Below are 85086 nucleotides of genomic sequence, written 5' to 3'. Positions count from 1 at the left end.
CCCCCCCCCCCCCCCCCCCCCCCCCCCCCCCCCCCCCCCCCCCCCCCCCCCCCCCCCCCCCCCCCCCCCCCCCCCCCCCCCCCCCCCCCCCCCCCGCGGTTCGGTCTCAGGCACCGGACACCTCCCGGGTGAGCAGGTCGGTCGCCGGGTCGTAGTGGTCCGCGGCCTTGACGACGACGCCGTCCAGGCCCTTCCCGCCGTCCGGGGACCGCTTGGTGATGCCGAAGGTGCCGTCGGCGATCGCCTGGATCAGCCCCTGCGGGTGCGCGGCGATCCGCTCCAGCAGGTCGACCGCCTCGGTGAGCACGGTGTGCGCGCGGCGGTCGATGAACCCGCCGGGCTGCGGGTGGAAGTCCTCGGCCAGGTTGCCGGCGGCCTCGAGCACGTAGCGCACGTTGCGCAGCGCCAGGTCGCGGTCGGACAGCCACGGGGTGACCACGGCCTCGGTCATCATCCCGACCAGCAGGATGCCCTGGCCGGTCAGCGCCCCGGCCAGGTTGAAGAAGCCGTCGAGCAGGTAGCCGCGGAACACGTCGCCGGTCATGTGCTTGGTCGGCGGCATCCACTTCAGCGGGGCCTCGGGGAACAGCTCCCGGGCCAGCAGCGCGTGCGCCAGCTCCAGCCGGAAGGACTCTGGGACGGCGGGGTCGATCTCGAACGCGTGGCCCAGCCCCAGCTGCCAGTCGGCGAGCCCGGCCTCCTTCGCCAGGGTCTCGTTGAGCAGCTGGCTGACGGTGACGGTGTGCGCCTCGTCGACGGCGTCCGCGGTGGTGAGGTAGTTGTCCTCACCGGTGTTGATGATGATCCCGGCGCGGGCGTGCACCATCCGGCTGAACCGCTGGTCGACGAAGGTGCGGCGCGGGTTGATGTCGCGGAAGAGGATCCCGTACATCGCGTCGTTGAGCATCATGTCCAGCCGTTCCAGCCCGGCCAGCACGGCGATCTCCGGCATGCACAGCCCGGACGCGTAGTTGGTCAGCCGGACGTAGCGGCCCAGCTCGGCGCCGACGTCGTCCAGCGCGGCCCGCATCAGCCGGAAGTTCTCCTGGGTGGCGTACGTGCCGGCGTAGCCGGTGCGGGTGGCGCCCTCGGGCACGTAGTCCAGCAGCGACTGCCCGGTGGAGCGGATGACGGCGATGACGTCGGCGCCGGCCCGGGCGGCCGCCTGGGCCTGAGGGATGTCCTCGTGGATGTCGCCGGTGGCCACGATCAGGTAGATCCACGGTCGGCGGGGCGGGTCGCCGTGGGTGGCCACCAGCTCCTCCCGGCGCGCGCGGTTCGCGTCGATCCGGTCGACCCCGGCACCGACCGCGGCCCGGGCGGCTGCCCGGGCGCGCTCGGCGGCGGCGCCCTCGGGCACGGTGAACCGGGCGGTGCCGGCGCCCACCTGCTCGGCGAGGTCCTGCAGCGTGCCGCCGCAGCCCACCGCGTGCCAGACCGGCAGGGCGACGCCGTGCTCGAGGCCCACCTGGTCGCGGACGGCGTCCACCACCCGGTTCACCCAGGGCACCTCACCCGCGCCCTCCACCGGGTCGGTGCCGGTCAGCCCGGCCAGCCGCAGCACCGCCCGCTCCACGGAGACGGTGGTGTGCGCCGTCGCCAGGTCGACCACCGGTGCGGCCGCCCGCGCGGCCAGTTCCCGCGCCCGCCCGACCAGCCCCGGGTCCAGGGTCAGCTTCCCGGTCACGGGTCCTCGCTCTCCGGATCGACGGCGGCGGTCATGACGGCTCCCCGATCGGGGACCCGGCGACGATCAGCCGGCGGCAGGCCGGACGGGCGCGGCCGGCGAGCACGCCCGACAGGGTCAGTTCGGTCGCCCAAAGCGCCAGGTCCGCCGGTGCGCCGACGGCCAGCGGGCCCTCCGGGTGCTCGGCGCGCGCGGCCACCCAGCCGCCGTGGGTGGCCGCGTCGAAGGCGTCGAAGGGGCGCAGGCCCGAGCCGGGGGTGGTGTGGTCGACCGCGGCGTGGACCCCGCCCCACGGGTCCATCGGCGTCACCGGGGCGTCGCTGCCCAGCGCGACCGGGACGTCGGCGTCGACCAGGTCGGCCAGCGGGTTGGTCGCCACCGCCCGGTCGACCCCCAGCCGCTCGGCGTACATGCCCTCCGGACCGCCCCACAGCGCGTCGAAGGCGGACTGGACGCTGGCCACCATCCCCCAGCGGCGCAGCTGGTCGATCGCGTCGTCGTCGACCATCTCCAGGTGCTCCAGCCGGTGCCGGCAGGCCCGGACGGCGTCGCGGCCGAGCTCGTCGACGACGGCGCCGACGGCGGCGAGCACCTGGGCCACCGCGGCGTCCCCGATCACGTGGAAGCCGGCCTGCACCGACGCCTGCGTGCAGGCGCGCAGGTGCTCGACCAGCTGACCGGTGTCGAAGCGCAGCGCCCCGGCGGTGTCCGGCCGGTCGGTGTAGGGGCGGCTCAACGCGGCGGTGTGCGAGCCGAACGCCCCGTCGCAGAACAGGTCGCCGCCGGCGCCGGCCAGGCCGAGCTCGGTGACGACGTCGAGGCCACCGCGTTCGAACAGCTCGCCCCAGTACCCGCGCACCCGGGGCCCGGGCTGCTCGGCGGCCAGCTGCAGCAGCCCGGTGAGGTCGTCGGCGCCGGAGACCTCCGGTCCGGCCATCTCGTGCACCGTGCCGATGCCCAGCGCCACGGCGGCGTCCAGGGTGGCGCGCTGGGCGGTGCGCCGCTGCACCGGGTCGACCGAGCCGTAGGCGAGCTGCCGCGCGGCGTGGTGCGCGTCCAGCCGCAGCCGGCCGTCGGCGGAGAAGCCGGGGAGCTCGGTGATCCGAGGGAGGCGGTCGAGCAGCGCGGTGGAGACCGTCGCCGAGTGGACGTCGATCCGCGCGAGGTAGGCCGGCCGGTCGCCCACCACGAGGTCGAGGTCGTGCCGGGTCAGGCCGCGCCCCTCCGGCCACGCGGTCTCGTCCCAGCCGGTGCCGAGCACGACGCCGGTGGGCACCGCGGCGGCGTGCTCGGCGACCCGGGCCAGCGCCGACCGCAGGCTGTCGGCGCCGGCCAGGTCCAGCCCGGTGAGCGCCAGACCGGTGGCGGTGGCGTGCACGTGGGCGTCGACGAACGCCGGGGTGAGCAGCGCCCCCTCGGCGTCGAGCACCCGGTCGGCCGCGGGCGCGTCGGCCGCGTCGCCCAGCCAGGCGATCCGGCCGTCGACGACGTGCACCGCCCGGCCGGCGCGGTCGCCCACGGTGACCCCGGTGACGATCAGGCTCACCGCACCACCCGCGGGTCGATCAGCGCCCGGACCCCCGGCGTCCGCCGGTACAGGTCCATCGCCAGGGCCGCGTGCCCCGGCGTGTAGCCGTTGCCCACCAGCATCGTCACGTCTGCCGCCATCCCCTCAGCTCCCAGGGCCGCCGCCGAGAAGGACGTGGCCATGGAGAAGAAGACCACGGTGCCGCCGTCGGCCGTCGTGAGGACCGCCCCGTGCTCGGCGCCGGGGGCGTCGACGCAGACGACGGTGACGTCGACCGGCTCCCCCACCGCGGCCGCCACCGCCAGCGGGTCGGTGGCGTCGGCGACGACCACCTCGTCAGCCAGCCCGGCCGCGCGCAGCGCCGCGGCCTCGGCACCGTCCCGGACGACGCCGACCAGGCGGCCGGCGCGGGCGTCGCGGGCCGCGGCCAGGCTCAGGCAGCCGGACTTGCCGGCCGCACCCAGGACGGCGACCGAGGGGCGGTGCCCGGCGCGGTGCACGACCCGCTCGGTGGCCGCGGGCGCCCCGCAGACGTCCAGCACCGCCAGCGCGACCTGCTCCGGCAGGTCGTCGGGCAGGACGGCGGCGATGGAGCGGGCGAAGAGGATCGCCGTCCCGGCGGCCGGCACCTGCTCGCTGCGCCCGTCCCAGCGGGCCAGCCCGTCGGTGATCCGCAGCGGGGTCAGCGTGAGCGAGACCAGCGTCGCCACCGGGTCGCCGGGCAGCAGGCCCAGCGGTGAGCGCGGGCCGACCTCCTCGACGACGCCGACCAGCATCCCGCCCGAGCCGGTGACCGGGTTGTGCATCTTCCCGCGGCGCTCGACGACACCGAGGACCGCCGCCCGGACGGCGTCCCCGTTCCCGCCGTGCGCCTCGGTCAGCTGGCGGAACGAGGCGGCATCGAGGTTGAGCCGGGAGACCGCGATGCGCACCTCGTCGGGGCCGACGCGCGGGTCGGGGTCGAGCCGGGTGGCCGCCTGCGGCAGCACGCCGGGCGGGTCGACGACCCGGTGCACCCCCAGAGCACGGTGCAGCGACTCGATCCCCACCGGTGCACATCCCTTCGCTCATCGGCGCTGACTGATGGAGAACTTAGCGCGAATCGACCGGTGGACCGTAGGAAATCCCGTAGGGTCGCTGGACGAGTCACCAGAGGGTCACCACGGCGTGGCCACGGAGGAGGGAGCAGCGGTGCTGGAACAGCCCTACGAGTACCTCGCCCGGGAGCTCGTCGAGCCGGACTGGCGCCGGCTGCCCGGCTTCGCCGACGTGACCGCGGCCGAGTGGCGCAGCGCCCAGTGGCAGCGCGCGCACTGCGTGAAGAACGTGCGGCAGCTCCGCGCCGTCTACGGGGACCTGCTCGACGAGTCCTTCTATGGCGACGTCGAGGCCGACCAGGCCGGCCGGGCGACCATGTCGCTGCTGCTCCCGCCGCAGATGCTCAACACCATCGCCCCGGACGCCGTCCCGACCACCGCCGCCGTGCTCGCCGACCCGGTGCGCCGGTACATGCTCCCGGTGGCCTCCGACCGGCTGCCGGGCGAGCAGGGCAGCCACCCGCACGCCGCCCGGGACTCGCTGCACGAGCACGAGATGTGGGCCGTCGAGGGGCTCACCCACCGCTACCCCACCAAGGTGCTCGCCGAGCTGCTGCCCACCTGCCCGCAGTACTGCGGCCACTGCACCCGGATGGACCTGGTCGGCAACTCCACCCCGGCGGTGGCCAAGCTCAAGTTCGACCTCAAGCCGGTCGACCGGCACGGGGAGATGCTCGCCTACCTGCGCCGCACCCCCGGCGTGCGCGACGTCGTCGTGTCCGGTGGGGACGTGGCGAACCTGCCGTTCCGGAACCTGGAGGCGTTCGTCGCCGGGCTGCTGGAGATCGAGTCGGTGCGCGACGTCCGGCTGGCGTCCAAGGCGCTGATGGGGCTGCCGCAGCACTGGCTGCAGGACGACGTGGTCGCCGGGATGACCCGGCTGGCCATGACCGCCCGGGAGCGCGGCGTGGCGCTCGCGGTGCACACCCACGTGAACGCCGCCCAGTCGGTCACCCCGCTGGTCGCCGAGGCGACCCGGGCCCTGCTGGCCGCCGGGGTGCGCGACGTCCGCAACCAGGGCGTGCTGCTGGCCGGGGTCAACGACACCGCCGGGCAGCTGCTGGACCTGTGCTTCGCGCTGCTCGACGGCGCCGGCATCACGCCCTACTACTTCTACATGTGCGACATGATCCCCAGCGCCGAGCACTGGCGGATCTCCCTCGCACACGCCCAGACGCTGCAGCACGACCTGATGGGCTACCTGCCCGGCTTCGCCACCCCGCGGATCGTCTGCGACGTGCCCTACGTCGGCAAGCGCTGGGTGCACCAGGTCGCCGAGTACGACCGCGAGCGCGGCATCAGCTGGTGGACGAAGAACTACCGCACCGGCATCGAGCGCGCCGACGCCGACGCGCTGGACCGCCGGCACGTCTACTACGACCCGCTGCACACCCTGCCGGCGTCCGGGCGGGCCTGGTGGGCCGAGCAGGGCGCCGGCGCCCTCTCCCCCGTGGGCTGCTGACGGGCCCCGCCGCCACCACTCGCAGGCTCGCGGCGGGACCCTGCTGCGGGGCCGGAGGGGTTTCCGGCCGGCACCACGGCGGTAGCCAGGACCGGTGGAGCTGCTGTGCACGGACCGGTTGCGCCTGCGCGCCTGGACGACGGACGAGGCCGACCTCGCCCGGCTGGCCGACCTGTACCGCCGCGACGAGGTGACCCGCTGGCTCGGCGGCCCGCCCACGGTGCCGCCGGCGGACCTGGTGGCGCGCTGGGAGCTGGTGCACCAGCTGGACGACCGGCACGGGTGCTGGGCGATCGAGCCCCGCGACGGCGGCCCGGTCGCCGGCACCGTGCTGCTCAAGCCGCTGCCCAACGGGGTCGGCGAGGTGGAGGTCGGCTGGCACCTGCACCCGGACAGCTGGGGGTCCGGCTACGCCACCGAGGCCGCCCGCGCCGTCATCGACCGGGCGTTCAGCGAGGGGCTGGTCGAGGTGTACGCCGTGGTCCGGCCGGACAACACCCGCTCCCTGGCCGTCTGCGGCCGGCTCGGCATGGAGCCGCTGGGCCGCACCCGCCGCTGGTACGGCACCGAGGTCGAGGCGTTCCGGCTCAGCGCGCCGGACGGGTGAGCGACCGGTGGAGTGGTTCAGCGACCCCGACGCCTGGCTCAGCCGCCTGGTCGTCACCCGGGGCGTGGCGGTGGTCTACCTGCTCGCGTTCGTCGCGGCGCTGCGGCAGGGGCCTGCGCTGCTGGGCACCGACGGGCTGACCCCGGTCCCCCGGTTCCTCCGGCACTCCTCCTTCCGCCGGGCGCCGAGCCTGTTCCACTGGCGCTGGTCCGACCGGCTGTTCGCCGGGGTCTGCTGGACCGGGATCGCGCTGTCGCTCGCCGTGCTGGTCGGCCTGGCCGACCGGCTGCCGGTGGCCGGCTGGATGGCGCTGTGGCTGACCCTCTGGGCGCTCTACCTGTCGATCGTCAACGTGGGTCAGATCTGGTACGGCTTCGGCTGGGAGACCCTGCTGCTGGAGACCGGCTTCCTGATGGTCTTCCTGGGCCCGGCGCACGTCGCGCCGCCCACGCTGGCGCTGTGGCTGGTGGCGTGGCTGCTGTTCCGGGTGGAGTTCGGCGCCGGGTTGATCAAGCTCCGTGGCGATCGCTGCTGGCGGGACCTGACCTGCCTGGACTTCCACCACGAGACCCAGCCGATGCCCGGCCCGCTGAGCTGGTGGTTCCACCGGCTCCCGCCGCGGCTGCACCGGGTGGAGACGCTGGCCAACCACGTGACCCAGCTGGTGGTCGTGTTCGGGCTGCTGGCTCCCCAGCCGGTCGCCGGCATCGCCGCGCTGGTCGTCGTGGTCACCCAGGGCTACCTGGTGATCAGCGGCAACTTCGCCTGGCTCAACTGGCTGACCCTGGTGCTCGCACTCGCGCTGATCGACGGCAGCTGGTACGCCGCCGTGCTGCCGGTCGACCCGCCCGCGCAGCTGAGCTCCCCCACCTGGTTCACCGGCGTCTCGCTGGGCCTGGCGGTGCTGGTCGCCGTGCTCAGCGTCGCGCCGGTGCGCAACCTGCTGTCCCGCCAGCAGCGGATGAACACCAGCTTCGACCCGCTGCGGCTGGTCAACAGCTACGGCGCCTTCGGGTCGGTCACCCGGGTGCGCCGGGAGCTGGTGGTCGAGGCGACCGACGGCCGGGGACCGGACGCCGTCTGGCGGGAGTACGAGTTCCGCGGCAAGCCCGGTGACCCCCGCCGTCGTCCGCCGCAGGTGGCGCCGTACCACCTGCGGCTGGACTGGCTGATGTGGTTCGTCGCCCTCTCCCCCGCCTACGGCCGCAGCTGGCTGACCGCGTTCCTGGGCAAGCTGCTGGACGCCGACCCGGCCACGCTGCGGCTGCTCCGTTCCGCCCCGTTCGGCGACCGCCCGCCGGCCGCCGTCCGGGTGTCGCTGTACCGCTACCGGTTCACCACCCGCGAGGAGCGGCGGGAGTCCGGTGCCTTCTGGCACCGCAGCTACGAGCGCGAGCTCGTGCCGCCGCGCACCCGCGAGGAGCTCGGGCCGGTGCGCTGAGAGGGCTCAGCGGCCGCGGCGGGCCAGCCGCCGCCGCAGGCGCGCCACCGGGTGCGGTGCCTTCGGCGTGACCCGGTGGCCAGCGGCGTGCCCGGTGGCCAGCGCCGTGGCCTGCTCCGGGGTCGGTGCGGAGCCGCCGAGGTGGGCCGGCAGCCACCAGCGGTCGTCGTCGCCGGCCGGCTGGTCGGGGTAGCTGCGCTGGGCCTCGGCCAGCAGCTCCTCCATCGCCGCCCGGGTGCGCCGCAGCAGCACCTGCGCCTTCTCCCCCGGCCCGGGGACGATCGGCTCGCCGACGATCACCGTCACCGCCACCCCGCGCTTGAGCACCACCGGGTGTCCCTTGGTGGCGATCCGCTGCCCGCCCCACACGGCGGCGGGCAGGATCGGCACCCCGGCGTCCAGGGCCATCCGTGCGGCGCCGGCCTTGAGGTCCTTCACGGTGAACGAGCTGCTGATCGTCGCCTCGGGGAAGACGCCGACGACCTGCCCGTCCTTCAGCGCGCGCACCGCGGAGTCGAAGGCCGCGGCGCCGGCCTTCCGGTCCACCGGGATGTGCTGCATCGCCCGCATGAACGGCCCGGCGAACCAGTGCCCGAAGACCGAGACCTTCGCCATGAACCGGACCAGGCGGTGCTGCGGCAGCGCGACCAGACCCAGGAAGGTGAAGTCGAGGTAGCTCACGTGGTTGCTGCACACGATCGCGCCACCGGAGGTGGGCACGTGCTCGCTCCCCCGCACGTCGAAGCGGAAGCCGAAGAGCCGGAACACGACGAGCGCCATCCGGATGACGAACCGGTAGGGCCGGTCACGCGGGTCCGGGCGGGGCCCGAAGAGGTCGCGACGGACGACGTCGCCCCAGCTGGCCGTGTGCATGAGCGGACCCTAACCAACGGTCCCGGAGGTCGGCCCGGTCACCTGACGTGGGTGGCCGCGACCGCTTCCCGGACGACGGCGGCCAGGTCGCCGGTCTCGGCGAGCACCGTCCGCTGCAGCCGGGCGCCGGTGCCACGCCCACGCAGCTCGGCCAGGCCGTCCTCGACCCGCTCGAGGTCCCCGGCGTCGGCGAGCGCCGGGCGGACGTGCGCCAGCAGTGCGTCGAGCACCTCACCGGCCGGCGCCGGGCGGCCCGAGCGGGGGTTGACGAGGACGTCGTCCAGGCCGGAACGCCCGGCCCGCCAGGCGGCGACGCGGACCAGCTCGGTGGGGACGGCCGGGGCGGGCAGCCCGGCCCGCCACTCACGAGCGGCGGTCTCCACCAGGGCCCGGACCAGCCCGGCGTGCAGGACGGCGTCGGCGACCCGCAGCACCACGTCGGCGACACGGATCTCCACCGTGGGCCAGGAGGCCGACAGCCGGGCGTCGAAGTAGACCATCCCCTCGTCCAGCACCGTGCCCGTCGCGGTGAGGTCGGCGATCAGCCGGTGGTAGGCCTCCGGGCTGCCGAACCGCTCGGTGGGGCCGGCGGAGGGCCAGCGGTTCCAGACCTGGGAGCGGAAGCTCGCGTAGCCGGTGTCCCGGCCGCTCCAGAACGGGGAGTTGCTGGTCAGCGCGGTGAGCACGGGCAGCCAGACGCGGATCCGGTCGAGGACGGCGACGCCCTCCTCGTCGTTCTCCACGGAGACGTGCACGTGGCAACCGCAGGTCAGCACCTCCTCGGCGGTGAGCCCGAACGTCTCCGCCATCCGGGCGTACCGCCGTCCCGGGGTGGCGACCGGCCGCACCGGCACCGGCGAGGTGGCCAGGGCCGCCACGCGCGCGCCCACCGATCCGGCGGCGGCATCGGCCCGGGACCGCCACCAGATCAGCTCGGCGGTCACCTCGTCGAGGTCCCGGCAGACCCGGGTGCCCAGCTCGATCTGCTGTTCCTTCAGCTCGGGCACCAGGTGCGCCTCGGGTGCGCCGCCGTCCTCCCCCAGTTCGGCGCGGTCGTGCTCTGCGACGGTCTCCCCTTCCCCGTGCCGCGCCGCAGCTTCCAGCGCTTCGGGGCCCAGCGGCACGGGGGTGCCCGACTCGGAGACGACCAACAGTTCTTCCTCGACCCCCACTGTGCGCACGTCGCCATGATCACCGGGGCGGTGTTTCTCGGTGGCTCCGGGGTGTCGCTGCTGCGGCGCCCGAAGGGTGCCGTGATGCTGTCTTTGGCAGGTGACCACAGAATTTTTTTGCGACGCTGTTGGGGATAACGGTAGTATCGGTTCATGTCCGGTCGGTGGCAGCCTCCGCTGCCGCACATGCCCGTCCCCCCGTCGGAGACCGCCTGGCGCCGGCTGGCGGCACCGCGGGGGTACGAGACGCAGTGGCGCCGGCTGGTCGAGGCCGCGCTGGAACTCGACCTGGGACCGGACGACCTCGCCGCCGGGGGGCTCGATGAGCTCGCCGCTGCACGCGGCTGGAAGCCGGCGACGGTCACCCTCTACAGCAAGGTCGCCCGCTACGGCGGGCTGGACCTGCCACTCCCCCACACCCCGGAACCGGACCCCCCGGTGCTGGACCTGCGGCCGCTCACCGAGATCCGCAGCGACCAGCCCGAGCACCTGCGCACGGTGGCGTGGTGTGCGCTGGCCCTGCAGTGGCCGGCGACGGTGGGTCAGTTCCGGTCACTGCGCCGTGACCAGGTCGACGTGTCCGGCCGGGGGCTCCGGATCAGCACCGACGACGGCGACTGGACCGTCCGCGGCGCCACGCAGGCGTGGACGGCGTGGGAGGCGACCCGGGACCGCTTCCCGGCGCTGGCCGCGAGCCCCTGGGTGCTGCCGGCGCTCCGCCGCGGACCGGGGGTCGACAGCCGGATCGGTGGGCGGCTGTCCACCCAGGCGCTGCAGACGACGTTCGCCAAGCACGCGGCCAACACCGGGCGTCACCTGCAGGCCACCGCCCTGCCCCGGCACCGCCCAGCGGCCGATGCCCTGGCCGTGGTCTACCTGACCCTCTCCTACGACTCCTACCGCCGGCTCGCCCTGGCGGCCGGCGCCCCGCCGGTCGCACCCCGCGGCACCGTGCGGGCGCTGCGGAGCGTGCACCGGACGGGGCGGCTGGCCGGCTGACCCGGCTCAGCAGAGGGCCAGCTGTTCGGGCTCCCCGGCCGCCTTCCGGACCTCGTTCCCGGACCGGCTGGGCAGGCTGCCAGCGGGGAAGCCGGCCGACTCGTCGCCGGGCAGCCCGGTGGCCGAGCCGGTGTCCACCCCGCGGGCGGTGCCGCCGCTCTGCCGGTCCAGGCCGTACCGCGTGAGCAGGGGTGCGACCCGGCCGGCCAGCCAGGACCGGTAGTCGGCGGGGACGTAGGCACCCCGGCCGTACAGCTTCCGGTAGCGCGGCACCAGAGTGGGGTGCTCCCGGGACAGCCAGGCGGTGAACCACTCCCGGGCACCGGGGCGCAGGTGCAGCGGCAGCACGGTGACCCCGGTGGCGCCGGCCTCGGCGATCGCCGCGATCGCGGCCTCCAGGTGGTCGAGCCGGTCGGTGAGCCCGGGCAGCACCGGGGCGAGGAACACCCCGCACGGCAGGCCGGCGTCGGTGATCGCCCGGACCAGGTCCAGCCGCGCCCGCGGCGTGGGGACGCCCGGCTCCAGCGCCTGGTGCAGGTCGTCGTCCCAGATCGCGACGGAGACGCCCATGCCGATCGGCACGTCCCGCGCGGCGGTGGCCAGCAGCGGGACGTCGCGGCGGGCGAGCGTGCCCTTGGTGAGGATCGAGAACGGCGTGCCCGAGCCGGCGAGCGCGGTGATGACGCCGGGCATCAGCCGGTAGCGCCCCTCGGCCCGCTGGTACGGGTCGGTGTTGGTGCCCAGCGCGACGTGCTCCCGCTGCCAGGACGGGCGGGCCAGCTCCCGGCGCAGCACGTCGGCGATGTTGGTCTTGACCACGATCTGCTGGTCGAAGTCGGCGCCGGAGTCCAGCTCCAGCCACTCGTGCGTGCCGCGGGCGAAGCAGTTGTGGCTCACCACGCCATTGGCGATGAAGTCCCCAGTGCCTGTCGTGATGTCGTACATGGGCACCTCGAGACCGAGGCCCTCGATCCCGGTGACCCGGAGGTCTGCCGTGGACTTGATCGCGGTTCCCTGCACCTGGCACTTGCGCCGGATGGCCGGATCGACGAGGTGGATGAAACGGAGGTGCTCACCCAGCCCGCCGCGCAGGCGCACCGTCCGTACCCGGTTCGCCAGTCCGGGATCCTCCACGACGCTGTCGAAGTCCAGGGCGGCGAATGCGCCCATCGTCTGGTGGAGCATCTCGTCGTCGGCGTTGCTGATCCGGAGGACGTGCTGGCTCCGGTGACCTTCGGCGTCGAAGATGCCGGCCAGGAAGCCACGTCGCCAGGAGTCGCTGGGGTCGGTCGGCCACTGGACCAGCTGCTCGATCCGGGCGACCGACGCGGCTGAGGACGTCCGGATCGCACTCATCGCTCGACGAGTGCCGGTGGCGGAGGAGAACTCGAACCAGTCGGTACGAATGCCCTCGGCTGTCAGGAACTGCTGCGCACGGTGCAGGCCCTCGACATCCGCCAACGCCAGTCGAAAACGATGGACGTCGCCGTGATCACGGCCGGCTCGTGCATACCGGTACGACTTGAGGTGGCCGTCGCCGCGGACCATGCCGGCGAGGTAGCCCCGCCGATAGTCCACGCAAGCCGCCGCCGTCGGGGCCGTCCGGCCGAAACCCAGCAGGGAGTCATCGAGGGTGAGGTGAGGGCGTTGCTCGCCGCGGCACCCGGACTCCCGGACGTGCTTCCATCCGCGGCCGGTGAGGAAGCGGTGATCGGCGCTGGCGACGATCGACGTGCCGTCCGCCAGGGACACCCGGTGGGCGGGCTTCACCGTCGACCAGTGCGCGAGCACCTCGGTCTCGACGTAGTGGCGGTAGCCGCCTCGCTTCTCGGTACCGATGACCCGGTCACCGACGCGGAGATCGGCGATCCGCATGTGGCGACCGTCCGCCATCAGCACATCGGTGTCCGCACCCAGGCAGTACACGCACGCATGGGAGCAGCCCCGGTAGGGGTTGACGGTGTGGCCGAACGGCATCGCCGAGCCCGCCGGGACGGCGTTCAACGCGCTCTTGGCCCGCACCTCGTGGAAGGTCAGCCCGGGGAACTCCGGCACCTGCACCCGGCGGAGCAGCCCGCGCACCGTGGGCAGCCCGGGGAGCGTCGTCGGCTCGTCGAGGTCGAGCTTCTGGGCATCCCACCGCATGCCGCCCATCCGAACACACGTTCGAAGTGGTGTCCAGAGGCGGCGCCGCCCTAGATCGGCGGGCGGTCCTCGTAGGCGGTGGAGAGCACCACCGTCGTCCGGGTGGTGACGTTCGCGGCGGCCCGGATCTCCTGCAGCAGCGCCTCCAGCGCGTCGGGCGAGGCGACCCGCACCTTGAGGATGTAGCTCTCCACCCCGGCGACCGAGTGGCACTCCTCGATCGCGCTCAGGTGCGCCAGCCGGGACGGGGCGTCGTCGGGCTGGGCCGCCTCGATCGGGGTGATCGACACGAAGGCGGTCAGCGGCAGGCCGAGCAGCTTCGCGTCCAGGTGCGCGCCGTAGCCGGTGATCAGCCCGCGCTGCTCCAGCCGCCGCACCCGCTGGTGCACCGCGGAGACCGACAGCCCGACCCGGTCGGCGAGGTCGGTGTAGCTGGCCCGCCCGTCGCGGGCCAGCGCCGACAGCAGCGCCCGGTCGACGTCCGGCGCCGCGCCGGGGTCAGCCGGGGAGTTCGACGAGCTCACGGGGACCCTCGTTCAGCGTGCGGACGCCGTCGTCGGTGCAGACGACGATGTCCTCGATCCGGGCGCCGCAGCGCCCGGCCAGGTAGATGCCGGGCTCGACGGAGAACGCCATGCCCGGCTCCAGCGGCAGGTCGTTGCCGGCGACGACGTAGGGCGCCTCGTGGGTGTCCAGCCCGATGCCGTGCCCGGTGCGGTGGATGAAGTGCTCGCCCCAGCCCGCCTCGGTGATCACGTCCCGGGCCACGGCGTCGATCTGCTCGCAGGTCACGCCCGGGCGCACCGCCGCCGTCGCCGCCTCCTGCGCACGCTGCAGGACGGCGTACCACTCGGCCGTCTCGGCGTCCGCCGAGCCACCCACCACGTAGGTGCGGGTGCAGTCCGAGCGGTAGCCGGTCGCGGTCTCCCCGCCGATGTCGACCACCACCAGGTCACCGGCCCGCACGACCCGGTCGGAGAGCTCGTGGTGCGGGCTGGCCCCGTTGGGCCCGGAGCCGACGATGGTGAAGTCGACCCCGACGTGCCCCTCGGCCAGGATCGCGGCGGCGATGTCGGCGCCCACCGCGGCCTCGGTGCGCCCGACCCGCAGCCACTCCCCCATCCGGGCGTGCACCCGGTCGATCGCGGCACCGGCCAGCGCCAGCTCCTCCACCTCGGCCGGGGTCTTGACCATCCGCAGCCGGTCGACCACCGGGGCGGCGAGCTCCAGCGTCGAGCCGGACAGCGCCCGCTGGATGCCCAGCGCATGCTCGGCCCAGGTGCGGTTGCCCACCGCCACCCGCTGCGGGGCGGACCCGAGCCGGGCGGTGACGGCGTCGGCCAGCCGGGTGAACGGGTCGTCGGTCTCGTCCCAGGCCAGCACCTCCAGGCCGAGCGCACCGGCCGGGGAGGCCGCCACCATCGGCGCCTCCAGCCGCGGGACGACCAGCAGCGGCTCACCCCGGCGGGGCACGGCCAGCGCGGTCAGCCGCTCCATGGCGTGCGCGTCGTAGCCGCAGAGGTAGCGCAGGTCCGACCCGGGGGTGACCACGACGACGTCGACACCGACCTCGTCGGCGACCGCGCGGGCAGCGCGCACCCGGTCGATGGACACCAGCGGGGAGGAGGGCACGGATCCGGACACCACGGCAGACTAACCACGGCCACCGACGTGGTCCGCCGTCGTCACCAGGCCGTTACCGTCGCGCGCGTGACGACGATGCTGCTGGACGCCGCCAGCCTCTACTTCCGCGCGTTCTACGGCGTCCCCACCTCGGTGACCTCCTCGGACGGCCGCCCGGTCAACGCGGTGCGCGGGTTCCTGGACATGACCGCCCGGCTGGTGGTGGCGCACCGGCCGCAGCGGCTGGTCGCCTGCTGGGACGACGACTGGCGGCCGGCGTTCCGGGTGGCCGCCGTCCCGTCGTACAAGGCCCACCGGGTGACCCCCGCGGGCGGGGAGGAGACCCCCGACGAACTGGCCCCGCAGGTGCCGGTGCTGGTGGAGGTGCTCGCGGCCGCCGGGCTGGCCCGGGTGGGCGCACCCGGGTACGAGGCGGACGACGTCATCGGCACCCTGGCCACCCGCGCCCGCGGCCCGGTCGACGTGGTCACCGGCGACCGCGACCTGTTCCAGCTGGTCGACGACGCACGCGAGGTGCGGGTGCTCTACACCAACCGCGGCATCACCGACCTGGAGTTCGTCGACGAGGCGGCGGTCGCGGCGAAGTACGGCATCCCCGGGCGTGCCTACGCGGACTTCGCGGTGCTGCGCGGCGACCCCAGCGACGGGCTGCCCGGCGTCGCCGGGGTGGGGGCGAAGACCGCGGCCACGCTGATCAACGAGTTCGGCTCGCTCGCCGGGATCCGGGCGGCGGCCGCCCGCACCGTCGTCCCGAAGGCGCCGCTGACCAAGGGGGTGCTGGCGAAGCTCGCCGCCTCCGCGGACTACCTGGACGCCGCACCCGCGGTGGTCGCCGTCGTCACCTCGATCGACCTGCCGCCGGTCTCCGGGGAGCTGCCGGCCCGCCCGGCCGACCCCGGGGGCCTCGCGGCGCTGGCCGAGCGGCACGGGCTGGAGTCCTCGGTCCGCCGGCTGGGCGCAGCGCTGGGCTGGCCGGCCGACGCGCTGGGCTGACCCCCGTCACTCGACCGGCCTCACTCGTCGGACCTCACTCGTCGGACCTCACTCGTCGGACCAGGTGTAGGCGCCGTCGGCGCCGGTGACCTCGATCGTCACGGTCACCTGGTCGCCGTCGCCGGTGGTGCCCTCGCACCGGTAGCTGCTGCCCTCATCGACCGGCATCGGCTCCGTGCAGCGCAGCGCCAGCGGCACGCCGCGGAGCTCCTCGTACTGCCCGGCGACGTCCTGCTCCACCGCGTCCGGGTCCAGCCGGGTCGAGCCGAATCCGGGCGTCAGCAGCAGCACCAGCGCGAGCGCGGCGACGGCGAGCACCGCGAGCCCGACGCCGGGCCCGCGGCGCGCGCGGCGGGGCGGCACCCGCGGGGCGCCCCAGCCGGGCGGCGGTCCGTAGCCCGGCTGCCCGTACGGGGGCTGTCCGTACGGGGGCTGGCCGGGGCTCCCCGGCGGGCCGTACCGGGGTGGCCCCCACGGCGGCGGCACCTGCGGCGGCTGCCCCGACGGCGGGCCCCAGCCGCCCTGCCCACCCCAGCCGGACGCCGGCGGCCGCGGCTGCTGGCCGGGGTCGGGCGGGCCCTGCGGGGGCTGGCTCATCGTGGCTCCTCCGTCGAGGGGGCGGGCGGCTGCGATTGTGTCCCACCCCGGAGCGGCGGGCGGTCAGCCGGTGACGGCGACCGCGACCACCCCGCGCCGCACCCGGCCGACGGCGGCCCGGGCCACCCCGGCCAGCGGCTCGTCGGCGACCTTGGCCAGCTGGTCGAGCAGGTCGATCAGCTGGCGGGCCCAGCGGACGAAGTCCCCGCCGGAGAGCTCGGTGCCGGCCTGCTCGGCGCCGGCGAGCACCCGGTCCAGGGACTGCCCGTCGGCCCAGCGGTAGGCGGCCCAGACGAAGCCCAGGTCCAGGTCGCGGGTCACCGGCACGCCGTGCTCGGTCTCCACGTCGAACAGCCGGGCGCGCACCCGGCGCATCTCGGCCAGGGAGGCGGCGACCTTGCCGGCCGGGACGGAGGGGGTGGCCGGGCTCTCCCGCCGCGCCTCGAACACCAGCGCCGAGACGCAGGCGGCGAGCTCGGCGGGGGCCAGGCCGCGGAACGCCCCGGCGCGGAGGCACTCGGCGGTGAGCAGGTCGGTCTCGGTCCACAGCCGGGCCAGCCGCCGTCCGTCGTCGGTCACCCGCTCCGGGGTCTCGCTCGCGACCGGGCCCTCGACCGTGCCCTCGACCGTGCCCTCGACCGGGCCCTCGACCGGCGCGGTCTCGGGCACCAGGTAGCCGAGCTCGGTGAGGACGTCGCAGGTGCGGTCGAACTGGCGGATCAGCGAGCCGGTGCGCTCGGCCATCTGCCGGCGCAGCCGCTCGGCGTCGCGCAGTTCACGCAGCCAGCGGTCGGCGGCGCGCGCCCGCTCCTCCCGGTCGGGCAGCCCGTGCACCGGGTGCGCGCGCAGCGCGTGCCGCAGGTCGGCGAGCACCGGGTCGTCGTCGGCGGCCGAACGGCCCTTGGTCCGCCGTGCGCCCAGCGCGTTCTCCGCGCGGGCGTTGCGCAGCGTTGAGGCGAGGTCGCGGCGGGCGTGCGGGCTGCGGTGGTTGAAGTTCTTCGGCACCTTCACCCGGGCCAGCGCGCTGACCGGGCTGGGGAAGTCGACCGCGGCGAGCCGGCCGGCCCAGCGGTCCTCGGTGAGCACCAGGGGCCGCGGGTCGGTGAGCTCGGTGATGCCCGGGTCGAGCACCACGGCCAGGCCCTGGCGGCGTCCCGACGGCACCCGGATGACGTCGCCGGGGCGCAGCGCCTCCAGCGACTCCGCGGCCGCGAGCCGCCGGCGGGCCTGGGTGTCGCGGGACAGCGCCTTCTCCCGCTCGGCGATCTCCAGCCGCAGCTTGGCGTACCCCGCGACGTCCAGCGCGGCGTTGGTGAGCCCACCGCGCATCTCCCGCTCCAGCTGGGCGGCGGTCTCCTCGTGCCGGGCCGCCGAGCGGGCCAGCCCGACCACCGACCGGTCGGCCTGGAACTGGGCGAAGGAGGAGCCGAGCAGCTCCCGGGCCCGTTCCCGGCCCAGCGTGCCGACCAGGTTGACCGCCATGTTGTAGCTGGGCCGGAACGAGGACTTGAGCGGGTAGGTGCGGGTGCTGGCCAGGCCGGCGACGGCCGCCGGGTCGACCCCGGGCGCCCAGACGACGACCGCGTGGCCCTCGATGTCGATGCCCCGCCGTCCGGCCCGGCCGGTGAGCTGGGTGTACTCCCCCGGGGTGACGTCGACGTGCGCCTCGCCGTTCCACTTCACCAACCGCTCCAGGACGACGGTGCGCGCGGGCATGTTGATGCCCAGCGCGAGGGTCTCGGTGGCGAACACCGCCTTCACCAGGCCTCGGACGAAGCACTCCTCGACGGTCTCCTTGAACGCCGGGACCAGCCCGGCGTGGTGCGCGGCGAACCCGGCCAGCAGCCCCTCGCGCCACTCCCAGAAGCCGAGGACGTGCAGGTCCTCCTCCGGCAGCGACCCGGTGCGCCGGTCGATCACCTCGGCGATCGCGGCCCGCTCGGTCTCGTCGGTCAGCCGCATCCCCGAGCCCAGGCACTGGTGGACGGCGGCGTCGCAGCCGTTGCGGCTGAACACGAAGGTGATCGCCGGCAGCAGACCTGAGCGGTCCAGCCGCTCGACGACGTCCGGTCGCGACGGTGGCCGGAAGCGCGGCTTGTGGCTGAACCCGCCCCGGGAGCCGCCCCCACCACCGGACCAGCTGTCGAAACGCCGCTCCTGCTCGTGCACGAAGCGGACCAGCTCCGGATCGACCACGGCCCGGCCCCGCTCCCGGGTCGACTGCCCGCGCGGGGTCTGCTCCCACTCCGCCGCGTGCGCGGCCGGGCGCAGCGCGAACAGGTCGAAGACCCGCCCGCCCACGAGCATGTGCTGCCACAGCGGCACCGGCCGCACCTCGCTGACCACCACCGCGGTGTCCCCGCGGACGCTGACCAACCAGTCGGCGAACTCCTCGGCGTTGCTCACCGTCGCCGACAGCGACACCAGCCGGACGTGCTCGGGGAGGTGGATGATCACCTCCTCCCACACCGCGCCGCGGAACCGGTCGGCGAGGTAGTGCACCTCGTCCATCACCACGTATCCGAGGTCGGTGAGCGCCGGGGAGTCGACGTAGAGCATGTTGCGCAGCACCTCGGTGGTCATCACCACGATCGGAGCGTCGCCGTTGATGGCGTTGTCGCCGGTCAGCAGGCCCACCCGCGTGGACCCGTACCGGTCGACGAGGTCGTTGTACTTCTGGTTCGACAGCGCCTTGATCGGCGTCGTGTAGAAGGCCTTGCGGCCCTCCTGCAGCGCCTTGTGGACGGCGAACTCCCCCACCACCGTCTTGCCGGCGCCGGTGGGCGCGCAGACCAGCACGCCGGAGCCGCGCTCGAGCGCCTCGCAGGCCTCCACCTGGAACGGGTCGAGGCTGAAGCCGAGCTCGGCGGTGAACTCCGACAGGGTGGGGTGCGCGTTACGTCGGCGCGCAGCCGCGTACCGCTCAGCCGGGCTGGACATGTCCCCACAGTAGGTACCCGCCTGCCCCGCTGCAGGAGCGCCGGCGGGTCAGCGGCGTTCGACCGGGTCCGGTTCGTCCAACGGGCTCGGGGTGGTGTCCAGGCCGCTGGGGGTGGTGTCGAGCGCCGACGGACCGCCGACGAGCGGTGAGGCCTCGTCGTCGTCGAGCCCGGCCAGGCCCGCGGCGGCCGCCTTCTTCGCCCGCCGCCGGTCGACGAAGCGGGCGATCTGGATGGCCAGTTCGAACAGCACGATCATCGGCCCGGCCATCAGGAGCATGGTGAACGGGTCCTGGGTGGGGGTGATGAACGCGGCGAAGACGATGGTGAGGAAGAAGATCCAGCGCCGGCCCTTGGCCAGCGTCTGGTGGCTGAGGACGCCCACCAGGTTCAGCGCCACCGCGAACAGCGGCACCTCGAAGCTCACCCCGAAGGCGACCAGCAGCGAGAGCACGAACCCGATGTAGTCATGCGCGGTCAGCCAGACGACCGTGCCGCTGCCGGCCAGGCCCAGCAGCAGCTCCAGGCCCTTGGACAGCGAGATGTAGGCCAGCGCGGCGCCGAGGGCGAACAGCGTCGAGGAGACGGCGACGAAGCCGACGCCGTAGGCCTTCTCGTTCTTCTTCAGCCCCGGGGTGACGAAGGCCCACAGCTGGTAGAGCCAGAACGGCGCCGAGAACACCGCCCCGCACAGGAAGCTCACCTTGAGCCGGATGAAGACACCGCTGAGCACGTCGGTGATCAGCAGCTGGCAGTCCTGCCCGTCGTCGGCGAGCCGCAGCTCCGGTGGCAGGAGGTCCGGCGGGAGGCCGCAGTAGGGGGCACGGATGAACTCGCCCAGCCCGTGCTCGTACCACCAGAACGCGATCGCGGTGCCGACCAGCAGGGCCAGCAGCGCCTTGGCGATCCGGTTGCGCAGCTCGCGGAGGTGGCCGATCAGGGACATCGTCGCCGCGGCGTCCCGAGGGGGACGCCGCGGGCGGCGGTCACGCGTTCGCCCTGCCAGGGTCACGGGCGGGTGCTCCGGGGGTGCGGTGGATCAGCGACCGTCGGCGGCAGCCGACGCGCGGGCCTGCTCGGCGCGGGCGCGCGCCTCGGCGGCCCGGGCCTCGGCGGCGCGGAGCTCCGCCTCGTAGTCGACGGCGGCGGGGGTGACCGTCGTGGGGGTGACGATCTCGCCCCGGACCGGAGCGGTCTTGGCCTCGTCCTTGGTGCGAACGTCGTCGTCCTTCATGCCCTTCATCTCGCTCTTGAAGATGCGCATCGAGCGCCCCATCGAGCGGGAGGCATCCGGCAGCTTCTTGTAGCCGAAGAGCAGCAGGACGGCCAGGATGATCAGGCCGATCTCCATCGGGCCGAGTCCGCCCATGATTTCCTCCGAGTGGTCGTGGTGGCGGCGACTCTACGCCCGGGAGAGGGCTGCGCAGGGTCGGGCCGAGGGTGTGCAACCGCCGTCCACCAGTTGTTCAGCCTGTCGTTCAGCGAGGCGTCGGCGCCGGGTCCGGTGTGCCGGCGGCGCGCTGGGCGGCGGCCCGGTCGAGGGTGGCCTGCACCTCGGCGAGGACGGGCCGGACCTCGCCGTCCAGGCGGCGCAGCTCGCGGGTGAGCCGGCCCATCGCCCCGAACAGGCTGTAGGCGAGGCTGCCGAGCACCACGACGGCCAGCACGGCGACGACGATCCAGACGACCAGCAACACGGGGACGACCCTAGCCGGACCGGTGCGCGCTGTCGCCGGCGTCCGGGTAGCGGGCCAGCGCGGCCCGGGCCTCGGCGGCCACCTGACCGGCCAGCCCGGCCGGCTCGTCCACGGTGGCGGCGCCACCGAGGGAGGCGACCAGGCGCCGGGCCCAGCCCAGGTCCGACGTCCGCACCGCGATCGCCAGCCCTCCGGGTGGGTCGTCGACCTCGGCCTGCTCCTCCACCGGGTAGTAGTCGGCCACCCAGCGGGCGGCGCGGGCCAGCCGGAGGCGGACCAGCGGTTCCTCGCCGCTGGGCTGGTAGAGGCCGGACGCCAGGTCGCGCTCCTGCGCCTGCGGCGGCGGGGCGGCCGGGGAGTCGAGCACGGTGACGTCGTCCATCCGGTCGAGCCGGAACAGCCGCACGCCCTCGACGTTGCGGCACCAGGCCTCGAGGTACCAGTGGCCGTCGACCAGCAGCAGCCGCATGGGGTCGACGACCCGGTCGGTGCGCTGGTCGCGGCTGGGCACGTAGTAGTGCAGGTGCAGGGCGCGCCGGTGCTCCAGCCCCTGCCGGACGACGGCGAGGGACTCCTCCCCCGCGCCCACGCTGACCGCCACCGGTGCGGCGACCTCGGCGGGCTGCCCCGCGGCGGTGGCGATCTTGGCCAGCGCGCGGCTGACCGCCTCACCCTCGGCCAGTCCGGGGAGCTCGAGCAGCGTCCGCAGCGCCACGATCAGCGCGACCGCCTCGTCGGTGGTCAGCCGGAGCGGGCGCACCATGCCGGCGGTGAAGGTGACCCGCACCCGGTCGCCCTCGAACGCCAGGTCGATCAGGTCACCGGGGCCGTGGCCGGGCAGCCCGCAGACCCAGAGCAGGTCCAGGTCGCGGCGCAGCTGGGCCTCGGGGACGCCGAAGTCGGCGGCGGCGTCGGCCAGCCGCACGCCGTCCGGGCGGGACTGCAGGTAGGGCACCAGGGCCAGCAGGCGGGTCATCCGCTCGGCGGTGCTCGGCGCGGTCATGCCCGCTCCGCCAGCGCGGCCAGCCGGGTGAGGCGCTCGACGACGGCCTCGCGCATCCGGGGTGGGGACTCGACGAGCACGTCGGCACCGTAGGCGGCCAGCTGGTCGGCGAGCGCCCACGGCTCGGTCGTGCGCAGCTCCAGCCGGTCGTCCCCGTCGTCGCCGGTACCCAGCACCGTCGCGTGCCGGCGCAGGCCGATCGCCGTCCCCGGGCGGGCCCGGACCACCACGACCTGCTCCTCGCGGCGCTCGGAGCCGGCCACCACCGACGCCAGGTCGAGGTCGGCCGGCGGGGCGAAGGCCCCGGGCGGGCCGCTGGCCCTCGGGGTGCCGACGACGCGGGACAGCCGGAAGACCCGCGGGGCCTGCCGGTCCAGGTCGTGGCCCACCAGGTACCAGCGGCCGTGCCACGCCACGACGCCCCACGGCTGCACCCGGCGGCGGGCCGGGCGCTGCTCGTCGGGACGCCGGTAGTCGAAGGTGAGGACCCGGCGGTCGCGGGCCGCGGCGTAGCAGGGTTCGAACGAGGGCTCGCCGGCGTCCAGCCGCGGCTGGATCGGCAGCACCCGGCCCGGGTCGACGTCCACCCCGGCGGCCCGCAGCTTCACCAGCGCGCTCTGCGCGGCGCCGGCCAGCTGCGCGGACTGCCACAGCCGCAGGGCCAGGCCCACCGCGGCGGCCTCCTCGCCGGTCAGGGTGAGCTCGGGCAGCTCGTAGTCGGCGCGGGCGATCCGGTAGCCGTCCTCGGTGTCGAAGGCGCTGGTGCGGCCGGTCTCCAGCGGGACGCCGATCTCGCGCAGCTCGGCCTTGTCCCGCTCGAACATCCGCTTGAAGGCCTCGTCGGCGCGGGCGGTGCCGTCGTCGGGCTCGTAGCCGGGCACCGTGTCCCGGATCCTGGCCGCCGAGACGTACTGCCGGGTACCGAGCAGGGCGATGACCAGGTTCACCAGTCGTTCCGCCCGCTTGGCTGCCACGGGCACAGGTTACGGCTCCGGCTGCCCCCGGCCCGACCGCTGGTTAGCCTGCGACGGTGACGACTCCCTCCTCCCCTGCCCCGGCCTCCCGGATCCGCTGGCGCCGCGGGCGGGTCACCGAGCTGGGCCGCGCCTGGCGCGACGCGCAGGAGATGACCGTCAAGGTGTTCGACGACGGCGCGATCCGCGCACTGGCCCACCCCTCGCTCGTGGGCACGCCCGAGGTCGGTGACGAGGTGCTGCTGAACACCACGGCCTGGGCGCAGAAGCTGGGCACCGGCGGGTACGCGCTCGTCGTGGCGGTGCCCGACCGGCTGCCGGCCGACCCCACCGGCCCCGGCCACCTGGTCAAGGGGCGGTACACCCCGCTGCAGGTCACGGTGCAGGGGGTCGACGAGCAGGAGACCGAGCACCACGAGGCCATCGCCGCGGCCGAGGACCTCGGGGGCATGCCCGTGGTCGTGGCCGACCTGCACTCGGCGCTGCCCGCGGTGCTCGCCGGGGTGCACGTCACCGACCCGGCGCTGCGGGTGGCCTACGTGATGACCGACGGCGGGGCGCTGCCCGCCGCGTTCTCCCGGACGCTGGACGCCCTGGGTCCGTCGCTGGCCGGGGTGGTCACCGTGGGGCAGGCGTTCGGCGGTGACCTGGAGGCGGTGACCGTGCACACCGGGCTGCTCGCCGCGCGGCACGTGCTGCACGCCGACGTCACCGTGGTGGCGCAGGGCCCGGGCAACCTGGGCACGGGGACGCCGTGGGGCTTCTCCGGGGTCGCCGCCGGGGAGGCGTGCAACGCGGTGCACGTGCTGGGCGGGCAGACCATCGGGGCGCTGCGGATCTCCGACGCCGACCCGCGGCCCCGCCACCGCGGCGTGTCCCACCACTCGCTGACCGCCTTCGGGCGGGTGGCGATGGGCGGGGTGACCCTGGTGGCGCCGCGCGGCATCGGGTCGGAGCTGGGTGCCCAGGTCGAGGAGGACCTGGCCGGGCAGCCCGAGCGCAACGTGATCGAGTGGGTGGACACCGAGGGGCTCGACGACGCGCTGGCCGGCTCGCCGGTGACCCTGTCCACGATGGGCCGGAGCGTCGCCGAGGACCGCGCGTACTTCCTCGCCGCGGCCGCCGCCGGCCGGTTCGCCGCGCAGCTGGCCCTGTTCGGCGCCCCGCCGGACTGACCGCGGCCCCGGTCACCGCCAGCGGCGGAAGCCGCCTTCGGCGTCGATCGTCTGGCCGGTGACGGAGCGGGCGTCCGGGCCCGTCAGCCAGGTGACGACGGCGGCGGCCTCGGCCGGGGTGTTCCACCGGCCCCGGGGCATCGACCGGGCCACCTCGTCGGCGAGCGCCGGGCCGGCCCAGCCGGTGTCGGTCGGTCCCGGGTTGACGCAGTTGACGGTGATCTCGCGGTCAGCGAGCTCGTCGGCCAGCGACAGGGTCATCTGCTGGACCGCACCCTTGCTCACCGCGTAGGGCAGCTCGTCGGCCATGGGGCCGCGGTGCTGACCCGAGGTGAACAGCACCGCGGAGCCGGGTCCCGCTGAAGGCTGGTGCTGCGCGGCGAACGCCTGGACCAGCAGCAGCGTCGCCCGGGTGTTCACCGCAAAGAACAGGTCGAGCTCGGCGGCGGTCACGTCGGCCAGCCGGCCCTCGGCGCTGCGGGCGTGGTTGGCCACCAGCGTGCTCAGCGGCCCCACCGCCTCCCGGGCGGCCTCGACCAGTGCGGCGGGGGCGGCCGGGTCGGCGAGGTCGGCGGCGAGGTGCGGCGGATCGCCCAGCTCGGCCAGGACGGCGGTCAGGTCGTCGGCGCCCCAGGGCTGGCCGGCGTCGTGCGGCGACCAGGAGGAGACGACGACCCGGTCCCCGCGGTCGAGCAGCCGGCGGGCGATGGCGAACCCGATGCCGGCGCGGCGGCCGACCCCGGTGACGAGTGCGGTGGACACCCGGGCAGTCTGCGCAGTCCGGGCCGGCCTGGCCACCGGGTTCGGTCAGGCCGGCGTCCAGCGCGGCGGCTCGTCGTCCCGCCGCCGCCAGTTCACCTGCTCCCCCAGCTCGAACAGGTCGGTGAGCCACCAGGTGGCGTCCGGGTCCCACCCGGCGAGCACCGTCCAGCCGGGCGCGCCCGCCCGGTCCACCGGGAGCGCCCGGCCGGCGGTCGAGAGGTACCCGTCGACCGTCAGGTGCACGGCCTCGAACTCCCCGGCGACGGCGGACCAGTCCGGGATCAGCAAGGGGCCGACCGCGCCGGTGGCCCGCCACCAGTCGTGCCGCCGGGAGGCGGTGACGTCGAGGGGGTGGCGCCGGACCAGGTCGACCCAGTCCTGCGGTCCGGTGATCTCCAGGACCCGGGCCCAGTCCGGCACGGGCACCGGCCAGGTGGCGGCCGTCTCCCAGCTCAACTCGTCCTCGACCAGCAGCAGCCGGGTGGCGGCCGGCCGGGGTGCCGCGGTGCGGCCGGGCAGCACCCCGATGGTGACGACCAGCCCGGCCAGCACCGGCGTCGACCACCACTCGCCGGACCAGTTCGCGTGCGGGTCGGCCGGCCGGTCCTGCGCGGCCCGGTGCTCGGCCGCCAGGGTCTCCGCCCGCCAGCGGGCCAGCGCGGGCCGCGTGCCGGTGAGCTGCGGCGCGTTGTCCGCCGGCTCGAAGAGCACGGTGTGCTGGGTGGCGGTGGCGAGCGGCTCGGCCCACCACCGGGCCGCTGGTGCCCCGGCGACGGCCTCGGCCACCGGGCGCAGCTGGGCTGCCAGGTCCGCGTCGCCCAGCAGGGCGTCGTCGTCGGCGGGCTCCTGCCAGTACCGGGCGGAGTCGACGGCCGCGAGCAGCGCCGGGACGAACGCAGCCGGATCGGCCGTCCCGGCCAGCGCCGCGAGGTCCGCCGCGGCCACGGCGGCGGCGAGCGACCGGCGGGCGTCGTCCCGGTCGTACCGCGCGACCGGGTGCCCGGCGGGCTCCGTGGTCCAGATCAGTTCCGGCCAGCGGGGAGCGGCGGGCCCGAGCACGAGCTGGAGGCACAGCTGCCGGCCGCGCGGGCCGGCGAGCAGCGCCTCGGCGCGATCGGTCACCGCGGCGCTCTGCTCACATCGAGGAGATCAGCTTCTCGACCCGCTCGTCGACGGACTTGAACGGGTCCTTGCACAGCACGGTGCGCTGGGCCTGGTCGTTGAGCTTGAGGTGCACCCAGTCGACGGTGAAGTCGCGGCGCTTCTCCTGGGCCCGCCGGATGAACTCACCGCGCAGCTTGGCCCGGGTGGTCTGCGGCGGCACGTTCTTGGCCTCGAAGACGAGCGGGTCGTGCGCCACCCGCTCCACCTGCCCGGCCTTCTCCAGCAGGTAGTACAGGCCCCGGCCGCGGCGGATGTCGTGGTAGGCGAGGTCGAGCTGGGACACCCGCGGGCTGGACAGCGGCAGGTCGTGCTTGGCCCGGTACCGCTCGATGAGCCGGTACTTGCTGGCCCAGTCGATCTCCCGGTCGATGAGGCTGAGGTCGCCGGTGTCGACGGCCTTGAGGGTGCGCCCCCACAACTCGAGCATCTGCCGGTGCACGGGGCCGAGGCCCTCCCGGTCGACGAACTCCGCGGCCCGGTCGTGGTACTCGGTCTGGATCTCCAGCGCGGACATCTCGCGGCCGTTGGCCAGCCGGACCTTGCGCCGCCCGGTCATGTCGTGGCTGATCTCGCGGATCGCCCGGATCGGGTTCTCCAGGGTCATGTCCCGGATGACGACGCCCTGCTCGATCATCTTCAGCACCAGGTCGGTGATGGCGACCTTGAGCAGCGTGGTCGTCTCGTTCATGTTCGAGTCGCCCACGATGACGTGCAGCCGGCGGTACTTCTCGGCGTCGGCGTGCGGCTCGTCGCGGGTGTTGATGATCGGCCGGGAGCGGGTGGTGGCGCTGGAGACGCCCTCCCAGATGTGCTCGGCGCGCTGGCTGACGCAGTAGACGGCCCCGCGCGGGGTGTGCAGCACCTTGCCGGCGCCGACCACCATCTGCCGGCTGACCAGGAACGGGATGAGCACGTCGGCGAGCCGGCCGAACTCCCCGTGCCGGCCGACGAGGTAGTTCTCGTGGCAGCCGTAGCTGTTGCCCGCGGAGTCGGTGTTGTTCTTGAACAGGTAGATGTCGCCGGTGACGCCCTCTTCCTTGAGGCGCTGCTCGGCGTCGACCATCAGCCCCTCGAGGATCCGCTCGCCGGCCTTGTCGTGGACGACGAGCTCGGTGAGGTCGTCGCACTCGGCGGTGGCGTACTCGGGGTGGCTGCCCACGTCCAGGTAGAGCCGCGACCCGTTGCGGAGGAAGACGTTGGAGCTGCGCCCCCAGGAGACGACCCGGCGGAACAGGTACCGCGCGACCTCGTCCGGGGAGAGCCGGCGCTGGCCTCGGAAGGTGCACGTGACGCCGTACTCGGTCTCGATGCCGAAGATCCGTCGTTCCACCTCACCGAGCCTAGGCCGCGGCGGCGCGCTCGGCTCGTGTGCCTCGCGCGCCGCGCCGCTCACTGCTCGGTGCCGTCCTCGGCGTCGCCGTTCTGCGCGGGCCCTTCACCGTTGCCGTTGCCCTCGCCACGGCCGTCGCTGCTGCCTTCGGTGCCACCGCCGACGCCGTCGGTGGTGGCCGGCTGCGCGGACGCCTGCTCGGTGCCGCCGGCGGTGTCGACGGCCGCCGGGTCACCCAGTCCGGCCGGGGTGCCGGGCGCCGGGGCGCTGGGCGCGTGGGTGTGCCCGGCGGCCTCCGCGGGCGGGGCCGGCTCGGGCGCGGGCTCGTTGCTGAGCAGTGCCCGCAGAGCCGCGCCGGTGACCCGGCGGAAGGCGCGCTTGGGCCGGCGCCGGTCGAGCACCGCGACCTCCAGCTGCTCGGCCGGCAGCTGGTCGTGGCCGCCGCCGTTGGCGCTGGTGGCCGGGCTGACCGCGGACAGCGCCTGGACGCCGACGCGGAGCGCCTCGGCCAGGCCCAGGCCGGTGGAGAAGTGCTGGCGCAGGTTGGCGGTGACCGCCTCGGCCTGGCCGCCCATCACCACGAAGTCCGGCTCGTCGACGACCGAGCCGTCGAAGGTGAGCCGGTACAGCTGGTCGCTGTCTGCGGTGTCGCCCACCTCGGCGACGCACAGCTCCACCTCGTAGGGCTTCATCTGCTCGGTGAAGATCGCCCCGAGGGTCTGCGCGTAGGCGTTGGCGACGATCCGGCCGGTGACGTCGCGCCGGTTGTAGGAGTAGCCGCGCACGTCGGCCAGCCGGACACCGGCCACCCGCAGGCTCTCGAACTCCGAGTACCGGCCGACCGCGGCGAAGCCGATCCGGTCGTAGATCTCGCCCACCTTGTGCAGCGTGGAGCTGGGGTTCTCGGCGATGAGGAGCACGCCGTCGTCGTAGGTGAGCACGGCGACGCTGCGGCCGCGGGAGATGCCCTTGCGGGCGTACTCCGAGCGGTCGCGCATGACCTGCTCGGCGGAGGCGTAGTACGGCATGGTCATGGGTCAGCCCTGCCCGTCCGCGGCCGAGCGCTCCGCGACGATGGCGGCGGCGACGGCGGAGACCTCTGCGTCGGGGAGCCGGACCGCGCCCTCGGCGTCGACCCGGTAGACGATCGGGAACAACCTGCGGACCATGTCCGGACCGCCGGTGGCCGAGTCGTCGTCGGCGGCGTCGTACAGCGACTCGACGACGGTGCGGGTGGCCGCGTCGGCCGACAGGCCCGGTTGCCAGGTCTTCTTCAGCGAGTTCCGCGCGAACAGCGAACCGGAGCCGACCGAGGCGTAGCCGCGCTCCTCGTAGTTCCCGCCGGTGACGTCGTAGCTGAAGATCCGCCCCGGGCTCACGCCGTCGGCGGCGTCGAGGTCGTAGCCGGCGAACAGCGGGACGACGGCGAGACCCTGCATGGCCGCGCCGAGGTTGCCGCGGATCATCGCGGCCAGCCGGTTGGCCTTGCCGTCGAGGGACATCGTGACGCCCTCGATCTTCTCGTAGTGCTCCAGCTCCACCTGGTAGAGCCGGACCATCTCGATCGCGATCCCGGCAGCGCCGGCGATGCCGATCACCGACCAGGAGTCGGCCGGGTAGACCTTCTCGATGTCGCGGCTGGAGATGAGGTTGCCCATGGTGGCCCGGCGGTCACCGCCCATCAGCACACCGCCGTCGAAGGTGGCGGCGACGATCGTGGTGCCGTGCGGGGCGAGGTCGCCCATCGGCGTGCCGGGCAGGGTTCGCCGGCCGGGCAGCAGGTCGGGCGCCGTGGTGCCCAGGAAGTCGGTGAACGAGGACCCGACCCGGTCCAGGTAGGCGGGCGGGAACCCGCTCCGACCGGTTGCGAACTCGCTCACCCATCCACCTCTCCCGCCGCTTCAGAGCGGCTGTCCGTGCTGCTCCTGGGACCCTACCGGCGGTCGACCCCGGGGGTCGTAGACGCCGACCCCGGGCGCCGGGTGACCGGGCCTCACTCGGCCGGAGACGTGGCCGGCTTGGTCACCGACTGCTCCGCCGCCGACTGCATGGCCAGCCACCGGGCCATCCCCGGCGAGACGACGCGCCGAGCGCCTGAGGCACGCGCGATCGCCGGGCGGACCTCGTGGCGTCCGGCGCCGTCCGGGTCGCGCCCTTGCTCGATCCGATGCCGCTCGACGTAGTCGGCCGCCGCCCGGAGCAGCTGCTCGTCGTCCCGGAACTGGCCCAGCCCACCATTGCAGTTGAAACAGAGCAGGTCGCGGACCGCACCGGTCACGTGATCGTGATCGACGTGTACGGCGGGTGCCTCCCGGCAGACCGCGCACAGGCCACCCTGAGCGGGAGCATGTCGTCGGCTTCCTCGGCAGTGATCCCGTAGCGCCGGGACAGGTGATAGGTCCTACTCCCGCCGACAGCTTCGCGACACTTCTTCCCGCGGGCGTTGTGGCAGGGCAGGCAGTAGGTGGCACGCCCCGTTGACGACGCCCTGGTGCGCGGGAACGCCTCCAAGGCGAGGACTTGCTCGCAATCGGGGCACCACTTGTGACCGTCCGGGACCTTCAGCCCAGGTGGGGCGAACCGGTGTTTGCGCGGTTCGACCCGCCTGGCCTCACGGCTCTGCAGCGATCGTTCGGCGAGGTGCTGACGGCAGTAGAACGCGAGCCCGTCACGCGACCTCTTGTTCTTGCTGAACTCAGCGAGGGGGCGATGTGCGCCGCAGTCGCGGCAGTACTTCTTCTCCACGCGAGACACTCAAGACCGGGATGATCTCGGTCACTGGCCCCCTTTTTGTACGTACGCACGCACGAACTCCTCGGCGTTCTCCTCGAGCACGCCGTCGATCTCGTCGAGAAGTGAGTCGACGTCGTCGGTCACTTCCTTGGTGCGGTCGCTCGCCTCGGTGTCGACCGAGGCCTCGACCTCCTCGGTCTCCTCGCGCGAACGCGTGGACCGCTGCTGCCCGCCGGTGTCCCTGGTGGCCATGTCACCCTCCCTGAGCTGGTGTGGTGCGCTGCCGCAGAAGTTACCCGCGGGGTGTGACAGAAGGGGGCCGGACGCTCAGCGGCCGGTGATGGTGTCCACCAGCTCCGCCGCGCTCGACGTCGACTCGAACAGCGCCCCGACGTGCTCGCGGGTGCCGCGCAACGGTTCCATCGTGGGGATCCGCACCAGGTTGTCCCGGCCGACGTCGAAGACCACCGAGTCCCACGACGCCGCCGCCACCTGGGCCGGGTACCGCCGCAGGCACTCGCCGCGGAAGAACGCCCGGGTGTCCTCCGGCGGGGCCGTCATCGCCCGGGTGACCTCCTCGTCGGTCACCAGCCGCTGCATCGAGCCGCGGGCCACCAGCCGGTGGTACAGCCCCTTGTCCGGCCGGACGTCGGAGTACTGCAGGTCGACCAGCTTGAGCCGGGCGTCGCCCCAGGAGAGGCCGTCGCGCTGGCGGTAGCCCTCCAGCAGGCGCAGCTTGGCCGGCCAGTCCAGTTGGTCGGCCAGCCGCATCGGGTCCGCCTCCAGGTCGTCGAGCACCGACGCCCAGCGGCGCAGCACGTCGGCGGTCTGGGCGTCGTCGTCGCCCTGCGCGGCGACGAACCGCTTCGCCATCGCGAGGTACTCCCGCTGCACCTCGATGGCGGTGAGCCGCCGGCCGTCGCGCAGCCGCACCCGGTGGGTCAGCGACGGGTCGTGGCTGATCGCCTGCAGCGCCTCGACCGGCTCCTCGATGGTCAGGTCCCGGTCCAGGGCGCGGGCCTCGATCAGCGACAGGACCAGCGCCGCCGTGCCGACCTTGAGGTAGGTGGACAGCTCGGCCAGGTTGGCGTCGCCGATGATCACGTGCAGCCGGCGGTAGTCGTCGGGGTTCGCGTGCGGCTCGTCGCGGGTGTTGATGATGGGCCGCTTGAGCGTCGTCTCCAGCCCGACCTCGACCTCGAAGAAGTCCGCCCGCTGGGAGAGCTGGAACCCGTCGGTGCGCCCCTCGCTGCCGATACCCACCCGGCCCGCCCCGGCGAACACCTGGCGGGTGACGAAGAACGGGATCAGCCCGCGGATGATCTCGATGAACGGGGTCGACCGGCTCATCAGGTAGTTCTCGTGCGCCCCGTAGGAGGCGCCCTTGCCGTCGGTGTTGTTCTTGTACAGCTGGATGGGCTGGGTGCCGGGCACGCGCGCGGCCCGGCGGGCCGCCTCGGCCATGATCCGCTCCCCCGCCTTGTCCCACAGGACGACGTCGCGCGGGCTGGTGACCTCGGGCGTCGAGTACTCCGGGTGGGCGTGGTCGACGTAGAGCCGGGCGCCGTTGGTGAGGATGACGTTGGCCATCCCGGCGTCCTCGTCGAGGTCGTTGTGGTCCAGCGCGGTCGCCGGGGAGAGGTCGAACCCGCGGGCATCGCGCAGCGGCGACTCCTCCTCGAAGTCCCAGCGCGGCCGGCGCGGCGTCGGCGCCTCGGCCACCGACCAGGCGTTGACCACCTGGCTGGACAGCGTGGTCGGGTTCGCCCCCGGCTGCCCGGGCACCGAGATGCCGTACTCCAGCTCGGTCCCCATGACCCGTCGCACGCTCATGGGCTCAGGTTAGGCGGGTCCCGGTGCCCGCCGTCGCCGGCCGGACGACGTCCGCCGTCACCACGGGCCCCACACGCTCGGCCCCCGCCGCGGCAGCGACGGGGGCCGGGTGGGACGGCGCACTCGTTACAGGTACTGGCCCGTGTTGGTCGCGGTGTCGATGGCGCGGCCGCTGTCGGCGCCCTTGCCGGAGATCAGCGTGCGGATGTAGACGATCCGCTCGCCCTTCTTGCCCGAGATCCGCGCCCAGTCGTCGGGGTTGGTCGTGTTGGGCAGGTCCTCGTTCTCCTTGAACTCGTCGACGCACGCGTTCATCAGGTGCCCGACCCGCAGCCCGCCGACGCCGGTCTCCAGGCGGTCCTTGATCGCCATCTTCTTCGCCCGGTCGACGATGTTCTGCAGCATCGCCCCGGAGTTGAAGTCCTTGAAGTACAGGACCTCCTTGTCACCGTTGGCGTAGGTGACCTCCAGGAAGCGGTTCTCCTCCGTCTCGGTGTACATCCGCTCGACGGTGCTCTGGATCATCCCGGCGATGGTCGCCTCGCGGCTGCCGCCGTGCTCGGCCAGGTCGTCGGCGTGGATGGGCAGCGTCGTCGTCAGGTACTTGCTGAAGATGTCGCGGGCGGCCTCGGCGTCCGGCCGCTCGATCTTGATCTTCACGTCCAGGCGCCCCGGCCGCAGGATCGCCGGGTCGATCATGTCCTCGCGGTTGGAGGCGCCGATGACGATGACGTTCTCCAGGCCCTCGACGCCGTCGATCTCGCTGAGCAGCTGGGGCACGATCGTGCTCTCCACGTCGGAGGAGACCCCCGACCCGCGGGTGCGGAAGATCGAGTCCATCTCGTCGAAGAAGACGATGACCGGCGTGCCCTCGCTGGCCTTCTCCCGGGCCCGCTGGAACACCAGCCGGATGTGCCGTTCGGTCTCGCCGACGTACTTGTTGAGCAGCTCGGGGCCCTTGATGTTGAGGAAGAACGACTTCCCCTGGCTCCGGTCGCCGTCGCCCCGCAGCTCGGCGACCTTCTTGGCCAGCGAGTTGGCCACCGCCTTGGCGATCAGCGTCTTCCCGCACCCGGGCGGGCCGTACAGCAGGATGCCCTTGGGCGGGCGCAGCTCGTACTCGCGGAACAGGTCGGCGTGCAGGAACGGCAGCTCGACGGCGTCGCGGATCTGCTCGATCTGCCGGCTCAGGCCACCGATGTCCTCGTAGTCGATGTCGGGGACCTCTTCGAGGATGAGCTCCTCGACCTCGCTCTTCGGGATCCGCTCGTAGACGTAGCCCGAACGCGTCTCCAGCAGCAGTGAGTCACCGCTGCGCAGCGGCTGGCCCTCCAGCGAGTCGGCCAGGCGCACCACCCGCTCGTCGTCGGTGTGCCCGATGACCAGCGCCCGGCGCGGCTCCCCGGCCACCGGCTCCAGCAGCTCCTTCAGCGTCACGACGTCACCGGCGCGCTCGAAGCCGCGGGCGGCGACGACGTTCATCGCCTCGTTGAGCATGACCTCCTGGCCGTGCTGCAGCTCGTCGACGACGACGTCCGGGGAGACCGACACCCGCAGCTTGCGGCCGCCGGTGAACACGTCGACCGTGCCGTCGTCGAACCGCTCCAGGAAGACGCCGTACCCCGACGGCGGCTGACCGAGGCGCTCGATCTCCTCCTTGAGCGTGACCAGCTGCTCGCGCGCCTCGCGCAGCGTGCCGGCCAGCTTGTCGTTGCGCTCGGAGAGGAAGGCCGCCCGGCCCTCGGCCTCGGCGAGCCGCTCCTCCAGCGCACGCACCTGGCGTGGGCTGTCGGTCACCTTGCGGCGCAGGAGGGAGATCTCCTCCTCGAGGTAGGAGATCTGGTTCACCAGGGAGGCGACGTCACGCTCACGCCGCGCTCGGAACTCGTCAGGACCAACGCCCATCGCGCACCTCCACACACATCGGGGGGAGCCAGGACGCCAATCTATACACGCGGGAGGTGACGGCGCCGCAGGCTCGGAGCGGGTGTGCGCGATGGGTCCGGACGTCATCCTCCCGACACGCGCCGCGGTGCCGGGAGGGGCGTCAGGCGAGCTTCTTGCGCCGCTGCCGCATGGGCGCGACGGCCCCCTCGGCCAGCCGGCGGGCGGTGACCAGGAAGGCGGTGTGGGCGACCATCCGGTGCTCGGGGCGCACCGCCAGGCCCTCGGCGTGCCAGGGGCGCAGCATGGTCTCCCAGGCGTACGGCTCGGTCCAGCGGCCCTGGGCCCGCAGCGCCTCCACGTAGGTGGACAGCTGGGTGGTGGTGGCGACGTAGCCGATCAGCACGCCCCCGGGGCGCAGCGCGGCGGCGACGGTGGGCAGCACGGCCCACGGCTCCAGCATGTCGAGCACGACGCGGTCGACGACCTCCTCGGCCGGGTGCTGGGCCAGGTCGCCCAGCCGCAGCGACCAGTTGGCCGGCACCTCGCCGAAGAACGCCCCGACGTTGCCGCGGGCGACGTCGGCGAAGTCCTCCCGCCGCTCGTAGCTGGTGAGGGTGCCGGTCGAGCCGACCGCGCGCAGCAGCGAGCAGCTCAGCGCGCCGGACCCGGCGCCGGCCTCCAGCACCCGCATCCCCGGGCCGACGTCGCCGAACCCGACGATCTGGGCGGCGTCCTTGGGGTAGATGACCTGCGCGCCGCGGGGCATCGACAGCACGAAGTCGGCCAGCAGCGGGCGCAGCGCGAGGTAGCCGGTGTTCGCCGTCGAGTGCACGACCGAGCCCTCCGGCGCGCCGATCAGGTCGTCGTGGCTGATCGCGCCGCGGTGGGTGTGGAACTGCTTGCCCGCCTCCAGGACGACGGTGTGGTGCCGGCCCTTGGGGTCGGTGAGCTGCACCCGGTCCCCGACCTCGAAGGCCCCCTCCACCGGCTCCACCGGCAGGGCCCCACCCGCCACGACCGGCTCCAGGGGCGCCTCGGCGAGCACCTCGCTGACGACGGAGGCCGCGGTCGGCGCCTCCGCCGGGGTCTCCGGGGCAACGTCCTGCGGGTGCTCCTGCTCTGCGCTCACGGGAGGCGAGGGTACGGAGGCCGATCCGGGTGACCTGCGGCGCGGACGCTCGGACGTGGCTGAGCGGGATCGTCAGGGGCCTCACCTAGCCTCGCTGCCATGACCGTGACGGTGGAGACGGACCAGTCCGCGACCGGCCCCGTGCCCGAGGCCCCGGCCGAGCGGACGACGGCGGCCGACAGCGCGCCCCGGCGTCCCTCGTTGTCTCCGTCCCGGGCCGCCGACTTCAAGTCCTGCCCGCTGCTGTACCGGTTCCGCACCATCGACCGGCTGCCGGAGAAGAAGTCGAAGGCGGCCGTCCGCGGCACGCTGGTGCACACCGTGCTGGAGCGGCTGTACGACCTGCCGCCCGCGCAGCGCACCCTCGAGGCCGCCCGCGACCTGGTCGCGCCGGCGTGGGAGGAGTTGCGCCAGGAGGACGGCATCGCCGAGCTCTTCGCGACGGAGTCCGGCGGGTCCGGTGGGTCCGGTGAGTCCGTGGCCGAGCAGGCGCAGCCGGCCGCGGCCGAGGGTGTCGACGCCTGGCTGCGCTCGGCCGGCGCGCTGGTGGAGACCTACTTCTCCCTGGAGGACCCGACCCGCATCCAGCCGCACGGCCGGGAGGAGCTGGTCGAGGTCACCCTGCCCGACGGGCTGCTGCTGCGGGGGTACGTCGACCGGCTGGACGTCGCCCCGACCGGCGCGCTGCGGGTGGTCGACTACAAGACCGGCGGCGTGCCCCGCGAGGCGTTCGAGGCCAAGGCGCTGTTCCAGATGAAGTTCTACGCACTGGTGCTGTGGCGCACCCGCGGCGTGGTCGCCGCCCAGCTGAAGCTGCTGTACCTCAAGGACGGCGACGCGCTCACCTACTCCCCCGACGAGGCGGAGCTGCTCCGGTTCGAACGCACCCTGCAGGCGATCTGGGCGGCCATCGAGCGGGCCGTGGCCACCGGTGACTTCCGTGCCAACAAGAGCCGGCTCTGCAGCTGGTGCGACCACCAGGCGCTGTGCCCGGCCTTCGGTGGCACTCCCCCGCCGTTCCCGGCCGAGGCCGCCGCGGCTGCCGGCTGGCGCACCACGCTGCCGGTCACCCCCGCCTGAGCCGCCTGCACGTCAGGGCCAGCGCACCGCGGCGGCCACCGGCCACTCCGGTCACCGGTCGTCGGCGATCGCGCGCAGGCGGCCAACGGCGCAGCGGAGCCCGGGCAGGTCGTGCGCCACGGTGCTCGCCACGATCGCGTGGGTCGTGTCGACGTAGGCCTCGAGCGCCGCGAGGACGTCGTGCAACCGCTGACGGTCGTGCCGGCTCACAGCTCGATCAGGTCGGCGTCGATCTCGGCCCGCACGTCGGACTTCAGACCACTGGCCGGAACCAGGTCGACCGGGACGCCGAGCAGTTCCTCGAGGTCCCTGCGCATCCGCCCCAGCTCGAACAGTCCGGCGGAGGCCGGGAGGTCGATGAGCAGGTCGACGTCACTCTCCGGACCGTCCGCGCCCCGGGCGACGCTCCCGAAGACACCGATCAGCCGCGCCCCGCGGGCGGCGAGGCACGCCCCCAGCTGCTCCCGGTGGCGCAACACGCGACGTCCGAGCGGCCCGGACAGGGGCCGCCGGGAAGCCGACTCCGCGACTTCAGGTGCCGCCGGGACCAGCGTCACGTCGACCCGGTGCCCACTGGCCGCGACGAGGTCCAGCAGCACCGGCAGCGACGGCTGGCGCCGCCCGGACTCGTACACGCTGATGACGCTCTGGGTGACCCCGGCCCGTTCGGCGACCTGCGCTTGAGTCAGCCCCGCCCGGCTCCGGGCGTCCTTCAGCAGCTCACCGGCAGACGCGAGCAGGGCCATGTCGGCCAACATAGCGGATCGTCAATGTCCTTGCGAGGCTCCGGTGGCTCCGAGCTCCCCGATCGGGTCAGAGCGGAGCGCGCTGACCCGCGAGGTGAGCCAACCCGGCGCGGTCCACGCTGGGCTCGCTGCCGGGAACGCGCCCAGGCTGGGCCGGCGTCAGAGGACGGGCTGGGCAGTGGGCCGGGAACGCCCGGGCAGCATGCGTTGCAGGTCGTCCACGGTCACTCCGGTCAGCGTCTCCCGAATCACCAGCCCGTCCCGTGGTTGCAGTGGCTGCAACGACGGGACACCGAGGACGGTGGCGCCTGCGGCCAGGCCGGCGGCGGCTCCCGTCCGCGAGTCCTCCACGACGAGGCAGTGCGCGGGGTCGACACCGAGGGCGGCGGCCGCCTGCAGGTAGGGCGCGGGGTCGGGCTTGGTGGCCGGGACCTCGTCCCCGCACACGGTCACGTCGAAGAGCTCGGCACCGACCAGGCGCAGCACCACGTCGGTCAGCGACCGCTCCGTGGAGGTGACCAGCGCGGTGGCCAGCCCGGCCGCGCGGGCCGCGATGAGCAGCTCCCGGGCACCGGGCCGGTACCGCACCCCCGCCTCGACCTGCGCCCGGGTGGCGGCCACCAGGAACCGCTCGTCGGCCGCGGTCTCCTGCTCGGTCCGGGACACCCCGAGGTCGGCGTACAGCAGCTGCAGGGACGCCGCGACCGAGACGCCCACCATGGCCGGCCGGACGTCGTCGGACATCCGGCCGCCCAGCTGCCCGGCGAGCAGCTCGAGCGAGTGGTCCCACAGGTGCTCGGTCTCCACCAGGGTGCCGTCCATGTCGAACAGAACTGCTTCCAGCCGCTGTAACGAGCCGGCGTCGTCGCGCACCGTGGTCAACGACACGCCGGGGAGTCTAGAGAGCGGCCCCGGTCAGGCCGGGCGGGTGCTCACCAGGGTGGCGAAGGCGATGACGTTGTCCTCGTAGCTGCGGGCCGCGGAGTCGAAGTCGCCCCCGCAGGTGATCAGCCGCAGCTGCGCGTCGTCGGTGTCCCCGTAGACCTCGATGGTCGGGAAGTCGTCCTTGGGGTGGCGCTCCACCCGGTCGACGGCGAACACCGCGACCGTCCCGTCCGCGCGCTCGACGGTCACCTCGTCACCGGGCCGCAGGGCGCCCAGCTCGAAGAAGACGCCCGGCCCGTGGGCGGCGGAGTCCACGTGCCCGAGCAGGGCTGCCGGGCCCACCGCGCCCGGGGCCGGACCGCGCTCGTACCAGCCGGCCTGGTCGTCCGGACCCAGCGGCGGCACCTCCACCGTTCCGTCGTCGTTCAGGCCGAGCCGCATCAGGTCACTGGTGACCCCGATGGCCGGGATGCTCACCGAGACCGGCTCGGCTACCAGCTGGGCGGCGGCGGACGGCTCGGCGGCCGGGGCGTCGGTGTCCCGCGCCCGGGTCGGGGTGGCGGGGCCGCTCGAGGAGGACGGCGGCCCGGCGGCCGCGGCCGCGGGCTGCGGTGCCCGCTGCTGCCCGGTCACCGCGACCACCACCGCCACCACCGCGACGACGACGAGCGCGACGGCCAGCGCCGTCCAGGTACGGGGGCCGGGTCGCCGGCTGCGCTGCTCGGTCACAGGAGGTCCTTCCAGGAGGAGCGGGAGGGGGGCCGGGGGGGGGGGGGGGGGGGGGGGGGGGGGGGGGGGGGGGGGGGGGGGGGGGGGGGGGGGGGGGGGGGGGGGGGGGGGGGCGGGCCGGGGCGGGGGCCCCCCCCCCCCCCCCCCCCCCGGAGCCGGATCAGACCTGCGCGGCCTGACGACGGCGGTAGGCGACCGCACCGGCGCCGACGGCACCGACGGCAGCCAGGGCGCCGACGCCGATGGCCGCGGAGTTCTCGGTGCCGACGGTGCTCCCGGCACCGGTCTCGGCACCACCGGCGGGAGCGGCACCCATCTGCGCGACGTCCAGCGCGCCACAGGCGGCCGGGGCGGTGGCCTCCATCGGCAGCGACGCGTCGAGGTCGCTCATGACGTCACCGTCGTAGGCACCCGAGCCGTCCTTGTCGACACCGTGCACGACCAGCACGGCCGTGCCCGCCTCGAACGCCGCGTGCACGTCGTCGGTGACCTCGAAGGTCCGCTCGTAGCTGATCGAGCCGCCCTCGGCGGTCGGGAAGCGGTCGATCGCCAGGCCGCTGTCCGGGCTGGTGTCGCCGGTCGTGGTCAGCGACGTGCCGATGGCGCCGTAGTACGTCGCCGCCTCGGTGACGCTCACGAAGCCGTCGCCGTCCGCGTCGTCCGCGAGGTCGTTGGTGGGGCAGGTGCCCAGGGCGCCGATGTGGAAGTGCTGGGCGTGCGGCGAGCCGGCGAGCAGCCCCGACGCCTCGATCATCACGGTCGCCGTGCTGCCGTCCAGCGTGACCATGCCGGTGCCGTTGACGCCCGACTGGTTCACCGCGCCGAGGTCCGCCTGGTAGCTGTGCGTGCCCTCGTGCGCCGAGGCGGCGGACATGGACAGCAGCGGGAAGGCTGCGCGGCGATGGCGACGGCCGGGACTGCGAGTGCCTTGCGCATGGTGTGCTCCTCGTTGTCGGGGTGCGGCACCCCTCTGCTGGGGTGTCCGCCGGACGGCGGCTGGGAGCCGGTCGCCCATCGGGCGGGCCGGGCGCATCGGTGCGCCCGCCGTCGAACAGGTCTGGCTGACCTCGGCCGATGACGCGTGCCCCAGCGGGAGGAGACCCCCGCTGCCGTCCTGGCCATCTGGGTTTCGGGGTGGGGCGCCGGATCGGTTCATCCGTGATCGACAGCTCGTTCCCGGCCGCCGCACAGAACCGGGAGACCCGGCCGGGACGAACACCGGGCATGACTCCGTTCCCAGGTCCGCCGTCCGAACGACGTCGCCGCGGCGCACCGGGGGCCCTGCTGGGTCTGCTCGGCCTGCTGACCGCGCTGGTGCTCGCGGTCGGCACGGCACCGGCCCAGGCACACGACGGGCTGGTGCGCAGCACCCCGGCGGCCGGGGCCGCGCTGTCCGCCGCACCGGCCGCGGTGCAGCTGGACTTCAGCGGCGCGCCGCTGCCGCTGGGCACCCAGGTGCTGGTCACCGGGCCCGACGGCACGGTGTCCGCGGGCGCGCCGGAGATCCAAGGCGCCTCCGTCGTGCAGGCCTTGGCGGCGGACGTGCCGGCCGGGAGCTACACCGTCCAGTGGCGCAGCACGTCGTCCGACGGGCACAACGTCGAGGGCACCTACGGCTTCACCGTCACCCCGGGCGCTGCCCCGGCCGCGCCGGTGTCGGCGGAGCCGGTCGCCGCGTCGGCCGACCCGGGGACGCCGCTGGTGTGGCTGGTCGCCGGCGCGCTGGTGCTGGGTGCCCTCGGCACGCTCGTCGTCAGTCGGCTGCGCAGGCCGGCATGATCCGCGCCGCGCCGGTCATCCCGGTGGAGCCCGCCCCGCGACCGGCGCGCACCCGCCCCCGGTGGCTGGTGCCCGCGGGTCTCGGCACGGTGGTCGGTGCGGTGGCCGTGCTGGTCGGTGCGCTCGCCGTCGGCGGGAGCACGCCGGCCCCCGCCGTCCCGGGCCTGTCCGCGGCCGATCCGCTGGTCGAGTGGGGCGAGCCGCTGCTGACCCTGGTCGGCCGGCTCGCGGCCGTGGGCACCGTGGGCACCGTGCTGTTCGCCGCCGCGCTGCTGCCCGGCCGGGCGGGTGTCCTCCCCCCGCCGGCGCGGCGTGCGGTGCTGGCGGCGTCGGTCTGGGCCACGGTCTGGGCGGCCGCCACCGCCGTGGGCGGGCTGCTCACCGTCAGCCGCCTGGTGGGCGTGGCGCCGTCGGGGTTGCCCTGGGCGACGGTCCAGGTGTTCCTGGGCGACACCGGCGCCGGGCGCACCGTCCTGCTGGTCACCGCCGCCACCGGCCTGCTCGCGGTGTCGGCGCGCCGCTGCACCCGGGGGCTCGGCGCCCGGCTGCTGCTGGCCGGTGCCGTGACCGCGCTGGTCGTCCCGGTGCTGCTCACCGGGCACTCGTCGGCCGCCGAGGACCACCTGCTCGCCGTGACCACCCTGGCCGCGCACGTCGTCGCGGCGGCGCTCTGGATCGGCGGCCTGCTCGCGTTGCTGGTGCACGGCCGCGCGCCCGGGGACGTAGCCCCGGCCGCCGCGCGGTTCAGCCGGCTCGCGCTGCTGTGCGCCCTGGTGACCGGTGGCTCCGGGCTGCTGGCCGCCGGGCTCCTGCTGGGTGGCACCGGCGCGGTGCCGGCCGCACTCGGCACCGGCTACGGGTGGCTGCTGGTCGGCAAGACCGCCGGGCTGGGGCTGCTCGCGTTCCTCGGCTGGCAGCACCGGCGGCGCACGCTGCCCCGGCTGCGGGCGGGCCGGCCTGGGGCGTTCCGGCGCTTCGCCGCCGTCGAGCTGCTGGTCATGCTGGCCACGGTCGCGCTGGCCGTCGCCCTGGCGGCCTCCCCTCCCCCGGCCTCGCCTCCCCCGGACGCCGCGCCGCCGTCCGGGGGGACGGCGGCGCCGGCCACCGTGGCCGACCCGATGGCCGGCCACGACCACGGCGACCTGTCGGTCGGCGTGCTCGTCGACGCCGAGCGGTTCCACGTCGCCGGCCCGGTCGCCGCCGGGTCTCGGGTGACCGTGCACAACGGCACCGACCAGGCGGTGACGATCACCGCCGTCGACGGCGCCTTCGACGTCGAGGTGCCCGGGCGCACGCTGCTGACCTTCCTGGCGCCCGACCAGCCGGGTCGGTACCGGTTCGCCAGCGAGCACTCGGCGGCGTTCACCGACGTCCTCGTCGTCGGGTGACAACCGCCCTTCGGCCCCCGTCCAGAGGCTCGCCCTGAGCTCGCGAAGGGTGAGGGGGACGGGGGTCCTTCATTCGTCCTGGGTGCGGTAACCCAGGTTCGGCGAGAGCCACTTCTCCGCCTCGGTGACCGTCCAGCCCTTGCGGCGGGCGTAGTCCTCGACCTGGTCGCGGCCGACCCGGCCCAGCACGAAGTACCGCGACTCGGGGTGGGAGAAGTACAGCCCGCTCACCGAGGCCCCCGGCCACATGGCCATGCTCTCGGTGAGCTGGAGCCCGGTGGTCGCCTCGACGTCGAGCAGCTCCCAGATCGTCTGCTTCTCGGTGTGCTCCGGGCACGCCGGGTAGCCCGGCGCCGGCCGGATGCCCTGGTACCGCTCGGCGACCAGCGACTCGTTGTCCAGGCTCTCGTCCGGCGCGTAGCCCCAGAACTCGGTGCGCACCCGCTGGTGCAGCCGCTCGGCGAACGCCTCGGCCAGCCGGTCGGCCAGCGCCTCCAGCATGATCGCGCTGTAGTCGTCGTTGGCCGCCTTGAACGCCGCGACCCGCTCGGTCGACCCCAGCCCGGCGGTGACGGCGAAGGCGCCGATGTGGTCGCGCAGCCCGGTCTCGGCGGGGGCGACGAAGTCGGCCAGCGACTTGCGCGGCGCGCCGTCGCGGCCCTCGGTCTGCTGGCGGAGCTGGTGCAGCGTCGTCCGGACCTCGGCGCGGGACTCGTCGGTGTAGACCGCGATGTCCTCCCCACCCACCCGGTTGGCCGGGAACAGGCCGAACACCCCGCTGGCCCGCAGCCACCGCTCGGCGACGATCCGGTCGAGCATCTCCTGCGCGTCGGCGTACAGCCGGCGCGCGGCCTCCCCGGTGGTCGGGTTGTGCAGGATGTCGGGGAACCGCCCGCGCATCTCCCACGCGTTGAAGAACGGCTGCCAGTCGATGTACTCGCGCAGCTCGGCCAGCGGGTAGTCGGCGAAGTGCCGGACGAACTGGGTCGCGTGGCCCGCCGGGTGGTCGCAGGGAGCACCGCCGCAGACGTCCCGGTCCTGCTGCAGCAGCATCCGCGGCCGTGGCGGGGCGTGCTCGCTCCAGTCGATGGCCGGCGCCTGGGCGCGGGCGGTCGCCAGCGGCAGCAACGACCGGGTGTCGTTCCGGGCCGCGTGCCGCTCGCGCAGCGCCTCGTAGTCGGCGGCGGTCTCGGCCAGCAGCGCGGGCCGCTGCTCGTCCGACAGCAACGCGGCGACCACCGGCACCGACCGCGAGGCGTCCTTCACCCAGATCACCGGGCCGGAGTACTTCTGCGCGACCTTCACCGCGGTGTGCGCGCGGGAGGTGGTGGCCCCGCCGATCAGCAGCGGGATGGTGAACCCCTGCCGCTCCATCTCGGTGGCGAGGTTGACCATCTCGTCCAGCGACGGCGTGATCAGCCCGGAGACGCCGATGACGTCGGCGCCGTGCTCCTTGGCGGCGTCGAGCACCTTCTGCCCGGGCACCATCACCCCGAGGTCGACGACGTCGTAGTTGTTGCACTGCAGGACGACGCCGACGATGTTCTTGCCGATGTCGTGCACGTCGCCCTTGACGGTGGCCATGACGACCTTGCCGTTGCTGCGCTCGGCATCGCCGGGCTGCTTCTCCGCCTCGATGTACGGGATGAGGTGGGCCACGGCCTTCTTCATCACCCGCGCGGACTTCACCACCTGCGGCAGGAACATCTTGCCGGCGCCGAACAGGTCGCCGACGACGTTCATGCCGTCCATCAGCGGGCCCTCGATCACCTCGATCGGCCGGCCGCCGCGGGCGCTGATCTGCTGGCGCAGCTCCTCGGTGTCGTCCTCGACGAACGCGTCGATGCCCTTGACCAGCGCGTGGGTGATCCGCTCGGACACCGGGAGCGACCGCCACTCCTCGGAGGCGACCTCCTCCACCGAGCCGTCGCCGGCGAAGTCCCCGGCGATCTCCAGCAGCCGTTCGGTGCTGTCCGGGCGGCGGTTGAGGACGACGTCCTCGATCCGCTCGCGCAGCACCTCGGGCACCTCGCTGTAGACCTCCAGCTGTCCGGCGTTGACGATCGCCATGTCCAGCCCGGCCGCGATCGCGTGGTAGAGGAAGACCGAGTGGATGGCCTCACGCACGGGGTTGTTGCCGCGGAAGGAGAACGAGACGTTCGAGACGCCACCGGAGACGAGTGCTCCGGGCAGGTTCTGCTTGATCCAGCGGGTGGCCTCGATGAAGTCGAGACCGTAGGTGGCGTGCTCCTCGATGCCGGTGGCGACGGCGAAGATGTTGGGGTCGAAGATGACGTCCTCGGCCGGGAAGCCGACCTGGCCGACCAGGATGTCGTAGGCGCGGCGGCAGATCTGGGTGCGGCGTTCGAGGGTGTCGCCCTGGCCGTCCTCGTCGAAGGCCATCACGACCACCGCGGCGCCGTACTTGCGGCACAGCCGCGCCTCGCGGACGAACTCCTCCTCACCGTTCTTCATCGAGATGGAGTTGACGATCGCCTTGCCCTGGACGTTCTTCAGCCCGGCCTCGATCACGTCCCACTTCGAGGAGTCGATCATCACCGGCACCCGGCAGATGTCCGGCTCGGCGGCGATGAGCTTGGTGAAGCGGTCCATCGCCGCGACGCCGTCGATCATCCCCTCGTCCATGTTGACGTCGATGACCTGCGCGCCGGCCTCGACCTGCTGGCGGGCGACGGCAAGGGCCGCCGGGTGGTCGCCGGCCTTGATCAGGTTCCGGAAGCGGGCCGAGCCGGTGATGTTCGTGCGCTCCCCGACGTTGACGAACAGCGAGTCCTCGTCGACGGTGACCGGCTCCAGCCCGGACAGCCGCAGCGCCGGGCGGACCTCGACCGGGGTCCGCGGCGCCTTGCCCTCGACGGCCCGGGCGATCGCCGCGATGTGCGCCGGGGTGGTGCCGCAGCATCCGCCGACCAGGTTCACGAACCCGGCGGTGGCGAACTCCTCGAGGATCGCGGCGGTCTCCTCCGGCGCCTCGTCGTACTCGCCGAAGGCGTTGGGCAGCCCGGCGTTCGGGTAGCAGGAGACGAACGTGTCGGCGACCCGGGCGACCTCGGCGAGGTAGGGCCGCATCTCCTTGGCGCCCAGCGCGCAGTTCAGCCCCACCAGCAGCGGCTCGACGTGCCGGACCGAGTGCCAGAACGCCTCGGTGACCTGCCCGGACAGCGTGCGGCCGGAGGCGTCGGTGATCGTGCCGGAGATCATCACCGGCCAGCGGCGGCCGCGCTGCTCGAACAGCGTCTCCAGCGCGAAGATCGCCGCCTTGGCGTTGAGCGTGTCGAAGATCGTCTCGATGAGCAGCACGTCGGAGCCGCCGTCGACCAGCCCGCCGGCCTGCTCCAGGTAGGCCTCGACCAGCTCGTCGTAGGTGACGTTGCGGGCGCCCGGGTCGTTCACGTCCGGTGAGATGGACGCCGTCCGGCTGGTCGGGCCGATGGCTCCGACGACGTAGCGGGGCCGGTCCGGCGTCCGCGCGGTCATCTCGTCGCAGGCGGCGCGGGCCAGCCGGGCCGAGGCGACGTTGAGCTCGTGGGCGAGGTCGGACATGCCGTAGTCGCCGAGTGAGATGCGGGTGGCGTTGAAGGTGTTCGTCTCGATCAGGTCGGCGCCGGCCTCGAGGTACTCGCGGTGGATGCCGGCGATGATCTCCGGGGCGGTGATGCTCAGCAGGTCGTTGTTGCCCTGCACGTCGGTCGGCCAGTCGGCGAATCGCTCGCCGCGGTACCCGGCCTCGTCGGGCCGGTCGCGCTGGATCGCCGTCCCCATCGCGCCGTCCAGGACGGCGATGCGCCGCCGGAGCAGGTCGATCAGCTCGGCAGTGGCGTCGGGGCGGACGTGGGCGGCAGCGGGCGCAGCAGCGCCAGGTGCGTGGAACTCGGGCACGGCGGTCCTCAGGAGGTTCGTTCGGTCACGGTCACGAACGCGTCCGGCGCCAGGGCCCTGGCAACTCCGACGGGCAGCGGCGCCTCGTCGTCCTCGAACAGCGGCCCCATGATCGCATCCCGCACCCGCCGACCGTGATGTGGGCCACGTGCCGCGTCCCGAGGGCCTGTCCACCGGCGGTGTCGGTCGCCGGGCGGGTCGGCCGGATCGACGTAGGCTGGTCCGAGTGATCGATCCGAACTCCGCCGCAGACGACCTGCCCGAGCTGGACGACCCCGTGGTGGTCGTCGCCTTCGAGGGGTGGAACGACGCCGGGGACGCCGCCACCGGGGCGGTGGAGCACCTGGAACTGATCTGGGACGCCGACCCGCTGGCCGCCCTGGATCCCGAGGAGTACTACGACTTCCAGGTCAACCGCCCCACCGTCTCCCTCGTCGACGGCGTCAGCCGTCGCCTGGAGTGGCCGACGACCCGCATCTCCGTGGCCAAGCCCGAGGGCAGCGACCGGCACGTGCTGCTCATCCGCGGCATCGAGCCGAACATGCGCTGGCGCGGTTTCTGCGAGGAGCTCATCGAGCTGTGCCACGAACTGGGGGCACAGACCGTGATCGGGCTGGGCGCGCTGCTCGCCGACACGCCGCACACCCGGCCGACCCCGGTCACCGGTTCGGCCTACGACGCGGAGTCCGCGGAGAAGTGGGGTCTGGAGACCTCCCGCTACGAGGGGCCGACCGGCATCCTCGGGGTGTTCCAGGACGCGTGCGTCCAGGCCGGGCTGCCGGCGATCAGCTTCTGGGCCGCGGTGCCGCACTACGTCTCCCAGCCGCCCTCGCCCCAGGCGACCGTCGCGCTGCTGCGCCGGGTCGAGGAGGTCCTGGAGCTCCCCGTCCCGCTGGGCACGCTGCCGCAGCAGGCCGCCGAGTGGGTCACGACGGTCTCGGAGATGGCCAACGAGGACGAGGAGGTCGTGGAGTACGTGCGCTCGCTCGAGGAGCGGGCCACCGCCTCCGACCTCTCCCAGGCCAACGGCGACCAGATCGCCCGCGAGTTCGAGCGGTATCTGCGCCGCCGCGGCTCCTCGGGCGCGGGCTGATCCCGGCCCGTCCATGATCAGCACGGGCTGGGCGGGGTCATCCGACTCGGATGACCCCGCCCAGCCCGTTCTCGTGCCCGGCTTCGGCTCGGATCAGGGGGCTATGAGCAGCGGCCGCATCCGCAGGGCGGCGGTGTCGTCGAAGAGCCGGTCGTGGGTGGCCAGGGCGTAGCGGTCGGTCATGCCGGTGACGTAGTCGACGACCTGGGTGAGCACGTCGGCCTCGGTGTCGCGGTAGCTGGCCGGGATGAGGTCGGGGTGGGCCAGGTGGTGGTCGACCAGCCGCCGGATGACGTCCACCGCCAGGTGCTTCTGCCCGGCGGCCGTCTCGGAGCCGTACACCCGCTCGAACATGAAGGTGCGCAGCTCGTTCATCGCCTCGAGGGCGTCGGGCGCCATGACCACGGCACCGGTGGTGTTCGCCGGGGACAGGCTGCCCTCGACCACCGCCGCGATCATCGAGCCCACCATGGCGCTGCCCGGGTCGCCGAAGACGGCGCGGGCGCGGGCGGGCAGGTCGGTGACCCGCAGCACCCCGGCGCGGACGGCGTCCAGCGCGTCGTGGGAGAGGTAGCCGATCCGGTCGGCGAAACGCACGCACTCGCCCTCACGGGTGGCCGGCGGCGGGCTGATCTTCCAGCTGTGCGCGCGGATGCCGTCGCGGACCTCCCAGGTGAGGTTGAGGTCCTCGAGCACCTCGACGATGCGGACCCCCTGGGCGGCGTGGTGCCAGCCGCCGGCGACGTAGGGGTCCAGCGCGTCCTCGCCGATGTGCCCGAACGGTGAGTGGCCGACGTCGTGGCCCAGCGCGATCGCCTCGGCGAGGGTCTCGTTCAGCGACAGCGCCGCGGCCAGCGACCGGGCCACCTGCGTGACCTGCAGGGTGTGCGTCAGGCGGGTGACGAAGTGGTCGCCGTCGGGGTGCAGGAACACCTGCGTCTTGTGCTTGAGCCGGCGGAACGCCTTGGCGTGCAGGATCCGGTCGCGGTCCCGCTCGTAGGCGGTGCGCAACGGGTCCTCCGGCTCGGGGCGGGCGCGCCCGCGGGTCGCCGCCGCGCGGGCGGCGGACGGGGCGAGCTGCTCCTCGGCGCGCTCCCGCGCCGCCCGGTCGGCCAGCCGGAACAGCGCTCCCCCGGCGTCCGGCTGCGGCTGGCCCATGGTCAGAGCTCGATGCCCAGGAGCGCGTCGAGGACGTCGGCGACCACGGTCGGTGCCCCGTCTTCCCCGGCGGCGCGGTCGGTGTCGAGCGTGGCCTCGGCCCACCGGTCGATCACGGCGATCGCGCCCGGGCTGTCCAGGTCGTCGGCCAGCCGCTCGCGGACCGCCCGCAGCACCGGGCCGGCGGGCGCACCGGTGGGCTGGGCGACGGCCCGGCGCCAGGTGGCCAGCCGCTCCTCGGCCCGGGTGAGCAGCTCGGCCGTCCAGGTGCGGTCGGTGCGGTAGTGGCCGGACAGCAGGGCCAGCCGGATGGCCATCGGGTCGACGCCGTCGCCGCGCAGCCGGGAGACGAACACCAGGTTGCCCCGGCTCTTGCTCATCTTCTCGCCGTCCAGGCCGATCATCGCCGCGTGCACGTAGGCCTGGGCGAAGGGCTTGGCGCCGGTGAGGGCCTCGGCGTGCACCGCGGAGTACTCGTGGTGCGGGAACACCAGGTCGCTGCCGCCGCCCTGGACGTCGAAGCCCATGCCGATGGTGTCCAGCGCGATGGCGGCGCACTCGACGTGCCAGCCGGGCCGCCCGGCGACGCCCCGCGGACCGGGCCAGGACGGCTCGCCCTCGCGGGCGCCGCGCCACAGCAGCGGGTCCAACGGGGAGCGCTTGCCCGGGCGTTCGGGGTCGCCGCCGCGCTCGGCGGAGAGCCGCAGCATCGTCGCCTCGTCGTAGTTCGACTCCCCGCCGAAGCCGGGGGCCTGCGAGATGTCGTGGTAGACGTCACCGGTGCCGTCGTCGAGCTGGTAGGCCAGCCCGGCGTCCCAGAGGTCCTCCACCTTGCCGACGATCCGCGGGATCGACTCGACCGCGCCGACGAAGTCCTCCGGTGGGAGCACGCGCAGGGCGGTCATGTCCTCCCGGAACAGCGCGGTCTCGCGCATGCCGAGCACGATCCAGTCCTCGCCGTCGCGGTTCGCCCGCTCGAACAGCGGGTCGTCGACGTCGGTGACGTTCTGCACGTAGTGGACCCCGTGCCGGGCGTCCCGCCAGACCCGGTTGACCAGGTCGAAGGCGAGGTAGGTGGCGGCGTGGCCGAGGTGGGTGGCGTCGTACGGGGTGATGCCGCAGACGTACATCCGCGCGATCCGACCCGGCTGGGTCGCGACGACGTCGCCGCGGGCGGTGTCGTACAACCGCAGGGCGGAACCGGACCCGGGCAGGGTGGGGAGGAGCGGGGCGGGCCAGGAGAGCACGTCAGGAGGGTAAGACCGACCGCCGACACGACCGCAGGCCGCCCGGTGCGCGGCGCCCCTGCACGGGGGCGGCCTGGTCAGGGCCAGCTGGTGGCGTGCCGTTCGAACTCGTCACCGGTCTGGATGCCGACGACGCAGAAGAGCAGTCCGGCGGGGTCCTTCATCTGCCAGAAGCCGCCCATGTCGGCGATCCGCACCGCGCCGAGCGCCTCCAGCCGGCGGACCTCGGCGAGCACGTCGTCGGTCTCGATGTCGACGTGCCAGCGGGGGGCGGTGCCCGGGCCGGTGCGCTGCACCTCCAGGTGGAAGCCGTCGGCGAACGACCCGAGGGAGGACCAGACGTCGTCGATCGCGTCGGGCTCGACCGGGTGGCCGGTGGCCGCCGACCAGAACTGCTGGCCCCGGCCGTGCAGCTCCGGCGGCAGGTCGATGAGCAGGACGGCCAGACGGCTCCGATGCGGCACGACGCCCACCCTGGCAGGCCAGCAGACCGGGGACAATGCCCGCGGGATCGCCCGTGTGCGCACTCTTCGGGGCATCCCGCCACCGGGACACCCCTGGGAGTGCGCAGCCGCGGAGGTGGTCAGCTCAGAACGGCGGCCAGGGCAGGGCGGGCCAGTCGCCGGAGGGTTGCGGGTGCAGCCCGGTGCGCAGCAGCCGGGCCACCCGCTGCTGGGTGCGGTGCACCTCGCGCCGGGTGAGGTGCTCGTGCAGCTGCTCCCCCAGGTCCCCGCGCAGGTCCGCGGCCAGCTGCTCCAGCACCTCGAGCGCGGCGAGCGGGATGGGCCGGCCCGCCCACTGCCACAGCAGGGTGCGCAGCTTGGGCTCGACGGAGAAGCAGATGCCGTGGTCGACGCCGTACACGTGCCCGTCGCGCATCGGGATGATGTGCCCGCCCTTGCGGTCGGCGTTGTTCACCACGGCGTCGAACACCGCCATCCGGCGCAGCGCGGGGTCGTCGCGGCGGACGAACTCGGCCAGGTCGACCGTCGGGTCGGCGTCCATCCACAGCTGCACCATGCCGGTGCCGAACGGGCCGTCGCGCAGCAGCGTGGGCGGCACGATCGACCAGCCGGTCGCCTCCGACACCAGGTACGCGCTGATCTCCCGGCCGGCGAGCGTGCCGTCGGGGAAGTCCCAGAGCGGCCGCTCCCCCGCGACCGGCTTGTAGACGCAGGTCGCGGCGAGGGTGTCGGTGCGGATGGCGCCGACGAGGGTGACGTTGCTGGCGTCGAGCAGCCGGCCCTCCATGTCCAGCTCGCCGTCGCGCAGCAGCGTGTCGACCTCGGCCCGGCCGTCGGGGGCGCGGCGGTCGCCGTGGTCGAAGGCGGCCAGGTCCAGGGTGCGGACGTCGCCGTCGTCGGCGAGCTCGTCGTCCTCCAGTTCGTCGTCCTCGAGTTCGTCCACGGGGACCCACTCCAGGACGACGTCCTCGTCGGGCTCCTGCTCGGGGCGCGTGCCGGGCTCGGTCATCGGGGCGGCCGCCCGCCGGTCAGCGGCGGTAGCCGTTCTGGCGGGGGCACACGTGCCCGGCCGGGTCCAGCGGCATCGAGCACAGCGGGCACGAGGGCCGGCCGGCGGCGATGACCCGGCGGGCGCGGGCGACGAACGCCCGGGCGGCAACCGGGGTGATGGTGACCCGCAGCGCGTCGGGGCCCTCGTCGCTGTCGGAGAGGATCACGTCCTCCTCGACCGGCTCCTCGCCGGCGGCGACGGCCTCGACGACGACCGCCGCGGCCTCCCCGTCCCAGGCCAGGCCCATGGCGGCGACCCGGAACTCCTCGTCGACCGGCGCCGTGAGGGGCTCCAGGTCGTCGACGTCGGCGTCGGGGGGGACGACGACGGTGGCCCGGTTGGAGATCTCGTCGAGCAGTTCGCTCATCCGGTCGGCCAGCACCTGGACCTGCGTCTTCTCCAGCGCCACGCTGACCGTGCGGCCGGCCTCGTCGGAGGCCTGCAGGTAGAAGGTGCGGTCGCCGGGCTGACCCACCGTGCCGGCGACGAACCGGGTGGGACGGTCGAAGAGGAACACCTGACGTGGCACGCGGATCAGGTTACGCGGGTCGATCAGGGGTGGCCCGCGCCCGCACCGCCGCCGACCACCGCGTCGGAGGAGGCCTTCCGCCGTCCGCGCTTCTTCTTCGGCGGGATGAGCGCGGACACGTCCCCGCCGGTGTCGTTGACCCGGGCGACGAACGGCCGGGTGTCGGTGTAGGTCACCACCGAGATCGACGCCGGGTCGACGACGATCCGCTGGAAGGAGTCCAGGTGCATGCCGAAGGCGTCGGCGAGCACCGCCTTGATCACGTCACCGTGGCTGCAGGCCAGCCACACCGCGTCGGGGCCGAGCTTGGCGTTCCACTCCCGGACGGCGGCCACCGCGCGGGCCTGGGTCTCCGCCAGCCCCTCGCCCTCGGCGCCGGGGAAGACCGCCGCGGAGGGGTGCTGCTGCACGACCTTCCACAGCGGCTCCTTGGCCAGCTCCTTGATCGGCCGGCCGGTCCAGTCGCCGTAGCGGGCCTCGCCGAACCGGTCGTCGGTCTGCAGCTCGAGCTCCCGGCCCCCGACGACGGCGCCCGCGGTCTGCTGGCAGCGCTCCAGCGGGCTGCTGACGACGGCGGCCAGCGGGACACCGGACAGCCGCTCGGCGACCGCGCGGACCTGCGCCTCGCCGGACTCGTCGAGCCGGACGCCGGGGGTCCAGCCGGCCAGCACGCCCGAGGTGTTCGCCGTCGTGCGGCCGTGGCGCAGCAGGATCAGCGTGGTCACGCGCCCAGCCTATGGCCCCCGTACCGGGTCCCGCCGCGAGCTCGCGAGTGGTGGGGGCCCGGGGGTCCTACGACCTCCGTCAGGTCGGGTCGAGCACCCCGGCGCCGACCAGCGCGAGCACCAGCAGGCCGAGCACGATGCGGTAGACCACGAACGGGGTGAAGCTGCCCCGCTTCAGGTAGCGCAGCAGCCAGGTGATGACCGTCAGCCCCACGCCGAAGGCGATCACCGTGGCCAGGACGGTCGGGCCCCAGGCGATCTCGCCAGCGATGTCGCCGGTGAGCGCCTCGTAGGTCTGGAAGACCCCTGCGCCGAGGACCGCCGGCACGGCCAGCAGGAAGGAGTAGTCAGCGGCGGCCGTCCGGGAGTAGCCGAGGAACCTCCCCATGGTGATCGTCCCTCCGGACCGGGACACACCGGGGATGAGCGCCATGGCCTGCGCCAGCCCGTACAACAGGCCGTGCTTGACGGTGAGGTCGGACATCTCCCGCTGGGTGCTGCCGTACCGGTCGGCCACGTAGAGCACGAGCGAGAACGCCACGAGGGCGATCGCGACGATCCGCAGGTCGCGGAAGGTGGTCTCGATCGTGTCCTGGAACAGCAGGCCGAGCACCACGATCGGGATGCTGCCGACGATGATCAACCAGCCCATCCGGGCGTCCGGGGCGCTGCGAAGCGCCGGGGTCCACAGGGCCTTCACCCAGGTGACGATGATCTGGCCGATCTTGCGCCGGTAGTAGAGCAGCACCGCGACCTCGGTGCCGATCTGGGTGATCGCGGTGAACGCCGCCCCGGGGTCGCCCCAGCCGAAGGCCTCCCCCACCACGCGCAGGTGCGCACTGGAGGAGATGGGCAGGAACTCGGTGAGCCCCTGGACCAGACCCAGGACGACTGCCTCGATCCAGCCCACGGTCAGATCCCCCGGGCCGGGCGGGCGGGACGGGGCGCGGGGGTCGGGTGCACGGCAGCACACCCTAGGGGCCGTGGCCGTGCCGATCCGGGCGACCTCCCGGTGTGCCGGCGATCCGGGGTCGGCGCCCGGGGCAACGGTAGGTTGACCGGTCGTGGAACAGCGGGCGCTCGGACGAAGCGGTCTGGTCGTCTCCCGGCTGGGCCTGGGCACGATGACGTGGGGTCGGGACACCGACGCGGACGAGGCGGCGCTGCAGCTGACCGCCTTCGTCGACGCCGGCGGCACGCTGGTCGACACCGCCGACGTCTACGGGCAGGGCGAGAGCGAGCGGACCCTGGGCCGACTGCTGGCCGACGTCGTCCCCCGTGGTGACGTGCTGGTCGCGACCAAGGCCGTCGGCCGCACCGGCGCCGGCCCGATGGGCCGCGGCGGCTCCCGCGGGCACCTGCTGGCCGCCCTGGACGCCTCCCTGGACCGCCTGGGCCTGGACCACGTCGACCTCTGGCAGCTGCACGACTGGGACGGCGCCACGCCGCTGGAGGAGACGCTGGCCGCCTGTGACGCCGCGGTCGCCTCCGGGCGGGCCCGCTACGTGGGCATCAGCAACTTCACCGGCTGGCAGACCGCGCAGGCCGCCACCTGGCAGCGCGCCTGGCCCGGCCGCACCCCGATCGTGAGCACCCAGGTCGAGTACTCGCTGCTGCAGCGCGGCATCGAACGCGAGGTGGCCCCGGCGGCCGAGGCGCTGGGCCTGGGCATCCTGCCCTGGTCGCCGATGGGCCGCGGGCTGCTCACCGGCAAGTACCGGCACGCCACCCCCGAGGACTCGCGGGGGGCCTCCCCGCAGTGGCAGGGCTTCATCGACCAGCTGCGCTCGGCGCACGCCGACCGGGTGGTGCAGGCCGTGATCACCGCCGCCGAGGGGCTGGGCACCACCCCGCTGGGCGTGGCGCTGGCCTGGCTGCGGGACCGCCCCGGCGTGGTCGCCCCCATCGTGGGGGCACGCACCGCCGAGCAGCTGCAGGCCGTGCTGGACGCTGACGGGGTCCGGCTGCCGCCGGCGATCGTCACGGCGCTGGACGACGTCTCGTCGCCGCACTTCTCCTATCCCGAGCGCCGCCAGGAGCACTGACCGACGTGAGCACCCCTCCCCCCACCGGTGGCGACCCGGTCTTCGCCGCCTTCTGCGCCGCCGGCCTGTGGCCCGGACTCGGCAAGCGGACCGCGGCCGAGCTGCCTGCCGCCGGGATCACCCGGTCCGACGACGTCTCCGCCGACCGGCTGCTGAAGCTGCCCCGGGTGGGCCGCCAGCGCGCCGAGCGGCTGTTCTCCTCGTTCCTGGCCTCGGCGCCCACCTACGAGGTGGTCGAGCTGCTCGTCGGCGCCGGGCTGGAGGCCAAGCTGGCCGCCGGCGTGGCCGACGCGCTCGGGCCGGACGCCGCCCGGCGGCTGCGCGACGACCCGTGGGCGCTGCTGAGCCTGTCCGGGGTGTCGCTCGGGGACGCCGACCGGCTGGCCATCGCCGTGCTCAAGGGCGCCGACCGGCAGGACGCCCGCCGCGGCCGGGCGATCGTCGGGCTCACCCTGCGCACCGCCACCCGCGACGGGCACACCGTGCTGCCGGCCGACCTGGTGGTCGCCGCGCTGCGTGCCGAGGGCCTGGCCGACCCCGCCGCGGCGATCGTCGCGGCGGTGGAGTCCGGTGAGGTGCTCGAGCACGAGCCCCCGGAGCCTGAGATCCCCGAGGACCTGCCCCAGGACGCCGAGCTGCCCGAGCCGGACCCGGCGCTGCGCACCCTGTCCCTGGCCCGGTTCGGGATGGCCGAGGAGGCGGTGGCGGAGAACGTGCACCGGCTGATGGCGACCGCCGGGCGGATCGCCGACCCGGCGTCGGTGCGCTCGGTGGCCAAGGGCCTGGACCCGGCGCAGCAGGCCGCGGTCGCCCAGGTGCTCGGGGCGGGGTTCTCGCTGCTGACCGGCGGGCCGGGCACCGGCAAGAGCCGCACGGTCGCCTCGCTGGTGCAGCTGCTGCAGAGCAAGGGCACCGAGGTCGCGCTCGCCGCGCCGACCGGGCGGGCGGCCAAGCGGCTGGAGGAGCTCACCGACCACCCGGCGGTGACCGTGCACCGGTTGCTGGGCGCGCAGGGCATGACCGGTGGGTTCTCCCGGAACGAGGAGTGGCCGCTGGACGCCGACGTCGTGGTGGTCGACGAGGCCTCCATGCTCGACGTCGAGCTGGCCGCCGCGCTGCTGGAGGCCTGCGCCGACGGCACCCACCTGCTGCTGGTGGGCGACCCGGCGCAACTGCCCTCCATCGGCCCCGGGCACGTGCTCGGTGACCTCATCGACTCCGGCGCCGTCCCGGTGACCGAGCTGACCACGCTGCACCGGCAGGCCGCCGGTGGCGCGATCGCCCGGCTGGCCACCGGGGTGCGGGCCGGGGACCTGCCGCAGGTCGACTCCCCCGACCGGGAGGTCGTGATCGTGCCGGCCGTCGGCAGCGCGGAGGCGGCCAGGCGGGTGGTGCAGCTGGTCACCGACTCCATCCCCCGGGCGCTGGGCATCGACCCGGCGACGGTGCAGGTGGTCACTCCCGTGCACCGCGGCCCGGCCGGCACGATCGAGCTGAACAAGGCGCTGAAGGCGCAGCTCAACCCGGGTGACGGCACGGTGTGGGGCTTCGACGTCGGCGACCGGGTGGTGGCCACCGCCAACCACCTGGACCTGGAGCCCATCGGCTTCGCCAACGGCGAGGTGGGTGTGGTGACCGGCGCCGGCGAGGGTTCGCTGACGGTCGACTTCAGCTCGGGGCCGGTGACCGTGACCGGCAAGGCGCTCCCCGACCTCCGCCACGGCTGGGCGATCACGGTGCACCGCGCCCAGGGGTCGGAGTGGCCGGGGGTGGTCGTCGTGCTGCCGCCGGAGGCCGGCGGGATGCTGTCCCGGCCGCTGGTCTACACCGCGCTCACCCGGGCGCAGCGGCACCTGTCGATCGTGCACGCGAGCGGCGCGGCGCTGGCCCGGGCGGTGCGGGAGGTCGACGTCCGGCCGCGGCGCACCAGGCTGGCCCAGCTGCTGGCGGAACTGGGGAGTTGATCACTGCACGTTTGCCCGGGTGATCATGCTGGGCATCCATCCGCCCATGGGCATCATCAGTTTCCTCGTCTTCGGGCTGGTCGTCGGCGCTCTCGCGCGGCTGATCAAGCCCGGCAAGCAGAACCTCAGCATCCTGGCCACCCTGGGCCTCGGCGTCGTCGGCTCGCTGATCGGCGGTGTCGTCGCGGTGGCGCTCGGCACCGGTGACTTCGGCGAGCTGAACATCATCGGCTCGATCGTCGCCATCGTGGCGGCCGTGCTGCTCATCGGCACCGCCGAGAGCATCACCGGCAGCCGGAACTCCGCGCGGCACTGACCTCCGGTCCGGGGTGCTGACCGGGAGGTCAGTGCCCCGGGCAGCCGCCACGCGCGGCGCACATCAGCCGGTGGATCGCCGGAGCGAGGTCCTCGACCGAGTTGACCGGGTCGGCGAACGGGATGCGCACGTCCTGGCAGCAGCCCCTCGGCCGTTCGATCCGCAGCCGGAAACCCCACCTGTCCAGCCCCAGCGGCCGGACCACGGCGCCCCTGCCCAGCCACGCGGCGGGGATGCGCGAGCGCAGCAGCGCCAGCTCCTCGGGGTGCGCCTCGTCCAGGTGCTGCAGCGCGTCCTCCTCCACCTCGACCAGCGGGTCGGGCTCGGCGGCCAGGAAGTCCGCCGGGTCGATCTCCAGGACCCCACCGTTCTCCCCCAGCACCACCTCGGCCAGGTCCAGCATCAGCAGGGTGTTGCCGGCGCCGACGTCCAACAGAGCCGCCACCGGCGCCACCTCCGCGAAGGCGAGCGCCGCCTCGCGCGCCTCCGCACCGGCCAGTGCGGTCAGCCAGCCGGAGAGCCACACCTGGGCCCGGACCGGGTCGCGCAGCGGCACCGGTGCGTGGTCGGTGACCAGCAGCAGGGCCGCCAGGTCGACGTCGGTGCAGTGGGTGACGGCGGTGCACACCTCCCCGCCGGTGGGGACGACGAGCAGCACCCGGCCGTCGGCCGTGGTCGCGTGGGCCAGCACCCGGCTGCCGTCGATGCCGGCGGCGCAGACCGCGGCGGCGGGCCGCGCGGCCACCGTGCGGGCGCGCTCGGCGGCGGAGGGCCGGACCGGCTCCGCGGCGGGCACCGGGGCGGCGGGGCGGGTCGATCGCGTCATGGGTCACTCCGGGCTCGACCCGATCCGTCGTCGGGGTAAGGTGAGCCTAACCGAACCTGGAGGTCCGTGTGAACCAGTCTCGCCCCAAGGTCCGGCGCAGCCGTGCGCTGGGCATCCCGCTCACCCCCAAGGACGTGCGCTACTTCGAGCGCCGCCCCTATCCGCCGGGCGAGCACGGGCGGAAGCGCAAGAACACCAGCGACTACAAGACGCGGCTGCTGGAGAAGCAGCGGCTGCGGGCCCAGTACGACATCAGCGAGACGCAGCTGCGCCGCGCCTTCGACCGGGCCAGGCGCACCGGCGGCAAGACCGGTGAGGAGCTGATCATCGACCTGGAGTCCCGGCTGGACGCCACGGTGCTCCGGGCCGGTTTCGCCCGGACCATCTACCAGGCGCGCCAGGTGGTCAGCCACCAGCACGTGACGGTCAACGGCCAGCGCGTCGACCGGCCGAGCTACCAGGTGAAGCCCTACGACGTGGTCGAGATCGCCGAGCGCAGCCGGGAGAAGGCGCCGTTCCAGGTGGCCGCGTCCGGCGCGCACGCGGAGGCACCCAAGTACCTCGAGGTGTCGCTGAGCCGGCTGAGGTGCGTGGTCGCCCGCCGTCCCCAGCGATCGGAGGTGCCGGTGCTCTGCGAGGAGCAGCTGGTCGTGGAGTACTACTCCCGCTGATCCGGTGGCGGCGGGCCGCTGTTGCGCTGCAGAGCGCGACGCGGCCCGCCGCGCATCCGCCAGCCGAGCAGGCCCCAGCCCAGCCAGCCCAGGCCGGAGAACCAGTTGACGTCCCCCCAGTTCCCCTGGGCGACGGCGAAGACGACGTAGGCGGCGATGCCGCTGCCCCAGGCGATCAGCAGCACCGGCAGCCACCGGCCGTCGACCCACCGGGGCTGGGTCGCGCGCAGCTCGACCTGCTGCTCGGCCCACTCCACGATGGCGGCGCGCAGCCGGGGGTCGGTCAGCTCGCGCCCCCAGGACACCGCCTTCTCCACCTCGGCCAGCTCAGCCTGGTCCAGACCGTGCCGGCGGGCGAGGTCGCGGCGCAGCCGCCACTCCGCGCCCAGTCCGTCGTCATCGACCACGGAGGGTCGCAACCGGGACCACACCGGCCGCCGGCTCACCCACCAGGCCGCCAGCGGGAGCCCGACCAGGATGACCGCGACGGCCACCCAGCCGATCACGTCTCCACCCGCCCACCGTTGAGCTCGATGGCGCGCCGCGTGCTCCGCCGGGACCAGGCCAGCGGCAGGAGCCCGGCGCTGATCCAGAACGCGGCCATCAGGGCGTCGCCCCAGCGTGCCTGGAGCAGTGCCACCACTGCCGACGTCAGCTGCCCGACGAGCCAGAGCAGGACGAGGAGCAGCACGAGTCTGGCGGCACGACTCGGCGGGACCTGCCACTGACGGGCTCGGGTGGCCCAGTCGACGGTGGCCGCACGCAGCCGTGCGGTCGGAGAGCTCGCGGCCCCAGGTGACGGCGCGCTCGACCTCGACGATCTCCCCCGGCTTCAACCGGTGGGTGCGGACCATGTCCCCGAACACGTCGGCCTCGCGCCCCGGCCGGAGACGATCCCAGACGCGCCGGCCGCCGACCCACCAGGCGAGCAGGGGCAGCCCGACGAGGACCAGGACGACGACGATCACGGCGGTCACGATCGATGATCATGGTCCACCCCGGGTGTTCCCGCAGGTCAGCGCCGACAGCCACCGCCGGGGACGAGGGCCGCACCCCCGTCCCCCGTGAGCTCAGCCGCGGAGCTCGTCCTCGTCCTCGGGTACCGACTCCTGCTGTTCGAGGACGTCGTACTCGTCGGCCTCCGCCGTCGTGCCCCGGTAGGTGGTGCGGCCACCGGGAACTGCGGTCAGGCGCTGCTCGATCGCGTCGGCCTCCGGGACGCCGTCGCCCACCGGGCCCACCTCGTCGGCGAGCTCCGGGCCACCGGATCCTACGGTCTGCTCCTGCTCCTGGCGGTCGGCCTCGGTCGCGTTCGGCTCGGTCACGGCCGTCTCCTTCCCGTTCAGGGCACCCGGCGCGGTGCCGGGCACGCCGTCTCCCCTGCCCTGACCCGTGTGGGCTCACACCCGGTCCGGCACCCTCGTGGTGACGCGCGGATGACCACGGGGCGAACGACGGGCACAATCGGGCGGGTGTCAGCAGCCGGCGAGTACGAGTACGCCCCACTGCGCATCCCGCCGGGCACCTCGCGCTCGGCCGCCGCGCAGCTGATGAGCCTCCAATCCGACACCGGCGGGTGGGAGCTGGCCCGGCTGCAACTGCACGCCGACGGCACCCGGAAGATCATCATGCGCCGGCGGATGCGGCTGTCCTACCTCCCCCGCCCGATGGTCTGACGGCCCCGTTCCGCACGTCGTTGCGCGGTTGCCAGGGTGTCCGCCCGCGACGATGCCCCGACAGGTGCGCAGCACCGGGTCACCGCGCGAGCTCGGCGGCGATCTGGGCCACGAGCCGGGCCGGGTCCCGCAGATCCGCCGCAGTCACGAACACGACGCGCCAGCCAGCCGCGGTCAGCCGGTTGAGCCGGTCCCGGTCGCGGCGGAACTGCCCCGCCTCGGCGGGCCAGATCCCCGTCGTACTCCAGCGCCACCCGCTGCTCGGGCCAGCCGAAGTCGACCCGCGCCACGAACCGGCCTCGGTGCACGACGCGGTGCTGGGCCACCGGCGTCGGCAGGCCGCTGCGCCGGACGAGGAGCCGCAGCCGGGTCTCCTGAGGCGACTCGGCGAGCCCGTCGGCGAGGGCGCAGACGGTGCGGGCCCGCCGAGCCCCCGGACCGGACAACGTGGCGGCCAGCGCCCGTACCTGCGCCAGTCCGGTGGTGCCCGCGGTCACGAGCCGGTCGACGGCGACCACTCCCTCGTCGCCGGGCAGCCCAGCGGCCAGGTCGACCGCGGTCGCCTCCGGGGTGGTGACCGGGAGCCCGGCCCGCCGGGTGGTCCAACCGTCAGGCAGCTCGCGCCGACGCACCCGGACTCCCGCGATGCGCACCTGGTGGGCGCCGGCGGGCAGCGACAGCTCGACCGGGTCGTCGTCCCCGGCCATCGGGACACCCCACAGCAGGGCTGCGCTGGAGCCGCTGACCACAGCTCTGGGGACCCGCAGCAGCGCGGCGCGCACGCGCAGCCGGTGGTCGACCACGGCGTCGCGGTGGACGTACACGTTGCGGAGCACCCCCACCCAGGCGGAGCTGCGCAGCTGGTCCCGGGTCAGCAGTCCGTCGCGCACGGCAGACGACCCGAGGAAGAGCCGACCGCGGAGTGCGGGTGGGACGGAGGGGCGGGGCGGCACCGGGACCCCGTGGCCGATCCGGGCCGCGCGCATCACCGTTCGTCCACAGCCCAGGTCGGCGCTGCGCGCTCGGCGGGGGTGACGGAAGGGCCCGATGCCCCCACGAGTGCGCGAGCGCGGGTCAGGGCTTCAGGACCACCTTGCCGACGGTGGCGCGGTCGGCGATCGCGGCCATCGCCTGCGGGAGCTCGTCGAGCGGGCGGACGTCGCCGACCAGTGGGTCGATCGCGCCGGCGGCGAACAGCCGGCAGAGCTCCTCGTGCACCGTGCCGATCAGCGACGGTTCCTGCCGGCGGTACAGCCCCCAGTGCAGGCCGACCACGCTGTAGTTCTTCACCAGCACATGACTGGCCGGTACCTCCGGGATGCGGCCGCTGGTGAACCCGACGACGACGATCCGCCCCTCGAACGCCACGCACCTGCGCGAGGCGTGGAAGACATCGCCGCCCACCGGGTCGTAGACGACGTCGGCGCCGTGCCCCCCGGTGATCTCCTTGACCCGGGCGACGACGTCCTCGCTGGTGTAGTCGACGACGTGGTCGGCGCCGAGCCGTTGGCAGACCGCGGTCTTGCTCGGGCCGCCGGCGGTGGCGATCACCCGGGCTCCGGCGGCCTTGCCGAGCTGGATCGCCGCGGAGCCGACCCCGCCGGCGCCGGCGTGCACCAGCAGCCACTCCCCCGCCTGCAGGTGCGCGCGGCGGTGCAGGCCGACGTGGCCGGTCTGGTACGTCAGGTGCAGCGCCGCGGCCTGCTCGTCGGACATGGCATCGGGCACCGGCCAGGCGGCCGCGGCGTCCATCAGCGCGTACTCGGCGAAGGCCCCCGGCCCGCCGGCCGGTCCGCCGAGCACCCGCTGGCCGGTACCGACGACCTCTCCGCACAGCTCGACCCCGGGGACGAACGGCAGCGGGGGCCGCTCCTGGTACTCCCCCCGCGCCATGAGCACGTCGGGGAAGTTCAGACCGGCCGCGCGGACCCGCACGAGCAGCTGCCCGTCCCCGGGCACGGGTGGCTCGACGTCGTCGAGGGAGAGCACCTCGGCCGGGTCACCGAGGGCGTGGACTCGCCAGGCTCGCATGTTCCGACCCTGCCACGAACGAAGTGACCGGGGTCACCCGGGTCGGCTGGATAGGGTGCACCGCGTCCGCTGGTGATCACCGTGTGTGGCCGACGGACTCCCACGACGAAAGGCATGCCCGGTGAACCGGCGACCGACGAGGCGGCACCTGTTGCCGCTGGGCATCCTGTTGGTCTTCACGCTGGCCCAGATCGCGCTGAGCCAGGGGCAGATCATCCTCGGGCTGGTCTGCATCGCACCGCTCACCGCCGCCAGCATCCTGGGCCGCCGCGCCACCGCCGGCTACGCGGTGGCCGCCCTCGTCGTCGCCCTGCTGCTGGGGCTGCACGAGGACCAGTACGGGCCGGACACGCTGCCGGCGATGCTCGTCCGGCTGGCGGCGATCGCGGCCGGGGGCGTGCTCGCGATGGGCACCGTGACCTTGCGGCTGCGCCGGGAGGCGCTGCTGACCCGGCTCAGCGCCGAGGCGGCCGAGTCCCGGGCGGCGGTGGAGCTCGCCGAGTCGCTGCAGCGGGCGCTGCTGACCGACCCGCCCGCCGCACCCGGGCTGCAGGTCGCGGTGCGCTACCTGCCCGCGGTGAAGAACGCCCAGGTGGGCGGCGACTGGTACGACGCCTTCCCGCTCCCCGACGGCGCCACCATGCTGGTGATCGGTGACGTGGCCGGGCACGACGTCGCGGCCGCGGCGACCATGGCCCAGGTGCGGGGCGTGCTGCGCGGCATCGCGCTCACGATCGCCGGCGGGCCGGACGGCACCTCCTCGGCGCAGGTGCTCAGCGCCCTGGACGGCGTGCTCGGCCGGCTGGGGCTCGACACGCTGGTCACCGCGGTGACCGCCACGACCAGCCCGACGCCGGGATCGACGGGCACGCTGCTGCGCTGGTCGAACGCCGGTCACCCACCACCGGTACGGGTGTCCGCCGGTGGGCGCGCCGAGCTGCTGGACCGGCCCGCCGAACTGCTGCTCGGGATGGCCGTCGACGTCCCGCGCACCGACCACCGGGTCGTGCTGGCAGCGGGTGACACCGTCGTCCTCTACACCGACGGCCTGGTCGAGCGCCGCGACGCCCCGCTGGACACCGGCACCGCCTGGCTGGTCGAGGAGCTCGGCCATCTCGCCGACCAGCCGCTCGAGCAGCTGTGCGACGCCCTGGTCGCCGGCATGTCCGGCCAGCTGGACGACGACGTCGCCGTCCTGGCCGTCCGCGTGGGTGGCTGACCGGTCTCAGGACCTGCCGGGTGGCAGCAGGCGCGGGGGCAGCGCGGCGGTCTGCCCGTCGGCGGTCTTCGCGCTGGGCACTCCCGGGAAGCGGAACGGCACCGCGCCGACGCCGGGCTGGACGACGTAGGCCGCCCCGGGCCGGGTGGCGGTCCACGCCGCGAGCAGGGCCTCGGCCACCTCCTCGGCGCTGAGCACCGGGAAGTCGACGGCGGTGAACGCCTCCCGCAGCGGGTCGATGATCGCGGTGTCGGCGAAGCCGGGGCAGACCGCGGAGAGGGTGATCCCGTCGCCCACCAGCCGGGGCGCCAGCGAGCGGACGAACGCGATGGCCCCGGCCTTGGCGATGCTGTAGCCGGGATCGGTGGCCTGGGGCGCGAGCCCGGCGAGCGAGGCGGTGACCACGATCGACCCCCCGCCGGCGCGGCGCAGCGCCGGCAGCGCCGCCTCGGTGCCGTAGACGACGCCCAGGAGATCGACGTCGACGACGTGCAGCAGGTCGTCGACGTCCAGCGGCTGCCGCCCGCTGCCGGCGATGCCGGCGTTGAGGAAGACCGCGTCCAGCCGGCCGTGGTCGGCCTCGACCTGGGCGACGACGGCGGCGTTGGCCGCGCGGTCGGTGACGTCCAGCGGCAGGAAGGCGGCCTCGAGGTCGGCGGCGGTCTGCCGCGCGCGCAGGCCGTCGAGGTCGGCGAGCACCACGGTCACCCCGTGCCGGCGCAGCAGTGCGGCCAGGGCGCGGCCGAGTCCGCCGGTGCCGCCGGTGATCAGGGCGACGCTGCCCGGTGTGATCGCAGTCATCCCGGCATCATCCCCGGGCCGGTCATGCGCCGCGCAGGAACCGGTCCAGCACCCGGATGCCGAACTGCATCGAGTCGATGGAGATCCGCTCGTCGATGCCGTGGAACAGGGCCGCGAAGTCCAGGTCGGCGGGGAGCTTCAGCGGGGAGAAGCCGAAGCAGCGCATGCCGAGGGTCTCGAAGCTCTTGGCGTCGGTGCCGCCGCTCATGGTGAACGGGACGGCGCGGGCACCCGGGTCCTCGGCCTGCAGCGCCTGGACCATCAGGTCGACGCTCGGCCCGTCGAACGTGGTCTCGACGGCCTGGTCGTAGGTGATCCACTCGCGGGTGACGCCCTCGCCGATGAGCTCGTCCAGCTGCTTCTCGAACTCGGCCTCCTGGCCGTACAGGAAGCGGCCGTCGATGGTGGCGCTGGCGGTGCCGGGGATGACGTTGGTCTTGTAGCCGGCGTCGAGCATGGTCGGGTTGGCGGTGTTGCGCAGCGCCGCGCCGATCATCCGGCTGATGCTGCCCAGCCGGGCGAGCGCCTCGTCCGGGTTGTCCGGGTCGATCTCCACCCCGTAGGCGTCGCCGACCTCGGCGAGGAACTGCCGCATCGGCGGGGTGAGCACGGTGGGCAGCCGGGTGGAGCCGATGCGGGAGACCGCCTGCGCGAGCCGGGTGACGGCGTTGTCCTCGTGCACGAACGAGCCGTGGCCGGGGCGGCCGGCGGCGGTGAGCTTCATCCAGGCCAGCCCCTTCTCGGCGGTCTGGACGAGGTAGAGGCGGAGGTCGTCGCGGACGGTGATGCTGAACCCGCCGACCTCGCTGATCGCCTCGGTGCAGCCCTCGAAGAGGTCGGCGTGGTGGTCGACCATGAAGTGCGCGCCGTACCTGCCGCCGGCCTCCTCGTCGGCGACGAAGGCCAGCACGATGTCGCGGTCGGGCTTGACGCCGGTGCGGGCCCAGTCGCGCACCAGCGCGAGGGTCATCGCGTCCATGTCCTTCATGTCGACCGCACCCCGGCCCCAGACGTAGCCGTCGCGCTGCTCACCGCTGAACGGGTGGACGCTCCACTCGGACGGGTCGGCCGGGACGACGTCGAGGTGGCCGTGCACCAGCAGCGCCGGGCGGTCGCGGTTGGTGCCCTCGATCCGGGCGACCAGGCTGGCCCGGCCGGGCTCGGACTCGTGGATGACGCTGCTGATCCCGACCTCGTCGAGCTTGGCCGCGACCCACTCGGCGGCCTTGCGCTCCCCCGCACTGGTGGCGGTGTGCCCGGTGTTCGTGGTGTCGATCCGGATCAGGTCGGACAGCAGGTCCGCGACCTCGGCCTGGGCGGTGGCAAGGGGCTGCGGGGTCGTCTCGGACATGCCGCCGATGGTGCCACCGGGGCCCGTCCCGAGTCGCCGCCGGGCTCCGTTATGCTTGCCCACGGCGCCCGAGAGGGTGGCCCACCTTGTCCGGGTGGCGGAATGGCAGACGCGCTAGCTTGAGGTGCTAGTGCCCTTTGCGGGGCGTGGGGGTTCAAGTCCCCCCTCGGACACCACGTTTCGCACACGCTTCGGCGGTGCTGATCTCCGCCTCGACCTCCTGTTCATCGTGGTCGTAGGTGAGGCGGAGACCGAGGTCGCGGTAGAGCGCCGCCTTCGTCGCCGGATCAGCCGTGTCGATGCGGGAGACGACAAGCGACATGTCGTCGACCACGCGCTCCAACTCCTCTCGACTCATGTGTTGCGGGACCGCGCCGTCCACGGTCGACAGATCGAGGCGTGCCTGTGCCAGATCCGCGGTTGCCTCGTTGATCCAGGCGCTGACGAGGGCGACGTCTGCTCCCTGCCCGAGGGCTGCCTTGTACTGGGCGAGTCGCTTCTCCGCGTCTTTCAGGCGGCCGGTGACCACCGCACGCTGGGTGGACTCCGCCAAGGACGGCCCGCTCGCGCCGGCGAGTGCTTCCATCGTCTGCTCCAGCCGCTCCGGAGCGAAGAAGCCGAGCAGCCACTCCTGCAGCAGCCGCACGAGCGTGTCCTCGCGGACGTTGACAGTGCTCGGATGCCCTTCCCGCTGAGCCGGGATCAGGTCCGCTGCGCGGCACCGGTAGTACAACGTCGGCCCGCGCCGATGACCTGCCATGCGACGCCCACAGAGACGACAGTTGAGAAGGCCGCGGAGTTGATAGGGAGACGCCGTGGCTCGCGCAGAGCGCGGCTTTGTGCCGCCCGCGGCGGCCGAGGACGTGAGGAGACTCTGCACCCGGTCGAACGCTTCCTGGGAAACGAGCCCCAGGTGCGCGGGGCGCGTACTCGCGACAACTCTCTCCGGTGCACTGCGCTGAAACCGGGTGACGGTACCTGCGGCCACGTCGGTCGGGTCGAGCAGTCGCTCGACCCGGTGCCAGCGACCCCACACCTGAGTGCCCGTGTAGCGAGGATTGGTGAGCACCGCCCGGACGGTCGAAGCCTGCCAACCATCGCCCAGGCGGTGCGGATTGCGCCTCGGGTCATGAGCGGAGGGGCACGGGACGCCCTCGTCGTTGAGCCGCCCGGCGATGCCACGCAACCCGGTGCCCCCGAGATAGAGATCGAAGATTCGTTGGACCACCGGTCCGGTCAGGGGGTCCGGTTCGAGGACGTGCAGCGTGATGCCATCGACGGCCTTGCTCGGGTTCGGGTGCGGGCCGGCGCTCGCGATGACGTACCCGTAGGGCGGCCTACCTCCCAGGAAGCGGCCCTGATTGATGGTCGCGGCTTCCATGGCGCCGATGACGCGCTTCTGGATGCGGCGGCGCTCGGCCTTTCCCAGCCCTCCGAAGATCACCATCATGAGTTCGTGGATGTCGGAGTCGGGGTCGACGCGGCCACCGACGTCCGGGACCCACAGGTCGACGCCGTAGTGCTGGAGGAGCGGAAAGGTGTTCGCGAACTGCGACCCGTAGAACGCCCGCTGTGGCTCGCCGACCACGATCGCGTCGAACGGCTGGTCTGGGGCAGCGATGGCGGCCAGAAGTCGCGTCGCCTCCGGACGGCGCTGCCACGGCAGCGACCGGCTGTATCCCACGTCGAAGAAGTTCTCGACGATTTCGCCGTAGCCCTGGACCAACTGGCTGGCTCCGCGGTGCTGCCACCCGAGACTGGTCTCCGGGTCCTGGAGGTCCTCGGTGGAGCAGCGGCCGTAGAACGCGAAGCGCAGCGGCACGGGCGCTACCGAGTGGAGGTGGCTGGTCGGGCGGCTCATGAAGCCTCCTTGATCATGTCGGGGTCCGACCCATGGTCGATCACAGGTCCGACAGGTCGGAGGATCTGCAGCAGCAGTCGAGCGGCGGACGGGTTGAGAACGGGGTAGTCGTTCGGGGGGCGGAAGGTGATGGCTCCGCCTGCCTCGGAGCGTTCGTCTTGAGTCATGGGCCTGCAATCGGCCGACGGTGCTTCGATTCGGGCGGTTCAGGGCCGAAAACTGGTCACACGTTCGGGTGAATCAGCAGGCTCGGTCGGCGCGCCTGGGCTGACCTGGCGCCTGATAGCGCATCGGCCGGGCGCACCGCCCCCGTGGCTGGGCCGGTCAGGCCACGTCCGGGCGGTCCTCTCGGGTGGGGACCGGCGAGCCGCTCGGTTGCGTCACTTGTGGCTGTACCCGCTTGCCGCGGTGGAAGGCGTGTCGTTCCGACTCCACCTGCTTCTGGCGGCTGCAGAGGATCCCTGCGAGACCCAGCGTGGCCGCCCAGGTATCGAGGTCGTCTACAAGCGAGTCGACGTGCGTGCTGGCGAGGCTGATCCGGTCGTCGTCCTCCTCGACCAGGACGGGTCCTCGCTTGTGCGTCGACCGTCCGAATGCGAGTAGGTCCGCGAGCACGGGCTCCAGGTCCTTCTCCGTCCTGCCGGCAACGGTGGCGAGAACACGGCGGGACAGACCCTCGGTGTTCGTCGCGAGCAGGCTCATCACCAGCGCGGTCGTGAGCCCCAACCCCTTCGAAGGTCCACTTCCTGCAGGACCCGACGGGACGTCAGGAACAAAGAGGTCGTGCCGGAGAATGTCCATGTCGGGAGGAAGCACGGAGCGGACCAGCGCCACATCGCTCATAGATCTCTCCCCGAGAGAAGAGATCTGTGAGCACGACGCCACCTGTCCACGCGGGCGGAGTACGTAGGTCGCCGCATCGCCTCGACTCCCTCTGTTCAGGCGTGCGATGAGGCTGCGCCGACCCTCGTCGTCTCCGTCCAAGCCGCAGAGGGCGCGCAAGCGCCGGGAGAGCGGGCGCTGCGACCAGTTGGTGAGCAGCGTGAGACTTCGTCCCGACGCCGCAACCAGGATGCCGTCGCGACCGACGGTGAGTGGGAGGGCGCTCAGGTGGTCCCGGGCGAGCGCGTCGAGGGCGTAGAGGACGACCCGCTCTTCCACTGACTGTCTGCCTGTTGACAGGAGCCGGAGCCCGGCTGGCAGAAACGCGTCGTGAGTGATGCGCTCCCTGAACTCGTCCAGCAGCGCAAGGACGTCGCGGTCATGGCGGGGCTCCGCATGGCGGCCCTGTCGCGGGTCGGCCGGCCGCTGTGTTACGCGGGTGATGGCCTTGCACCAGGCTCGATCGAACTGGCGGGCCCTGCCGCGCTGCGCATCGAGCCACCAGTGGCCCGGTGTGCCCGAACTACGCCACTCGTGGAGAGCCCGCTCAACATGAACCCGGCTCCAACCTGCGTTGGCGAGCCCCGTCAAGACTGTCTGGAACGCAGCCCAAGGCGTGAGGCCCTCCTCTGCATGTGGCCCCTTGGTGAGGATCGTCCAGACCCTCTCGGAGGGCATCGCCGCGTCATCGGCGAGCCAGACAGGTCGTCGTCGGTCGAGATCCTGGCGGGCCAGGGCTGCCGGCCTTACCGCATCGAGGGCCTGCCGCGCGTGCGGTCGCGGGCCGCGTACTCCCCGTGGATACAGCAGTGCTCGGACGTTGTGGCGTTCGTTCGCATTCGTGTCCATGTGCGCCCTTTCCGAGTCCGGACTGTCCGGACGCCGGCCTGTAATCGGCAGATAAATCGGCCGACCGGACGAAAGTGCGAAGTGCCGGCCAAATACCCTATTTCGGGCGCTTCGCCGCGTACGCGACAGCCCATGCGACTTTGCCGCCGGGCCTTCTTTAGTGATGAGCGTCACCACCACGACCCGGTTCGGACTGTCGAAGTGGTCAATTCGGCGCACTCTTATGCCGATGCCGAGCCCATGGCGTCATTCACTCCACCGCACCCAACGGACATCACTGGCGAATGCTATTGCGCCTCCCACGATCGGTATCGCTTGGAGAAACGGCGGACACTCGAAGCCAAACTCGCTGGCTATCGGCACTTGTTAACGGAGTACCACGAGACGTACGACGAGCTGGGCGTCCCTCGGGACCCTCAGTCCAACCGGGAACTGGACATGTGGCACACCCGCCTGGAGGAGTTGGAGAGCATGTGCGAGGCCATCCACGGCGAACTGTCAGAACTAGAGGCTTAAATGGCCGACTCTGGACCCGTAGCCGAGCGCCGAACAGTCAGGCCCGTTGGGCAGGTGGTCCAGCCTTCCGGGAGGTCGTGCGAAGAAAGCTTCGCGGAGTGGTCGCGTCCACGGCGAAACTGGCCGATCGTCACTACATGACCTCCTCGATCGTCCTCCCGTTCAAGTCCTTCTTCGCCCCGGCCAGTCGCGTGGTGTTCGATGAGACATCCTCCGGCCTCCGGATTCGTACGACGGCATTTATGGAGCCGACCGCCTGGCGCCACGCGTCCTCCCCCGACTGTGGTCACTTGGCCCGCCTGACGATTCTTCTGGCGCCTGAGGCTGCAGACAAGTTCGACGACTTCGCCGAGCAGTGCGCCCTGGGGACGGACACCTGGTGCACCGTTGACGTCACCGCGACGGTCGAGATGGACGGTCAAGTTGTTCGCACCGCGAAGCGCATGGAGTTGGAGTGCTTCGCGGGCGATGACGATGCCCTGCTGCGGCTGCCGCGTTTACTTGGCGAGTCGGCACCAACGTCAACTGCCGAGCACGCTGCCGTGACGATCAGCCTTGCCGACGCCATTCGGTTGTCGAAGGCCCGTGCTCTGTGGTTGGCGGGGGCGCGGCCTCTCTCGCACCTCAACCTCATGGTCGATGCTCTGATCCAACCGTCGGAGGTGGCGGGTCTCATGGACCAAAGCCGTACGACGCGCCTGCGTCATCTACATATCCTCGCGACCCTCACGCAGCCCGCGGCTCCCGGGGGCATCACCATCCCAGCCGACGCGGATCTCTACGCCATCGAGGAAGCGGACGTCGCTGTTGGGCTCGAGTGGGCGCATAGGCACTGAGACGCTTCAGGGAGCTCGTTCCCGTCTAGCGGCCGAGCATTCCTCGACCGGCGACGGTTGACCCGGCATCCGCCCTCTACGTAGCAGCGTTAGGCCGCCGACGTCAGGGAGACGGGGGCTGGTGACTTGGCAGCACAGCTCGCGCTGTCTGGACTCAGCCAGCCCGCGAGCGGGCCAACCTCTCGGCTCACCGTGAACTGACTCGACTGGCTCACCTGGCACGACGTCGAAGCGGCGGTCGAGTCAGCGAGGGGGCGCCTCCCGTCGGCGCACCGGGGCGCGGAGCGACCGACGACGAAGCCGGCCGATTGTCTCGCCCCGGGTTCAGTAGAGGCTCGGAACTGACGCGGCGACGGTAGTCGCCGCGGTTTTGTGCCGGTGGAAATTATCCTCGCGCTCGGCTGGTGGGACGAGTCGGATCTCGCCGTGCATGCGTCGGTGGTTGAACCAGTCGATGTACTCGGCGGTGGCAGTCTCGAGGTCGTCGATGCCCTTCTAGGGACCGCGGTTGTGGACCAGTTCGGCCTTGAACACTGAGTTGAACGCCTCGGCCAGAGCGTTGTCGTAGGAGTCCCCGGTCGAGCCGGACGAGGCGACCGCGGCGACCGCGGCGACCGCGGCAGCCTCGGCCAGCCGCTGGGTGTAGCGCACGGCGACGTACTGCACGCACCAGGCCGCCGAGGTCGCGGCCGGCGCGCCGGCGGGTCCAGATGCCCATCTCGAGTGCGCGGGTCCAGATGCCCATCTCGAGTGCATTGAGGGCCAGGTCGGTGCGCAAGCTGCGGGACAGCTGCCAGCCGACCACGCGGCGGGAGTAGACGTCGGTGACGGAGGCGGCGTAGACCCAGCCGGTGAACGTCCGGCAGTAGGTGATGTCGGCGACCCACAGCTGGTCCGGGCCGGTCGCGGTGAAGGCGCGTTCGACCAGGTGTGGCCGGCTGTCCGCGCCGCTCCCGAGGATCGTGGTCCGCGGTCCCTTCGCCCGGGTGATGCCGCGCAGCCCGGCGGTGCGCATCAGCCACTCGACCGTGCACCGAGCCACGGCGTAGCCGCTGGAAGGGCGGCATCGTGTGGACGGCGTGGATTCGGACGCCGATCCGCGCGTGCTGCTGCTGGGCCACCCGAACTACCGGATGCCCACTGTCATTGACGTTCATGAAGCCCTTCGTGATCCGGACCGTCCGGACGCCTGCCTCCTATCGGCAGACAGGGGTGGCCACCCGACCGAAACCGTGATCATTCGGCTGACATCACCCGACCGCCGCACCGAGAGTCTGCTTACCGCTTCAGTGACGGTCGCTCAGCGCCGATGCCTATACCGTGTGCATGTCCTCTACGGTGCCAGCGAGATCGTTCATGGCATCGGATACTCGCCTAACCATCACGCCTGAATCACCGGGCCTGCAATTGCGGACGACCACGGTAGTGACCGCAACACGCTGGGGCGCGCCGACGGAGACATGCAGCGGCCACCTGTTTCGTCTTCGAATCGGCCTCTCCGACTCCGCGGCGCGCGATTTCACGGACTTTGGTCGTCGGGTCGGAGCTGGCGCCCAATACGACCGCATCTGTCTACCTGCGGAGGTCGCTCTGGTGGTGGACGGTTCCCCCATCGCCATCGGATGCGACGTGACGGCAGTGTCCGACTGCGACTGCGAAGAGGACGTGACACTCTCGTCGCCCCTCGACGGGGAGCACGGCGAGCGCTCCGAGCGAGTGGCGCTAGCGCTTTCACGCGCTGACCTGAGGGCTTGGGCCACGGCCAGTGCACTCTGGCGTGAAGGGGTTCGCCCATTGGCCGACCTGCGCTTGATCGCGGAAACGCGACCTAGCCGGAACGACATTCCTAGTCTCATGGCGATGAGCCAGACGGAGCGCAGGGCGAAGCTCGAGCTGCTCGCTGCACTGCAGGGTGCGGAGATCGCTGAATGCGGGCCCGCTGACCTCGATGCCTTCTGTATCGAGGATGCGGGCGTTGCGGTGGACCTGAGCATGCGCTGCGTCCACTAGATGTCACGCCCCGCTGGAGGCGAGTCGGAACCCGTGCGTCGAGATTGTGCTGTCGCCGCTCGTCGGTAGCGCGGCGACCCAGGACAAGCCCCAGGCCTGGCTGACCGAATTTCACGTCAGGCCAAGGGTGCATTGAGAGCCCAGAGTCGTTGCGCTCCCCCGTCCTCCCGCGTGCCCGCGGTCTTGACCCAGCCCCGCCTGTACACGGACGCAATTTGGCACTGCCGTCTCGTCGCTGGAAGCGGCCCCTCTTTTCGCACCGTCATCAGCGTCGTGGAGGTACCGGCCGAAGGTGCCCCGGTCCTGTTGGCGCGTGGTAATGCTCGAAGCCGGCCAGAATGCGCTACTGCACCCAGGGAGTCTCGGAGGCTGTGCAGTAGGGACGCACCGCGGCCGCCTGCCTGCCCGGCTCAGCAAGAGCTCGGGACAGGAACTCCGGCGCTTAGTCCCGGTACCACGGCTCCTTGCGGCGCAAGTCCCTCCGTCGCCTCAACTCAGCGATAGGAATAACTTCGGCGTCCGAGCCGCGGGGAGTCTGGTTGTCCTCAGGTGTTTCATCGAGTGACTCATCCGACAAAAGAGAACACCACAGCGCCTCACGGTCACTCGCGGAAAGCCCATGCGGATCGTCGGCCGCAGGCATGAGGGAAGGCGACCCCCACGAGTCGAATACTCGATACCCCGGCATTGCCGCGACGGTCGCGCGCACATCGCCGGAGCGATCAGTGCGAGTCTTCCACCCGCGGCCGTGCCAATCTGCCACCACAATCCTAGAGAAGTCCTGTCCGAGGGCGGCATCACCGGTTCTCGCGAGATGAACCGAAAGATCCAGGCAGAAGCGGACCAGATGGTCCTTCTCGTCGTCCGAGAGTTCAACAGCCTCGTGCATGGTGGCGTTGTGATCCTCCCAGTTGTAGTCTTCCGGGTTGAGTTGTGGATCTGTGGCGCAGTAGTGGGCCTCGAGCAAACAGACAGCAAGGCGGGCAAGGTGCTTCATGGAAGAAATCCTCGGTTGGTGATGGAGTAGGACAATCACGCAATCGGCGGCCCGCCAGCATGACCATCCTTTACGCGACTCACTCCTTTGAGTGAAACAATGGACGCGCCATCGACTTGGGCCGGAACTGCAGACTCGCCGCAGGCCCGGTCGTCGACAACGCACGTCCGGCCGCCTCGCACAGTTCGCTGTGGTGCATCATCAACTGCGCGCCTGCTGCGGACCTCAAGCCTGGGCAACTACGGGACCACTTCTCGCTGTCTTCGCCGACGCGGCGACATCCATGCTTGACGAAACACGGGCTCGTCGAACCGTTCCTGTCGGCCATCGCTAGCGACGACGACGCGGCTAGGGGCGCTTCATAACCTCGTCCGCTCGGCCGAAGCTTCGGCTGGCAACGCAGGGCCCATGAGCACTCACGATCTCCGGTCCGCCCGGGTCGGAGTCGAGCTGCTGACGTATCGCAGGCGCCAACCACCCGGTGCCGGCGATAAGCGGATGACGACCTCGGCGGCTCGCAACAGTCGTCGACTCACGAGAGTCTCGTCGAGCCTAAGCACGAACAGGCGACCGTAGCTTGCCACGGATGCGAACGCTCCATCACTGCTGGCAATTCAAAAGTACCTGCCGCCCCGACGCGCCTGCTTCTTGGCCCGGTGCAGAAGGCTCGGTCAGCCCGGTCGGGTTGCCACCCACCAGAAGCCACGTGGAATCCACTGCGACGCACAGCCTCGGCCGAGGCCCTCAGTAGGCCGGGGTGGCCCGACGCAAACCGGCGAACATTCGGGCCGCCCAGGCGTCCGAGGAACTGCGCGAGACTGGGAAAGGTGTCTCGCCTTCTAGAATGGTTGTCCCGGTCCCAGAGGATGGTCACCCCGCCATCGACCCGCGGCTCCATGACGCCAGCCATGGGCCTGTGCTGCCCTGCGCGTACGACATCTCTTGCGATGCGGTCCCTGGCAGGCGATTCGGCGAACCAGTAAAGCGATGCCTCAGATGAACGCGAGTTGCGGCAGTTCGAGAACGAGTACGGATCGTGAATACTTACGGCATTGGACTCCAGGCCAACTAGCGGGGGTCTAGCGGGTTCGGAGGCGCTCATGGCCACCTGCGAGCGCAGCGTCGCCGGCATCGCCGCAATCCGGTGTTCCCCCTACGGACCCCGCAGAGGCGCACCGGCATCAGGCGCCGCGCCGCTAGAGAGTGCCTTCAGAGGTTGCCCGCCGCGGAACCTGAACGCGCCCCAACGTCGGATCTATGAAGCGGCTGCCCGCCTCGAAGATCACCGAGATGTTCGGCTCCCTGAGCAAGTCCAGCATGCCTTGAGCCGGCGACTCGGGCAGCAGGACTGCGAGGCTCGGACGTGGCGTGATCGGCCCCGGTAATCCATCAACTGGCCAACCGCATACCGAACGTACTCACGAGAGCTCTTGGCCTTCGCCTCGATCAGAACGTTCTGCGCGGGGTCGAAGAGGTCAACGCGAAGGGCGCCGGACCCGGAGGGAAGTAGCACGCTCGACATGCCTCGCCCCTGACGGCGCTCATCTGAACTTCCCCAGACCTGCTCACTGAAAGCTTCCACCCGTGGAGCTCCGCCAGAGACGGCGGGGGCTCCTCCGAGGATGGCGGTCTCTGACCACCGCACCACCTCGAAGGAGCCCTGCCTCTCATGCTCACGCGGGAAGACGACATCGACGTGCACGCGCTACGTCGCCAGGGCTGGACGATCTCGGCGATCGCCCGGCACCTGGGTCGCGACCGCAAGACCATCCGGGCCTGCCTGAGCGGCCGCCAGGCCGGGGTCCGGGCCCCGGCCGGCCCGGACCTGTTCGACCCGTTCGTCGACTACTGCCGGGCCCGCTGACCGAGGACCCGCACCTGTGGGCCATGACCCCGTTCGACGAGGTCGTCGACCTGGGCTACGACCGGGCCTACTCCACCTTCACCCGCCAGCTGCGGGCCCGGAACCTGCGCCCGGCGTGCCAGCCGCGCGCCCCGACGAAGGGCCGGCCGGCCGCGGTGATCGACCACCCGGCCGGGGAGGAGACCCAGTGGGACTGGGTCGAGGTGCCCGACCCGCCCGCCGCCTGGGCCGCGGCCGGCTATCAGGGCAGGGCGTTCCTGCTGGTCGGGGCGCTGGCGCACTCCGGCCGCTGGCGGGGCGTGCTCTGTTCCTCGATGGAGCAGCCAGTCCTGATCGACGCCCTCCACCGGGTCTGCGCCGGGCTGGGCGGGCTGAGCAGGGTTTGGCGGTTCGACCGGATGGCGACGGTCTGCCACCCCGGCTCGGGGAAGGTGAGCGCCTCGTTCGCCGCGGTCGCCAAGCACTACGGCGTCACCGTGGCGATCTGCCCGCCGCGGCGCGGCAACCGCAAGGGTGTGGTGGAGAAGGCCAACCACACCGCCGCCCAGCGCTGGTGGCGCACCCTGGCCGACGACGTGACCGTCGAGCAGGCGGAGGCCTCACTGGACGAGTTCTGCGCGCCCCGCGGCGACGCCCGGCTTCGCACACTCGGCGGCCGACGAGGCACCGTCTCCAGCTTCCTGGCCGATGAGCGGTTGGCGCCGCTGCCGGCGCCGTTCCCCGCGGTGACCACCGTCGAGCGGAAGGTGAGCGCGCAGGCCCTGGTCGCCTACCGCGGCAACAGCTACTCGGTGCCACCAGAGCTGACCGGCACGACGGTGACCGTGGCCCACCGCCTCGGCGCCACGAGCATCGACATCAGCACCGGCCCAACCACCGGCCGGCTGCCGACGGTGGTCGCCCGCCACCGGCTGGCCGCCGACGGGACCCGGGTGATGGTCCGCGACTCCGGCCACATCACCGCGCTGCAGACGGCCGCGCTGGCCGCGTTCTCCACCGCCGCCCCGCACCGGCGCAAGCAGCGCATCCCACCCGGCCCCGCGGCCCGAGCGGCCGCCGACCACCTCCGCGAGAAGACCGCTCATCCCGGTCAGGTCGTCATCGATCTGACCGCCTACAATCGCGCCGCCCGAGGAAGGAACACCCTCCGATGACCACCGAACGGAGCACCGCGACGCAGGCCAGCGTCTACCAGCAGCTGCGCGGGCACCTGGCCACCCTCAAGCTGCACGCCGCCGCCGAAGCCTTGCCCGGCGTGCTCGACGCCGCCCGCGCCGAGAACCTCAGCCTGACCGCCGCCCTCGAGCGCCGCCTGGCCCTGGAGGTCTCCGACACCGAGGCCCGCCGGCTGGCCGGCCGGCTCCGGTTCGCCTCACTGCCCTCACCGGCCAGCCTGGACGACTTCGACTACGACGCCGCCCCCGGCCTCGACCGCGCACTCATCGCCGAGCTGGCGACCTGCCGCCACCTGGAGACAGCGATGGCCCCTCCGTGCCTGGGAAAGAGGGGCAGGCAGTTGTCGCAAGCGCCGGACCGGAGTCAAGCCACTGACGCATCTGTCCCGGGCATGCCGTCGGCGGTCTCTTGATGGTCACGTTGTGCGTGCTGCCTGCGCCCGGCGGCTCGCTGAGCGAGCACGTCCGGCGCGTAGCGCAAGAGGTCTGCGTCCCGTCGTTCGCATGCTTTCAGGTATGGCACTGGGAAGACTGGGCTTAGCGCGTCCGGCATGCGCCTGCAGGTCGAGCACAGGACGCCGTCGGGCACCTCGAAGATCCGGGCTGGTGTGTCGAGCCGCCCCGGACAGCCAGCATGTGGGCAGGGACGCAGGCCCAGCCGACGATGCTTGCGACAGTTGGCGCGGCAGCCATCGAGGAGACATGTCCTGCGCTCCAGCAGTGGGACGGTCGTTGGCCGAGCCACCAATAGATGATTGACGAGATTGGGGTAGCCGCCAGTCGCCAGGATGGTCTCCGCAATTTCGGAACCGGGCGCGGAGGAATCCTGAGCGCTTACGAGCATGCGCATGACGGCTGCGGTGGGCTCATGATGGTAGGCCCATGTGCTGGCATCACCACGGCGCACAGCCGATACGGGCCCATCGTACCAATTCTGCGCCGCGCCCAAACCGAGGTAGGCACGCGCAACGAAGGTTGCAAACGCTTCGTCAAGGTTCGGCGGAGCGACATCGCCATGGATGGCGCTCCAAATGGCCCGCCGAACGTCTGCTATCGGAATTCGCATAGCCACGCTGGCCACCTTGGGGGTCAACAGGTAGCCGTGCTCATGGGCCAGTCGCGCAAGGTGTGCTGCCCCAGCAAGGCGGATTTGCTGTCCCTGTGCGGATGCGGGGCCGTCCATCCAATTCCATGTCGGCAGTAGGCTGACGAAATCCGAGCCCTGGGCCATGATCTGCTCGACGATCTCCGCGCTCCGCGCCTCGGACCGCCGCCTGGCACTTTCCGCGCGGGACTCCGGTGGCGCTTCTCCTCGTTGCGGAGGAAGCGCCCAGCCTCGGATCGGAGCCGTCCCGTGGCCGCCCTGCAAGATCAGAACGCTGCCACTCTCGCCGGGAACGGCAATCTCTACGTCGAAGTGCACCCGCTGAACCTCGGTGCGTTCGACCCTTACGCGGAGCACCTCCTGAAGCCCGCTGGCGAACTGTGGATCAACGAGTGGGGCGCCCCGGAGGCGGTCGATGACCAGTAATAGGCCCTGCAATTCCGATGCGAACGCCGAGTCCGACGGGGCCGATTGGTCGTCTGGCGCAGCCGTGGTCTCGCTAGAGCGAGCCTTCTCGATCATGGCTATGCGGGCGCGAACTGCCTCGATCTCGGCCTCTGCCTTCTCGAGGCGCTGTCGAATGTTGGCGCGGTAGGCAGCAGGATCGCCAATCGGCGGCTCACTGAGCATGTCATACGCCATTGTGCGTGCCGTCTCGGCAGCCGTCAGTGCCTGGTTCTCGCGCGCCATCGGGTCATGGGTCCCCATCCGCCGACGACGGAAGAGTGGCCTGACGGGCGCGTAGTCCGCCTCTATCTCGCCGTCGGTTCGTGGACGGACGCGGGCGCGAAGCATGTCGGTGGCGACGTCGGCAACTGCGCGATGCAAGTCGACCGCGGCGACCGTGCCACACAAATCGCCGATCTCGCCGGTCCCCCACCGCCAGGCGACGCGATCGCCCGTGCATGGGCGGCGCCGGAGATCGTAGGCAGGCTGGGCCGTGCCGCCCAACTTCAGGTGCCGGGAGATGAGCCGGTACTCGAAGTCCCCGTCACTGTAGCCGCTGATCTCTCCAAGAAGGGGAAGCGTTCCCCGCGACTTAGCTGCCGAGATGATTTCCCCGTGCTTCCGGCCCTTCTCGATCCACCTGTCGACTGCGGCTCGCGCTCGTCTCAGGTCGTCTTCACTGGCGAAAGGCTCGGCTGGCGACGGCAGCTCTGCGCGAAGCAAAGCTACCGTGTCACCGGACTCCTCCTCCCAATGCCGAATTCCGGGAACGTTGACAAACGCCCCCTTCGGCATCCGCGTCTCCCACTCCAGGACGGAGGACTCCCAAGCCGACAGCCAGCGGTCGAGGCGATAGGTATCCAAGGACCGTCCGTCGACAAGCAGGCGGTCCCCGTCCTGCGACGTCATGCGCGGCGCCGGCGCATCTGGCCGAGGGAGCGACCAATCACGCAACAGCGCGTCGACGGACTCCGGATCCCATGTCCAACGCCTCACCGGACTGAGCATCGGGGAGACCAACTTGGAGGTTCGCAACACCTGTCGCAGCGTGTCCTGCGACTCATAACCCATGGCGTGGATCAGCAGCCGCACCAGAGGCGCCGCCGCCTCGTCCAGCACGGCACGGGTCGAGCCGCCGTCCCGGCGCCAACCGGGAGGCAGGGCAGCGTGGGTGATGGTCACATGGTTATCGCGGCTGCGGACGAGCTTGCCTCCCACCTGCGCCTGGACCAAGTTGTCCCTGTCGATGGCGGAGAAGAGGCCTTGGAAGTAAAAGTCCAGGTGTCCTTCCGTAGTACGCGGGTCGGTTTCACGCCCACTCGAGTCCACGACGCGATGGACGTGATCAACTAGCGTCTGCTGCATTTGACCCATGAACCGGAATGCACGGATCATTCGGCGATTCGATGAAAGGTGCAGATACTCCGGCTGATGAGCTCCGACGAGTGCTCGGAAGACCTCGGTGAACCAGTTGCTGGTGTCCTCATCGGAGGCGTCTAACGCGCCGGGCTTGTACGCGGCCACCTGTGCTCGCTGCTCTTCCAGGGTCAGGGGCGTCTCCCGCAAGGTTCCGGGCAAGGCATGGGCGCCATGCGTCACCCGACGGTGACGTCGTCGATGTCCCGTCCCAGTCGCGGTCGCGGACGCCAGAAAGACAGCGACGAACACCTCATCTGCTGACATTGGATCCTCGTTTGTCAGCCACAGCGTCGTCAATGTTGCACCGCTCGGCCCCTCATAGACCGACGCCCCATGGGCGGCCGGGTGAAGGACGAGGTCCTTGTCGATGTCGAAGAGTCTCTCCTTAGCCCATGAGGGGAGCGAGGCATAGGTCTGACTCAACTGGTGCCCCAGGTCGTCCCCGCCCGCAACATTCGACAGGCGAGCGCAAGCCATGCGCTTCGCCCGGCGTGATGGCCGACCGGCCCGCGTGGAAAGGGCGATGTCTCGAACGTTCATGCTTGTCAGCGTTCCTTTAGGCCTTAGGTGATCCGGTTCCATGCTGGGATCGGGTCGTGCGACTCGTCACTGAAGGCACCGTCAAAGAATTCTCCGGACCGCTTTCCATGACCGGCTCGCCGTCGCTGCTAGGGGACCAGACCGCGTCGATCGCCCGTAGACATTCAAGCCAGCCGCCGACCACAGCCCCCCTGTGCGGAGACCAGTTCTCGCGCGAACCGGGCAACGCGGACGTGACGTTCGGCGTCCGTGGAGAGCCGACGTTTCGCATGTCAATCAGCTCCTCACCTCGACATCTCGTATGGACTGCTCCCCTAGTCCGCAGGCATCCCACTTCTTGGCAGGAGCGGGCGTTAGGCGATCACGCTGGCGCCGACGTCATCGAGCCGCTCCATGAGCCCCACGTGCGCCAACCAGCCGGCGAGGAATCGATCACGCTCCCCCGGCCACGGCGCCTCCGGCGACAGCGGCGGATTATCTAGCACCCTGCGCAACCCGCCCCGGCCGACAATGATGCAGGCCTGCCGGTGGCGACTCAGTCCGACGCATAGCCTCCCCAGGTCCAGGCTGAAGCCGTCGGTGTCCTCGACGCCGCTGAGGGGGTGCCACTGGAGGGAAATCGGGAACTCAAGCCCCTGCGACCCGTTGTAGGTGCGAACTTTGACGTCGCCGAAGCCAGCGGCTGACAGGGTTTGCGCGGTGACACGTTGTTGGACCTCGGTGGACACCATGACCCCGATGTCAGCCACTCCCAGCGGCCGGGTGCCATCTCGCTCGCACGTAGTGGTTGCGGTGCGCGACAGCAGTGATGTGACGATCGCCGTCACGCCGGCGGCCGTTTGTGGGTCGGCTGCCTCTAGCGGATCGCCAGGCAGCTGGAGGAACCCCAGCCCAAGTGCGGCCGCTCGGTCTACGCACTCGTCGGCCGCCTGTGCATTGCTGCTCAGCGACTGGCGCGGGCCGACTGTCAGGACGCGATCTTCGTCCTCGGCTGCGGACTGAACTCTCCGGCCATAGAACGGCTCCAGTAGCTGTGCCCCCGAATTCGGCAGGCGCCAGGTCCAGTCGAATTCGAGCACGCCCAGATCGCACCCTTGAGTGCGCGCCGAGGCGACGATCGATGTGACGGGATCGTCGGCGCCCAAGAAGGGCGACGTGCCGAGGCGAGTGAATACGGCGATCTGTGCTGGATCGCCGATGAACGCCCAGCGCTTGGCCGCGGTGAGCGCGTTGAGCGCTTCCGGGGTCGTGCCGACCTGGAATGCCTCGTCGATGAAGCCGACGTCGAAGGTGCCTAGCTCTTGCGCCTCCGTCTTCGCCAGCTTCCCTGCCTGGTACACCGTCGTAACGACGCAGCGCGCACGTGCCAGAGCGCGCACATCGTTGCCCGAGATAAGTCCCGGAGGTGGCTTACCGATCTCCTCTCCGACGGCGGCGTAGTGCAGAACCGTGAACCCTCGGCCTTGCAGTCGGTGGGCGAGGTCGCGGACCTGACCGTTGGTGAGTGCGACAACGAGGATCCTGGCCTCATGTTGTATCGCCCGAGCCACGGCGTCGGTTAGGTGGTGGGACTTGCCGGCTCCTGCGAAAGCCGATACGAGGACGTGGTCGTGGTGAGCGAGCGGACCACCGCTGGTGCGGTCGATGGCCCAGTCACCGAGGAGGCGACCCACGGAGGCGGCACGTTCGGTGACCTGAAGGTTCGGCATGGCGACTCCTAGGCAGCTTTGGTTGGACGGCGGCCGCGCGCCATCGGATGGGTGGGCGGAGCTGTATCGGGTCCGCCGATCGGCGGCGGCCCCGGAGGAGGCACAGGCACGAGCCAGAAGTCGCCGTCGGTCAACCGCGTCGCCGCGTTGACCCCCGACGTCACGCGGTCACCGCCGATGTGGAGACTCAATTGCCAACCTCCGCCCGGCACGGCGCTCATGGCGGTCACCAGCGCGCGGATCTTGGTGCCGACGATGCCGACGAGCGCGTCTGGTGACGGCGGAACGGCCGCCTTCGTTGTGGCGTCGATGTCGACGGTCTTGGACCGCCCCCATTGATGGACAGTGAAGGCGAGTTTCGCCCGCACCGCCTTGCCCTCCGCCGCCATCTCGGCCGCGATCATGGGATCCTCCTGGGCCGCGTTGGCCTCGAACTTGGCCCAGGCGCGCTCGAGACGGGCCACCATCACCGCCGCGGATGCGAGCGCGGGCTGTGCCCTGCGCCGTCGGCGCGGACCACCGGTACGCACCGGGCCGATCCGGTCAGCCCACGCTCTGCACGCCTCCCCCGCCGCGGTTGTTGCGCACTGCGCCTCCGGGATGCCGGTCACGTGCGCCCAGGCGCGGCTGCACCGATCCCACGTCTCTTCGAGGATCTTGTGAACGACAGGCGCGGAGTCGGCGCCGGACTGGCGAGCTAGCCACACCGGTTTGTCGAGGGCGTCCGGATTGCCGTGCGGTCCTGACTCGGCGCGGTGCGCGAACCTCAACTGCTCGTTGGAAACGCCTTTGACGCCGGCATCGAGTAGCGCGACGCTTACCGCCAACTTCGCCTCTTCTAGCCTGCTCAGGTCAAAGGCGTAGTGCTGGGCCAGGGTCTCAGCGAGCGGCACGACGAGCGCCTGCCCCGGCTGGTGACGCTGGTCGGAGAGGGCCCAGAGCTCTTCGCCGAGTCGGTGCCAGCGCTCGTCGAGTTTGGGGTTGTAGCGCCAGTCGTAGGCTAGGTGGCTCAGCGCGGTGAGCACGTCAGCTCCGGCGACAAGGAGTTGCGGGGCGTCGGCCGTGACGTACTTGGTGCGGCGGGTGCGCTCATCCGTGACTTGCGTGACCTGGTGTTCGTCCAACCACACCAGCAGGGCATCGCGTAGCGGTTGCAAGCGCGCTGCCACGTCGGCTCGATCCAGCGGGTCAGGACACGCGATGACGTGGGTGGGCGGGCGCCCGGGAATGCCGAAAGCCACTCCGATCACGGAGAAGTCGTTGGCGGCGTACTGGAAAAGGACTAGTTGCCGCGGGTTGCTCTGGGCGTGGACCAACCGACGAGAGCGGGCCTGCACCGCGGTCCGCCTTCTACCGGCCTGCGCTTGTAGAACTTCTCGGACGGCGTTCACGGGTGCTCCCCCACCTCGGAGCTAGCGGGCGCCCGTGCCGGCAGGCCTGCGTCTGCACGCGCCGCGTCGATGAGCGCGGATGCTTCAGATAGCCGAGTGGCCACCGGAATATGGGCCGGGTCGGTCGGGGTCGCCCCGTCCGCCCAGGCAAGGGCTGTGCGGATGCTGCCAGCGCGAGCGAGCAGTCGGGTTGGGCCCAGCCGCGCGGGGTCGTCGTTGGCGGCTTCCAGACAGTAGAAGGCGGCCCCACACGTCTGAAGACAACTCGGTGTGTACGAGGTGCCATAGGCGGCCGTCAGGTTCTTGAAGGCTGACAAGCGGCTCGCCGGGTCGGTATCAGAGGTGATGCCCTTGAGTAGTGACTCCGGCGACGGAAGTGACCCCAGGAGCGCCTCAGCGGATGCGACGCGGGATTCCAGGGTGAGGACTCGGTCAGCGTTTGCGTGACGGGTAGCCAGCGGTTTCATGCCGCGACCGGTTGCGCAGACGACGACGACTTCCTCAGAAACACAAGAGGAATCGAATCCGAGACTCGTGACGATGCGACGCAACGCGATCTGGGAAACAGCTGTCTGCTCGAGCGCCGTGGCGATCTTCGCTGCAGGATAGTGACCGGCGCGGATGCGGAAACCCTTGAGCTCGACCGGCTCCAGACGCCCTTCAAGGCCCAGGAGTACGAGCGCATCAGGACGGATGTGCACGCTCCGGCCCGCGAAGTCGAAAGACAGAACGGGCTGGACGATGAGGATGACCGTCGTGTCCCCATGCAACATCTGTTCGATGCGCTGGCGGGTTAACGCTGGCCAGTCGGCATCGTCCATCGTCGAGGCCGCCTCGACTCGGCCGTTGCCCACGTCCAGGCCCGCTTCGCTGAGTGCAGTCAGCAACGGCCCGTATGAGCCGTCGTCGCCGGCCACGCTGCGTTCGAACATAAGGCCAGCAGCGAATGCAGGCAGAGATTTCCCCATTCCCGGGTCGTAGTCAGTTCTGGCCAACAGCCGATCGAAGTCGACCGGCAGCTGCCCCGTAGGACACCCCGGGTTAACACCCGCGCGTGCGAGCCAGCGGGCGTCGATGGGTCTTTCGAAGGCGTGTGGAGTTGGCATCTGGTTCAGACCTGACAGCTGCCACGGAGCCGGCTGGAATTCATGTCCGAGAGCCTTCAGTCGCAGCGCGAGCCCTGTCAAAGGGCGGAGCGAGCACAGCGGTCGATGGCATACATGCAGGTGGCAGGGTTGCGCTCTGGCTCGAAAGTCCAGGTCGAGCGCCGCCCAATGGACCACTTAGCATAGCGGTGGACAGGGCAGAAGTGTGACCTAACTCACATAGCATCTGGTGCAGTGGGAGGACGACAACCAACTGATCGCGGCCACCAACTGGTCCGGCAGCTTCGGTGCCCGGGCCCGATGAACGTTGGGGCGCGCTCGCGTTGGAAAGCGCCCGGATGTACGCCCGGCAGGTCAAGGTCGCCCAGACGCCGCTCAGCCCGCATCCGCAGCCAGACCAGCCGCAAGATCACGGGCAGGCCCGTCCGGCAGTAGGTGATGTCAGCGAGCCACAGCTGATCCGGGCCGGTCGCGGTGAACGCCCGGTCGACCAGATCCGGGCGGGTGTCCGGGCCGGTCCCGGGCACCGTGGTCCGCGGGCCCTTCGCCCGGGTGATCCCGCGCAGCCCCGCGACGGGCATCAGCCGCTCGACGGTGCACCGGGCCACCGCATGCCCCTGCCGGTGCAGCTCGGCGTGCAGCTTCCAGGCGCCGAAGACCCCGAAGTTCTCCGCGTGAACCCGCTCGATGACCGTCGTGGTGGCCGCGTCGGTCACCGACCGCGCCGACGGTGGTCGGGGGCGGTGCGCGTAGTAGCCGCTCGGGGCGATCTTCGCGCCGGCCTCGGTGAGGACAGTGCAGATCGGCTCGCCGTCGTGCTCGTCCCGGTGGGCGTCGATAAAGGCGACGATCACCGCTGTGGGCGGTCGAGCTCCGCCGCGAAAAGGCCGACGCGCTCTTGAGGATCGCGTTCGCCCGGCGCAGCTCCCGATTCTCCCGCTCCAACTCCGCCAGCCGGGCCGCCGCATCGGTCGTGGTGCCCGGCCGGGCGCCGTCGTCGATCTCGGCCTGGGTCACCCAGTTGCGCAGCGTCTCGGGACTGATCCCCAGCTGCTCACCGATCACCCGCTTCGCCCCCGTCCGGGTCGCCGGATCGCGCCGGGCCTCGACCGCCAGCCGGACCGCCCGCTCCCGCAACTCGTCGGGGTACTTCCTCGGTGCCGCCATGACTCTCATCCTCACGTGGATTGAGAGCCTCCACTGAACCCGGGGCGAGACAGTCGGATCCAGTCTCTCGACGACCGCACCGCCGAAGAGGCGGAGGCGATGTGGAGCCGCCTCTTCGACGAGGGACCGCCCGCCATGAACGACGCGGCCTGAGGCGGTCGTGCCGTTGCTCGCGGATCTCCGCAAGCAACGGCACGAGGGCACTTGCACGCAACCTCCTACCTTGGCCACGGGCCGCAGTCGTCCGCCTTCAAGGGCGCCGTGGTCCGGCTGACCCGGGCACTGTCCTGCGAGATGTTCGAGGACTTCTGCATCCGTGTTAACAGCGCCTGCCCGTCGATCACCGACACCCCGATAGCGCGCCGCGGTATGGAGCTCGACCTATTCGACGACGGGACTCCTGAGTCCATCCGCGCGCCAGGCGCGTCGCACGGATGGAATCGCCGAGCGTTCTACTCTGCGGCCTAGTCCTGCGGGGTCTCGGCCTCGGGGTCGGCGCCGTCGGAGTCGGAGGCGAGGTAGCTGCGGAAGTTCAGCAGGGCGAGCAGGCTATGGAATGTCTCAAGGTTCTGGCCCTTCAGCAAGGCGTTGATGATTTCCTCGCTGCGCTCGCGGCGGTCGATGAACTTGTCCAGGACCGCGGCGACCACCGTGCTGTCGCTGTTGA

General features: G+C 72.5%; 81 protein-coding genes, 1 tRNA gene, 2 pseudogenes and 1 other annotated feature (1 of these 85 only partly in view). Of the genes and pseudogenes, 24 read left to right on the top strand and 60 right to left on the bottom strand.

All coding sequences use genetic code 11. From position 1 onward, the window contains the following. Nucleotides 1-106: 106 nt before the first annotated feature. Genes kamD through kdd form a run of 3 tightly spaced genes read right to left on the bottom strand, consistent with a single transcriptional unit; the run spans nt 107 to nt 4264 of the window. Nucleotides 107-1687 (bottom strand): lysine 5,6-aminomutase subunit alpha, encoded by a 1581-nt coding sequence (kamD, locus tag ACI79U_RS01175; protein WP_457071125.1) that lies wholly within the window; start codon nt 1685-1687, stop codon nt 107-109. 31 nt (nt 1688-1718) lie between these two features. Then, nucleotides 1719-3233 (bottom strand): amidohydrolase, encoded by a 1515-nt coding sequence (locus ACI79U_RS01170; RefSeq protein WP_457071123.1) that lies wholly within the window; start codon nt 3231-3233, stop codon nt 1719-1721. After that, a complete protein-coding gene (gene kdd, locus ACI79U_RS01165) occupies nt 3230-4264 on the bottom strand; it encodes an L-erythro-3,5-diaminohexanoate dehydrogenase (RefSeq protein WP_457071121.1) in 1035 nt (344 codons plus the stop codon). Before kdd ends, ACI79U_RS01170 begins: the two co-directional genes overlap by 4 nt. Before the next feature lie 118 nt (nt 4265-4382). On the opposite strand from kdd, the gene ACI79U_RS01160 reads away from it, so the two are divergent. The 3 genes from ACI79U_RS01160 to ACI79U_RS01150 all read left to right on the top strand — a co-directional run bounded on the left by ACI79U_RS01160 (nt 4383) and on the right by ACI79U_RS01150 (nt 7822). Then, on the top strand, nt 4383-5774 hold the full coding sequence (locus tag ACI79U_RS01160) for a KamA family radical SAM protein (RefSeq protein WP_457071119.1): 1392 nt from the start codon (nt 4383-4385) through the stop codon (nt 5772-5774). A 94-nt stretch (nt 5775-5868) separates the two neighbouring features. Next, nucleotides 5869-6381, top strand: coding sequence for a GNAT family N-acetyltransferase (locus ACI79U_RS01155; protein ID WP_457071117.1), 513 nt, complete (start codon nt 5869-5871; stop codon nt 6379-6381). Nucleotides 6382-6388: 7 nt separating this feature from the next. Then, the gene (locus ACI79U_RS01150) at nt 6389-7822 is read left to right on the top strand and encodes a lipase maturation factor family protein (RefSeq protein ID WP_457071115.1); all 1434 of its coding nucleotides are present in this window, start codon (nt 6389-6391) and stop codon (nt 7820-7822) included. A 6-nt stretch (nt 7823-7828) separates the two neighbouring features. Here ACI79U_RS01150 and ACI79U_RS01145 read toward each other — a convergent pair whose 3' ends face one another. Together ACI79U_RS01145 and ACI79U_RS01140 are read right to left on the bottom strand one after the other, a co-directional pair. Next, nucleotides 7829-8695 (bottom strand): lysophospholipid acyltransferase family protein, encoded by an 867-nt coding sequence (locus tag ACI79U_RS01145; RefSeq protein ID WP_457071113.1) that lies wholly within the window; start codon nt 8693-8695, stop codon nt 7829-7831. A gap of 38 nt (nt 8696-8733) precedes the next feature. Next, nucleotides 8734-9876 carry a carboxylate-amine ligase gene (locus ACI79U_RS01140; protein ID WP_457071111.1) on the bottom strand — a complete coding sequence of 381 codons (1143 nt, stop codon included), beginning with the start codon at nt 9874-9876 and terminating at the stop codon, nt 8734-8736. A 177-nt stretch (nt 9877-10053) separates the two neighbouring features. On the opposite strand from ACI79U_RS01140, the gene ACI79U_RS01135 reads away from it, so the two are divergent. Next, nucleotides 10054-10866 (top strand): hypothetical protein, encoded by an 813-nt coding sequence (locus ACI79U_RS01135; protein ID WP_457071109.1) that lies wholly within the window; start codon nt 10054-10056, stop codon nt 10864-10866. 6 nt (nt 10867-10872) lie between these two features. On the opposite strand, the gene ACI79U_RS01130 is transcribed toward ACI79U_RS01135, so the two are convergent. The 3 genes from ACI79U_RS01130 to ACI79U_RS01120 are packed head-to-tail and all read right to left on the bottom strand — an operon-like array spanning nt 10873 to nt 14655. Continuing rightward, nucleotides 10873-13011 (bottom strand): intein-containing Rv2578c family radical SAM protein, encoded by a 2139-nt coding sequence (locus ACI79U_RS01130; protein WP_457071107.1) that lies wholly within the window; start codon nt 13009-13011, stop codon nt 10873-10875. A gap of 50 nt (nt 13012-13061) precedes the next feature. Beyond that, nucleotides 13062-13535, bottom strand: coding sequence for an Lrp/AsnC family transcriptional regulator (locus tag ACI79U_RS01125; protein WP_457071104.1), 474 nt, complete (start codon nt 13533-13535; stop codon nt 13062-13064). Beyond that, entirely contained in the window at nt 13510-14655 is a 1146-nt protein-coding gene (locus ACI79U_RS01120) for a M24 family metallopeptidase (protein WP_457071102.1), read from the bottom strand. Before ACI79U_RS01120 ends, ACI79U_RS01125 begins: the two co-directional genes overlap by 26 nt. 75 nt (nt 14656-14730) lie before the next feature. Between ACI79U_RS01120 and ACI79U_RS01115 the strand changes: the two genes are divergently transcribed. Beyond that, nucleotides 14731-15648 (top strand): 5'-3' exonuclease, encoded by a 918-nt coding sequence (locus ACI79U_RS01115; protein WP_457071129.1) that lies wholly within the window; start codon nt 14731-14733, stop codon nt 15646-15648. 48 nt (nt 15649-15696) lie between these two features. Here the strand turns inward: ACI79U_RS01115 and ACI79U_RS01110 are convergent, their stop codons facing one another. The 7 genes from ACI79U_RS01110 to ACI79U_RS01080 form a co-directional block, all read right to left on the bottom strand. Then, entirely contained in the window at nt 15697-16245 is a 549-nt protein-coding gene (locus tag ACI79U_RS01110; protein ID WP_457071100.1) for a DUF4333 domain-containing protein, read from the bottom strand. A gap of 63 nt (nt 16246-16308) precedes the next feature. Next, a complete protein-coding gene (locus ACI79U_RS01105; protein ID WP_457071098.1) occupies nt 16309-19185 on the bottom strand; it encodes a DEAD/DEAH box helicase in 2877 nt (958 codons plus the stop codon). A 48-nt stretch (nt 19186-19233) separates the two neighbouring features. Next, a complete protein-coding gene (gene tatC / locus ACI79U_RS01100; RefSeq protein ID WP_457071096.1) occupies nt 19234-20130 on the bottom strand; it encodes a twin-arginine translocase subunit TatC in 897 nt (298 codons plus the stop codon). 93 nt (nt 20131-20223) lie between these two features. Next, nucleotides 20224-20553 (bottom strand): Sec-independent protein translocase subunit TatA, encoded by a 330-nt coding sequence (tatA, locus tag ACI79U_RS01095; protein WP_457071094.1) that lies wholly within the window; start codon nt 20551-20553, stop codon nt 20224-20226. A gap of 109 nt (nt 20554-20662) precedes the next feature. After that, on the bottom strand, nt 20663-20881 hold the full coding sequence (locus ACI79U_RS01090; protein WP_457071092.1) for a hypothetical protein: 219 nt from the start codon (nt 20879-20881) through the stop codon (nt 20663-20665). 10 nt (nt 20882-20891) lie between these two features. Then, a complete protein-coding gene (locus tag ACI79U_RS01085) occupies nt 20892-21884 on the bottom strand; it encodes a helix-turn-helix transcriptional regulator (RefSeq protein WP_457071089.1) in 993 nt (330 codons plus the stop codon). Continuing rightward, entirely contained in the window at nt 21881-22858 is a 978-nt protein-coding gene (locus ACI79U_RS01080; RefSeq protein ID WP_457071087.1) for a helix-turn-helix transcriptional regulator, read from the bottom strand. The genes ACI79U_RS01085 and ACI79U_RS01080 overlap by 4 nt, the downstream gene beginning before the upstream one ends. A 56-nt stretch (nt 22859-22914) precedes the next feature. On the opposite strand from ACI79U_RS01080, the gene ACI79U_RS01075 reads away from it, so the two are divergent. Then, entirely contained in the window at nt 22915-24033 is a 1119-nt protein-coding gene (locus ACI79U_RS01075) for a DUF3866 family protein (protein WP_457071085.1), read from the top strand. A 12-nt stretch (nt 24034-24045) separates the two neighbouring features. Here ACI79U_RS01075 and ACI79U_RS01070 read toward each other — a convergent pair whose 3' ends face one another. From ACI79U_RS01070 to ACI79U_RS01020, 11 genes are all read right to left on the bottom strand, one after another. Next, on the bottom strand, nt 24046-24795 hold the full coding sequence (locus tag ACI79U_RS01070; RefSeq protein WP_457071083.1) for an SDR family oxidoreductase: 750 nt from the start codon (nt 24793-24795) through the stop codon (nt 24046-24048). Nucleotides 24796-24840: 45 nt separating this feature from the next. Next, entirely contained in the window at nt 24841-25917 is a 1077-nt protein-coding gene (locus tag ACI79U_RS01065; RefSeq protein ID WP_457071081.1) for a hypothetical protein, read from the bottom strand. Between the two features lie 13 nt (nt 25918-25930). After that, nucleotides 25931-27289 (bottom strand): Pup--protein ligase, encoded by a 1359-nt coding sequence (gene pafA / locus ACI79U_RS01060; protein ID WP_457071078.1) that lies wholly within the window; start codon nt 27287-27289, stop codon nt 25931-25933. 59 nt (nt 27290-27348) lie between these two features. Beyond that, the gene (gene prcA, locus ACI79U_RS01055) at nt 27349-28323 is read right to left on the bottom strand and encodes a proteasome subunit alpha (protein WP_457071076.1); all 975 of its coding nucleotides are present in this window, start codon (nt 28321-28323) and stop codon (nt 27349-27351) included. A 3-nt stretch (nt 28324-28326) separates the two neighbouring features. Next, nucleotides 28327-29169, bottom strand: a complete 843-nt coding sequence (gene prcB / locus ACI79U_RS01050; RefSeq protein ID WP_457071074.1) for a proteasome subunit beta — start codon at nt 29167-29169, stop codon at nt 28327-28329. 113 nt (nt 29170-29282) lie between these two features. After that, entirely contained in the window at nt 29283-29618 is a 336-nt protein-coding gene (locus tag ACI79U_RS01045; RefSeq protein ID WP_457071127.1) for an endonuclease domain-containing protein, read from the bottom strand. After that, a complete protein-coding gene (locus tag ACI79U_RS01040; RefSeq protein WP_457071072.1) occupies nt 29564-30034 on the bottom strand; it encodes a hypothetical protein in 471 nt (156 codons plus the stop codon). Before ACI79U_RS01040 ends, ACI79U_RS01045 begins: the two co-directional genes overlap by 55 nt. 30 nt (nt 30035-30064) lie before the next feature. Beyond that, nucleotides 30065-30274: a ubiquitin-like protein Pup gene (locus ACI79U_RS01035; protein WP_457071070.1), complete on the bottom strand. Its 210-nt coding sequence runs from the start codon at nt 30272-30274 to the stop codon at nt 30065-30067. 75 nt (nt 30275-30349) lie between these two features. After that, nucleotides 30350-31855: a depupylase/deamidase Dop gene (dop, locus tag ACI79U_RS01030; RefSeq protein ID WP_457071068.1), complete on the bottom strand. Its 1506-nt coding sequence runs from the start codon at nt 31853-31855 to the stop codon at nt 30350-30352. A gap of 126 nt (nt 31856-31981) precedes the next feature. After that, on the bottom strand, nt 31982-33760 hold the full coding sequence (gene arc / locus ACI79U_RS01025) for a proteasome ATPase (RefSeq protein ID WP_457071066.1): 1779 nt from the start codon (nt 33758-33760) through the stop codon (nt 31982-31984). Nucleotides 33761-33902: 142 nt separating this feature from the next. Beyond that, nucleotides 33903-34871, bottom strand: coding sequence for a tRNA (adenine-N1)-methyltransferase (locus ACI79U_RS01020; RefSeq protein ID WP_457071065.1), 969 nt, complete (start codon nt 34869-34871; stop codon nt 33903-33905). Nucleotides 34872-34970: 99 nt separating this feature from the next. On the opposite strand from ACI79U_RS01020, the gene ACI79U_RS01015 reads away from it, so the two are divergent. Further along, complete coding sequence (locus ACI79U_RS01015; protein WP_457071063.1) at nt 34971-35951, top strand: RecB family exonuclease; 981 nt, start codon at nt 34971-34973, stop codon at nt 35949-35951. 51 nt (nt 35952-36002) lie between these two features. Here the strand turns inward: ACI79U_RS01015 and ACI79U_RS01010 are convergent, their stop codons facing one another. The 5 genes from ACI79U_RS01010 to ACI79U_RS00990 form a co-directional block, all read right to left on the bottom strand. Beyond that, nucleotides 36003-36161: a hypothetical protein gene (locus tag ACI79U_RS01010; protein ID WP_457071061.1), complete on the bottom strand. Its 159-nt coding sequence runs from the start codon at nt 36159-36161 to the stop codon at nt 36003-36005. Further along, nucleotides 36158-36697 (bottom strand): helix-turn-helix domain-containing protein, encoded by a 540-nt coding sequence (locus tag ACI79U_RS01005; protein WP_457071059.1) that lies wholly within the window; start codon nt 36695-36697, stop codon nt 36158-36160. Before ACI79U_RS01005 ends, ACI79U_RS01010 begins: the two co-directional genes overlap by 4 nt. Nucleotides 36698-36856: 159 nt before the next feature. After that, a complete protein-coding gene (locus ACI79U_RS01000) occupies nt 36857-37585 on the bottom strand; it encodes an HAD family hydrolase (RefSeq protein ID WP_457071057.1) in 729 nt (242 codons plus the stop codon). 27 nt (nt 37586-37612) lie between these two features. Then, nucleotides 37613-38311 carry a class F sortase gene (locus ACI79U_RS00995; RefSeq protein ID WP_457071055.1) on the bottom strand — a complete coding sequence of 233 codons (699 nt, stop codon included), beginning with the start codon at nt 38309-38311 and terminating at the stop codon, nt 37613-37615. A gap of 160 nt (nt 38312-38471) precedes the next feature. Then, entirely contained in the window at nt 38472-39185 is a 714-nt protein-coding gene (locus ACI79U_RS00990) for a hypothetical protein (protein ID WP_457071943.1), read from the bottom strand. A 350-nt stretch (nt 39186-39535) separates the two neighbouring features. Between ACI79U_RS00990 and ACI79U_RS00985 the strand changes: the two genes are divergently transcribed. After that, complete coding sequence (locus ACI79U_RS00985; RefSeq protein ID WP_457071941.1) at nt 39536-40090, top strand: copper resistance CopC family protein; 555 nt, start codon at nt 39536-39538, stop codon at nt 40088-40090. Next, nucleotides 40087-41478 carry a copper resistance D family protein gene (locus ACI79U_RS00980; RefSeq protein WP_457071939.1) on the top strand — a complete coding sequence of 464 codons (1392 nt, stop codon included), beginning with the start codon at nt 40087-40089 and terminating at the stop codon, nt 41476-41478. The genes ACI79U_RS00985 and ACI79U_RS00980 overlap by 4 nt, the downstream gene beginning before the upstream one ends. Before the next feature lie 69 nt (nt 41479-41547). On the opposite strand, the gene metH is transcribed toward ACI79U_RS00980, so the two are convergent. After that, nucleotides 41548-45378, bottom strand: a complete 3831-nt coding sequence (gene metH / locus ACI79U_RS00975) for a methionine synthase (protein ID WP_457071936.1) — start codon at nt 45376-45378, stop codon at nt 41548-41550. Nucleotides 45379-45604: 226 nt separating this feature from the next. Between metH and ACI79U_RS00970 the strand changes: the two genes are divergently transcribed. Then, nucleotides 45605-46471, top strand: coding sequence for a PAC2 family protein (locus ACI79U_RS00970; protein ID WP_457071934.1), 867 nt, complete (start codon nt 45605-45607; stop codon nt 46469-46471). A 93-nt stretch (nt 46472-46564) separates the two neighbouring features. On the opposite strand, the gene ACI79U_RS00965 is transcribed toward ACI79U_RS00970, so the two are convergent. From ACI79U_RS00965 to ACI79U_RS00935, 7 genes are all read right to left on the bottom strand, one after another. Next, nucleotides 46565-47629 (bottom strand): HD domain-containing protein, encoded by a 1065-nt coding sequence (locus ACI79U_RS00965; RefSeq protein WP_457071931.1) that lies wholly within the window; start codon nt 47627-47629, stop codon nt 46565-46567. A 2-nt stretch (nt 47630-47631) separates the two neighbouring features. Continuing rightward, complete coding sequence (gene mshC / locus ACI79U_RS00960; protein WP_457071928.1) at nt 47632-48876, bottom strand: cysteine--1-D-myo-inosityl 2-amino-2-deoxy-alpha-D-glucopyranoside ligase; 1245 nt, start codon at nt 48874-48876, stop codon at nt 47632-47634. Nucleotides 48877-48953: 77 nt separating this feature from the next. After that, nucleotides 48954-49340 (bottom strand): VOC family protein, encoded by a 387-nt coding sequence (locus tag ACI79U_RS00955; protein WP_457071926.1) that lies wholly within the window; start codon nt 49338-49340, stop codon nt 48954-48956. A gap of 124 nt (nt 49341-49464) precedes the next feature. Beyond that, entirely contained in the window at nt 49465-50349 is an 885-nt protein-coding gene (locus ACI79U_RS00950) for an SCO1664 family protein (RefSeq protein ID WP_457071923.1), read from the bottom strand. Nucleotides 50350-50368: 19 nt separating this feature from the next. Then, on the bottom strand, nt 50369-50920 hold the full coding sequence (locus tag ACI79U_RS00945) for a DUF3090 family protein (protein ID WP_457071921.1): 552 nt from the start codon (nt 50918-50920) through the stop codon (nt 50369-50371). A gap of 23 nt (nt 50921-50943) precedes the next feature. After that, on the bottom strand, nt 50944-51645 hold the full coding sequence (locus tag ACI79U_RS00940; RefSeq protein WP_457071918.1) for a histidine phosphatase family protein: 702 nt from the start codon (nt 51643-51645) through the stop codon (nt 50944-50946). Nucleotides 51646-51724: 79 nt separating this feature from the next. Then, entirely contained in the window at nt 51725-52555 is an 831-nt protein-coding gene (locus tag ACI79U_RS00935) for an undecaprenyl-diphosphate phosphatase (protein WP_457071915.1), read from the bottom strand. 154 nt (nt 52556-52709) lie between these two features. Between ACI79U_RS00935 and ACI79U_RS00930 the strand changes: the two genes are divergently transcribed. The 3 genes from ACI79U_RS00930 to ACI79U_RS00920 are packed head-to-tail and all read left to right on the top strand — an operon-like array spanning nt 52710 to nt 55970. Further along, complete coding sequence (locus ACI79U_RS00930) at nt 52710-53690, top strand: aldo/keto reductase (protein WP_457071913.1); 981 nt, start codon at nt 52710-52712, stop codon at nt 53688-53690. Nucleotides 53691-53695: 5 nt separating this feature from the next. After that, entirely contained in the window at nt 53696-55654 is a 1959-nt protein-coding gene (locus tag ACI79U_RS00925; protein WP_457071911.1) for an AAA family ATPase, read from the top strand. A gap of 46 nt (nt 55655-55700) precedes the next feature. Then, nucleotides 55701-55970 (top strand): GlsB/YeaQ/YmgE family stress response membrane protein, encoded by a 270-nt coding sequence (locus ACI79U_RS00920; RefSeq protein ID WP_457071909.1) that lies wholly within the window; start codon nt 55701-55703, stop codon nt 55968-55970. A 28-nt stretch (nt 55971-55998) separates the two neighbouring features. On the opposite strand, the gene ACI79U_RS00915 is transcribed toward ACI79U_RS00920, so the two are convergent. Next, nucleotides 55999-56796 carry a DUF2470 domain-containing protein gene (locus tag ACI79U_RS00915; RefSeq protein WP_457071907.1) on the bottom strand — a complete coding sequence of 266 codons (798 nt, stop codon included), beginning with the start codon at nt 56794-56796 and terminating at the stop codon, nt 55999-56001. 68 nt (nt 56797-56864) lie between these two features. Between ACI79U_RS00915 and rpsD the strand changes: the two genes are divergently transcribed. Beyond that, nucleotides 56865-57467, top strand: coding sequence for a 30S ribosomal protein S4 (rpsD, locus tag ACI79U_RS00910; protein WP_457071905.1), 603 nt, complete (start codon nt 56865-56867; stop codon nt 57465-57467). Here rpsD and ACI79U_RS00905 read toward each other — a convergent pair. After that, nucleotides 57455-57973 carry a hypothetical protein gene (locus ACI79U_RS00905; RefSeq protein ID WP_457072582.1) on the bottom strand — a complete coding sequence of 173 codons (519 nt, stop codon included), beginning with the start codon at nt 57971-57973 and terminating at the stop codon, nt 57455-57457. The two genes, rpsD and ACI79U_RS00905, sit on opposite strands and share 13 nt — an antisense overlap. Then, nucleotides 57970-58158, bottom strand: a complete 189-nt coding sequence (locus ACI79U_RS00900; RefSeq protein ID WP_457065107.1) for a hypothetical protein — start codon at nt 58156-58158, stop codon at nt 57970-57972. The genes ACI79U_RS00905 and ACI79U_RS00900 overlap by 4 nt, the downstream gene beginning before the upstream one ends. Nucleotides 58159-58204: 46 nt before the next feature. Here ACI79U_RS00900 and ACI79U_RS00895 point away from each other — a divergent pair, with 46 nt between their 5' ends. Further along, the gene (locus tag ACI79U_RS00895; RefSeq protein WP_457065109.1) at nt 58205-58453 is read left to right on the top strand and encodes a hypothetical protein; all 249 of its coding nucleotides are present in this window, start codon (nt 58205-58207) and stop codon (nt 58451-58453) included. Nucleotides 58454-58537: 84 nt separating this feature from the next. Here the strand turns inward: ACI79U_RS00895 and ACI79U_RS00890 are convergent, their stop codons facing one another. Continuing rightward, a complete protein-coding gene (locus tag ACI79U_RS00890; RefSeq protein WP_457065111.1) occupies nt 58538-58792 on the bottom strand; it encodes a hypothetical protein in 255 nt (84 codons plus the stop codon). Nucleotides 58793-58939: 147 nt separating this feature from the next. On the opposite strand from ACI79U_RS00890, the gene ACI79U_RS00885 reads away from it, so the two are divergent. Then, the gene (locus ACI79U_RS00885) at nt 58940-59143 is read left to right on the top strand and encodes a DUF5703 family protein (protein ID WP_457065113.1); all 204 of its coding nucleotides are present in this window, start codon (nt 58940-58942) and stop codon (nt 59141-59143) included. Here ACI79U_RS00885 and ACI79U_RS00880 read toward each other — a convergent pair. Both ACI79U_RS00880 and ACI79U_RS00875 read right to left on the bottom strand, forming a co-directional pair. Then, nucleotides 59119-60033: an endonuclease domain-containing protein gene (locus tag ACI79U_RS00880; RefSeq protein ID WP_457065115.1), complete on the bottom strand. Its 915-nt coding sequence runs from the start codon at nt 60031-60033 to the stop codon at nt 59119-59121. The genes ACI79U_RS00885 and ACI79U_RS00880 overlap by 25 nt on opposite strands. 184 nt (nt 60034-60217) lie before the next feature. Next, nucleotides 60218-61174, bottom strand: coding sequence for an NADPH:quinone oxidoreductase family protein (locus ACI79U_RS00875; RefSeq protein WP_457065117.1), 957 nt, complete (start codon nt 61172-61174; stop codon nt 60218-60220). A gap of 121 nt (nt 61175-61295) precedes the next feature. Between ACI79U_RS00875 and ACI79U_RS00870 the strand changes: the two genes are divergently transcribed. Next, nucleotides 61296-62393, top strand: a complete 1098-nt coding sequence (locus tag ACI79U_RS00870; RefSeq protein WP_457065119.1) for a PP2C family protein-serine/threonine phosphatase — start codon at nt 61296-61298, stop codon at nt 62391-62393. 6 nt (nt 62394-62399) lie between these two features. Here ACI79U_RS00870 and ACI79U_RS00865 read toward each other — a convergent pair whose 3' ends face one another. Both ACI79U_RS00865 and ACI79U_RS00860 read right to left on the bottom strand, forming a co-directional pair. Further along, the gene (locus ACI79U_RS00865; RefSeq protein ID WP_457065122.1) at nt 62400-63194 is read right to left on the bottom strand and encodes an SDR family NAD(P)-dependent oxidoreductase; all 795 of its coding nucleotides are present in this window, start codon (nt 63192-63194) and stop codon (nt 62400-62402) included. Nucleotides 63195-63216: 22 nt separating this feature from the next. Then, complete coding sequence (locus ACI79U_RS00860) at nt 63217-64545, bottom strand: M20/M25/M40 family metallo-hydrolase (RefSeq protein WP_457065124.1); 1329 nt, start codon at nt 64543-64545, stop codon at nt 63217-63219. 88 nt (nt 64546-64633) lie between these two features. On the opposite strand from ACI79U_RS00860, the gene ACI79U_RS00855 reads away from it, so the two are divergent. Next, a tRNA-Leu gene (locus ACI79U_RS00855) sits at nt 64634-64721 on the top strand. On the opposite strand, the gene ACI79U_RS00850 is transcribed toward ACI79U_RS00855, so the two are convergent. Together ACI79U_RS00850 and ACI79U_RS00845 are read right to left on the bottom strand one after the other, a co-directional pair. Further along, nucleotides 64700-66406 (bottom strand): recombinase family protein, encoded by a 1707-nt coding sequence (locus ACI79U_RS00850; protein ID WP_457065126.1) that lies wholly within the window; start codon nt 66404-66406, stop codon nt 64700-64702. The two genes, ACI79U_RS00855 and ACI79U_RS00850, sit on opposite strands and share 22 nt — an antisense overlap. Nucleotides 66407-66730: 324 nt before the next feature. Then, on the bottom strand, nt 66731-68137 hold the full coding sequence (locus tag ACI79U_RS00845; protein WP_457065129.1) for a hypothetical protein: 1407 nt from the start codon (nt 68135-68137) through the stop codon (nt 66731-66733). A gap of 653 nt (nt 68138-68790) precedes the next feature. Between ACI79U_RS00845 and ACI79U_RS00840 the strand changes: the two genes are divergently transcribed. Next, nucleotides 68791-69489, top strand: a complete 699-nt coding sequence (locus ACI79U_RS00840) for a hypothetical protein (protein WP_457065131.1) — start codon at nt 68791-68793, stop codon at nt 69487-69489. 324 nt (nt 69490-69813) lie between these two features. Here ACI79U_RS00840 and ACI79U_RS00835 read toward each other — a convergent pair whose 3' ends face one another. From ACI79U_RS00835 to ACI79U_RS00825, 3 genes and pseudogenes are all read right to left on the bottom strand, one after another. Further along, entirely contained in the window at nt 69814-69978 is a 165-nt protein-coding gene (locus ACI79U_RS00835) for a hypothetical protein (protein WP_457065429.1), read from the bottom strand. Between the two features lie 6 nt (nt 69979-69984). Next, nucleotides 69985-70155: a hypothetical protein gene (locus ACI79U_RS00830; protein WP_457065450.1), complete on the bottom strand. Its 171-nt coding sequence runs from the start codon at nt 70153-70155 to the stop codon at nt 69985-69987. 70 nt (nt 70156-70225) lie between these two features. Next, a pseudogene (locus ACI79U_RS00825) lies at nt 70226-70504 on the bottom strand (transposase); the annotation flags it as partial. A 64-nt stretch (nt 70505-70568) separates the two neighbouring features. Here ACI79U_RS00825 and ACI79U_RS00820 point away from each other — a divergent pair. Together ACI79U_RS00820 and ACI79U_RS00815 are read left to right on the top strand one after the other, a co-directional pair. Next, nucleotides 70569-70880 (top strand): hypothetical protein, encoded by a 312-nt coding sequence (locus ACI79U_RS00820; protein WP_457065133.1) that lies wholly within the window; start codon nt 70569-70571, stop codon nt 70878-70880. 469 nt (nt 70881-71349) lie between these two features. Beyond that, nucleotides 71350-71499 carry a hypothetical protein gene (locus ACI79U_RS00815; RefSeq protein WP_457065135.1) on the top strand — a complete coding sequence of 50 codons (150 nt, stop codon included), beginning with the start codon at nt 71350-71352 and terminating at the stop codon, nt 71497-71499. A gap of 442 nt (nt 71500-71941) precedes the next feature. Here ACI79U_RS00815 and ACI79U_RS00810 read toward each other — a convergent pair whose 3' ends face one another. Continuing rightward, nucleotides 71942-72496, bottom strand: coding sequence for a hypothetical protein (locus tag ACI79U_RS00810; RefSeq protein WP_457065137.1), 555 nt, complete (start codon nt 72494-72496; stop codon nt 71942-71944). A gap of 1669 nt (nt 72497-74165) precedes the next feature. Between ACI79U_RS00810 and ACI79U_RS00805 the strand changes: the two genes are divergently transcribed. Genes ACI79U_RS00805 through ACI79U_RS00795 form a run of 3 tightly spaced genes read left to right on the top strand, consistent with a single transcriptional unit; the run spans nt 74166 to nt 75948 of the window. Then, nucleotides 74166-74360, top strand: coding sequence for a hypothetical protein (locus tag ACI79U_RS00805; protein ID WP_457065139.1), 195 nt, complete (start codon nt 74166-74168; stop codon nt 74358-74360). Nucleotides 74361-74383: 23 nt separating this feature from the next. Continuing rightward, the gene (locus ACI79U_RS00800; protein ID WP_457065141.1) at nt 74384-75514 is read left to right on the top strand and encodes a Mu transposase domain-containing protein; all 1131 of its coding nucleotides are present in this window, start codon (nt 74384-74386) and stop codon (nt 75512-75514) included. Further along, nucleotides 75511-75948: an ATP-binding protein gene (locus ACI79U_RS00795; RefSeq protein WP_457065144.1), complete on the top strand. Its 438-nt coding sequence runs from the start codon at nt 75511-75513 to the stop codon at nt 75946-75948. The genes ACI79U_RS00800 and ACI79U_RS00795 overlap by 4 nt, the downstream gene beginning before the upstream one ends. Here the strand turns inward: ACI79U_RS00795 and ACI79U_RS00790 are convergent. The 7 genes and pseudogenes from ACI79U_RS00790 to ACI79U_RS00760 form a co-directional block, all read right to left on the bottom strand. Next, entirely contained in the window at nt 75900-79046 is a 3147-nt protein-coding gene (locus ACI79U_RS00790; protein WP_457065146.1) for a hypothetical protein, read from the bottom strand. The two genes, ACI79U_RS00795 and ACI79U_RS00790, sit on opposite strands and share 49 nt — an antisense overlap. 353 nt (nt 79047-79399) lie before the next feature. After that, entirely contained in the window at nt 79400-80755 is a 1356-nt protein-coding gene (locus ACI79U_RS00785) for an AAA family ATPase (RefSeq protein WP_457065148.1), read from the bottom strand. An 8-nt stretch (nt 80756-80763) separates the two neighbouring features. Further along, nucleotides 80764-82146, bottom strand: a complete 1383-nt coding sequence (locus ACI79U_RS00780; protein ID WP_457072777.1) for a hypothetical protein — start codon at nt 82144-82146, stop codon at nt 80764-80766. Next, nucleotides 82143-83063 (bottom strand): hypothetical protein, encoded by a 921-nt coding sequence (locus tag ACI79U_RS00775; RefSeq protein WP_457065152.1) that lies wholly within the window; start codon nt 83061-83063, stop codon nt 82143-82145. The genes ACI79U_RS00780 and ACI79U_RS00775 overlap by 4 nt, the downstream gene beginning before the upstream one ends. Nucleotides 83064-83467: 404 nt before the next feature. Next, nucleotides 83468-84106 (bottom strand): IS3 family transposase, encoded by a 639-nt coding sequence (locus ACI79U_RS00770; protein ID WP_457065154.1) that lies wholly within the window; start codon nt 84104-84106, stop codon nt 83468-83470. Further along, nucleotides 84014-84141 (bottom strand) — a sequence feature (AL1L pseudoknot). It overlaps the preceding gene by 93 nt. 77 nt (nt 84142-84218) lie before the next feature. Continuing rightward, nucleotides 84219-84419 (bottom strand): annotated as a pseudogene (locus ACI79U_RS00765) (transposase); the annotation flags it as partial. Between the two features lie 464 nt (nt 84420-84883). Beyond that, on the bottom strand, nt 84884-85086 hold the 3' portion of the coding sequence (locus tag ACI79U_RS00760; RefSeq protein WP_457065156.1) for a type I restriction endonuclease subunit R. It continues 2968 nt past the right edge of the window; the window shows 203 of its 3171 coding nt (coding positions 2969-3171); its start codon lies off the right edge, out of view — the gene reads right to left on this strand; the stop codon is at nt 84884-84886.

This window comes from Modestobacter sp. SYSU DS0904, assembly GCF_054051115.1.
The sequence above is the reverse complement of the archived record's forward strand: the minus strand, read 5'-3'. Positions and strand labels throughout refer to the sequence as shown.

Bases quoted from the DNA above. Each gene is read 5' to 3' on its own strand.
- ACI79U_RS01145 (WP_457071113.1), bottom strand. From the start codon at position 8,695: ATGCACACGGCCAGCTGGGGCGACGTCGTCCGTCGCGACCTCTTCGGG.
- ACI79U_RS01135 (WP_457071109.1), top strand. From the start codon at position 10,054: ATGCCCGTCCCCCCGTCGGAGACCGCCTGGCGCCGGCTGGCGGCACCG.
- ACI79U_RS01130 (WP_457071107.1), bottom strand. From the start codon at position 13,011: ATGCGGTGGGATGCCCAGAAGCTCGACCTCGACGAGCCGACGACGCTC.
- ACI79U_RS01115 (WP_457071129.1), top strand. From the start codon at position 14,731: ATGCTGCTGGACGCCGCCAGCCTCTACTTCCGCGCGTTCTACGGCGTC.
- ACI79U_RS01110 (WP_457071100.1), bottom strand. From the start codon at position 16,245: ATGAGCCAGCCCCCGCAGGGCCCGCCCGACCCCGGCCAGCAGCCGCGG.
- ACI79U_RS01105 (WP_457071098.1), bottom strand. From the start codon at position 19,185: ATGTCCAGCCCGGCTGAGCGGTACGCGGCTGCGCGCCGACGTAACGCG.
- tatC (WP_457071096.1), bottom strand. From the start codon at position 20,130: ATGTCCCTGATCGGCCACCTCCGCGAGCTGCGCAACCGGATCGCCAAG.
- tatA (WP_457071094.1), bottom strand. From the start codon at position 20,553: ATGGGCGGACTCGGCCCGATGGAGATCGGCCTGATCATCCTGGCCGTC.
- ACI79U_RS01085 (WP_457071089.1), bottom strand. From the start codon at position 21,884: ATGACCGCGCCGAGCACCGCCGAGCGGATGACCCGCCTGCTGGCCCTG.
- prcA (WP_457071076.1), bottom strand. From the start codon at position 28,323: ATGACCATGCCGTACTACGCCTCCGCCGAGCAGGTCATGCGCGACCGC.
- ACI79U_RS01035 (WP_457071070.1), bottom strand. From the start codon at position 30,274: ATGGCCACCAGGGACACCGGCGGGCAGCAGCGGTCCACGCGTTCGCGC.
- dop (WP_457071068.1), bottom strand. From the start codon at position 31,855: ATGAGCGTGCGACGGGTCATGGGGACCGAGCTGGAGTACGGCATCTCG.
- arc (WP_457071066.1), bottom strand. From the start codon at position 33,760: ATGGGCGTTGGTCCTGACGAGTTCCGAGCGCGGCGTGAGCGTGACGTC.
- ACI79U_RS01015 (WP_457071063.1), top strand. From the start codon at position 34,971: ATGACCGTGACGGTGGAGACGGACCAGTCCGCGACCGGCCCCGTGCCC.
- ACI79U_RS01005 (WP_457071059.1), bottom strand. From the start codon at position 36,697: ATGGCCCTGCTCGCGTCTGCCGGTGAGCTGCTGAAGGACGCCCGGAGC.
- ACI79U_RS00990 (WP_457071943.1), bottom strand. From the start codon at position 39,185: ATGTCCGCCGCCTCGGCGCACGAGGGCACGCACAGCTACCAGGCGGAC.
- ACI79U_RS00985 (WP_457071941.1), top strand. From the start codon at position 39,536: ATGACTCCGTTCCCAGGTCCGCCGTCCGAACGACGTCGCCGCGGCGCA.
- ACI79U_RS00980 (WP_457071939.1), top strand. From the start codon at position 40,087: ATGATCCGCGCCGCGCCGGTCATCCCGGTGGAGCCCGCCCCGCGACCG.
- ACI79U_RS00965 (WP_457071931.1), bottom strand. From the start codon at position 47,629: ATGGGCCAGCCGCAGCCGGACGCCGGGGGAGCGCTGTTCCGGCTGGCC.
- ACI79U_RS00950 (WP_457071923.1), bottom strand. From the start codon at position 50,349: ATGACCGAGCCCGGCACGCGCCCCGAGCAGGAGCCCGACGAGGACGTC.
- ACI79U_RS00920 (WP_457071909.1), top strand. From the start codon at position 55,701: ATGGGCATCATCAGTTTCCTCGTCTTCGGGCTGGTCGTCGGCGCTCTC.
- ACI79U_RS00915 (WP_457071907.1), bottom strand. From the start codon at position 56,796: ATGACGCGATCGACCCGCCCCGCCGCCCCGGTGCCCGCCGCGGAGCCG.
- ACI79U_RS00875 (WP_457065117.1), bottom strand. From the start codon at position 61,174: ATGCGAGCCTGGCGAGTCCACGCCCTCGGTGACCCGGCCGAGGTGCTC.
- ACI79U_RS00865 (WP_457065122.1), bottom strand. From the start codon at position 63,194: ATGACTGCGATCACACCGGGCAGCGTCGCCCTGATCACCGGCGGCACC.
- ACI79U_RS00860 (WP_457065124.1), bottom strand. From the start codon at position 64,545: ATGTCCGAGACGACCCCGCAGCCCCTTGCCACCGCCCAGGCCGAGGTC.
- ACI79U_RS00850 (WP_457065126.1), bottom strand. From the start codon at position 66,406: ATGAGCCGCCCGACCAGCCACCTCCACTCGGTAGCGCCCGTGCCGCTG.
- ACI79U_RS00845 (WP_457065129.1), bottom strand. From the start codon at position 68,137: ATGGACACGAATGCGAACGAACGCCACAACGTCCGAGCACTGCTGTAT.
- ACI79U_RS00840 (WP_457065131.1), top strand. From the start codon at position 68,791: ATGACCTCCTCGATCGTCCTCCCGTTCAAGTCCTTCTTCGCCCCGGCC.
- ACI79U_RS00815 (WP_457065135.1), top strand. From the start codon at position 71,350: ATGAGCCAGACGGAGCGCAGGGCGAAGCTCGAGCTGCTCGCTGCACTG.
- ACI79U_RS00810 (WP_457065137.1), bottom strand. From the start codon at position 72,496: ATGAAGCACCTTGCCCGCCTTGCTGTCTGTTTGCTCGAGGCCCACTAC.
- ACI79U_RS00805 (WP_457065139.1), top strand. From the start codon at position 74,166: ATGCTCACGCGGGAAGACGACATCGACGTGCACGCGCTACGTCGCCAG.
- ACI79U_RS00800 (WP_457065141.1), top strand. From the start codon at position 74,384: ATGACCCCGTTCGACGAGGTCGTCGACCTGGGCTACGACCGGGCCTAC.
- ACI79U_RS00795 (WP_457065144.1), top strand. From the start codon at position 75,511: ATGACCACCGAACGGAGCACCGCGACGCAGGCCAGCGTCTACCAGCAG.
- ACI79U_RS00790 (WP_457065146.1), bottom strand. From the start codon at position 79,046: ATGAACGTTCGAGACATCGCCCTTTCCACGCGGGCCGGTCGGCCATCA.
- ACI79U_RS00785 (WP_457065148.1), bottom strand. From the start codon at position 80,755: ATGCCGAACCTTCAGGTCACCGAACGTGCCGCCTCCGTGGGTCGCCTC.